Source organism: Flavonifractor sp. AGMB03687 (assembly GCF_017811815.1).
GTDB lineage: Bacteria > Bacillota > Clostridia > Oscillospirales > Oscillospiraceae > Flavonifractor.
In genome coordinates this window covers 504,279-602,144 of record NZ_JADKZI010000002.1, presented here as the reverse complement: position 1 = coordinate 602,144, position 97,866 = coordinate 504,279, and the positions used below count along the sequence as shown (strand labels likewise).

The following is a 97,866-nucleotide window of genomic DNA, read 5'->3' as shown; positions in this document are numbered from 1 at the left end:
AGGTACACACTGTCAGGCCATTTACTCTCTCATTCTAACAGCTTCGGCTTTGAGATGGAAAAAGACGCGGCTGGCGGCCGCGCCTTAAACCGTAATTATTATTGTAGGAGGTACTATGGAGCATATCAGATACAAGAAAGAAACCGAAGTCGTGACTTTTCAGGGAAAGGAAATCACGCTGGAAAATCTCTCCCCGGTGTTCACGCTGGAGCAGGAAGCGGCAAAACGCCGGGAGCTGGAACAGCAGCTTTATGAGGTGTTCCGCAAGTATGCCGACAAACGGCAGAGTGAGGAAGCCGGGGCATAAGGTTTTCCGAAGCCATCATTGATTTGCGGGGCTGCTGGCGGTATAATAAAACTGTCAGCAGCTCCGTTTCTTTTTTAAGAAAAGGAGCGACAATATGAACAATCGAATAGACGCAATCTATGCAAGACAATCGGTAGACAAAAAGGACAGCATTTCCATTGAAAGCCAGATTGAATTTTGCAAATATGAATTGAAAGGCGGTAACTGCAAGGAATACACAGACAAAGGGTACAGCGGCAAAAACACAGACCGTCCGAAGTTTCAAGAACTGGTACGGGACATCAAGCGGGGCTTGATTGCAAAGGTCGTGGTTTACAAACTCGACCGTATCAGCCGTTCTATTCTGGACTTTGCCAACATGATGGAGCTGTTCCAACAGCACAATGTGGAGTTTGTGTCCTCTACGGAAAAGTTTGATACCTCCACCCCGATGGGGCGGGCGATGCTGAATATCTGTATCGTGTTCGCCCAGCTTGAACGGGAAACGATACAGAAGCGGGTGACGGACGCTTACTATTCCCGCAGCCAGCGAGGCTTCAAGATGGGTGGGAAAGCCCCTTACGGCTTTCATACAGAGCCGATTAAGATGGACGGTATCAACACAAAAAAGCTGGTGGTAAATCCAGACGAAGCGGCAAATATCCGGCTGATGTTTGAGATGTACGCCCAGCCCACTACCTCCTACGGGGACATTACCCGGTACTTTGCCGAACAGGGCATTTTGTTCCATGGCAAAGAGCTGATACGCCCCACGCTGGCGCAGATGTTACGCAATCCTGTCTATGTGCAGGCAGACCTTGATGTGTACGAATTTTTCAAAAGTCAAGGGACGGTCATTGTCAATGACGCTTCCGATTTTACTGGCATGAACGGCTGCTATCTGTATCAAGGGCGGGATGTGAAGCCCAGCAAAAAGAACGACTTGAAAGACCAAATGCTGGTACTGGCTCCCCATGAGGGCATTGTCCCCTCCGACATCTGGCTGACCTGCCGCAAGAAGCTGATGAACAACATGAAAATCCAGTCTGCCCGAAAAGCCACCCACACATGGCTGGCGGGAAAAATCAAGTGCGGGAACTGCGGGTATGCCCTTATGAGCATTAACAATCCTGTGGGGAAGCAATATCTCCGCTGCACAAAACGGCTGGACAATAAAAGCTGTGCCGGGTGCGGGAAAATCATCACTTCGGAACTGGAAACGGTTGTTTATCAGCAGATGGTAAAGAAACTGGCAAGCTACAAGACGCTGACAGGCAGAAAGAAAGCGGCAAAGGCAAACCCTAAAATTGCCGCCCTGCAAGTGGAGCTTGCCCATGTGGACGGCGAGATTGAAAAGCTGATGGACAGTCTGACGGGCGCAAACAATGTGCTGCTCTCCTATGTGAATGTGAAGATAGCGGAACTGGACGGGCGCAAGCAGGAACTTTTGGCGAGGATAGCGGAGCTGACGGTGGAAGCCATCAGCCCGGAACAGATCAGCCAGATTTCCGATTACCTCGACACTTGGGAGAATATATCCTTTGATGACAAGCGGCGGGTGGTAGACTTGATGATTACCACCATAGCCGCCACAAGCGACAGCTTGAATATCACATGGAAAATCTGACGGGTGGAACCCCTCCCGTCAGATACCTACCCTGTGTAGTCCCTTGTAAACTGTACTTTGCTGGAGGCCAAGAAACAGCAGGAAGAAAATCGCAAGCTGTGCGGGCGCGCCTACAACAAAGAATATCTGGGATATGTCTGTGTCGATGTGATTGGCAATCTCATTAAACCCAACTATGTGTCCTCGACCTTTGGGAAGTTGCTTGCCAAGAACAATTTACGGCACATTCGTTTCCACGATCTTCGCCATACCTGTGCCTCGCTTTTGCTGGCCAACGGTGTTCCGATGGAACAGGTAAAAGAATGGCTGGGACACAGTGAGATTTCAACAACGGTGGATATTTACGGGCATCTGCAATATGCCACGAAAAAACAATCCGCCGCAGCCATTGAGCAGGACATTGTGGCGCCCATGCTGCAAAACCTATCGGCGGTTTCTCCATAAAAAGGAAAGAGGTCTACCAGCTTTTCGCTGGCAGACCTCATGGCGGAGATGGAGAGATTCGAACTCTCGCGCCGGTTTTGAGCCGACCTACCGCATTTCGAGTGCGGACCCTTCAACCGCTTGGGTACATCTCCAAATTTATGTTATATCCCTGGTCCCGACCCGCCGACCAATTCAGCCGGTGGAAATCGGGAAGAACAACAGGATAGAACAAGCAACATTATTCAATTTGAACTCGGCTGGAACCCGCATGGTTCCAAGGGTTTCAGCCGTTTGGCACTCCGCATAGGAAACCTGATTTCGAATCATGACTCCAGCTTGGATGATGACGGTAAATCAGGGACGATAGCGGTAACTACGGAACCCCAAAACGCACCTCTCAAAGTGGCCGTCAGATGACCACTCTCATTATAGCCTTTTTCCTGCAAAATTCAAGCCGTGGAAATTGGGAAGAACAACAGGATAGAACAGACCCCAATTCACGATTTGAACTTGCCCGCAAACCCGCATGGTTACTGGCTTTTCGGCAGTTTGGACTTCCAAAGTGGAAACATGATTTCGAGTCAGCCCCGTTATGACCACTTCGATACCGCTGCATACTATAGAAGTGCCCGCGCAGACCGCGCGACACGGTAATGTATAGAATACCTTATTTTTGTGCGCTTGTCAATATTGCAGCCCGGCATAAAATGGGATATAATCAGTTTTGTATTTCAGAAACCGCGTCAATATGCGCAGGAGGAAAACATGGAAGAACTGAAACGACGCATCCTCAGCGATGCGGTCGTGGGTGAGGGCGACATCATCCACGTAGATATGTTCCTCAACCACTGTATGGATATGGACCTGATGGAGCGGATGGGCGCCGCCCTGGCCAAGCGCTATCGGGGCGGGCATGTTACCAAGGTGCTCACCGCCGAGAGCTCCGGCATCGCGCTGGCCTGCTTTACCGCCAAGGCCCTGGGTGTGCCGGTGATTTACGCGAAAAAATTCCAGACCGGTTACATCGACCCCGATGTATATTCCGCCGAGACCCATTCCTTTTCTCTGGAAAAGTCCTATACCCTGCGGGTGTCCAAGAAATATCTGACGGAGGATGACAACGTCCTGCTGGTGGACGACATCCTCTCCAACGGTCAGACTATGCTCAGCCTGCTGGAGCTGGTGTCCAAGGCCGGCGGGGAAGTGGCCGGCGTGGGCGTGGCCATTGAGAAGTCCATGCGGGAAGGTGGACGGGTGCTGCGCCGCATGGGCATCCGGGTAGAGGCTCTGGCTACGGTGGAGGCCATCGAGCAGGGCCGCATCGTCCTGGCGTAAAAGGGTGGCTGCCATGATTGACGAGAGATTTACGCCGCTCCCCAACGCCTTTGCCGAACATAACGGCATCCAGGTCCGGCTCACAGAGCAGCAGGAGGGAGAGGCTGTGCTGGAGATCGGTCCGGACAGTTTAAATCCCCTTGGCAGACTCCACGGCGGCGCCTACTACACCTTGGCTGACTGCGCCGACGGCTGTGCCTGCCGGGCGGATGGACGGCGTTACGTGACCCTCCACGGCGGAATTGATTTCATCCGTTCCGCCGACCACGGTCGGGTAACGGCTCTGGCCACGGTCCGCCATCGGGGAGGAACCACCTGCCAGACTACGGTGGAGATCCGGGACGAGGCGGGGAGCCTGCTGGCTCTGGGCGATTTTACCTTTTTCTGCTTGGATCATTCGTGAGGATCTGACGGCTCTGAACGAGGGGACGGCCTGGTGGCCGTCCCTTTTTGCGATTGGTCCATCCACAGCTGCCAGGCCACCACGGCCGCCAGAGGGGCCAGTATCATCCCGGCCACGCCGAAGACACGGAACCCCGCGTACATGCTGATGAGAGCTGCCAGAGGGGGAAGACCCGCCCTCTGTCCTACGAGCCGGGGCTCCAGCAGGCTGCGCACCAGGGTGACCAGCCCGTACAGGGCAAACAGGCCCAGCCCCAGGGTATAATCGCCGCTGAGCAGGGCCCACAGGCCCCAGGGAAGCAGCACAGCGCCGCTGCCAAAGATGGGGAGGGCGTCCACCAGGGCTGTGAGTCCGGCCAGCAGGATGGCTGGCTCCACCCGGAGCAGTAGCAGACCCACCGCCACCTGCGCGAAGGTGGCCAGCACCAGCAGGCCCTGGGCCCGCAGCCAGCCCCCCATGGCCTGGACCGTCACCTGCTTCCAGCGGCCCAGCCGCGTCTGCCACAGCGAGGGAAGCTGGGCAAAGGCAGCCCGCAGGCCGGGTTTGCCTGCGCTGAAGAAGTAGGCGGCCAGAAAAGCGGTAAAGAGGAACAGCCCCGCCGAGGGCAGGCCGGAGAGGCCCTGGACGGCCCGGGACGTCACCGTTTCCCCCAGCCAGCCCGGCAGGGCCAGCAGGCTCTGACCCAGGGCCTCGGCAGCCTGACGGGCAGGCTCCCGCAGCTGGTCGGGCAGGGCAACAAAGAGGCGGTACAGCCAGCTCTCCGCCTGTTGGGCCAGTCCATCCAGTTCCGCCAGCAGGGCGGGCAGCCGCCCGGCCAGCTGGGTCAGCTCATACCACAGCCGCCACAGCAGTAGCGCCGCCCCGCCTATGGCCAGTCCGGCTGCCGCCAAAGTGCACAGCACCGCCGCCAGACGGCGGGGGAGGCGGCAGCGGACCGAGAGGAAGCGGACTGCCGGTTCCATTAGCCAGGCCAGTACTGCCGCCAGTAAGAAGGGGGCCGCCAGCGGCAGCAGCCAGCGCAGCCCGGCCCAGAGAGCGGCCAGGATCAGCCCCACCCACAGCAGCCGGATCACCCCCCGCAGGTACCTGTCCTCCTGCAAAATGACCCCTCCTTCCTAAAATATGTATAAATTGACGAAAAACAGGGGGAGAAGCAAGGCGGAAATCGGCAGGCAGGAGGAAGTTGGCCCTTGCGGCGGGGACTTCAATGTGCTAAAATGGACCACAATACAGAAACAAATGCTTTTCTGTCAAGGACAGGAGGAGGTCCATAGAATGGGCAAGGCACCAGCCTACTTCATTGTGGAAGCCAGTGCGCTGCCGGAGGTTTTTCTGAAGGTGGCGGAAGCCAAGCGCTTGCTGGAGACCGGCGAGGCCGGAGCTGTCAACCAGGCCGTGCGCCGGGTGGGCATCAGCCGCAGCGCTTTTTACAAGTATAAGGACGCGGTGCGGCCCTTCAACGACATGCTGCACGGGCGCATCGTCACCTTCCAGATCGTGCTGAAGGATGAGCCCGGCGTTCTGTCCGCGGTCCTGAATATTTTTGCCACCACCGGCGGGAATATTCTCACCATCAATCAGGCCATTCCGGTCAGCGGCTGTGCGGCGGTAACCATCGGGGCGGAGACCTCCGGTCTTCAGATTCCCATGGAGGAGCTGCTGGAGCGGCTGCTGAAGGTGGAAGGCGTGCTGCGGAGCGAAGTGATATCAGGGTAAATGAGCCCTTTGGAGCAAGGAGGCATCCATATGGTAAACGTAGCGATTTTGGGCTTTGGCGTGGTAGGCTCCGGCGTGGCGGAGGTTTTGGCTACCAACGGCAGCCATATTGACAAAAAAGTAGATGACCTGATCCGGCTGAAGTATATTCTGGACGTGCGGGATTTCCCTGACAGCCCCTTTGCCGATAAGGTCATTCATGATTTCAGCATCATTGAGAACGACCCCGAGGTCAACATCGTGGTGGAGACCATCGGCGGCGCCAAGGTGGCTCTGGACTTTACCCGCCGGGCCCTGGCTGCCGGCAAGAGCGTGGTCACCTCCAACAAGGAGCTGGTAGCCGAGCACGGCTGTGAGCTGCTGAAGCTGGCCCAGGAGAAGGGCGTCAGCTATCTGTTTGAGGCCAGCGTGGGCGGCGGTATCCCCATCATCCGCCCCCTGAACCAGTGCTTGGCCGCCAACGAGATCGAGGAGATCTGCGGTATCCTCAACGGTACCACCAACTATATCCTGACCCGGATGATCCGTGCCGGGCTCAGCTTTGAGGCCGCCCTGAAGGAGGCCCAGCAGAACGGCTACGCCGAGCAGGACCCCACCGCCGATATCGAGGGCCACGACGCCTGCCGGAAGATCTGCATCCTGTCCTCTCTGGCCTTTGGCCGCCACGTCTATCCCAGCCAGGTACCCACCGAGGGCATCACCGGCGTGAGCCTGGCCGATGTGGCCTATGCCGATGCCTGCGGCAAGAAGATCAAGCTGCTGGGCCGGGCCATCCATCAGGACGACGGCAAGGTGTGCGCCTATGTGGCCCCCCATCTGGTGGACGTGGAGGATCCCCTGGCCGGCGTGGAGGACGTGTTCAACGCCATCGCCGTCAAGGGCAATGCCATCGGCGACGTGATGTTCTACGGCCGGGGCGCCGGTAAGCTGCCCACCGCTTCCGCCGTGGTGGCCGACGTCATTGACGCGGCCCGCCATAAGGACGAGAAGAAGCGGATGTTCTGGTCGGAGGGCGGCGACGATGTGGCTGTTCCGCCTACCAATCTGGAGAGCGCCTGGTATGTCCGGGTGGAGGGGAAGCTGGAGGACGTGAAGGCCGCCTTCCCCGACTGTGCGCTGCTGCCCCGGGCCGGTGCGCCGGAGAACGAGTTTGCCTTCCTCACCACGCCCATGACCCGCGGGGCTCTGGAGGAGAAGCTGTCCGGTCTGAAGCCCTGTTCGCTGTTCCGGGTACTGGACTGAGCGCATAGGATGCCATAAGAGATTTCACCTGATTTAGGGGGTACAAACGCCAATGGGACTCATCGTAAAAAAATTTGGCGGCAGCTCCGTTGCTGATGCAGACCGCATCCGCAACGTGGCCCGCATCATCACGGAGACCTACCGCCGCGGCCACAGCGTGGTGGCGGTCCTCTCCGCCCAGGGGGATACCACCGACGACCTGATCGCCAAGGCTGCCGAGATCAACCCCAATGCTTCCAAGCGAGAGATGGATATGCTCCTGTCCACCGGCGAGCAGATCTCCTGCTCCCTGTGTGCTATGGCCATTGAGGCTATGGGCTATCCCGTCGTCTCTCTGACGGGCTGGCAGGCCGGGTTCCGCACCAACTCCGTCTACGGCGACGCCCGCATCAAGCGGCTGGACACCGAGCGCGTGATGGCTGAGCTGGACAAGAAGGCCATCGTCATCGTCACCGGCTTCCAGGGCCTGAACAAGTATGACGACATTACCACTCTGGGCCGGGGCGGCTCCGACACCTCGGCTGTGGCTCTGGCCGCCGCCCTGCGGGCCGACTTGTGCCAGATCTATACCGACGTGGACGGTGTGTTTACCGCCGATCCCCGCCATGTCACCGGCACGTTCCAGCTGGATGAGATCACCTATGACGAGATGCTGGAGCTGGCCACCCTGGGAGCCCAGGTGCTCCACAACCGCTCCGTGGAGATGGCGAAGCGCTACAGCGTCAACCTGGAGGTCCTCTCCAGTTTCTCCGGCAAGCCCGGCACCAAAGTCAAGGAGGTTGCAAAAACCATGGAAAAAATGCACGTCAGCGGGGTGGCCTGCGACAAGAACGTGGCCCGTCTGGCCGTTGTGGGTCTGGCCGACCAGCCTGGTATCGCCTTTAAGATTTTCTCCCTGCTGGCCAAGGAAAAGATCAACGTGGACATCATCCTGCAGTCCATCGGCCGCAACAACACCAAGGACATCAGCTTCACTGTGGGCAAGCAGGATATGGACCGCGCCAAGGAGAGCCTGGAGGCCCACAAGGGCGCGCTGGGCTTCGATCACATCGACGTCAACGACTCCATTGCCAAGGTGTCCATCGTGGGCGCCGGCATGATCCATAACCCCGGCGTGGCCGCCAAGATGTTCGAGGCCCTCTACAACGCTGGCATCAACATCAATATGATCGCCACCAGCGAGATCAAGGTCTCCGTGCTGGTGGATATGCCTGAGGCTGACCGGGCTGTCCAGGTCATCCACGACCGGTTCTTCCACGAGTTCGGCGGGAACTGAACCTCATAAGTCCATAATGAGTATGAAAAAAGGCCGCCTGTCACAGACAGGCGGCCTTTTTTGATGGAATCGAGCATTACACGCGACCGATGTCGGTGCGGAAGTGCATGTCCTGGAAGTGGATATGCTTGGCGGAGGCGTAGGCTGCATCAATGGCGGCGTCCAGGTTGTCGCCGGTGGCGGTGACGCCCAGAACACGGCCGCCGTTGGTGACGATATCGCCGTTGTCGTTCAGCTTGGTGCCGGCGTGGAAGACCACGGCGGTCTCGCCAGCCTCGTCCAGGCCGGTGACGGGGTAGCCCTTCTGATAGCTGCCGGGATAGCCGCCGGAGGCCAGCACCAGGCAGCAGGCCGCGCCCGGCTTCCAGCGGATGTCCATCTTGTTGAGCTGGCCCTCACGGCAGGCAGCGAAGATCTCCATCAGGTCGGAGTCCAGCAGGGAGAGGACGGCCTGACACTCGGGATCGCCGAAGCGGGCGTTGTACTCCACCACCTTGGGGCCCTCGGGGGTGATCATCAGACCGAAGTAGATGACGCCCTTGAAAGGACGGCCCTCCGTCTTCAGCGCGGCCACGGTGGGCATGAAAATGTCCCGCATGCACTGGATGGCCACGGCGGCGGTGTAGTTGGGGGAGGGGGAGATGGCACCCATGCCGCCGGTGTTGGGGCCCTGGTTGCCGTCATAGGCCCGCTTGTGGTCCTGGGAGGAGGGCATGCACAGCAGGTGCTCGCCGTCGCAGAAGGCCAACACGGTGACCTCGGGACCGGTCATGCACTCCTCAATAACCACCTTGGCCCCGGCGTCGCCGAAGCGGTGGTCGCTCATCATGGAGCGGACAGCCTCCTTGGCCTCCTCCACGGTCTGGGCCACAATGACGCCCTTGCCCAGAGCCAGGCCGTCGGCCTTCACCACGATGGGAGCGCCCTGCTCCTCCACATAGGCCAGGGCGGCATCCATGTCGGTGAAGGTCTCATACTTGGCCGTGGGGATGTTGTACTTCTTCATCAGGTTCTTGGAGAAGATCTTGCTGGCCTCGATGATGGCAGCGTCCGCCGTGGGGCCGAAGGCGGGAATGCCCGCCGCCTCCATGGCGTCCACCATGCCCAGGGCCAGGGGATCGTCGGGAGCTACCACCACGAAATCCACGGCGTGGCTCTTGGCCCACTTTACCATGCCGTCCACGTCGGTGGCGGCAATGGGAACGCACTGGGCGATGGATTCAATGCCGCCGTTGCCGGGGGCGCAGTAGAGCCGGGTAACATGGGGGCTCTGGGACAGCTTCCAGCAGATGGCGTGCTCCCGCCCGCCTCCGCCTACGACGAGAACTTTCATAGCGTTATACCTCGTTTTCGTTGATATCAGGCGATGCGCCAATTAGTGATGGAACAGCCGCATGCCGGTGAAGGCCATGACGATGCCGTACTTGTTGCAGGTGGCGATGACATGGTCGTCCCGGATGGAGCCGCCGGGCTGCACGATGTAGGACACGCCGGACTTACGGGCGCGCTCCACGTTGTCGCCGAAGGGGAAGAAGGCGTCGGAGCCCACGGTCACGCCGGACTGGGTGGCGATCCAGGCATTCTTTTCCTCAGCGGTGAGCACCTCGGGCTTGACTTTGAAGGTGTTCTGCCACACGCCCTCGGCCAGCACGTCCTCGTACTCGTCGGAGATGTACACGTCGATGGCGTTGTCCCGGTCGGGACGGCGGATGCCGTCCACGAACTGGAGGCCCAGCACCTTGGGATGCTGGCGCAGCAGCCAGTTGTCCGCTTTGGAGCCCGCCAGACGGGTGCAATGGATGCGGCTCTGCTGACCAGCGCCCACGCCGATGGCCTGGCCGTCCTTCACGTAGCACACGGAGTTGGACTGGGTGTACTTCAGGGTGATGAGGGAGATGAGCATGTCCCGCTTGGCGTTTTCCGGCAGGTCCTTGCTGTCGGTGACGATGTTGTTCAGCAGGTCGGTGTTGATCTCGTAGTTGTTGCGGCCCTGCTCAAAGGTAATGCCGAACACGTCCTTGTGCTCGATGGCCTTGGGGACGTAGTTGGGGTCGATCTCCACCACGTTGTAGCCGCCCTTGCGCTTGGTCTTGAGGATCTCCAGAGCCTCGTCGGTGTAGCCGGGGGCGATGACGCCGTCGGATACTTCCAGGGCCAGGTAGTGAGCGGTCTGGGCGTCGCACACGTCGGACAGGGCGGCCCAGTCGCCGTAGGAGCACAGCCGGTCAGCGCCCCGGGCCTTCACATAGGCGCAGGCGATGGGGGACAGGTCCATGTCCTCGGCAAAGTAGATCTTCTTCTCCACGTCGGTGAGGGGAGTGCCCACAGCGGCGCCGGCGGGGGAGACGTGCTTGAAGGAAGCGGCGGCGGGCAGGCCGGTGGCCTCCTTCAGCTCCTTGACCAGCTGCCAGGAGTTCAGAGCGTCCAGGAAGTTGATGTAGCCCGGCTTGCCGTTGAGCACCTTGATGGGCAGCTCGCCGGACTCCATAAAGATGCGGGCGGGCTTCTGGTTGGGGTTACAGCCGTATTTCAGCTCCAGTTCGGTCATGGTCTGTGCTTCCTCCTTCTTACTGATGCTTGTTGAGGATGACGGTTTCCCAGTTGCCGGTCATCAGGTCGATGTAGCGGACGAAGAGGGATACCTTGTTGTCCTTGTTCAGGTTGGACCAGATCAGCTGGGCGAACTCCTGGGGAGTCTCGCTGGTAATGGTGATCTGCTCCGGCTCACCCTCAAAGGAGGGCAGGGGATTGCCGTCCCCCATGTAGGTGTGGATGAAGTGGCCCTGACCGGCCAGGGGCTTCTCATAGGTGAAGAAGTAGCGGCGGCAGGAGGCGGGATCACCGTCGGCGCTCTTCAGGATGGAGAGGACATAGTCGCCCTCCTTCTTCACCAGGCCGGAGATGCGGGGGGTGTAGTTGGGCTCGTCGGGCTCGAAGGTGCGGGTGTGCAGAGCCTGGGAGAAGGTCTTGCCGGCGGCCAGACCCTCCCGGATGGTGTCTGTCTGATCGCCGTTGGTGACGATGGTGGAGGCGCCGAACACCCGGACCGGATTGTAGATGATGAGAGAGGGATCGGTCATCTTGGAGGGATCAAAGGCCTGGGTGCGGATGCCGTCGGGGGTCTCCACAAAGACCCGGTTGCGGGAGTTCTCGCTGCGGCCCATGATGAAGTAGGCGATGACCGCCTTGGTGTCGTCGGCGGAGCGGCCCAGCACGATGCCGCGGCCGGGATAGGGATTGGAGCGCAGCAGTTCAGTCAGATCCAGCGTTTTCATAGGTTCATTCCCCTTCCTTGATGGTAACAATGCGTCCCTCCACGGAGAGACGGCCTTGGCAGAAGAGCGCCACGGCCTGAGGCAGGATGTGCCACTCGGCCTGCTCCATCACCCGGCGCTGGAGCACCTCGGGGGTGTCGCCGGGTAGGATATCCACTGCCTTCTGCAGGATGATGGGGCCGCCGTCCGGCTCCTCGTTGACGAAGTGGACGGTGGCGCCGGTAACCTTCACCCCGTAGGCCAGGGCCTTCTCGTGGACGTGAAGGCCATAGTAGCCCGCACCACAGAAAGAGGGGATGAGGGCGGGATGGACGTTGACGATGGCGTTGGGGTAGGCCTGCACCATCTCTTCCGTCAGGATGTGCATGAACCCGGCCAGTACCACCAGGTCGATGTTCAGCTCCTTCAGCTTGGCCACCAGAGCCTGGGTCATGGCGCGGTTGGAGTCATAATCCTTCCGGGCCACCACATAGCCGGGAATACCGGCGTTTTTCGCCCGCTCCAGGGCGTAGACGTCAGCCTTGGAGGAGATAACGGCGGCCAGCTCGCCGCCGCCCAGCTCACCACGGTCACGGGCGCCGATGAGGGCCTGCAGATTGGTCCCGCCGCCGGAGACCAGTACAGCGATCCGGGTCATACCAGCTCCACCCCGGTATCGCCTTCCACCACAGAGCCGATGACATAGGCCCGCTCTTCGGTGTGGCAGAGGATCTCCTTGGCCTGGCCCACCTCTTCCTTGGGAATGGCCAGGATCAGGCCCACGCCCATGTTGAAGGTATTGTACATATCCCGCATGGGGATGTTGCCCTTCTTGGCGATCAGGTCAAAGATGGGGGGGACGGGGAAGGAGGCGGTCTCGATCTGGGCGGTGAGGCCCTCCTTCATCATCCGGGGTACGTTCTCATAGAGGCCGCCGCCGGTGATGTGGCTGATGGCCTTGATGTGGATACCGTTCTTCAGCAGGCACTGAACGGTCTTGACGTAGATGCGGGTGGGGGTGAGCAGGGTCTCGCCCAGGCTCTTGCCGCCCAGCTCCTCCATGGGGGAGGTCAGGTCGGCGTTCTCCACGTCCAGCACCTTGCGCACCAGGGAGAAACCGTTGGAATGGACGCCGCTGGAGCCCAGACCGATGAGCACGTCGCCCACCGCCAGGTCCTTGCCGTCGATGATCTTCTCCTCATCCACGATGCCCACGGAGAAGCCGGCCACATCGTAGTCGTCCTCCGCCATCAGGCCGGGATGCTCGGCAGTCTCGCCGCCCACCAGGGCGCAGCCCGCCTGGCGGCAGCCCTCGGTGATGCCGGCTACGATGTCGGCGATGCGGGCGGGATCGTTCTTGCCGCAGGCGATGTAGTCCAGGAAGAACAGGGGAGAGGCGCCGCCGCAGATGATGTCGTTGACGCACATGGCCACGCAGTCGATGCCGATGGTGTCGTGCTTGTTCATCAGCTGGGCCAGGCGCAGCTTGGTGCCCACGCCGTCGGTGCCGGACACCAGCACGGGCTTCTTCATGCCCGCCATATCGGGGGCAAACAGACCGCCAAAGCCGCCCAGGGTGCCCATCACGCCAGGGATGTAGGTGGATTCCACCATGGGCTTGATGCGCTCCACCGACTCGTAGCCGGCGGTAACGTCCACGCCGGCGGCGGCGTAAGATTCAGAGTGGGAATTTTTCATACGGAGAAACCTCCTCAATTATTGGGTTTGACCGATTTTCTGTTCAAAACGGAATTTCTCCCGGGCCTCGGGCACCGGTACCGGGTAATGACCGGTGAAGCAGCCGTCGCAGAAGGTGCAGCGGCAGCCGTTGGCCAGCTTGTGGACGCTGTCCACGCTGAGGTAGCCCAGGGAGTCGGCGCCGATGATCTGGGCGATCTCCTCCACCGTGTGGTTGCAGGCGATGAGGTGATCCCGGGAGTCGATGTCGGTGCCGAAGTAGCAGGGATGGAGGAAGGGGGGCGCGGAGACCCGCATGTGGACCTCGGTGGCCCCCGCCTCCCGCAGCAGCCCCACGATGCGGGCGGAGGTGGTGCCGCGGACGATGGAATCGTCGATGATGACCACCCGCTTGCCCCGCACCACGGAGGAGATGGGGTTGAGCTTGATGCGCACCTTGTCCTCCCGATTCTTCTGGCCGGGGGCGATGAAGGTACGGGCAATGTACTTATTCTTGATGAAGCCAGTGCCATAGGGGATACCGGACTGCCGGGCGTAGCCAATGGCGGCGTCGATGCCGGAGTCGGGCACGCCGATGACGATATCCGCCTGGACCGGATGCTCCAGAGCCAGGAAGGCGCCTGCCCGCACACGGGCCTCATGTACGCCGGCTCCGTCGATCACCGAGTCGGGCCGGGCAAAGTAGATGAACTCAAACACGCACATGCTGCTTTTGGCCTTGCCGCAGTGGTTCTTGATACTCCGAAGACCGTTCTGGTCCACCACCACGATCTCGCCGGGCTCTACATCCCGGAGGAAGTGGGCGCCGATGGCGTCCAGAGCGCAGCTCTCCGAGGCAAAGACATAGCCGCCGTCCAGGGTGCCAATGCACAGGGGCCGGAAGCCGTTGGGGTCCCGGGCGGCGATGAGCTTGCGGGGGGAGAGGAGGACCAGGGAGTAGGCTCCCTGGATCACATCCATGGCGGCGGACACCGCCTCCTCAATGGAGGGGGCCTTCAGCCGGGCGCCGGTGATGGTGTAGGCGATGACCTCGGTGTCGCTGGTGGTGTGGAAGATAGCGCCGGACAGCTCCAGCTTCTCCCGCAGCTCAGCGGCGTTGGTCAGGTTGCCGTTGTGGGCCAGAGCCATGGACCCCTTCACATGGTTGATGACCATGGGCTGGGCATTGGTGCGGCTCTTGCGGCCGGTAGTAGCGTAGCGCACGTGGCCCACGGCCATGCTGCCGGGGCCCAGGTGCTCCAGAATTTCGGGGGTGAATACCTCGCTGACCAGTCCCACGTCCTTGTGGCTGGTGATGACGCCATCGTCATTGATGGCCATGCCCGCGCTCTCCTGACCGCGGTGCTGGAGGGCGTAAAGGGCGTTGTACGTAACAGAGGCGGCGTGAGTCATGCCGGGCACAGAGATGCCGAACACACCGCATTCTTCATGGAGATTTGCCATAGTTTTCTTCCTTTGCGTATAGGGCTTGGACGTGGAAACCGGTGGGACCGGTCATTCCTTTCCGGTCCAGCAGTAGGTGCAGATTTTGTCGCGATCGATGCCGATGGCCTCCAGCAGGCCGTCCAGGGACTGATAGCCCAGGGAATCAAAGCCCAGCTTCTCACAGATGGCCTTCAGCATGCACTGGCCGCGCTCGGTAGAGGAGTCGGCGTACTCTTCCAGGTGCTGCTGTCCCTCGTCACCCTCCAGCTCCTGGATGGTGCGGCGGGCCAACAGTTCCATGTCGGAGTTGCTGCGGGAGAAGTTGAGGTATTTGCAGCCGTACATGATGGGAGGGCAGGCCGAGCGCATGTGGACCTCCTCGGCGCCGGACTCGTAGAGGAATTCCACGGTTTCCCGGAGCTGGGTGCCACGGACGATGGAGTCGTCCACGAAGAGCAGCTTCTTGCCCTCGATGAGCTCAGGCACGGGGATCTGTTTCATTTTGGCCACCTGGTTGCGGGCCGCCTGGTTGGCAGGCATGAAGGAGCGGGGCCAGGTGGGGGTGTACTTGACGAAGGGGCGGGCAAAGGGCTTGCCGCTGCGATTGGAGAAGCCGATGGCGTGAGGTACGCCGGAGTCGGGCACGCCGGCCACGTAGTCCACCTTGGGCAGTTGGCCCTTCTGGACCTCGTCCCGGGCCATGATCTCGCCGTTGCGGTAGCGCATGACCTCCACGTTGACCCCCTCGTAGTTGGAGTTGGGGTAGCCGTAGTAGGTCCACAGGAAGGCGCAGATCTTCATCTTGTCGCCGGCGGGGGCCAGGGTCTCCCAGCCTCGGGCCGTAACCTTGACCACCTCGCCGGGGCCCAGCTCGTAGGCGTCGATGTAGCCCAGCTTGTGGTAGGCGAAGGACTCAAAGGAGACGCAGCAGCCCTCGTCGTTCTGCCCGATGAGCACCGGCAGGCGGCCCAGCTTGTCCCGGGCGGCGATGATGCCGTCGGGAGTGAGCAGCAGCATGGTGCAGGAGCCGTCGATCTCCTCCTGGGCGTGGCGGATGCCGGACACCAGATCGTCCTTCTGGTTGATGAGGGCGGCGGCCAGCTCGGTGGAGTTGACCTTGCCGGAGCTCATGGCCATGAACTGGTGGCCGTGGTCGGAGAAGTAACGCTCAATCAGCTCATCGGAGTTGTTGATGATGCCCACGGTAATGATGGCGTACAGGCCCAGGTGGGAGCGCACCAGCAGGGGCTGGGGATCGGTGTCGCTGATGCAGCCGATGGCGGAACAGCCCTTGAAGTCAGCCAGGTCCTTGTCGAACTTGGTGCGGAAGGGGGTGTTCTCGATGTTATGGATCTGACGCTGGAAACCGGCCTTGGCGTCGTACACCGCCATACCGCCCCGCTTGGTACCCAGGTGGGAGTGGTAGTCGGTGCCGAAGAAGACGTCCATGACGCAGTCCCGCTTGGAAATCGTGCCGAAGAAACCGCCCATGCCTTACTTGTCCCCCATCAGACGGCGCATGACCTCTTCATAGGCCTCCTCAGCGCCGCCCAGATCCCGACGGAAGCGGTCCTTGTCCAGCTTCTCGTGGGTCTTCTCGTCCCACAGACGGCAGGTGTCGGGGGAGATCTCGTCGGCCAGCACGATGGTGCCGTCGGCGGTCTTGCCGAACTCCAGCTTGAAGTCCACCAGGTCGATGCCGATCTCCTTCATGAAGCCCTTCAGCAGGTCGTTGACGGCGAAGGCGTACTTCTTGATGAGCTCGATCTCCTCCTTGGTGGCCAGCTTCAGGGCCAGGGCGTGATAGTCGTTGATGAGGGGATCGCCCAGGTCGTCATTCTTGTAGGAGAACTCGATGGTGGGCTCGTCAAACACGATGCCCTCCTCCACGCCGTAGCGCTTGGCGAAGGAACCGGCGGAGATGTTGCGGATGATGACCTCCAGGGGAACGATGGACACCTTCTTCACGGCGGTCTCCCGGTCGCTCAGCTCCTCCACATAGTGGGTGGGCACGCCCTTCTCCTCCAGGCGGCGCATCAGGTTGTTGGTCATGCGGTTGTTGATGGCGCCCTTGCCGGTGATGGTACCCTTCTTCAGGCCGTTGAAGGCGGTGGCGTCGTCCTTGTAGGACACGATGACAACCTCAGGATCGTTGGAAGCGTAGACCTTCTTAGCTTTGCCTTCGTAGAGCTGCTCTTTCTTCTCGTAAGCCATGACGTGATACTCCTTTATATCTTTATTTTCTTTGATTACAGCTTTTCGGTGATGTGGCGGTCCTTCTCGGCCACCTCTGCGGCCATGTTGGCCTTGAAGTCGGCCAGCTTGCCGGTCAGCTCCGCGTCGGACAGAGCCAGCATCTGGGCGGCCAGGATTGCGGCGTTGTCGGCGCCATCCACCGCCACGCAGGCCACGGGAATGCCCTTGGGCATCTGGACCATGGAGAGCAGGGAATCCAGTCCGCCCATCATGGACGTTTTGATGGGCACCCCGATGACGGGCAGGGTGGTGTAGGCGGCCAGCACGCCGGCCAGATGGGCGGCCTTGCCCGCGGCGGCGATGATGACACCAAACCCGTTTTCCGCGGCGTGGGAGGCCAGCTCCTCAGCGGCGGCGGGGGTACGGTGGGCGGAGATGATGCGGACCTCAGCGGGGATGCCGAAGGACTGCAGACGCTGGATGCAGGGGCGCATGGTGTCCAGATCGGAGTCGGAACCCATAACGACAGCTACCTTCTTGCTCATAAGACCCTCCTGTGAACCAAAAAATTTTTCAGGGAAAGAAAAAATAAATCAGGGCATCCGGTATATGGATGCCCTGATGGATTCAGACCCTGAGATTAGACAGGTTGGTGCCGTAGATGGACCATGCGATGCGGTAGTGCCAATGCAGTGCTGACATCCCAGTACCTCCCTGTTTGTATGACCTGTGTAAAATAATATCGGATTTTTTGAAGCTTGGCAAGGGCAGAAGGGGAAATTTGTCTGCTTTCACAACATTTCGGCAAAAAGGTCAAATGCCCTTGTGAAAGAAGGAAATCAGCGGCGGGGAAGCGGTTGCGTTTCTCCGTCCCACAGGCTATACTGTCCATGAGGCGCGGATGTGCCGAACACGGGAGGTGATGGGCGTGAACAGCTGCCGGACAAAGACGGTGAAGAACAGCATGGGACGGGCCCTCTTTGTGGCGATCAGTGTACTGCTCCAGCTGGGATGGATCATGGGCCTGGTGCTGCTGCTCAATGACTACTACTATGCGGTCTCCCTGGCCACCAGTGTGCTGGCCTTCCTGGTGGTGCTCAATCTGTACGGCAAGCAGATGACCGGACCCATGAAGGCCTCCTGGATCATTTTCATCCTCTTTTTCCCGGTGATGGGCCTGTGTATCTATCAGATGTTCGGCCGCCCCAACTGTACCCGGGTCATGCGGAGGCGCTTTGAGCGGCTGGAGAAGCGGACCGAGGGTCTGCTGGGGGATGGGGAAGCGGTGCTGGCCCAGGTGGAGCGGGAGAACCGCGGGATTGCCAATCAGCTGCGCTATCTGGCTCACCGGGTGGGCTTTCCCGCCTACGCCAACACCGACGTGGTCTACTATGCCACGGCGGAGGAAGGGCTGGAGGCCCAGAAGGAGGCCCTGCGTCAGGCGGAGCACTTCATTTTCATGGAGTATCACGCCATTGAGGACTCCCAATCCTTCCACGGGCTGGAGGAGATCCTGGCCGAGAAGGCCCGCTAGGGGGTGGAGGTGCGCCTGCTGTATGACGATATGGGCAGCCTGGGCTTTATCAACCCGGCCTTTATCAAGCGGATGGAGGCGCTGGGTATCCAGTGCCGGGTGTTCAACCCCCTGATGCCGGTACTCAACATCTTTATGAACAACCGGGACCACCGGAAGATCACCGTCATTGACGGCAAGGCGGGCTTTACCGGCGGCTACAATCTGGCCGACGAGTATTTCAATCTCACCCACCCCTTCGGCTGGTGGAAGGATACAGGGCTGAAGCTGACGGGAGACGCGGTGCCCAGCCTGACGGTGATGTTCCTTACCATGTGGAACGGCGTCAAGGAGACTGACGGAGACTTTGCTCCTTATTTTCCGTCGGTGCCATACCAGGCCAAAGAGGGAGGCATCGTGGCGCCCTACGCCGACAGCCCGTTGGACGACGAGCGGGTCGGGGAGACGGTCTACCTCAACATGGTCAAGCAGGCAAAGGACTATGTTCTACATCATTACCCCTTATCTGATCCTGGATGACGAGCTTATCTCGGAGCTCACCCTGGCGGCCATGCGGGGGGTGGAGGTGCGCATCATCACCCCCGGTATCCCGGACAAAAAGCTGGTATATCAGGTGACCCGGTCCTATTACGGGTGCCTGGTGGACCGGGGCGTGCGCATCTTTGAATACACCCCCGGCTTCTGCCACGCCAAAATGATGCTGTGCGACGGAGAGACGGCGGCGGTGGGTACCATCAATCTGGATTACCGAAGCCTGTACCTCCACTTTGAAAACGGCGTGTTCCTCAGCCGCTGCGGCGCGGTGGAGGACATCCGGGCAGACTTCCTGAATACCTTCGCCCAGTGCCGGGAGGTAACGGAGGATTACCAGGGGAAAAAGCTGACGCTGTGGCAGACCCTGCTGCGGCTCTTTGCGCCGCTGCTGTAACGAAAAAGCCCTGTCGGAGTATATCTCCGACAGGGCTTTTTGATTGGATGGCATCAGCTGCGGCTGCTCACCGCCTGGAAAACTGCCACCGAGCGGGGGCCCATCTCCAGGCCGTTGCCGCTGAAGAGAGTTCCGGCGGCGAAGGGATCGGGGCAAGCGGTGTGGAGCACCAGACTCCACCGCAGGCCGGAGGGCAGCTCGGGCAGGCCCTGCCAGTGGGCCTCCCAGTGGGCATTGACCGCCAGCAGGATCAGGTCGTCGGCGGTGTCGTCCGTGTTGCGGCCAGTGAAGAGCACCCCGATCTGTCGGGTCTGCTCATCCATCTTAGCGTTCCAGGCTGCTCCGTTGTGGAGGGACACCGAGGGCCAGCCGCACCGGGCGGGGGCAGTCTCTCCCCGGACGATGGGGTGTTCCTTCCGGAAGGCGATCATCCGGGAGACAAAGTGGAACAGGTCCTGGTGGTTTTCCAGCCGGGACCAGTCCAGCCAGGAGATCTCGTTGTCCTGGCAATAGGCGTTGTTGTTGCCGAACTGGGTATTGGCAAACTCGTCTCCCGCCAGGAACATAGGGGTGCCCCGGCTGCACAGCAGCACCGCGAAGGCGTTTTTCATCAGCCGGTCCCGGAGGGCCAGTACCGCCGGGTCCTCCGTGTCGCCCTCCACGCCGCAGTTCCAACTGTTGTTATCGTTAGCGCCGTCGGTGTTGCCCCAGCCGTTGGCCTCGTTGTGCTTGACGTCGTAGGAGTACAGGTCGTACAGGGTAAAGCCGTCGTGGCAGGTGAGGAAGTTTACCGAGGCGTTCTGCCGCTGGGAGGGGGGATAGAGGTCGGCGGAGCCGGTGATGCGCTGGACCGCCGCCCAGGCCAGGCCGCTGTCGCCCTTCAGGAAGCAGCGCAGGTCATCCCGGTACTTGCCATTCCATTCGGCCCACCGGTTCCAGGAGGGGAAGGAGCCCACCTGGTACAGCCCGCCGGCGTCCCAGGCCTCGGCGATGAGCTTGACCCGGCCCAGAATGGGGTCGAAGGCCAGGCTTTCCAGCAGGGGCGGCTCGGACAGGGGAGCGCCGTCGGTGTCCCTGCCCAGAATGGAGGCCAGATCGAACCGGAAGCCGTCCACCCGGTACTCCACCACCCAGTAGCGCAGGCAGTCCAAAATAAACTGCCGTACCACCGGATGGTTGCAGTTCAGGGTGTTGCCCACGCCGGAGAAGTTGTAATACTTGCCGTCGGGGGTGAGCATGTAGTAGATATTGTTGTCAAGCCCCTTGAAGGAGAAGAAGGGGCCCTGCTCGTTGCCCTCGGCGGTGTGGTTGACCACTACATCCAGAATGACCTCGATGCCGTGCTCGTTGAGGGTGCGGATCAGCTTTTTCAACTGGGTGCCCTCATGGTTGAATTCCGGGGTGGCGGTATAACTGGTGTTGGGGGCGAAGAAGCAAACGGTGTTGTAGCCCCAGTAGTTGAGCAGCTGGCGGCCGTCCACGATGCGCTCATCCGCCATCTCATCAAACTCGAAGATAGGCATCAGCTCCACCGTGTTGACCCCCAGCTCCAGCAGGTAGGGCAGCTTCTCCAACAGGCCCTCAAAGGTACCGGGGTGCTTGACCCCGGAAGAGGCGTGCTGGGTAAAGCCCCGGACGTGGGTCTCGTAGATGATCATGTCCCGGAAGGGAAGGTGGGGATCATGGAAATCCCCCCAGTCGAAGATATCCTCCACCACCCGGGCGTGGTAGGAGCAGCCGGGGGTCTGGTTGCTGCCCCAGATGCTCTGGCCGGTGACCGCCCGGGCGTAGGGGTCCAGCAGGTACTTGGTCTTGTCGAAGAGCAGGCCCCGAGCCGGGTCGTTGGGTCCGTCCATCCGATAGGCGTACTCGATCTCATAGATGTCCAGGTCAAAGACGATCATGGAGAAGGTGTTGCCGATGCGGAAATTTTCCGGGAAGGGCAGGATGGCAAAGGGCTCCTGCTGGGTGCGGCGGAAGAGGCACAGCTCGCAGTAGGTGGCGTTGATGGAGTGGATGGTAAAGCTGACCCCGCCGGGCACCACGTTGGCACCGTTAAGCAGAAAGAGGCCGGGCCGGACCCGGAAGCCGGAGATGGTGTTGGTGGCGGCCAGGGGTTTGGTGGGCAGCAGGGGAGTCGGTTTTGGGACCATGGGATGATCCTCCTTTTAAAAAGGTGGGCGCTGCATGTTGCAGCGCCCACAGCTCTTATTTGGCGTAGTAATTGATGAGGCAGCCCGCCAGGACAATGTCTCTCTCTTCGCGGGTCATGCCGGGAAGATGCAGGACCACTCTGCGCTCCCGGCCGTTCTGGAGCAGCACGGCGGGGATCACGTCGGCCCCGCTGTCCAGGGCGGTGCGCACACCGGGGATGTACAGCTTGTCGCCGGGCTGGATGTTCCAGTCCTTTACGTCCTCGGCGATGAAGGGTAGCATGCCCCAGTTCACCACGTTGGAGCGATAGCGCTTGGTGGCGTACTCGGCGGCCAGGTTGGCCACGCCGCCCAGCACACGCTGGCAGGAGGCGGCCTGCTCACGAGCGGAGCCGTCGCCGGGCTTGAGGGCCATGACCAGGGAGCCCAGACCGGTGTTGGCGGGATCGTGGCCCATCAGGGCCTCCTTCACTTCGGGAGCCTCGGGATTGGTGCGGCGCAGCTTCTCCACTGCCAGGACCTCCTTGGCACGGGGGACATACTGAGGATCCTTCCGGCTCAGGGCGAACTCGGACAGCTTAATGGGGTTGGAGCGGTAGGAGGAGGTCTCGCCGGAGGGGATCAGCTCGTCGGTGGTGGTGACGGGATCGTAGATGGCGGAGCACACGGTGAGCAGCAGGTTGTCAGGCAGAGCCACCTGCTCGGGCCAGTCGGCAATGTTGGGACCAAAAACCAGCTCCTGATCGGGGTCGGCCTTGCCCACGCCGAAATATACCCGGGCCTTGTAGGGGGTGTCGTCATAGGCGAAGGGCTCCACGGCGGGATCCACAGGGGCGTTGGGCAGCTCGTCGGCGCCGGTGAGCACGCCGCCGTTGAGGGCGGTGGCGGCGATGGAACGGGCGTCCATCAGTGCCACGTAGGACACCTGGCCGTCGGAGGGCTTGGAGCCCTCCCGGTTGGGGAAGTTGCGGGTGGAGTGGCGGATGGAGAAGGCCCCGTTGGCGGGCACGTCGCCGGCGCCGAAGCAGGGACCGCAGAAGCAGGAGCGGATGGAGGCGCCCGCCGCCATGAGGGAGGCAATGTAGCCCCGGCGGGTCAGCTCCAGGTTGACGGGCTGGCTGGTGGGGTAGACGGACAGCCAGAAGGCGTCGGAGCCGACGGCGTGGCCGTCCAGCACCTGGGCCGCCCGGACGATATTCTGATAGGTACCGCCGGAGCAGCCGGCGATAACGCCCTGGTCCACCATGAACTTGCCGTCCACGATCTTGTTCAGCAGGGAGGCGGGCTTGCTCTTCAGCTTCAGCTGGTGCATGGTGTCCTCATCCACCTGGTGGAGCAGGTCTTCCATGTTCTCCTTGAACTCCTGGATGGTGTAGGCGTTGGAGGGATGGAAGGGCAGGGCGATCATGGGACGGATCTTGTCCAGTTCCACATGAATGACGCCGTCATAGTAGGCGCCGTCGGCGGGAGCCTGGGGCTTGAACTCGCTGCCGCGGCCCAGCACCGCCAGATGGTCCTTCAGGGTGTCGTCGGCGGGCCACACGGAGGACAGGCAGGTGGTCTCGGTGGTCATGACGTCGATGCCGGAGCGATAGTCCATGGACAGGTTAGCCACGCCGGGGCCGAAGAACTCCATGACAGAGTTCTTGACGGTGCCGTCCTTGAAGGTGGAGCGGATGAGCTCCAGAGCCACGTCCTGGGGACCCACGCCGGGAATGGGAGCGCCGGTGAGGTAGATGGCGATGACCTTGGGATAGGAGATGTTGTAGGTCTTCTGCAGCAGCTGCCGGGCCAGCTCGGGACCGCCCTCGCCGATGGCCATGGTGCCGTAGGCGCCGTAGCGGGTGTGGGAGTCGGAGCCCAGGATCATCTTGCCGGGGGCGGCGTACCGCTCTCTCATGTAGGAGTGGATGACGCTCTGGTGGGCGGGGACGAACTCACCGCCGTACTTCTTGGCGGCGGACAGGCCGAAGACGTGGTCGTCCTCGTTGATGGTGCCGCCCACGGCGCACAGGGAGTTGTGGCAGTTGGTGAGCACATAGGGGAGCGGGAACTCCTTCATACCGGAGGCCCGGGCAGTCTGGATGATGCCAACATAGGTGATGTCATGGGAGGCCATAGCGTCAAACTTGATAGCGAGGCTGTCCATGGAGCCGCTGGTGTTGTGGGCCTCCAGAATGGAATAGGCCATGGTGCCCTTCTTGGCTTCCTCCGGACTGGGCAGACCGGCGGCGGGGCCCTCCTGGGCAGGCAGGAAGGCATTGTTTTTATAGTAGACGCCCTGACGGGTGATGTTCAGCATACGATTCCCTCCGATGCTCTTGAATTATCTTTCATCATACCAACTTTTTTTCCCAAGTGCAAGAGGTTGGAGCACTTTTGCAGAATATCAGGCTAAAGAGGGAAATTTATGTCAACTATTTTATCCTGGATTTCTTGACGGGTCTGGTAAAGATAGGGTAGAATAGGGCGAATGAACACGAGAAAAGACGAGGAGCATGGCATGAAGAGACACTTGACCTGGATCCTGCTGCTGTTGGCCCTGCTTGTGGGCGCATTGCCCGGGGCTGCGGCGGCAGGAACGGAAAAAATGACCGTTATCTTTTATGATGAAGTCAGTCAGAGCTACGGACCGCCCACCGTGACTGACCGGATCAACCTGACCCTGGACGGGGAGCCCCTCATCCCGGAGGATGTGCCCGCCCTGGCCTATTACCCGGCGGGGAGCGTGAACGGCCGCACCCTGGTGCCGGTCCGTCTGATTTCCGAGGCCCTGGACGCCTCGGTGACCTGGGTGCCCGAGACCCGGCAGATCGTTATTCTGCGGGAGGGGAGCACCATCGTCCTCACCGCCGGCAGCGCCACGGCCCTGGTGGACGGCCGGGTGGAAGCCCTGCCGGACGGAGTACCCGCCGGCGGCGTCAAGTGGGAGGGGAAGGAGAGCACCATGGTACCCCTGCGCTTCGTTTCCGAGCAGCTGGGTGCCCAGGTGGAATGGCAGGGCGACACAGCCACGGTAGCCATCACCTCTCCCAAGGAGGAGCCCCAGCAGCCCGAGGTCACGCCTGATCCCACTCAGCCGGAGGACGGAGATCTGGGCTGGATCACTGACCTGGACTTTGACGAGGAGGACCAGACCTTTACCATCACCGCCGACCACACTCCCAAGTACCGCATCGTGGACCTGGGTGACCGGCTAGCCATCGACTTGCTGGGGGCGGTGTATGCCCCGGCGGTGGGGAAGGACCTGGCCCTCCAGGTGGAGAGCGACGCCATTGAGCAGATCCGCTGCTCTCAGCACGGGGACGATTTGGGATATGGCTATCCCCACACCCTGCGGGTGGTGCTGGACCTGGCCTCCGGCGTCAGCTACGCTCAAAATCTGGCGGTGTCCTCCGGCGGCGATCAGGTGCGGGTATCCGTCACTGAGGTGCCGGAGCAGCCGGAGGTGCCGCCCCTGGACCCCAGCAAGATCACCATTGCCATTGACCCCGGCCACGGAGGTAATCAGCCCGGCGCGGTCTATCCCGACGCCGATGGAAATGATGTAAAGGAAAAAGACCTGACCCTTCCCATGTCCCTGATGCTGGCGGATATTCTGGAGGACCGGGGCTATAATGTGGTGCTCACCCGGACGGGGGACGACTCGGTGAGCCTGGCAGACCGGGCCAAGATGGCCAACGCCGCCGGGGCGGAGCTATTTGTCAGCATCCACTGCAACGCCCTGGACCGGACTGACTATGAGGGTATCTTTACCTATTACTATCCCAACAGCACCAGAGGCGAGGCCTTGGCCAAGCAGGTGCAGGCCGGGGTCGTGGAGGCCACCGGCGGCATCGGCCGGGGCACCCCCTCCGCCAACTTCCAGGTGCTCCGGGAGACCACCATGCCCGCTGTGCTGGTGGAGACCGGCTTCATGACCCATCCGGGAGAGTTGGCCCGGCTGTGCGACCCCAACTATCAGCAGAAGATTGCCTTGGGCATTGCCAACGGCATCGACGCCTATCTGAATACCCGGACATAAGAAGAGCCCGCGGCATATGCCGCGGGCTCTTTTTGGTTGCTCAGCCGTGATAGCCCAGGTCCGCCAGCAGGCAGGCCAGCACCTGCATCCGCTCACCCAGCAGGTCGCCGTCCCGAGCCAGAGCGTCCCGGAAGAGGGCAATATCCTCGTCGATGTGGTCGTTGCCGGTGCACACCTCCACCGTCATGGCGTCCCCCTGAAGCCCCACCCGGTCGATCTGGGGCTTCCCCGGGTCGTACAGGGCGGGGTAGCGGTAGCTCTCCTCCCGGATGTAGTGAACCGCCCGACAGGTGAGGATGGCCAGGTCCAGCACCCGGTGGAGGGGGAGCTCCTCCGACTGGCGGGACCACTTCTCGCCGGTGTGCCGCCACACCTTGGCGGAGATATCCACCCGGCCCCGGTCGTTCCACTGGGCCAGACCCAGGCTCAGACCCTGGGCATCGGTGTCGTAAGCATAGCGGCCGTCGATGTTGGCGTAGTCTTCCGCCACGATGACCGGCTTATGCTTAAGGTTCGTTGGGATCTGCATAGTAGCCTCCTGAATCTTAGTGATTTACTAAATTACTAAATGAGTAAAAGAAGCATACCACAAGAAGGGCGCGCCGTCAAGTGTTGAAAAAACGAGGGATACCGCTCCAAGCGGTATCCCTCGTTCTCATAAGTAGATTAATCCTTGTGGTCCTCCACGATCTCGCCGCTGCGGAAGGCCTGAACCAGGGCCATCAGGTCGTCGATCTGCTCCTGGAGCTGGCGGCCCACGTCGGTACCAGCAATCTTCAGCCGGGATTCCAGCCGCTCGAACACAACAGAAGAGGAGGCGATGTCCTGATTCTCCCGGATGGCGTTGGCCCGACCCACGAAGGGCTCATGGGACACCAGCCGGAAGCAGGAGGAGTTGTAGATCAGGGTGTAGCCGGCGATGCCGGTGGTCTTCTGGTAGGCTTTGCAGAAGCCGCCGTCGATGACCAGCAGCTTGCCGCCTGCCTTCATGGGGCTCTCGCCCTTCTTGGATTTCACCGGGATATGGCCGTTGATGATGTGGCAGTGGGGACCCTCCAGACCGAACTGCTTGAGGAGGAATTCGCACACCGCCGGGTCATTGTAGAGCTGATAGTAGGCGTTCTTGGGCTCGGTCCAGGTGGACTCGTCCAGAATGAGCCGCCGCTCGAAGGTGGTCATCCGGTCCCGGCCGAAGATGGGGCTGTTGCGGCCCGCCCACAGGAACCAGAGGAAGTCCATGCCGAACTCCCGCTCCGCGGTGCCCGGCTTGCTGTAGTAGGCCCGGCGGGCGTTGGTGTCGGCGTAGTCCAGGAACTCCTTGCCGGAGAGGGTCACGCCGCCGATGGTGAAGGACTGGAGCTGACCGTCCTCCGTCATGGGGATGCAGCCGTGGAAGAGCAGGTTGCCGTTGTAGACCTTGTACAGGCTGCCCTTGGAGTAGAGGAAGCGGACGTGGCGCTGGAGCTTCTCGCTGTGGACGAAGGAGCTGGTCAGCTGGTTGATGAGGCTGCTCTCCTCCTCTGTGAGGGTGTAGGGGTCGTTGGGGTCCACGGTGGGGAAGTCGGTGTCTTCCAGAGGATAGGTGACGCCGCCCAGGGTGATGCACTTGTTTTCGTAGTCGATCTTGTCCAGCAGCAGCCGGTCTGCCATGCCAAAGCAGGGGTTGCGCAGCAGCTTCTGACCCTCCAGCTTGAAGAGGATGATGGTAATGGCCTTGTGCATCCGGGCGGAGAGCAGCTTGTCTTTCTCAGTGTAGTGGGCGGCATCCTCGTTGGTGAGTTTGACCTCGAACTTGTGGACGTCACAGTCCTTGTACACCTCATTGGCGAACACCGATAGGGGCCGCAGGGAGATGCCGTAGCCGGTCTCGATGACCTCCAGGTTGTTGTAGCGCAGGGAGTTGGCCAGCACGGTGGCCACCAGGGTACGGGAGCCGGAGGCGGCGCCCATCCACAGCACGTCGTGGTTGCCCCACTGGATATCCACACTGTGATAGTTCATCAGGGAGTCCAGAATGATGTCCGCCCGGGGGCCGCGGTCGAAGATGTCGCCCACCAGGTGGAGGTGATCCACCGCCAGGCGCTTGATGAGCTCGCACAGCTGCACCAGGAAGTTGGAGGCCCGGTCGATGTCGATGATGGTGGAGATGATGTTTTCGTAGTAGTCCCGCTTGTCCTTGTCCTCGTAGTGGGTATGGATCATTTCATCGATGATGTAGGCATACTCCGGGGGCATGGCCTTACGGACCTTGGAGCGGGTGTACTTGGAGCTGACCAGCCGGCACATCTCAATGAGCCGGTGGAAGGTGATGCGGTACCACTCCCGCATGTCGGGGGTCTCCCGCTCGATCTCCTCCAGCTTCTCCTGGGGGTAGTAGATGAGGGTGGCCAGCTGGTCCAAGTCGGCCTTGGACACGGTGGTGGCAAACAGGGTATCCAGCTTTTCACGCACCACACCGGAGGCCGAGTTCAGAATGTGAAGGAAGGCCTCATACTCCCCGTGGACGTCGGAGATAAAGTGCTCCGTGCCCTTGGGCAGGTTCTGGATGGCATGAAGGTTGATGATCTCCGTACTGGCGGCCTGGACGTTGGGGTACTGCCGGGCCAGCATTTTCAGGTAGTGCAGGTTTTCCGGGCGATATGCTTTCTTACCTTCCATGGGGAGGGCCTCCTTTTGGGTTTCGTTGGTAACATTATCCCACGATGTGGGTCCGGTTGCAAGTAAAATCCCGGTGAGAAAGAGACTTGACAGTGGAGCGGAAGAGCATATAATTGATATATCAATGATTGACATGTCAATTTGGAGGTGGGATGGATGGAGAAGACCTTTCATATGCTGCTCTACCGGGCCTTCCACGCCCAGCGGGGCGCCCTGCGCCCCTGCCTGTCGGAGGTGGGCCTGGGCACGGGACAGCCCAAGCTGCTGGGCTATCTCAGCCGCAACGGTCCCAGCTGCCAGCGCCAGCTGGCCGATTACTTTGAGATCGACCCGGCGGCGGTGTGCCGCATGCTGGACAGCCTGCAAAAGGGGGGCTTTGTGACCCGCTGCGGGGACGGACAGGACAAGCGCCGGGGCCGGGTGGAGATCACACCGGCGGGGCAGGCGGCCTACGACGCCTGGGAGAGCTGCTGCCGGGGAATGGAGGAGCGGATGCTGGAGGGCTTTACGCCGGAGGAGCGGGAGCGGTTTGCCGACTACCTGGGCCGGGCCTACCGCAATCTCAAGGCGGAAAAGGAGGGACAGCCATGAAGGAACTGAAGCGGCTGCTGTCCTACCTGGGGCCCTACCGGCGGGATCTGCTCATCGGAGCCCTTCTGGTGCTGGTGGAGACCGCCTTTGAGCTGGTGATCCCGGTGCTGATGGCCGACCTCATCGACGTGGGCGTAGAGGGCCGGGATCTGCATTACATCGTGGTCAAGGGCGTCCAGATGGGTGTGTGCGCCCTGCTGGCTCTGATCACCGGCCTGCTGTACGCCCGGTTTGCCGCCCGGGCGGCCTACGGCTGGGGCGCCCGTATCCGGGAGGCCCAGTATGAGCGGGTCCAGGACTATGCCTTCTCCAACCTGGACCGGTTTGAGAGTTCCTCCCTGGTCACCCGGCTGACCAGCGACGTGACGGTGCTCCAGAACGCCATCAACGGCGTCCTGCGGCCCCTGGTGCGCAGCCCGGTGATGCTGGTGATGGGCCTGGGCCTGTCCTTCTGGATGAATGCCCGGCTGGCCCTCATTTTCGTGGTGACCGCGCCCATTCTGGGCCTGATTCTCTTCCTGGTGGTGCGCAAGGTGGCCCCCATGTATGGACGGCTCCAGAAGTCCGTGGATAAGGTCAACAATGTGGTGCAGGAGGGCCTGACCGCCATCCGGGCGGTGAAGGCTTTTGTCCGGGGAGAGTACGAGGAGGAGAAATTCCGGGAGGTCAATGAGGAGCTGATGGCTACCAGCCAGCGGACCTTCCATTTCGCGGTGCTCAATCTACCCGCCTTCCAGTTTACCATGTACACCGCTGTGGTGCTGATCCTGTGGTTTGGCGGCGGCATGATCCTCAGCGGCGGCCTTCAGGTGGGAGAGCTGACCGGCTTCCTCAGTTATGTGCTCCAGGTTATGAATTCCTTTATGATGATCTCCAACGTGTTCCTGCTGCTCACCCGGTCCCTGGCCAGCGCCCACCGCATTGCCGAGGTGCTGGACGAGGAGCCCGCCCTTACCTCGCCGAAGGAGCCGGTGGGGGAGGTGCCCGACGGCAGTGTGGCCTTTGAGAACGTGTCCTTCAAGTACCATGCCGACGCCAAGGAGTATGCGCTGTCCGGGGTGAACCTGAACATCAAAGCGGGGCAGACGGTAGGCATCTTGGGCGGCACCGGCTCCGCCAAGACCACCCTGGTCCAGCTCATTCCCCGCCTGTATGACGCTACCGAGGGCGTGGTAAAGGTAGGGGGAAACGATGTAAAGGACTATGACCTGACAACCCTGCGGGATGCGGTGGGTATCGTGCTCCAGAAGAACGTGCTCTTTTCGGGCACCGTCCGGGAGAACCTCCAGTGGGGAGCGCCGGACGCCGATGACGAGACGCTGTGGGCAGCCTGCCGGGCGGCCTGTGCCGATGAGTTTTTGGAGCGGATGCCCAACGGCTTGGATACCGATTTGGGTCAGGGGGGCGTCAATGTCTCCGGCGGGCAGAAGCAGCGGCTGTGCATTGCCCGGGCGCTGCTGAAGCATCCCAAGATCCTGATTTTTGACGACTCCACCTCGGCGGTGGACACCGCCACCGAGGGCAAGATCCGGAGCGCGCTGGCCGGACTCACCGGCGTGACCAAAATCATCATTGCCCAGCGGATCACCTCGGTGATGCATACCGACCTTATTGTGATCCTGGAAGACGGCAGAATCCACGCCGCCGGTACCCATCAGGAGCTGCTGGATCACGATCCCATCTACCAGGAGATCTATGCGTCCCAGATGAAAGGAGGGGAGGAACATGGCTAGACAGCTCAGCGCCAAGAAGCCCAAGCATCTGGGCTATACCCTGCGCACCCTCCTGTCCTACATGGGGCGGCACAAATTCCTGCTGCTGGTGGTGGCGGTGCTGGTCACCATCAGCGCCCTGGCCAATCTTTTGGGCACCTATATGATCCGGCCGGTGGTCAATAATCTGGCCACTGGGGGAGTGGAGGCCCTGCTGCGGGGCGTGATCCTCACCGCCTTCATCTATCTGGCGGGGGCGCTTGCGGCCTGGGGCTACACCCAGACCATGGTGAAGGCGGCTCAGAAGGTGCTCTATGACATCCGGCGGGATCTGTTTGCCCACCTTCAGAAGCTGCCCCTCCGCTTCTTCGATACCCGCCGACACGGCGACGTGATGAGCTACTTCACCAACGATGTGGACACCATCTCCGACGCCCTCAACAATAGCTTCGCCATGGTAATCCAGAGCTTTATCCAGGTGGTAGGTACTCTGACTATGCTGTTTATCCTCAACTGGCGGCTTACCCTGGTGGTGGCGGTGTGTTACGTGGTCATGTTCCTCTATATCCGGTTCAGCGGAAAGCGGAGTAAGGCCTACTACAACAAGCAGCAGGCCGCCCTGGGTGACCTGGACGGCTACATCGAAGAGATGGTGGCGGGCCAGAAGGTGGTCAAGGTCTTTAACCACGAAACGGCCAACCTGCGGATCTTTCGGGAGAAGAACGAGGCCCTCCGCAAGGCGGGCACCGGCGCGCAGGGGTATGCCGCCACCATGATCCCGGCGGTGGTGAGCATCTCCTATATCAACTATGCCATCGTGGCCGCTTTGGGCGGCTATATGGCCATGGCCGGCATGACCGACGTGGGCAGCCTGGCCAGCTATCTGGTCTTTGTGCGGCAGGCTGCCATGCCCATCAACCAATTTACCCAGCAGACCAACTTCCTGCTGGCCGCCCTGGCAGGCGCCGAGCGGGTCTTTGAGGCCATGGATCAGCCGCCCGAGGTGGACGAGGGCACCGTGCGGCTGGAGAAGGCGGATGGAAGCTGGGTGTGGCGCAAGCCGGACGGCTCCGGGGTACCCCTGCGGGGGGACGTCCGCTTTGAGCATGTTACCTTCGGCTATGACGACGGCCACCCCATTCTGAAGGATATCAGCCTCTTTGCAAAGCCCGGCCAGAAGATCGCCTTTGTGGGCTCTACCGGCGCGGGCAAGACCACCATTACCAACCTGATCAACCGGTTTTACGACGTGCAGAAGGGAACGGTGACCTACGACGGCATCGACGTCAAGGACATCAAAAAGGACGACCTGCGCCGCTCCCTGGGCATGGTACTTCAGGATACCCACCTGTTTACCGGCACCATTGCCGACAACATCCGCTTCGGCAAGCTGGATGCCACCATGGAGGAGGTAGAGCAGGCGGCCAAGATCGCCAACGCCGATTCCTTTATCCGCCGCCTGCCCCAGGGGTATGACACCATGGTGACAGCCGACGGCGCCAACCTGTCTCAGGGCCAGCGGCAGCTGCTGGCCATTGCCCGGGCGGCGGTGGCCGATCCGCCGGTGCTTATTCTGGACGAGGCTACCTCCTCCATTGACACCCGTACCGAGGCCCTTATTGAGAAGGGCATGGACCAGCTGATGGAGGGCCGGACGGTATTTGTCATCGCACATCGGCTGTCCACCGTCCGCAACGCCGACGCCATTATGGTGCTGGAACAGGGCCAGATCGTGGAGCGGGGCAGTCACGACGACCTGCTGGCTCAGCAGGGAGAGTACTACCAGCTGTACCACGGCATGTTTGAGTTGAGTTAAATAGGTATAAAAAAAGGACGCCCGCAGGCGTCCTTTTTTTAGGTTCGATTAGAACAGGTGAATGGTGGTGATCAGGCCGGAGAACACGATGGAAACGGTGGAGCACAGCTTGATCAGGATGTTCAGAGAGGGGCCGGAGGTGTCCTTGAAGGGATCGCCCACGGTGTCGCCGATCACGGCGGCCTTGTGGCAGTCGGAACCCTTGCCGCCGTGATGGCCGGCCTCAATGTACTTCTTGGCGTTGTCCCAAGCGCCGCCGGCGTTGGACATGAACACAGCCACCACAAAGCCGGTGACGGTGACGCCGCCCAGCAGGCCCACAACGGCCTCAGCGCCCAGGATCAGGCCCACGATAACGGGAACGATGATGGCCAGCAGGGAGGGGATGACCATCTCATGCAGAGCGCCCTTGGTGCACAGGTCCACGCAGGAAGCATAGTCGGGATCAGCCTTGCCTTCCATGATGCCGGAGATCTCGCGGAACTGACGGCGGACCTCCACCACGATGGACTGGGCGGCGCGCTGCACACCGCTCATGGTGAGGGCAGCGAAGATGAAGGTGAGCATGGCGCCCACGAACAGACCCACCAGCACGGCGGGGTTGGTGAGGGACAGGTCCATGGCGTGGTCCAGCTTGCCCTTGACCACGTCCACGTAGGAGACCAGCAGAGCCAGAGCGGTCAGAGCAGCGGAGCCGATGGCGAAGCCCTTACCGGTAGCAGCGGTGGTGTTGCCCAGGGAGTCCAGGGCGTCGGTGCGATTGCGGACCTCCTCGCCCAGGCCGCTCATCTCGGCGATGCCGCCGGCGTTGTCGGCCACGGGGCCGTAAGCGTCGGTAGCCAGGGTGATGCCCAGGGTGGACAGCATGCCCACGGCGGCGATGCCGATGCCGTACAGGCCCTTGGAGAAGAGCAGCTCATAGTCGGCACCGCCGGTGGTCAGGGAGCCGCCGGCAGCCAGGAAGGAGACGATGATGGCGATGCCGATGATGATGATGGGAGCGGCAGTGGACAGCATACCCAGAGAGATACCGCCGATGATGGTGGTAGCAGCGCCGGTCTCGGTGGAGTCGGCCAGGTTCTGAGTGGGCTTATAGGTGTCGGAGGTGTAGTACTCGGTGAAGTAGCCGATGGCGCAGCCGGCGACCAGACCAGCCAGGATGGCGATGTAGGGACCCCAGGAACCCATGATGTAGTAGGTCACAGGGGCAGCAATGATGGCGGCCAGAACGGCGGCGGTGTAGGTGCCCTTACGCAGGGTGGCCAGCAGGGACTTCTGAGTGGCGTCCTCCTTAGTGCGGATCAGGAAGCTGCCCAGCACGGAGCAGATAACGCCCACAACAGCGATGACCAGGGGAAGCAGCATGGCGTTCCAGACCTTGCCCTCAGCAGAGTAAGCAGCAGCGCCCAGAGCGAAGGTAGCCAGGATGGAGCCAACGTAGGACTCGTACAGGTCGGCGCCCATGCCGGCCACGTCGCCCACGTTGTCGCCCACGTTGTCGGCGATGGTGGCGGGGTTGCGGGGGTCATCCTCGGGGATACCGGCCTCAACCTTACCCACCAGGTCAGCGCCCACGTCGGCGGCCTTGGTGAAGATACCGCCGCCCACACGGCCGAACAGAGCCATGAAGGAGGCGCCCATGCCGAACATAACCATGGTCTGAGCGATCTGAGCGCCGTCGAAGCCGGCGATGTACTTCAGGATGTGGAACCAGATGGACACGTCCAGCAGGCCCAGGCCAACCACGGTGAAGCCCATGACGGCGCCGGAGGAGAAGGCCACGTTCAGACCGCGGTTCAGGCTCTCATGAGCAGCGTTGGCGGTACGGGCGTTGGCGGAAGTGGCGATCTTCATGCCGACGAAGCCGGCCAGACCGGAATAGATGCCGCCGGTGAGGAAGGCGAAGGGGATAAACCAGTTATCCAGCATATTCTGCCAGGCCAGAACCAGCAGGATCACGAAGACAATAATAAAGATCTTCGCGACGGTGGTATACTGACGCTTAAGGTAAGCGTTAGCGCCTTTGCGAATGGATGCAGCGAGCTTTTGCATCAGTTCGGTGCCCTCAGAGAACTTTAGCACCTTTCTTGCTTGGGTTACGGCGAAGATAAGCGCGATTAAAGCGCCTACTAGACCGACCCAAAAGAGGTTTTCGATCATCTTACCCAACTCCTTTATTTCGGAAAGTCCTTGCAGCGTAAGGCTTTCCGGTTTTACAGACATCCCTATAATACCTCAAAATACATCCGCTTGGCAAGAGTATTCAAAAAAGAAAGCGTCAAATCCGTGGATTTGACGCTTTGGACAAAAACGAATGGCCAGTTCAAGAACGTTTCCATGCATTTCCGCTAAAGAGCACTAAAATGGGCAGAACTTCCAGCCGTCCGATAATCATACACAGGGAGAGGACTAGCTTGGAAAAGCCGGAAAAGAGGGCGTAGTTGCCCATGGGGCCCACCAGTTCCAGGCCGGGGCCGATGTTGCCGATGCAGGAGACCACAGCGGTAAAGGTGGTGCCGAAGGAGTAGTTGTCGAGGGAAACCAGCAGGGTGGCCCCCAGCGTGATGAGGATGTAGGCGGAGAAGAAGATATGCACGGAACGCAGACCGCTCTCATCCACCACGCGGCCATCCAGCTTGACCACGTTGACCGCTCTGGGATGAATGACCTGCCGGATCTCCCGCTTGATGCACCGGCCCAGCAGCAGTACACGGGAGCACTTGATGGCGCCGCCGGTAGAGCCGGCACAGGCGCCGATGAACATAAGCAGCACCAGCAATATTCTGGAGAACTCCGGCCACAGGTTAAAGTCGGTACTGGCAAAGCCGGTAGTAGAGATGATGGAGCCCACCTGGAAGGCGGCGTGGCGGATGGACTCGCCGCCGGTGGGATAGAGATCCCAGATGTTGATGGAGATCAAAACGATGCTGGCGAAGACGATAATGAGGAAGAAGCGCAGCTCGTCGCTTTTAAGTACCTGCTTAACCTTGCCGCACAGCAGCAAAAAGTACAGGGAGAAGTTTACCGAGAACAGCAGCATGAAGATGGTGATGATGATCTCGATGGCGGGACTGCCATAGGCCGCAATAGAGAGGTTGCGGGTGGAGAAGCCGCCGGTACCGGCAGTGGCGAAGGAGTGGACGATGCTGTCGTACCAGGGCATGCCGGCAATGCGCAGGATAATGACCTCGATGGCGGTGAGGGCGCAATAGATCCCGTACAGGATCTTGGAGGACTGGCTGCTCTTGGGTACCAGCTTGCTGACCACCGGGCCTGGGCTCTCCGCCTTCATCAGGTGGAGGGTGCGGGCGCCCAGACTGGGCAGCAGAGCGATGGTGAGGATGAGCACACCCATACCGCCCAGCCAGTGGATGAAGGAGCGCCAGAACAGGATGCCCCGGGGCAGGGGCTCCACCGCCGTCAGAATAGAGGCACCAGTGGTGGTGAAGCCGGAAACCGCCTCAAAGAAGCAGTCGATGTAGGAATTGAAGTAGCCGCTAAAGAAGAAGGGAAGCGCGCCGAAGGCGCCCATCAGCAGCCAGATCAGGGCTACGGAGAAGAAACCCTCCCGGGGGAAGAAGTGGTCGTTGCTGGGCATGAGGGAGAGCAGAAAGCCGATGATCATCACCAGCGGAATGGTGTAGAGGAAGGGGGTGGGGTCCTCCTGGTAGATCAGGCTCACCAGCAGGGGGATCAGCATGGACACGGCCTCCACCATCAGGGCCTTGCCTGTGACCTTGAATACCAGTCTGAAGTTCATTGCGCAGCCCCCAGATCCAGCAGAGAATCCTCATAGATGTCATTCAGATCCAGAATGCCGTGGTTGCGGGAGATGAGAATGACGGTATCGCCGGAGGTAATAGAGGTGGAGCCGTCGGGAATAACGATTTGTCCATTGTGGACCAGTACGGCGATGAGGATGCCCTTTTTCAGCCGCAGATCCTTCAGGGGGATACCCTGGTTGTGGGTGGTTTCGTTGGCGATAAACTCCAGCGCCTCGGCGTGGCCGTCACAGATCTTATAAAGGGCGTTCATGACACTGCCCTTGGAGTTCTGCATGCCGCGGACCACCTGGAGGATCTGGCTGGCGGTGATGAGCTTGGGGGAGATAACGCTGTCCAGACCGGCGGCGTGGGCGATGCCGGTGTAATTCTGCCGGTTGGACTTGGCAACCACCTTTTTCACCCCCTGCTGCATGGCGTACAGGGAGATGAGAATGTTGTCCTCATCCCGGTCGGTGAGAGCGATAAAGGCGTCGGAGGCGCTGGCGTTCTCCTCCTCCAGCAGCTCCTGGTCAGTGCCGTCGCCCTGGATGATGAGGGCGTGAGGCAGCATATCGCTGAGGAGACGGCAGCGCTCCAGGTTGCGCTCCACGACCTTGACCTGCATGCCCAGCTTAAGGAGGATGGAGGTCAGATAGTGGGCGACCCGCCCGCCGCCGATGATAAAGGCGGAGTGGAGCTTGGGGGTGTGCCGGCCCAGCAGACGGAAGAAGGAGGTCAGACCGGAGGGCTGGCCCACCAGATAAAGCCGGTCACCTACCCGGGGCACAAAGGAGCCGTCGGGAATGATGACCTCGCCGTCCTCCCGTTCCACTGCGCACACCAGCATGGCCAGTTCCCGGATCTTGCCGGTCTGGGCAGACAGGGGCTGACCCGCCAGGAAGTCGCCCTCCCGCACCCGGAAGCTGATCAATTCCACCCGGCCCCGGCAGAAGGTCTCGATGTTGGCGGCGTTGGGGAAGCGCAGTAGCCGGGAGATCTCCACGGCGGTGGCATTCTCCGGGTTGATGGCCATGTCGATGCCCAGTTCTTCTTTCATGCTGGCCAGCTCCATGGCGTATTCCACGTTTCGTACCCGGGCAATGGTGAATTTGGTGCCCAGACGCTTGGCGGTCAGGCAGCACACCATGTTCACCTCGTCCAGGCTGGTAGCCGCGATCAGTACATCCGCAGAACTGGCCCCGGCTTCCTTCAATGCGGAGAGAGAGGCACCGTTGCCCTTGACACACATCACGTCCAGGGACTCGGAGGCCCGGCGCAGCGCGTCGTCGTTGGTGTCGATCACGGTGACGTTATGCTCCTCCTGAGAGAGGTGTTCCGCCAGGGTAAAGCCCACTTTTCCGTCTCCCACGATGATGATTTTCAAACTGCACTCATCCTTTCGGGATATCACTGTATCCGCGTACGATCGTGCCCGCAGGGAGAGGCGATCCCCACACACCAGAAAGCTTGTCCTGCAGGTTCACTTCGATTATAAAGCCCATCTTAACGCAATCTGTTCTCGGATGCAAGCACTCTTTCACAAATCGCGGACCAAACAAAAAATCCTGCCGGCATAGGCCGGCAGGATAGGGAAGAGCAGAATGATCAGACCGTCCACTCGCTGTGGATCATGCCCACCAGATACCAGTCGTTGTTCCACACCTCAAACACCAGCTTGAGGGAGCACCAGTCAAAGCCCTCCCGGGCAGGATCAATACCGGGGAAGTGGTACTCCACAAAGCGGCCGTTTTCATAGGCGGCCTCCACATTTTCCAGAGCGTTGCCGCTGATGAGAATGGTGTCGATGCCCACCTGGGGAGCCTCGGTGTAGTCTACATTAAATACATAACGGTCAAAGTACTCCTGACCGGTGCAGCGGATGGGTTCGCCGGAGCCGTCATAGAGGCCCCAGGTGTAGACCTCGTCATCGGTGGACAGACGGGCCACTTCGGCCTGGGTGAGCACATTGTCACAGGCAGGGTCCACAGTGGAGTAGGGAGTCAGGGTGACGCCCAGCTCCGGGTGGACCAGTCGGGACAGAGCGGCATAGTTTTTCTCTTTCAGCGCCTCCAGAACCTGACCGGCCCGGTCCAGCAGAGGAGTGTTATCCTCGGTGTCCAGCGGCTCCTCCACTGGAGAGGTGGAAGCTCCGTACCGATTGTTGGTGAGAAGTCCGGGGGAGACAGCAGGGGAGATAGCGGAGGCGTTGGTTTGTGCAACGGGAAGAAATCCGCTGCCCACCAGCCAGCCCAGCAGCAGTCCGCATACCAGGGCCAGGGAGGACATGACAACCGCTCGCTTCATCGCTTGCGTTCTCCTTTCTCACAGATGTACCCTGCCAGACAAAATAAGGATGCCTGTTGGGCCAGGAATATTTTAAATCGGTTGCCTGAAAAAAGCAACAACAAATCGTTACAAAATGAGCAGCGGTTTGTGCACCTTGTAAACGGGAGAAAAAACTGTTATAATAACTGTGTTACTGCCCGGCCTGCCGGGCTCTTTCTGATTCCCAAGGAGGTACATCGCAATGCATGAGCATGAGCTGCAATTTCATATTAAATGTAAGGCCGGAGACGTAGGACGCTACTGCTTCCTGCCCGGCGATCCCGGCCGCTGCGAGAAAATCGCGGCCTATTTTGACAACCCGGTGAAGATCGGCTCCAACCGGGAGTACACCATCTACACCGGAACCCTGCTGGGGGAGAAGGTGAGTGTGTGCTCCACCGGTATCGGCGGCCCTTCCGCCGTGATCGCCATGGAGGAGCTCCACAACATCGGGGCGGATACCTTTATCCGGGTAGGCACCTGCGGCGGCATCGCCCTGCCGGTCAAGAGCGACGATGTGGTCATCGCCACCGGCGCGGTCCGCCATGAGGGTACCAGCCGGGAGTATGCGCCCATCGAGTTCCCCGCCGTGTCCGACTATGAGGTGCAGACCGCCCTGGTGGAGGCCGCCAAGGCACTGGGTAAGCCCTGGCATGCTGGTGTGGTCCAGTGCAAGGACTCCTTCTACGGCCAGCACAGCCCCGCCCGGATGCCGGTGGCTCAGGAGCTGCTCTACAAGTGGGAGGCCTGGAAGCGGCTTGGCGTGCTGGCCTCCGAGATGGAGTCGGCGGCTCTGTTCTGCTGCGCCGCCGCCCTGGGCGTGCGCTGCGGCTCCTGCTTCCATGTGATCTGGAACCAGGAGCGGGAGGCCGCCGGGCTGGATCAGGCCGAGAGCCACGACCTCTCCGCCGCCCTGGAGGTGGGCATCGAGGCGGTCAAGCGGCTCATTGTGGCCGACCGGGAAAAGCAGTAAATCAAGTGCCTTCAAAGGCCCGCCGCGTGCTGCGGCGGGCCTTTTTGCGCCTTTTTGCGGAAGGGACAAACCAAGGAAACGAGAAGATTTAAGGTTCATTTAAGGTATAAAAAGAGGGTGACAGAATGAAAGCTTGACTTTCCACGGGGTTTTGTGAATGTTGTGCATTGACAACTGTTAGCAGACAAACTAAACTGAATATAGTACGAGAAAAGGAGATGACGGAATGCGGCAGGAGCGCCACGTGGGCTACGAGATCAAAGCCCTGTCCAATCTGCTGCGGCGCAAAGTGCTGGAGACCACCTGCTCCAACGGTGGGGATGACTTTACCGAGATGCAGGTGAAGTTATTGGGCTTTTTGTGCCACAATCGGGACCAGGAGGTATGCCAGAAGGACATTGAAGAGGCCTTCTACATCCGCCGGTCCACTGCTTCCCGTCTGCTCAAGCGACTGGAGGCCCAGGGGTATGTGGTCCGTCAGTCGGTGGAGCGGGACGCCCGGCTCAAGCGGGTGACCACCACTCCCAAGGCAGACGCCCTTCATCAGAAGGTGATGGACCAGATCAGCAGCGTGGAAAATCAGCTGACCCGCGGCATCAGTCAGGCGGAGGTGGAGCAATTTCTCAGCACCGTGGAAAAATTAAAGCAGAATCTGATGTAAGCCGTCCCCCGGACGGCTTATAAAACGCCCAAACAGTCGGTGCAGTTTGGGCACAGCGAATCCAAAGGAGGGAACCCTATGAAGAAAAAGCGCAGCCTGATCAGCTGCATTCAGGAGTTCAAGCGGGATACCATCCTCACGCCCATCTTTGTGATCGGCGAGGTGGCCTTTGATGTATTTATCCCCATGATGACCGGCAAGCTGCTGGACGAGGGCGTCAAGGCGGGCAACATGAGCCGCATTTTCCAGTACGGTATTCTGGTAGTGGTCATGGCCCTGATGGCACTGCTGCTGGGTGCACTGTCCGGCCGGTTTGCCGCCCGGGCATCTACCGGCTTCTCCCGCAACCTGCGCCGGGAGATGTACCGCAACGTGCAGAAGTTTTCCTTTGCCAACATTGATAAATTTTCCACCGGCGGTATCATCACCCGCCTGACCACCGACGTGACCAACGTGCAGATGGCCTTCATGATGATTATCCGCATTGCGGTGCGCTGCCCCATCATGCTCATCTGCGCTTGGGGCCTGACCTTCTCCATCAACCCCAAGCTGGCGCTCATCTTCCTGATTGTCATTCCCGTCCTGGCGGTGGGCCTGCTGGTCATCATGAAGTCCGCCCATCCTCTTTTTGAGCGGGTGTTCAAGAAGTACGACTGGCTGAACAACGTGGTACAGGAGAACCTGCTGGGCATCCGGGTGGTCAAGTCCTTTGTGCGGGAGGACCACGAGCGGGAGAAGTTCGGCAAGGTGTCCAACGAGATCTATATGGACTTCACCAAGGCGGAGAAGATCCTCTCCTTCAATATGCCCCTGATGCAGCTGTGTGTCTACGGCTGTATGCTCACCGTGTCCTGGCTGGGCGCCAACCTGGTGGTGGGCGGCCAGCTGACCACCGGTCAGCTCACCAGCATGTTCAGCTATATCATGATGATCCTCATGAGCCTGATGATGCTGTCCATGGTGCTGGTGCAGATCGTGCTGGCCCGGGCCTCCGCCGAGCGCATCGTGGAGCTGCTCAACGAGGAGAGCGACCTGAAGAACGGCCCCGATCCCGTGAAAGAGGTGAAGGACGGCTCCGTGGTCTTTGAGAACGTGGGCTTCAGCTATGCCCGGGACCCGGAGAAGGAGTGCCTGAAGGGGGTAGATCTCACCATCCGCTCCGGCGAGACGGTGGGCATTCTGGGCGGCACCGGCACCTCCAAGACCACCCTGGTCCAGCTCATCCCCCGTCTGTACGACGCCACCGAGGGCCGGGTGCTGGTGGGCGGCGTGGACGTGCGGGACTACGACATGGAGGCCCTGCGGGAGCAGGTGGCCATGGTGCTCCAGAAGAACGTGCTCTTCTCCGGCACCATCAAGGAGAACCTGCGCTGGGGCAACAAGGAGGCCACCGACGAGGAGCTGGTCCGGGCCTGCGAGCTGGCCCAGGCCGACGGCTTCATCCGGGAGTTCCCCGACCAGTACGATACCCACATCGAGCAGGGGGGCTCCAACGTGTCCGGCGGCCAGAAGCAGCGGCTGTGCATCGCCCGGGCCCTGCTGAAAAAGCCCAGGATCCTGATCCTGGATGACTCCACCTCCGCCGTGGATACCAAGACCGACGCCCTCATCCGCAAGGCCTTCCGGGAGGAGATCCCGGACACCACCAAGTTTATTATCGCCCAGCGCATCTCCTCCATTGAGGACGCCGACCAGATCCTGGTGATGGACGGCGGCAGAGTGGCCGCCATGGGCACCCACGAGGAGCTGCTCGGCAGCTGCGATATCTACCGCGAGATCTACGAATCCCAGACGAAAGGAGGCGGCGAGGATGAAGCCTGACCACGCCCGGCCGTCTGTCAAGAAGTCCCAGACTATCCGCCGCCTGCTGCGCTATGTGGGCCGGGGCTACGCCGTCAAATTCGTGCTGGTGCTGATCTGTATCATGGTCAGCGCCATCGCCTCGGTGTCCGCCGCCCTCTTTCTGGGCTCCCTCATCGACGACTATATCACGCCCCTGCTGGCCATGGACAACCCGGTGTTTGACGGGCTGATCCACGCCCTCATCCTGATGGGCTGCCTGTACCTCACTGGCGCCCTGTGCGCCCTGGCCTATAACCGGCTGATGGTCACCATCTCCCAGGGGGTGCAGAAGAAGATCCGGGACGACCTGTTCAGCCACATGCAGTCCCTGCCCATCAAATACTTCGACACCCATGCCCACGGCGATATCATGAGCATCTACACCAACGACGTGGACACCCTGCGGCAGATGCTGTCCCAGAGCATCCCCCAGGTCATCAACTCCATGATGATGATCGTGGTGGCCCTGATCGGCATGCTGACCACGGATCTGCTGCTCACCGGCGTGGTCATCCTGTGCGTGGCCGCCATGCTGGGCGTCACCCGCTTTCTGGCGGGGCGGAGCGGCCGCCACTTTGTCCGCCAGCAGGTGAAGCTGGGCGATCTGAACGGCTATATCGAGGAGATGATCAACGGCCAGAAGGTAGTCAAGGTCTTCTGCCACGAGGAGGAGGCCCAGGAGGGCTTTGACGCGGTGAACGACGCCCTCTTCGAGAGCGCCGACAAGGCCAACAAGTACGCCAACATCCTCATGCCTATCCTCATCAACATCGGCAACATCCAGTATGTCATCATCGCCATGGCCGGCGGCGCCCTGGCCCTCAGCGGCATCGGCTCGGGCATCACCCTGGGCGTGATCGCCACCTTCCTGCAGCTGTCCAAGAGCCTGTCCAACCCTATCAGCCAGATCTCCCAGCAGCTCAACTCGGTGGTCATGGCTCTGGCCGGCGCCCAGCGTATCTTCGACCTGATGGATGAGCCTGCCGAGGAGGACCACGGCACCGTCACGCTGGTGAATGTGGCCTTCGATCAGGACGACAAGCTGTATGAGACTAAGGAGCACACCAACCTGTGGGCCTGGAAGGTCCCTCAGGAGGACGGCAGCTACAAATACACCAAGCTGGCCGGCGACGTGCGCTTCGACCACGTGGACTTCGCCTACGAGGAGGGCAAGACCATCCTCCACGACATCAGCCTCTTCGCCAAGCCCGGCCAGAAGCTGGCCTTCGTGGGTGCCACCGGCGCGGGCAAGACCACCATTACCAACCTGATCAACCGGTTCTACGACATCGCTGACGGCAAGATCCACTACGACGGCATCTCCATCAACGACATCAAGAAGACCGATCTGCGGCGCTCTCTGGGCATCGTGCTCCAGGACACCAACCTCTTTACCGGTACCGTCCGCGAGAACATCCGCTACGGCAACCTGGACGCCACCGACGAGGAGGTGGAGGCCGCCGCCGTGCTGGCCAACGCAGACGACTTCATCCGCCGTCTGCCCCAGGGGTATGACACCATGCTCACCGGCAACGGCGCCAACCTGTCCCAGGGCCAGCGGCAGCTGATTGCCATCGCTCGGGCCGCCGTGGCCGATCCCCCGGTCATGATCCTGGATGAGGCTACCTCTTCCATCGATACCCGTACCGAGGCCATCGTCCAGCGGGGCATGGACTCCCTGATGTGCGGGCGCACCGTCTTCGTTATCGCCCACCGCCTGTCCACCGTCCGCAACTCCGACGCCATCATGGTGCTGGATCACGGCCGCATCGTGGAGCGGGGCGACCACGAGGATCTAATCGCTCAGCACGGTGTGTATTATCAGCTGTACACCGGCGCCTTTGAGCTGGAATAATCCAAAGCCCTCTCTTTGCAGCGGACCGTCCCGGATTTACCGGGCGGCCCGCTGTTTTTTATCGTCCGGTACGCACCACTTTGGTGGCGGGGCATAGTATGGATTGAGACCGGGCCGGACAGCGGAAGGCTCCGCCGCCAGCTCCAGGTTTCTATCATTTAAACCGGGAGGTACTTCTATGATGGGGTGCAATAATGGTTGTGGCAACGGCTTTGGCGGCGGGAGCTGCCTGTGGATCATTCTGATCATCATTCTGCTGTGCTGCTGCTGCGGCGGTGGCAATAGCTGCGGCAACGGTTGCGGCTGCGGCAACAGCTGCTGCTGAGTCTCCATACACAGCATAAAGCCGGGCGGACATCGTAAGATGTCCGCCCGGCTTGTTCTTTATCTAGGATCTTCGGGTACGGAGGACCTGCCAGGTCCAGCGGGTGCCCGTGGCCTCCAGGACACCCTCCGGGTCCCACTCATGGCCGGTCTCCCGGAGAAAGTCGCTGGTCACATTGAAATAGCGATGGTGCTCCTTCTCATTGGCGGCGGGCACGTCCACATAAGAGCCCAGGGGATCGTCCCAGGTCACATCCACGGCGTACCAGTCTCCGTCCAGCTGGACCAGATTCCAGGCGTGGCCCACGCCGGTGACGGTGACGCATGGAATGTCCAGCAGGTCCATAAAGAGCTGGAAGGTGTTGGTGTAGCCCATGCACACGGCAGTCCCCTCCACCAGAAGCCCGTAGGGATGGTTGTGATTGGGATTGCTGTGTTCCTCGTCGTAGGCGGTGTGGTCGATCATCCAGTCGTGGATGGCCAGTTCCTTTTGGCCCACAGTCATATCGGCGGTAATGTACTGGTCCAGCACCTGTTTGCAGGCCTCCAGCACGGCGGCGTCGGTCCCCGACAGGGAGGAGGTATCCCCGGTGCGGTAGGCCTCCACCACAGGTGCGGTGTCATACCGGGGCAGCTCCACCGGCGGCTCGGATACCTCCACGCCGTCGGACTGGATGGTCACCTGGTAGCCGTTTTCAAAGCAGTCCTCAAAGGCGGCTTGGGCGGCCTCCAGATCGGGGCAGACCGCCAGCAGCAGCCAGCGGCCCTGCCGCAGCAGGACAGCCTCTTCCAGCTTTGCGGCCTCCTCAGGGGCATAACCGGTAAACTCTGCCTTCCGGCGCTCCACATAGGCGGCCAGTCCCTGCTCCGCCGCCTCCACGTCGGCCTTTTCTGACAACTGGATCACCGCCAGCTCGCTGGCCTGAAATCCCTCGGAGTAGGCGGCCACGGCGTCGGTCCAGTCTGTCCGCTCCAGCCCATAAGAGGCCAGCAGATAGGTTTCCAGCTCTTCCGAGGTGCCCAGCTCCATGTCCAGAGACAGAGGAGTGAGGCCTTGAATGAATTCCTCCGGCTGGGATTCTGCCACTGCGTTGCCCAGCTCGATGGCGGAGGCGTCGGTGGTGGGCTCCTGGGGGGTGCAGCCCGCCAGCAGCAGGGCAGGGAGCAGCAGAAGGAGCAGTCGTTTCATGCCTCCACCTCCGGCTCCGGGCGGGCGTCGGTGAGAGAGAAGGATACCGACGCCGTAAAGAGGTCGGCCTGGGTGCGGATGGCGAAGGAACCGTTGCAGGCCTCGGTAAAGGTGCGGGCGATGGACAGGCCCAGACCGCTGCCGCCGTCGGTGCGGCTCTGGTCCCCCCGGACAAAGCGCTCAGTGAAGTCCACCCCGTAGGGCAGCTCGTCCCGGGAGGTATTCTGCACCGTGGCCTCCGCCCGGCCATCCTGGGTGATCAGAGTCAGATAAACCCGGGAACCGGCCAGGGAGTATTTCAGGGCGTTGCCGATGAGGTTCTGGAATACCCGGTACAGTCGGTCGCCGTCAGCCAGGATCCACACCGGTTCCTCCGGCAGGGCGGGGCGGATGGACAGGCCGGAGGCCTGGATGTCCTCGTCCAGATCGGCCAGGGTCTGGCGGAGCAGCTTGGCAAAATCCAGGGGCCGCAGGTTCACCGGCAAGTTGCCGGTGGCCGCCTTGCTCACATCGAACACGTCCAGCACCATGGTTTGGAGCCGCAGAGCCTTCTGGTAGAGCACCAGGATATAGTCTTTCGCGTGGGCAGGCAGGTCCTCCTCCTGCCGCAGCAGCTCGGTGTAGCTGATAATGGAGGTAAGGGGGGTTTTGAGGTCGTGGGACACGTTGGTGATGAGCTCCAGCTTCAGCTTTTCGCTCTTAATCTGCTGAGACAGGGCGGCTTTCAGCTTGTTTTCCATCTGGTCCAGACCCTCCGCCGCCGCCCGCAGGTCGGAGTCCTCCGGCAGGGGGATCTGGTCGTCGCTGCCCACGGCCTGGATGCGGGTGATCAGCTTGTCCATGTCCGCCGTGGTTTGACGGTTTTTCCGGAGCAGCCACACCTGAGCCGCAATGAGGCCCACGCCTGCCACAGCCAGAAGGACCATCATCAGGAAACCAAAGTATTGCTTCAGCAGGGGCAGCTGGAGGGCGCAGTAGAGGAAGAAGGGAATACACAGGACAAACTGGAGCACGGAGCGCTTATCCATCCGTGCGCCCACCGACCAGCGCATCTCCTGTCGGCCCAGCAGTCGGGCACAGGCGGTGCAGAAGCTGTGGGTGTGCAGCTGGCCAAAATTGTAGCGCAGGTCATTGATGTGAAAATAGGACCACCACAGAGCCAGGGGGACTGTGAGGTAACGCAGAGGGTCACCGAAGAAATTGTTGAAGAACAGATTCAGCGTACACGATGCCGCAAGTACCCAAAGAAAGGCCAGGGGCACCAGCAGGAGCAGCTTGACCTCCAGCCAGATGTGCCCGGTAAACCAGGCGATGGCCTGATCGGCCCGCACCTTGTGCTTATGCCACACAATGGACCAGATCAGCAGAGCCGCGCCGGCTGCCGGCGGCACCAGTAGTAGCCAGAGTAGCCAGATGACAACGGTCCGGTTCTCGGCCAGATCCTGGACCATTTCATAGAGCCCGTAGCCCGCGCTCAGATTGACAGGCTTGGCCGCAGCGGCCAGAGATACGGTCAAATCGGCGTAGGCCGGGTCTTCCGGTGTGGCGCTGTTCTGGTAACCCGGCACGTACCAGTCCACCTCAACTCCCTGGAAGAAGCCGTCGCCGTAGACGTCCACCGCCTGGCCGTCCTTCCAGATGGAGACCTTGGTTCCGTCCCAGATCAACAGGAAGTTATAGCCCTCGGGCAGGGTATCGGGTCCATTCAGGGCGGCTTCGGTGTTGGCGGTGAGCTGCTGGCCGTTTTTCTCCACCCGATAGAGGAGATTGGTGTCCTCCTCATTTAAAAGACCGACGTATCCATCTTCCGCGTAAATGGCGTAGTTGAGCAGGCTGTACAGGTTGCCGCCGATCTGACTGCGGAACGTGGAGGTCTGCTGGTAGTCCGACTGGAACACGTCCATGACGGAGGCGCGGGTGGCGGGGCTGATGTTGATCGAAAGGTAGGTCCAGGCCACGCCGCTGTAGATCAGCAGACTAATGCCCACCACAAAGGCCAGAAAGGCCAGTGCGGGCTTAATGCTTTTCGATTTTGTATCCAATGCCCCACACCACCTTTAAATATTCCGGCTCCTTGGGATTGAGCTCGATTTTTTCCCGGATGCGCCGTATGTGCACCATCACCGTATTTTCCGCCGAATAGGGCTCCTCGTTCCACACCCGGCGGTAAATCTCCTCGGCGGGGAAGACCCGGCCCAAATTGCGCATCAGCAGGTCCACGATCTTCAGCTCGGTGGCGGTGAGCCGCACCGGCGCGCCGTCGGCCAGCAGGGTTTTCTGGTCGGGCAGGTAGCACAGCCGCCCGGTGACCAGCTCCGCCTGCTGGCTGGGGGCGTTCACATCGCCCAGCTGGGTATACCGCCGCAGATGACTGCGCACCCGGGCCACCAGCTCCTGGGGGTGGAAGGGCTTGGAGATATAGTCGTCCGCCCCCATGGCCAGGCCCAGGATCTTGTCGGTGTCCTCGCTTTTGGCGCTGAGGATGAGGATGGGCAGGTTGCGCTGCTCCCGGATCTTGAGCACCGCCGACAGCCCGTCCAGCTTGGGCATCATCACATCCATCAGGATGAGCCGAAGGGACGGGTCCAGGGCCATTTCCAGGGCCTCCAGGCCGTTGTAGGCCTTGAGTACCCGGTAGCCCTCCTTTTCCAGCAAAAGCGCGATGGCACGGACGATCTCAGCGTCGTCGTCCACCACTAGAATGGTTTCATGCATCGTAATCTCCTCCATGGGACTATCATAGCAGGGGTTTCTTTCAACCCCGCGCAGAAAACTCTGAAAGATTTCTTACGATTTTATCATACCACAGGCGGGAGGGCAATCAAAGACCCCGGACAGCCATGCTGTCCGGGGTCCTGTCTAGTCGCCGAAAATAGTCTCCGCTCCCACCTTGACGCAGCCGGGGGGCGCATATTTCCAGTGCTCCAGCCGTCCCTCCTGGATGAAGTAGTGCATGGGTTGGGGCGTGGCCAGCGGGGGGAGAAGTTCGATGGCCAGCAGCTTGATCTTCATTCGCTCCGGCAGGATGGCCTTCAGATAGACCGAGATCCGTGTGCCCTCGGTGAGCCTGGGGTCCCGCTCCGCCAGACCGGACAGGTTGGGGGTGAGCTCCACGAACACGCCGTAGTCCTTTACCCCCCGCACCACGCCGGGCACCGTCATGCCGGTGCGGAAGGGGGCGGCGTTTTCCGCCCAGGTGCCCAGCAGTTCCTTGTGGGTCAGGTAGATTCGGCCCAAAGCCGGGTCCAGGTCCAGCACCGCCGCGAAAATCTCCTGGCCCACACGGAACCGGACGGCGGGATGGGGTATCCGGGACACCGAGATGTTCTCCACCCCGATGAGGGAGGGTACCCCGCAGCCCACGTCCACAAAGGCTCCAAAGGGCTCCAGGTGGGTAACCCGAGCGGGAATGACCTGCCCCGGCCGCCACTCCTCCAGCATGGCGGCCAGGGCCTGCTGCTGGGCGGCCCGGCGGGAGAGCAGGGGACGGAGGCGGCCGTCTTCCTCCTCCAGGGCGGTGACGGTAAAGCAGACCGGCTTGCCCACCCGGGAGAGGATGGCAATGTCCCGGGTGACGCCTTCGGCAATGCCCAGGGCCGCCTCCTCCCGGGGGATCACACCGCGGAAGGACCCCAGGGAGACGATGAGATCGTGTTCCGGCGTACACAGCAGGGCGGTCCCCTCCAGTACCGCCCCCGATTCCATGGCCTGCCTGAGCCCCTCGGGGTCGGCGCAGGCGGCCTGATTTTCCGGCGTGTGGAGCAGCCGCCCCTCGGGTGGAAAACGGTTCGTCAATGTGACCAAATCCTTTCTGCGATGGGGTGATTTTTTTCTTACCAGACAACTATATGCAAAGGGGAACCTTGAATTGACAGGGGAGGAGCGGGAATTTATAATATTCTTTACACGGATAAAGTGAAGCAACAAAGGGGGAGCAGGCATGGACATCCATGTGGGCGACGTGCTGGAGCTGAAAAAGGAACACCCCTGCGGCAGCCGCCGGTGGCAGGTGCTGCGGGTGGGTATGGACTTCCGTCTGCGCTGCGCGGGGTGCGGCCACGAGCTGATGATCCCCCGGAGCAAAGCGGAGAAAAGCATCAAAAAGATCATTCGGCCGGGGGAGGACGAAACATGAAGAAGTATTGGAGCGCGCGGGCCAGGGAATTGACCCCCTATGTGCCGGGGGAGCAGCCCCGGAATCGGAAATTCATCAAGCTGAACACCAATGAGAATCCCTATCCCCCCTCGCCCATGGCTCTGGCGGCCATCCGGGAGGCGGCCTGCGATATCCTGCGGCTCTATCCCGACCCGGAGTGCACCTCCCTGCGGGAGGTGCTGGGGGCCACCTATGGCCTGAAGCCCTCCCAGGTTTTTGTGGGCAATGGCTCCGACGAGGTGCTGGCTCTCTGCTTCCAGGCCTTTTTTGATCCGGACCGGCCCATCCTGTTCCCCGACGTTACATACAGCTTCTACCCGGTGTTTGCCGACCTGTACGGCCTGACCTACCGGGAGGTACCTCTGGACGAGAACTTCGCTGTGCCCCTGGAGCCCTTCCTGGAGGAAAACGGCGGCATCGTCATCGCCAACCCCAATGCGCCTACAGGCCGGGAACTCTCCCTGTGCGACATCCGCAGCGTGCTGGAGGCCAACCCTGATGCGGTAGTAGTGGTAGACGAGGCCTATGTGGACTTCGGAGCCCGCTCCGCCGTGGAGCTCATCGACCGCTATCCCAACCTGGTAGTGGTGCAGACCATGTCCAAGTCCCGCTCCCTGGCGGGGCTACGGGTGGGCTTCGCCCTGGGCAATGAGGACCTGATCGCCGCCCTCAACTGCGTCAAGAACTCCTTTAACTCCTACACCCTGGATCGACTGGCGCTGGCCGGGGCAGAGGGGGCCCTGCGGGACCGGGACTACCTGCGGGCCACCTCCATGAAGATCCAGAACACCCGGGAGTGTACTGCCTCCTATCTGAAGAAGCTGGGCTTTATGGTTACCGACTCCTCCGCCAACTTCCTCTTTGTTTCCCACCCCAATGTGCCCGCCAAGGAGCTGCTGGACGGCCTGCGGCAGCGGGGCATCCTGGTGCGCTGGTGGGACAAGCCCCGCATCAGCAACTACCTGCGCATCACGGTGGGCACCGATGAGGAGATGAAGGCCCTGTGTGATGCCATGACGGAGCTGGTGGAGGGTAAATGAGGATGGACGAGAATCATCTGCATATCCTGTGGACCAACGCTGACCCCACTGTTTTTGACAAAATGGTGCTGATGTACGCCGTCAACAGCCTGGTACGGGGCTGGTGGGAGAAGGTGACCGTCATCCTCTGGGGAGACACGGCGGCTCTGGCTGCCCATGACCCGGCGGTACGAGAGCGCATCGCCCTGGCTATGGAACAGGGGGTGGACTTCTCCGCCTGCATTACCTGCGCCCGGGAGCTGGGCGTGGAAGAGGACCTGCGGGACATGGGCCTGGAGGTCATCTCCTGGGGCCCGCCCCTGACGGAGCTCATCAAGAGCCGGGCGCCTCTGCTCACCGTCTGATGCAATTGAATATGGTCCTAACATGGCCCGCCGTGGAACTGAAATCCACGGCGGGCCATTTTTGCGCTCTGCCCCCAATCTGACCTTTTTTATGGAGACAGGCAGGTATAATACGCCGGTAGGGGGGAGGAAGCGGCATGACGGTAGTCTATCTGGATGAGTTGTTTCTGCTGAATTTTGTAGTGGACTACCTGCTGCTGCTGGCCGCCGGTCGGCTGTCGGGGGAGGTGCTCCGCCGAGGCAGACTGGCCCTGGGTGCCGCCCTGGGTGCCGCCTATGCCGGGGCGGTGTTCCTGCCGGGGCTGGGCTTTCTGGTCCATCCCCTGTGCAAGGTGGGAGCGGGCATCCTGGCAGTGCTGCTGGGCTACGGCGGCAGTCCCAGGCTGCTGCGGGTGTGCCTGGTGTTCTTTGCGGTGTCCGCTGCTTTCGGCGGTGGGATCTTTGCCCTCCAGCTGCTGGGCAGCCGAAGCCTGGTGTTGTCCAACGGGGTGATCTCCTCACCATTGGACCTGAAGCTGGTGCTGCTGTCGGCGGCGGGGTGCTATGTGCTCATCACGCTGCTCTTCCAGCGGGCCGCCCGCCACAGCCCGCGGCGGGAGTTGGCTCCTGCGGTGGTGGAGCTGGGGGAGCGGCGAGTGGCCCTCACCGCTCTGGTGGATACCGGCAATACCCTCGCCGATCCGGTGTCCGGCAGACCGGTGCTGGTGGCGGAGGGGGCCAAGATGGGCGGCCTGTTTCCCGCAGGAACGGCGCCTACCAGGGAAGAGCTGCACGACCCGTCTGCCGCCCTGGAACGGCTGGGCCAGGCCGGGCTTCGCTGCCGCCTGCTGCCCTATCAGGCAGTGGGGGTGGAGTGTGGGCTGCTGCTGGCCCTGCGGGCGGACCGGGTGAAAGTGGGCGGGGAGGACTACGGACCCCTGCTGGTGGCGCTGTCGCCCACCAGTCTCACCGACGGGGGCGGCTACTGCGCCCTCATCGGAGCATAAAGGAGGATGGCTATGAAGAGCTGGAAGACGCGCTGGTACGGGCGCATACAAAAGCTGCTGGCGCGGCTGGGGCTACGCTTGCCGGGCAAGATCATGTACATCGGCGGGAGCGACACCCTGCCGCCCCCTCTGTCTCGGGATGAGGAGGCGGAGCTCATCCGCCGCCTGGACGAGGGGGAGGAGGGAGTCAAATCCCAGCTCATCGAGCGCAATCTGCGCCTGGTGGTTTACATTGCCCGCCGGTTTGAGAATACCGGGGTGGGCATTGAGGATCTTATTTCCATCGGCACCATCGGACTCATCAAGGCCATCAATACCTATCAGCCTGCCAAAAACATCAAGCTGGCCACCTACGCCTCCCGGTGTATTGAAAACGAGATTTTGATGCACCTGCGCAAGACTACCAACCTGAAGAGCGAGGTGTCCTTCGATGAACCCCTAAACACGGACTGGGACGGCAACGAACTGCTGCTGTCCGACATTCTGGGCACCGAGAGCGATCTGGTAATGAAGCCCATCGAGGAGGATGTGGACCGCAAGCTCCTGTTTGACGCCCTGGAGAAGCTGGAGGAGCGGGAGCGGCATATCATCACCCTGCGCTTTGGGCTGGACGGAAAGCCGGAGCGGACCCAGAAGGAGGTGGCCGACAGCCTGGGCATTTCCCAGTCCTACATCTCCCGACTGGAGAAGCGGATCATTGCCCGGCTCAAGCGGGAGATTTTACGGCTGATGTAATGGCATGGAAAAGGCCGCCTCAACGGGCGGCCTTTTCCATGTTCCTGGTCAGAAGCCCATGGTGTCTGCCAGGTCGTCCTTCATCTGATCCATCTTGCGGACGGCCTTCTTGGCCATGCGGCGCATCTGAGGATTCTGCATCCCCTTGGCCGCCACCGCCATGCCCATGGCGGCGCCGGCCATCAGGCCCAGGCCCATGCCTCCTAAAAAGGTGTGGTTGGTCATATGCTCAGCTCCCTTCTGAAAGGTCCGCATTTATTATTGCCTGGAATGCGGAAAAATCCATTGCTAAAATATGAGATTCAAGTTATAATGAAAAACGATGAACAGAGCAATTTGCAGGAGGGGACGGGGGATGGACCTTGTACCCTTTTTTGCTGTGCAAACGCGGCGCCCTGGCAAAGCGCGGGGCCGCAAAACAGGAAAGGAGTGATCCAGTGAAACTGTTGATTCGTCAGGGCCGTCTGGTGGACCCGGTCGGGGGCATCGGCGGTGTGATGGACATCCTGATGGAAGACGGCAAGGTGACTGTCATCGGCAGCAACATCAATGAGCCGGACGCCCAGGTGATCGAGGCCGCGGGACTGACCGTGTGTGCCGGACTGGTGGATATGCACGTCCACCTGCGGGAGCCCGGATTTGAGTACAAAGAGACCATTGAGACCGGCGCGGAGGCCGCGGCCCACGGCGGCTTTACCTCCATTGCCTGTATGCCCAACACCCGGCCCACCGTGGATTGCCCGGAGCAGGTGGACTTTGTCCGCCGGAAGGCAGCGGAGGCCTGCGGGGTCCACGTCTGGCCCATCGGCGCGGTGTCCAAGGGGCAGAAGGGGCAGGAACTCACCGACTTTGAGGCCCTGAAGGGGGCCGGTGTGGTGGCCCTGTCCGACGACGGTGTGCCCGTCCAGAGTGCCAACCTGATGCGGGACGGCCTCATCACTGCCCACCGCCAGAACCTGACCATCCTGTCCCACTGCGAGGATGCGGACATGGTGAAGAACTATGCGGTAAACGAGGGCCGGGTGTCCCGCCAGCTGCGGCTCAATGGCCGGCCCGCCATTGCCGAGGAGCTGATGGTGGCCCGGGACGCCATGCTGGCCGAGGAGACCGGCGCGGCGGTCCACATCTGCCACATATCCACCGCTAAGTCGGTGGCCATCGTCCGGCGGTATAAGCGCAAGGGCGTACAGATCACCTGTGAGACCTGCCCCCAATACTTCAGCCTCACCGAGGATGAGATTCTGGCTCAAGGTACCATGGCCCGGGTCAACCCGCCCCTGCGGACCTGGTCCGACGTGGAGGCCATCATCGAGGGCCTGAAGGACGGCACCATTGACGCCATCGCCACCGACCACGCCCCCCACTCCGCCGAGGAGAAGGCCCGGCCCCTGGCCGAGGCACCCAGCGGCATGGTGGGTCTGGAGACCGCCCTGGGCGTCACCCTCACCTATCTGTACCACACCGGGGAGCTGCCCCTGTCCGATATTTTGCGGAAAATGACCATCAACCCCGCCTGCATCCTCCGCCTGCCCACCAAGGGCCGGCTGGCCATCGGCGCCGACGCCGACGTGGTCATCTTCGACCCGGACGAGGTGTGGACGGTGGACCCGGAGCAGTTTGCATCCAAGGGCCGCAACACCCCCTTCGCCGGCAAGGAGTTGAAGGGTAAGGTGAAGTACACCATCGTAGGCGGCAAGATCATTTATCAGGACCCCAGCATCAGCAAATAAGAGAAGAGATTTATAGATAAAAGGAGAATGAATTATGTCCTTCGATCGTCTGCAGGAAGCCATCATTGCCAAGAAGAACCCCACCGTTGCGGGTCTGGACCCCAAGCCGGAGTATGTGCCCGCCCACATCCGCAAGGAGTGCTATGATAAGTACGGCGAGACCCTGGAGGGTGCCGCCGAGGCCATTTACCGCTTTAACTGCGGCCTGATGGACGCACTGAAGGACATCGTGCCCGCCGTCAAGCCCCAGTCCGCCTACTATGAGCGCCTGGGCTGGCGGGGTATGGAGGTGCTGGAGCGCACCATCCGCTACGCCAAAGAGCAGGGCCTGTATGTCATTGCCGACATCAAGCGCGGCGACATCGGCTCCACCGCCGAGGCCTATTCCGACGGCTGGCTGGGCAAGACCAAGGTGGGCGAGCAGATGCTCAGCGTCTTTGACGCCGACTGCGTGACCCTCAACGGCTACATGGGCGCCGACAGCGTCAATCCCTTCCTCAAAACCTGCAAGGAGATGGACAAGAGCACCTTCATCCTGGTCAAGACCTCCAATCCCGGCTCCGGCGAGCTGCAGAACGTGCCTGCCGGCGACGGTGACACTGTGTACGGCCTGATGGCCGACCTCATTGAGAAGTGGGGCGCCGGCACCGAGGGCAAGTACGGCTACACCATGGCGGGCGCTGTGGCTGGCGCTACCCACCCCGACGAGCTCAAGCAGATCCGGGCCCGGATGCCCCACACCTTCCTGCTGGTGCCCGGCTACGGTGCCCAGGGCGGCACCGCCGAGGATGTGCAGTACGCCTTCCAGAAGGATGGCCACGGCGCTATCGTCAACTCCTCCCGCGGCATCATCTGCGCCTGGCAGAAGACCGGAAAGGACGGCATGGACTACCAGGAGGCTGCCCGTAACGCCGCCATCGCCATGCGGGACGATATTGCCCGCTTTACTACCATCGCGTAACCGGAGCTGTCTATGTCAGAGCAAGAGAGAGAAACAAGGCGTCCGTGAGGACGAGGTCAGCAAGTGGAAGATCGGCCAGCACAAGGAATTGGACTGGCGTCAGCTCCTCCAGGAGCAGATCGCCGCGGGGCTGGTGGCGGAAGAGCCCTTCCGCTGCCCCACCTGCGGTCTCATGCGCCGCAACCGGATCTGTCCGGTGTGCGGCAGCATCATGGATCTGAAGCAGATGACCGAGACCGTCCACGGGGACGAGTCTGCCAAATAAGTGGAAATGAGGGATACTATGCCCATTGAACAGATCTGTACCATTGTTGAGGCGGCTAAGCTGAACGAGTATGCCTACTCCTTCACCCTGGAGGTGGGGGATATGGTGTCCCGTCACGGGCTGAAGGCCGGCCAGTTCCTCCATATTGCCTGCGGCGAGGGCCTGCTTCTCCGCCGGCCCATTTCGGTGTGCCTGGCGGGGCAGGACGAGCCCCAGGACCTCGCCCGCGTCGTCTTTGAGGTGCGGGGCGAGGGCACCAAGTGGCTGGCCCAGCGCCAGGTGGGGGATAAAGTGAACGTGCTGGGACCTCTGGGCAACGGCTTCTCCATCACCGCCGACGACCGGCTGCTGCTGGTGGGCGGCGGCATCGGCGTGCCGCCCCTGCTGGGTCAGGCCGCCTATACCGCCAAGAAGGCCACCGCCGTGCTGGGTTTCCGCTCCGCCGACCGGGCCATGCTGGTGGACGATTACCAGGATTACTGTGCGGACGTATACCTGTGCAGCGACGACGGTTCCCTGGGCCGCCATGGCTTTGTGGACACCCAGCTGCGGGATATCCTTGAAAAGGACAAAAACTTTACAGCCGTTCTGGCCTGCGGCCCCAAGCCCATGCTGAAGAACGTGGCCAAGGTGGCGGCCGAGTTCGGCGTGCCCTGCCAGGTCTCCCTGGAGGAGCGGATGGCCTGCGGCGTGGGCGCCTGCTTGGGCTGCGCCGTTCAGATGGCCGACGGCACCATGAAGCACGTCTGTAAGGACGGCCCGGTATTCGACGCCAAGGAGGTGGACTGGAATGTCTAAGGTGGATCTGTCCGCCGATCTGGCGGGCGTCAAGATGAAAAACCCCGTGGTGGTGGCCTCCGGTACCTTCGGCTTCGGCCGGGAGTACGGCCAGTTCTACAACCTGAATGAACTGGGCGGCATTTGCTGTAAGGGTCTTACCCTTCACAGAAGAGAGGGCAATCCGCCCCCCCGTATTGCCGAGACCCCCATGGGCATCCTCAACTCCGTGGGCCTGCAGAACCCCGGCGTGGACGCCTTTATCGAGCATGAGCTGCCCGAGCTGAAGCAGCACGACCTGGCCATCATTGCCAACATCTCGGGCAATACCCCCGAAGAGTACGGCATCATGTGCGAGAAGCTGTCTGCGGCGGGCGTGGACATGATCGAGGTCAACATCTCCTGCCCCAACGTGAAGGCAGGCGGTCTGGCCTACGGCACCAAGCCGGAGCTGGCCGCTGAGGTCACCAAGATGGCCAAGAGCCACTCCACCGTCCCTGTGATGGTGAAGCTGTCTCCCAATGTGACTGACATTACCGAGATTGCCCGCGCGGTGGCTGACGCCGGCGCCGACGCCCTGTCCCTCATCAACACCCTACGCGGTATGCGCATCGATCTGAACACCCGCCGTCCCATCTTGAAGATGAACACCGGCGGTCTATCCGGCCCCGCTGTGCTGCCGGTGGCCGTGCGCATGGTGTGGGAAGTGGCCTGCGCCGTGGATCTGCCCATCCTGGGTATGGGCGGCGTGGCCAAGGGGGAGGACGCGGCCCAGCTGATGCTGGCGGGCGCTTCCGCCGTGGCAGTGGGCACCGCCTGCTTCGCCGATCCCTACGCCCCCATCAAGGTGCGGGACGGTCTGGCCCAGATCGCTTCTGCCCAGGGCCTTGACAAGGTTTCTGACCTGACAGGCGGCGTGCGCCCCTGGTAATTGCAATATCCTGATCCGAAGAGGGTGCGTACTGTGACTAAGGTTTATATCATCCGCCACGCGGAGGCGGAGGGCAATCTGTATCGCCGGGTCCACGGCTGGTACAACAGCCTCATCACTGACAACGGTTACCGGCAGATCGCCGCCCTGCGGGGGCGGTTCGCCGACGTGCATATCGACGCGGTGTACTCCAGCGATCTGTTCCGCACCATGACCACTGCCACCGCCATTTATCCCAACCACGGCCTGGAGCTCCACACCACCCCCGCCCTGCGGGAGATCGGCGTGGGGGAGTGGGAGGACAAGCCCTGGGGTGAGCTGGAGCGGCACGACGCCATGCGGCTCATCCGCTTCAACCACGCTTCTCCTGAGTTCCAGGTGGAGGGGGGCGAGACCTTCGCCCAGGTCCAGGCCCGGATGAAGGGTGCGGTGCTGGACATTGCCGCCCGCCATCCCGGCCAGACGGTGGCTTTGTTCTCCCACGGCTCCGCCATCCGCTGCCTTCAGGGCGCCATCCGGGGTATGGGTCCCGGCGAGATGGACAGCCTGGGCCACAGCGACAACACCGGCGTCACCTGCCTGGAGGTGGAGGGGGATCAGATCAACATCCTCTTTGAGAACGACAACTCTCACCTGCCCGAGGAGATCTCCACCCTGGCCAGCCAGAAGTGGTGGAAGTCCCGGGAGGGCAGCATTGCCGACGCCAACATGTGGTTCCGTCCCCTGGATCTGGACCGGGAGGAGGAACTCTATCTGGAGGCACGGCACGACGCCTGGGTGGACATCCACGGGGAGCAGGCCGCCTTTGACGGAGCGGGCTTCTGCAAGGATGCCCGCCACTGCTGGGAGCAGGAAAAGGAAAAAGCCTTGTCTGTGGCCATGCAGCGGGACCAGGTGGCCGGTGTGCTCCAGTTGGATCTGGAGCGCTTTGCGGAGGATGGCATCGGCTACATTCCCTTTGTGTACATGACGCCCCAGCACCGGAAACGGGGTCTGGGCGTCCAGCTCATCGGCCAGGCGGTATCGGTGTATCGCCCCCTGGGCCGTACCCGCCTGCGGCTGCGCTGTGCGCCCGAAAACGCGGTGGCTCAGCGCTTCTACAAGAAGTACGGCTTTGAGAAGGTGGGGGAGGAGCACGGTCGAGTGACCCTGGACATTTTGGAAAAATACATTGGCTATGAGGCCAGGAACGGATAAGAGGAACGATATGAATGGATTTTTGCCCGTCTCCAAGGCGGATATGGAAGAGCGTGGCTGGGACGGGTACGACTTCCTGATCATTACCGGCGACGCCTACGTGGATCATCCCACCTTCGGCTGCGCCATCATCTCCCGGGTGCTGGAGGCCGAGGGCTACCGGGTGGCCATCCTGGCCCAGCCGGACTGGCGCAGGCCGGAGGCCTTTACAGCTCTTGGGCGGCCCCGGCTGGGTGTCATGCTGTCCGCCGGCAACCTGGACTCCATGGTGGCCCACTACACTGTGGCCAAGAAGCGGCGGCACGACGACGCCTATTCCCCGGGCAATCAGGCAGGGCTGCGTCCCGACCGGGCCTCCATCGTGTATGCCAACAAGGTGCGGGAGGTCTACGGTGACATTCCCCTGATCATCGGCGGCCTGGAGGCCTCTCTGCGCCGCTTTGCCCACTATGACTACTGGGAGGACAAGGTGCGTCGGTCGGTACTCTTTGACAGCCAGGCCGACCTGCTGGTGTATGGCATGGGTGAGACCGCTACCCGCGAGATCGCCGCGCGGCTAGCCTCCGGTACGCCGGTAGGGGAGATCACAGATGTAAAGGGAACTGCCTTTATTGCGAAAAATCCCTCTGCCTGCGTCTACCCCAAGGTGGAGTGCCCCTCTTACGAAGAGGTGCGGACCGATAAGCGGCAATATGCCGTGGCCAACCAGATCCAGTACGAGGAGCACGATCCCGTGCGGGGGAAGGCCATCCTCCAGCGCCACGGGGACCGGCTGCTCATCGTCAATCCCCCTGCTATGCCCCTGACTACGGCGGAGCTGGACTTTGTGGCCGAGCTGCCCTATGTCCGGGAGCCCCACCCCATGTACGATGAAATGGGGGGCGTGCCTGCCATTGAAGAGGTGCGCTTCTCGGTGGCCCACAACCGGGGATGCTTTGGCGCCTGCAACTTCTGCTCCCTGGCCTTCCACCAGGGACGGATCATCACCTCCCGCAGCCATGAGAGCGTGCTGAGAGAGGTGGAGGCATTGACCCACCACCCCGGCTTCAAGGGCTATATCCACGATGTGGGCGGTCCCACCGCCAACTTCCGGCGGCCCGCCTGCAAGAAGCAGATGAAGGCGGGACTGTGCCGGGGCAAGGCCTGCCTGGCTCCCGAGGCCTGTCCCAATCTGGACGCCGACCACACCGACTACCTGATGCTCCTGCGCAAGGTGCGGGCCGTACCGGGGGTGAAGAAGGTCTTCATCCGCTCCGGTATCCGCTTCGACTTCATGCAGAAGGACAAGAGCGGGGAGTTCTTCGCCGAGCTGGTGAAGTACCACGTGTCCGGCCAGCTGAAGGTGGCGCCGGAGCACTGCGTCAACTCGGTGCTGGACTATATGGGCAAGCCCCATATTGAGGTGTACGAGAAGTTCAAGCGGAAGTATGAGTCTCTCAACCAAAAGTACGGCAAGGAGCAGTACCTGGTGCCCTACCTCATGTCCTCCCACCCCGGCTGTACCCTGGAGGATGCGGTGAAGCTGGCCCAATGGCTCAACCGCACCGGTCGTCAGCCGGAGCAGGTACAGGACTTCTATCCCACCCCGGGTACCCTGTCCACTTGTATGTACTATACCGGCATTGATCCCCGCACCATGAAACCGGTGTATGTGCCCAAGGATCCCCATGAGAAGGCCATGCAGCGAGCCCTGATGCAGTGGAAACGGCCGGAGAAGCGGCCCCTGGTGCGGGAGGCTCTCCACCGGACCCACCGGGAGGACCTGATCGGCTTCGGCAAGGATTGTCTGCTGCGGCCGGAGAAGCACTTCAAAGCCCAGGAGGGCAAGCCCTCCGCCGACCACCGGAACAAACCTGGCAAGGGGGGCAAGGCTGCGGCACCCAAGAGCGCCAAGCCCCAGGCCAAACCCACCCGCAAGGCGGGCTGGGCGGTGGCCAAGCCCAAGAAGAATGCCCGGCCCCGCAAGGGAAGAGGTTAAAAATCAGCCCGGCAGTGCGTAGGACGATGCGCGCTGTCGGGCTTTTTGCGTTCCAGGCTATGCAGGAAGGGAATTGCAGGGAAGGGAAATAGTTGGTACAATAAATAAAACATCCCCTGCGGGGGAGAAGAGAGGACGTGTAGCCTGTGAAAAGACGTTTCCTGTCCCTGCTGGCGGTGCTGGCCCTGATCTTGAGCATGGCTCCGTCGGCCCTGGCGGCCCAGCCCAACCTGGTGGTTGCCATGCGCTACAACAGCCCCTGGTGCGTCATCGGTGATACCGTGACCCAGATCGACCCGGACAGCAGCGCTGTGGTGGTCATGGCGGAGGCCGGACGCACCATGCTGCCCATCCGCCGGATGATCGAGGCCTTCGGCGGCACGGTGGAGTGGGTGCCCGAGACCAACGGCGTGCGATGCTCCCTCAACGGCATCTCGATAGAGCTGGAGTACGACGCACCCACAGCCCTGGTGAATGGGGAAGAGGTGGCCCTGGACGTGCCCATGCGGGCCAAAAACAACCGTTCCTTTGTACCGGTGCGCTTTGTCAGCGAGAATCTGGGCCTCACCGTGGAGTGGGAGCCCCAGAACCAGATCGTGGTGGTGGCCGACGGCCAGCTGGATAAGAACAGCTTGACCAGCCTGTCCCAAGTCCAGAAGCTGGTGGAGAAGACCACGCCCAAGGCCTCCCCTGTGACGCTGACCTCCAAGAGCTATGCCCTGGCCTCTGGTACCGTCAGTGCCAATGTGATCACGGTGAACATGAAGGACCCCAGAGTGTCCGTTAAGTCTGTCCTGACCAATGGCAAGCTGAATGCCCCCCAAAGCTTCCAGAGCATCGTTGCAAACTCCGGGGCGGTAGCGGTGATCAACGCCAACTTCTTCAACAGCAACAATACCTTCCAGGACCCCATCGGCCACCTGATGGTGAACGGCCAGTTTGTGTATGCCAGCACAGGCATCTCTTCTCTGGGTATTACCGATACCAACGAGATGCGCTATGGCCGGCCGCCGGTCTTTGTCCGCATTGAGACGGTGGATGGCGGTGCTTACCGCTGGTGGGACGCCTATGAGGTCAATATGCTCAAGCAGTTCAGCGGCCAGGCGGTGCTGTACACTCCCGCCCGGGGCACCTCCTTCCAGGTCACCTATCCCGGCTCCGTCCTGACCGTGGTCAACAATGTGACCACCAGCTTCCAGATGGTATCCGCCGGCCAGACGGTGTCCATCCCTTCCAACGGTTACGTGCTCTACTCCAGCGATACCGTCACCAACTATGATTTCTTCAACCAGTTTGAGGCGGGCCGCACCGTGGCCCTGCGCCCCTATCTGCAGCGGGACGACGCTGAGGGCTTCCAGCTGGACGGCGTCAAGACCATCGTGTCGGGGGCGCCCCGTCTGGTAATGGACGGTGTCAAGTACACCCAGCTGGACCCCGGCTTCACCGAGTCCCGTTTTACCACCGCCGTGACGCCCCGCACTGCCGTGGGTACCACCAGAGAAGGTAAGCTTCTGCTGGTCAACGTGAAGGCAGCCAGCATCGAGCAGATGCGCGACCTGATGCTCACCCTGGGCTGCGTGGATGCCATCAACCTGGACGGCGGCGCTTCCACCGCCATGTACTACAATGGCCAGACTCTGGCCACCCCCGGCCGTAATCTGACCTCCACACTCCAGGTCTTTGTGTCCGAATAAGCAAATCACTCGAAAATCCCCCGCCAAAAGGCGGGGAATTTTTCTCTTGACAGGGGATGGGTCTGGTGTTAAAATGATCACATCAAATAATTTTGATGTGAGGTGAACGGCATGGACGGGATCCACCGGCGCAACGCCCGGGTATTCAAGGCCCTATGCGACCCCAAGCGGCTGGCCATTCTGGAGCTGCTGCGGGGCGGAGAGAAGTGCGCCTGCGTGCTGATGGACCAGCTGGATTTAGGCCAGTCGGCGGTGTCCTACCACATGAAGATCCTGTGCCAGTCCGGTCTGGTGGACAGCCGGCAGGAGGGGAAGTGGACCCACTATCGGCTCAGTCCCGACGGCTGTGCCGCCGCCATTCGTCTGCTGGAGCAGCTGACCACGCCCGATGCGTGAGCAGCTGCTTTTTCCCGAACAATACATCAAAAAAACTTGATGTGAGAGGTGCTGATATGGAGATGATTTCCGCCGGGTGGCAATTTGTTCAGAACCAGGTGCTGGGCATGAAGTGGCTGGAGCGCCTGATCGGCCGGGGACTGGAGACTCTGGGAGTGGATCTGACCACCCGCTGGGGCGGCAGCCTGCAGTTTTTCTGCTATGACGTACTGAAAATAACCATTTTGCTCTGTGCTCTGATCTTTGTGGTGTCTTACATCCAGAGCTACTTTCCGCCGGAGCGCAGCCGCCGGATTTTGGGCCGATTCCATGGCATATGGGCCAATCTGCTGGCTGCCCTGCTGGGAACGGTGACCCCTTTCTGCTCCTGTTCCTCCATTCCGCTGTTTATGGGCTTTACCAGTGCGGGGTTGCCCATCGGAGTGACTTTTTCCTTCCTGATCTCGTCTCCCATGGTGGACCTGGGCAGTCTGGTGCTGCTGATGAGCATTTTCGGCGCCCGGGTGGCGGTGCTTTATGTGGTGCTGGGGCTGATTATCGCGGTCATCGGTGGTACGGTGCTGGAGAAGCTGGGCATGGAGCGCCATGTGGAGGACTTTGTCCGCCACGCCGCTGCTTTGGACTGTGAGGACCACACCCCCACCCGCCGGGAGCGAGTGAGTTACGCCAAGGGCCAGATGACCGCCACCTTCCGCAAGGTCTTTCCTTATGTACTGGTGGGGGTGGGCGTCGGCGCCATCATCCACAACTGGCTGCCGGAGAGCTGGATCCAGGGTATTCTGGGGGACGGCAACCCTCTGGGCGTGGTGCTGGCTGTGCTGGTGGGCGTGCCCATGTATGCCGATATTTTTGGCACCATCCCTATTGCCGAGGCTCTGCTGGCCAAGGGAGCCCAGCTGGGTACCGTGCTGGCCCTCATGATGGCGGTGACCACCCTCAGCCTGCCCTCCCTCATCATGTTGCGGAAGGCAGTAAAGCCCAAGCTGCTGGCGGCTTTTATCGGGGTGTGTACCCTGGGGATCATTGTGGTTGGCTATCTGTTCAATCTGTTCCAATGGATCATTTTATAAGGAGGATTTTATCATGGGAGTGTTTGGTAACAAGAAAAAGGTAGGGGAGGATCACCCCAACGCTCCTGTGAAGGTGCTGGGCTCCGGGTGCGCCAAGTGCAACGCTCTGGAGGATGTGACCCGGCAGGCGTTGGCCGAACTGGGGCTGGACCTGGAGGTGGGCCACGTTACCGACTTCAGCCAGATTGCAGCCTACGGCGTCATGACCACCCCGGCTCTGGTGGTGGACGGCAAGGTCCTCTCCGCCGGGCGGAGCCTGACCAAGGGAGAGGCCATGGAACTGATCAAAAAGGCCAGAGGGCTGTAAAGCAGAGAGGGAGGCTTGTCCTCCCTCTTTTTGCTTGACAACCTATACCCCCATGGGTATAATGTGGGTGAGATACCCGTGGGGGTATAGGAGGTGTCTACATGAAACAACTGGGGAAGCTGCTGGAGTGGGGCGGTGTCAAAAAGGACGTTGTGCTGCTGGTGCTCTCGGGGCTGGCCCTGCTGGCCAGCATCCTGTGGGGTGAACAGCTGCCGGTCGATCCCGCCTGGGTGGCCATTGTGCTGTGCGGCCTGCCCATCATCCTGGAGGCCATCATCGGTCTGGTCACCGCCTTCGACATCAAGGCCGACGTGCTGGTATCCATCGCACTGGTGGCCTCGGTGATCATTGGGGAGGACTTTGCCGCCGGCGAGGTGGCCTTTATCATGCAGTTGGGGGCCCTGCTGGAGGACCTGACGGTGGCCCGGGCCCGGGCGGGCATTGAGAAGCTGGTGAAGCTGACCTCCCGCACCGCCCGGCGGATCACAGAGCATGGGGAAGAGGTTGTGCCGGCGGAGGAGATCCGGGTGGGCGAGCTGCTGCGGGTACTGCCAGGCGAGACCATCCCCGTGGATGGGGTGGTCAAGGAGGGGCGCACCTCGGTGGACCAGGCGGTGATGACCGGCGAGTCCCTGCCGGTGGACAAGGCCCCCGGGGACCCGGTGTCCAGCGGCACGGTAAACCAGTACGGCGCCTTTACCATGGAGGCCACCAAGGTGGGGGAGGACAGCTCCATCCAGCGGATGGTGCGACTGGTCCAATCCGCCGATGCGGGGAAGGCCAAAATCGTGGGCCTAGCCGACCGGTGGGCCACCTGGATCGTAGTCATTGCCCTGTCCGCCGCCGCCATTACCGGCTTTGTCACCGGGGAGCTCATCCGGGCAGTGACCATTCTGGTGGTGTTCTGCCCCTGCGCTCTGGTGCTGGCCACCCCCACCGCCATTATGGCGGCCATCGGGAATGCCACCCGGCACGGCTTCCTGGTGCGGGAAGGGGACGCCCTGGAGCGCCTGGCCGGCGTTACCTGCGTGGCCTTTGACAAAACGGGAACCCTGACCATGGGCAAGCTGCGGGTGACGTCGGTGCTGCCGCTGAACGGCCAGACCGAGGAATCGGTGTGGGCGGCTGCTGTGGGCCTGGAGTCCTGGTCGGAGCACCCCCTGGGCAAGGCGGTCACCGCCGACGGCAAGGCCCGCTATCCCCACCTGACCCCGGCTGGGCAGGGGGTGGAGGTGCTGCCCGGCCTGGGTCTGCGGGGCACGGTGGACGGCAGAACCCTGTGGGCAGGCAACCGCACTTTGATGGAGCAGATGGAAGTCTCCCTGCCGCTGGAGGCGGAGAAATTTGCCGCCCAGCGGCTCCGGGAGGGATGTACCCTCATCTATCTGGCGGGGGAGAGGGACATGCTGGGAGTACTGGCTCTGGCCGACACCCTGCGGCCTGACGCGGCAGATACCATAAAGGCGGTGGAGGCCGCCGGGGTGCAGCCGGTGCTGCTGACGGGGGACCATGCGAGCGCCGCCGCTCATATCGCCGGACAGTTGGGTATTCAAGAGGTGAGAGCGGGCTGCCTCCCGGAGGACAAGCTGAATTGGATCGCCCGGGCCCAGGAGAAGGGGCGGCCGGCGTGCATGATCGGCGACGGAATCAACGACGCCCCCGCCCTGAAAAAGGCCATGGTGGGCATTGCTATGGGAGGGGTGGGCAGCGACATCGCCGTGGACGCCGCCGATATGGCTCTGGTGGGGGACGACCTGCGGGAGCTGCCCCATCTGCTGCGGCTGTCCCGGCGGATGCTGTTCACCATCAAATGCAATCTGACCTTCTCCATGGCGCTGAATTTTGCCGCCATTGCCCTGGCCATCACCGGCGTCCTCAACCCGGTGGTGGGGGCCCTGGTCCACAACGCCGGGTCGGTGGCGGTCATCCTCAATTCCGCCCTGCTGCTGCGCTGGCGGGGGAAGTAGACACAGATGCCCCGGATGCGGCCCAAGGGCCGTATTCCGGGGCTTTTGGCAAATTTTATCGGACAAACCGGATAGACAGTGAATAATTTGAAAAACTTTAGCCTAACCTCTATGCAAAAATGGAAAACTATATTAAAATAAGATAGCATGATTTTCCGAAAAGGGGTTGAACATATGAGTGAACCGCAGTTCAAGCGGATCCTTCTGAAGGTCAGCGGCGAGGCTCTCGCCGGCGAAGCCAGCCGCGGGCTGGATTTCGACGTGATCGGCAGCGTATGCGATGTAATCAAGAAGTGTGTGGCCACCGGCGTTCAGGTGGGCATTGTGGTAGGCGGCGGCAACTTCTGGCGTGGCCTGAAGGATGGCGGCGACCGGATGGAGCGTACCCGCGCCGACCATATGGGCATGCTGGCTACCACCATCAACGCTCTGGCTGTGGCCGACGTGCTGGAGCAGAAGGGCGTGGATGTGCGGGTGCAGACCGCCATTGAGATGCGGGCCATTGCCGAACCTTACATCCGTTCCCGGGCCATCCGGCACATGGAGAAGGGGAGAGTAGTCATCTTCGGCTGCGGCACCGGCAATCCCTTCTTCTCCACCGATACCGCCGCTGTGCTTCGCGCCGCTGAGATCGACGCCGACGCCATCCTGCTGGCCAAGAACATTGACGGCGTGTACTCCGCCGATCCCCGAAAGGACCCCAGCGCGGTGAAGTATGACAGCATCACCTACGATCAGGTGCTGGCTCAGCACCTGGAGGTGATGGATTCCACCGCCACGTCCCTGTCCATGGATAACAAGATCCCGGTGATCCTGTTTGCGCTCAAGGACCCTGAGAACATTCTGCGGGTGGTCATGGGCGAAAAAATCGGAACCATCGTGAAGGAGGAACCGTGAAATGAAGGAACTCAATCAGGAATTTGACGCCAAGATGAAAAAGACCATCGACGTGGTCGTCAGCGATTTTGCCAGCGTTCGTGCCGGCCGTGCCAACGCCGCCGTGCTGGACAAGATCACCGTGGACTACTACGGCGCCCCCACTCCCCTGAACCAGGTGGCCGCCATTTCCTCTCCCGATCCCCGTTCTCTGATGATCCAGCCCTGGGACGGCACCCTGCTGAAGGCCATCGAGAAGGCCATCCAGTGCTCCGACCTGGGCATCAACCCCCAGAACGACGGCCGCGTCATTCGTCTGGCCTTCCCTCAGCTCACCGAGGAGCGCCGTAAGGAGCTGACCAAGCAGGTCAAGAAGTACGGCGAAAACGGTAAGGTCGCCATCCGCAACATCCGCCGGGATGCCATGGAGAAGTTCAAGGCCCTGGAGAAGAAGGGCGAGATGACCGAGGACGACCGGAAGGATTATGAGAAGGAGCTCCAGGATCTCACCGACAAGCGGATCAAGGAGATTGACGAGCTGACTGCCAAGAAGGAAAACGAACTGATGGCGGTCTGATCCAAAAATGAACAAAGACCCGGTGCGGGGCGCCTGATGCGTCCCGCACTGGTGTCGTATAGGCGGGTTTAAGCATGGCTTTATTCAAACCAAAGACGGAACTGGCGGAAGTGGATTTCGACCGCCTGCCCCGTCACGTGGCGATCATCATGGACGGCAACGGCCGCTGGGCCAAGCGCCGGGGACTGCCCCGCACCGCGGGTCACGCCGCCGGGGCTGAGACCTTCCGTACCATTGCCACCTACTGCCAGAAAATCGGTCTGGAGTATCTGACGGTATACGCGTTTTCCACAGAGAACTGGAAGCGGCCCATGGAGGAGGTCTCCGCCATCATTGGGCTGCTGAAAAAATATCTGCTGGAATCCATTGAGAAGATGGAGAAGGATAAGATCCGGCTGCACTTTTTCGGCGATCTGGACGCCCTGCCGCCGGAGCTGCGGGAGCTGACCGTCCGTACCGACGATATTTCTACCCGGTATGAGGGCATGCAGGTCAACGTATGCTTTAACTATGGCGGACGGGACGAGATCGTCCGGGCGGCCCGCGCTTTTGCGGCGGACTGCCTGGCCGGAAAGCGGAGCCCGGAGGAGCTAACGGAGGAGACCTTCTCCAACTATCTCTACTCCGCCGGGGTACCAGATCCCGATCTGGTGATCCGTCCCAGCGGCGAGCTGCGGATCTCCAACTTCCTGCTGTGGCAGTCGGCCTACGCGGAGTTTTACTACACCGACGTACTGTGGCCCGACTTCAGCAAGGAAGAGCTGCATAAGGCGCTGGCGGCTTATCAGAGCCGCTCCCGTCGATTTGGAGGTGTCTGAGTGGGGAAGCGAATCATGGTGGCGGTGATCTTTATCCCGCTGCTTGTTGTGCTGATTTATGGGATTTCCCCGACATATCCGGTGGTCCTGCCCATTCTGATTGCAGCCCTGTCCATGATCGCGGTGCATGAGGTACTGTGGTCCACTGGCTTTTTGAAGCATACTCGGATATCCGGTTATTCGCTTGTTTTGGCCGGTCTGGTCCCCTTTTGGGTGTTCTACAGCGGCCAGCTGATGCCCGCGCTGTGCGGCATGTTCGTGTATGTGGTGCTGCTGTTTGCCGAGGCCATTGGCAGCCACAAGCGCATCACCCTGGAAAAAATGGGCGGCGCCTTCTTCCTCAGCGTGGTCATTCCCTTTTTCCTGTCCTCGCTGCTGCGCATCCGGCAGATGGAGTACTGGAGGGCCCTCATCATTCTGCCCTTTGTGGTGGCGTTCCTCAGCGATGCCTTCGCCCTCTTTGCAGGCATGGCCTTTGGTAAGCACAAGCTGGCTCCGGAGCTCTCTCCCAAAAAGACGGTGGAGGGCGCCATCGGCGGCTTTGCCGGCGCCATCGTGTGTACGGTGCTCTACGGCGTGGTGCTCCAGCTGGGGTTCTCCATGCAGGTCGACTACCTTTACCTCATTGTCTACGGCGCCCTGGGCAGCGTGGTGTCCCAGCTGGGCGACCTGTCCTTTTCCTATATCAAGCGGGAATACGGTCTCAAGGATTTCGGCAATATTTTCCCCGGTCACGGCGGCGTGCTGGACCGCTTTGACAGCGTGATCTTCTGTGCGCCCCTGATCGAGCTGCTGATCCATTTCCTGCCCGCAGTGGGGGGCTGAACATGAGCAATTGCATTTCGTTGCTGGGTTCTACCGGCTCCATCGGGCGGCAGTCACTGGAAGTGATTGCCGCCTGTGGCATGACTGTGGCTGCATTGACCGCCAACCGGGATGTAAACCGGATGGAGGAGCAGTGCCGCCAGTTCAAACCCAGGCTGGCGGTCATGATGGACCCGACCGCCGCCGCTGATCTGAAGGCCCGGCTGGCCGACACCGGCATCCGGGTGGCCTCCGGCCCCGAGGGCCTGGTGGAGGCTGCCACCCTGGCGGAGGCGGATACCGTCCTCACCGCCGTGGTGGGTATGGTGGGCCTGGTGCCCACCCTGGCCGCGGTCCGTCAGGGCAAGCGGATCGCTCTGGCCAACAAGGAGACCCTGGTGTGTGCCGGGGAGCTGGTAATGGACGGAGCGGACCAGTACGGCGCGGAGATCGTGCCGGTGGACTCGGAGCACTCCGCCATCTTCCAGTGCCTGCAGGGCAGTCAGGATAGGGGAGAGGTGAAACGCCTCATCCTCACCGCCTCCGGCGGGCCTTTCTGGGGCTGGGACAAGGAGCGCATCGCCTCCGCCACGGTGGAGCAGGCCCTGAACCACCCCAACTGGTCCATGGGAGCCAAGATCACCGTGGATTCCGCCACCTTGATGAACAAGGGCCTGGAATTCATCGAGGCCATGCGGCTCTACCGTATGCCGCCCGAAAAAATCGCCATTGTGGTCCACCGGGAGAGCATCATCCACTCCATGGTGGAATACTGTGATAACGCGGTGCTGGCTCAGATGGGGGTGCCTGATATGCGCCTGCCCATCCAGTACGCCCTGACCTGGCCCGCCCGCGCCCAGGCGGTGGCAAAGCCCCTGGATCTGCTGACCTGTCCGCCCCTGACCTTCCACGCCCCGGACTACGACGCGTTCCCCTGTCTGTCCCTGGCGTTGGAGGCCGCCAAAACCGGCGGTACCGCCACCGCGGTGCTCAACGGCGCCAACGAGGCGGCGGTTGGCCTGTTCCTGGCGGGAAAGATCCCCTTCGGCGACATCGCCAAGCGGGTGGAGCGTGCCCTGGCCGGTGTGCCGGTGGTGCAGGCGCCCACCCTGGAGGATGTGCTGGCGGCGGATGAGGCCGTCCGGGCGCTGGCAGGCAAGTAAACTGATTTTGAGGTGTCTATGAACGTACTTTCCATTGTGCTCGTCATCCTGTTTTTCGGCCTTCTCATTGCCATCCACGAGTTCGGCCACTTCATCGCCGCCAAAACCTTGGGGGTGAAGGTCAACGAGTTCGCCATCGGCATGGGCCCCAAGCTGCTGCACAAGGAGAAGGGGGAAACCCTTTACACCCTTAGAGCCTTCCCCATCGGCGGTTTCTGCGCCATGGAGGGGGAGGGGGAGTCCTCCGACGATCCCCGGGCCTTCAGTAATAAGGCATGGTGGAAGAAGCTCATCATTCTGGTGGCCGGTGCGTTCATGAACTTTGTAGCCGGTGTGGTGCTCATCGTGGCCATTTTCCTGGCCGCGGGCAGCCCCTCCATGCCGGTGGTCACCGGCTTCATGACCGGGGCGGAGGACATCGTCCAGACCGGCCTGCAGCCCGGCGACCAGATCTATTCCATCGACGGACACCGCATCTATTTCCAGACCGACGCCACCATGTTCCTCAGCCGGGCTGGGGAGCAGGTGGAGATGGTAGTGCTGCGGGACGGGGAGAAGGTGGACCTGGGTACCATTGATCTGCCCTACCGCCAGCTCACCGATGAAAACGGCAATCAGGTGACGAAGCGGGGCATCTATGTGGGCCAGTTCCAGGAGGACACCCCGCTGACCCTGCTGCGCAACAGCTGGTATCAGGCCGTAGACTACGTCCGCATGGTTTGGATGGGTCTTGGTGACCTGATTACCGGCGCAGTGGGCCTCAACGACATGTCCGGCGTCATCGGTATCGTGGCGGTGGCGGGCGATGTGGGCCAGGCGGGAGCGGCGGCAGCCGGTCTCTTCGGCCTGATCATCAACATCCTGGATTTCACCGCCCTCATCGCTATCAACCTGGCGGTGATGAATCTGCTGCCCATCCCGGCCCTGGACGGCGGACAGATCCTGTTTGTCTTTGTGGGAGGCATTTACCGCCTCTTTACCGGGAAGAAGATCAACGAAAAATACCTGGGCTATGTAAACGCCGTAGGCTTTTTCTGCCTCATCGCCCTGATGGTGGTGGTGGCGGTCAACGACGTGCTCAAGCTGTTTTAACAGGGAGGAGAACCAATGACCAGACAGATCCTTGTGGGCGGCGTCCCGGTGGGGGGCGGCGCCCCTGTCACCATTCAGTCCATGACCAACACCCGCACTGACGACGTACAGGCCACGGTGGATCAGATCCGCCGTCTGGAGGAGGCCGGGTGCCAGATCATCCGGGTGGCGGTGCCCGATATGGCCGCCGCCAAGGCGGTGGGCGCCATCAAGGCGGGCATCCATATCCCGCTGGTGGTGGACATCCACTTTGACTACAAGCTGGCCCTGGCCTGCGTGGAGGAGGGATGCGACGCAGTGCGCATCAATCCCGGCAATATCGGCGGGGAGGACCGGGTGAAAGCGGTTGCGGAGGCCTGTAAAGCCAGAAAACTTCCCATCCGTATCGGCGTCAACGGCGGCTCCCTGGAGAAGCCTCTGCTGGCCAAGTACGGCGGGGTCACCCCGGAGGCCCTGGTGGAGTCCGCCTTCGGCCACATCGCCCTGCTGGAGCAGTATGACTTCCACGATATCTGCGTGTCCCTCAAGTCCTCCTCGGTAGTCACTACCATGGCGGCCTACCGGCTCATGAGCGAGAAGAGCGACTATCCCCTGCACCTGGGGGTTACCGAGACGGGAACCACCCGCATGGGCACCATCAAGTCCGCCATCGGTATCGGCGGTCTGCTGGCCCTGGGCATCGGCGACACCCTGCGGGTGTCCCTGTCCGCCGACCCGGTGGAGGAGGTGTACGCCGCAAAGGATATCCTCAAGGCCCTGGGCATGGCGGCCAATGAGCCCAACTTGGTGTCCTGCCCCACCTGCGGCCGTACCCGCATTGACCTGATCGGCCTGGCCAATCAGGTGGAAGAGCGGCTGAAGAACGTCCATAAGCCCATTACCGTGGCGGTAATGGGGTGCGTGGTCAACGGCCCCGGCGAGGCCTCCGCCGCCGACGTAGGAATCGCCGGCGGGCAGGGGGAAGGCCTGCTCTTCCGCAGGGGAGAGATCGTAAAGAAAGTTCCCCAGGAGCAGCTGGTGGACGAGCTGTTCCATCTGATCGACCAACTGTAAAGCAGGAGCGTGTCCTATGCCTGAAGCACAAAAGATCCCATTTCTCAAACTGTTTTCCGCCTGGCGGCCCGGCGACCAGCTGGCGGCTATGACCCAGGACTACCTGGTGACCCGGGCGGTCATCGACAAGCACACCCGGTCCATCAAGGCCCAGGTGGAGTGCGCCAACCCTCCGGCGGAGGATCTGCGCCGCACCATCGAGCGCAGCATCGCCCTGGCCTACCGGGTGGAGCGGGTGGAGCTGGATATCACCGCGCCGGTGGACGCGCCTGCCCCCGCACCGGCACCGGCGGAGAAGCCTGCTGCTGCTCCGGCCCCGGAGCAGCCCGCCCCCGCCCAGCAGCCCCAGACACCGCCGGTGGAGGATGACGCCGCCGCCGCTTTCCGCCGCACCGAGGAGATCCGCCGCAAGGCGCTGGAGAGCTTGAAGACGGCCCGGCCTGTGGAGAAGAAGGCACCCAAAGAAGGGAAAGGAAAACTGCTTTACGGACGCCATGAAATCAAGAAGGAGCCCATTCCCATGGGCACTCTGGACCTGGATATGGGTACCGTGATCGTAGAGGGCGACGTGTTCGCCGTGGACCACCGGGAGCTGAAGAAGCGGGGTGCCTGGGTGGTGTCCTTCGACATGACCGATTACACCGGCTCAGTGCGAATCAACAAGTTCTTTCCCGGCGACGAGGGCAAACCCTTGGTGGATGGGGTGAAGAAAGGACAACACCTTTACATTCAGGGCAAGCTGAACATCGACCGGTTCACCGGCGACATGGTGCTGGAGCCCTTCGCCGTCATGGAGGGCAAGAAGGAGCCCAAGATGGACAATGCCCCGGAGAAGCGGGTGGAGCTCCATCTCCACACCAATATGTCCGCCATGGACGCCCTCACTGCTGTGGGTTCCAAGATGGATTCTCCCATCGGCGTGGATAAGAACGTGGTGAAGCGGGCGGAGCGGTGGGGCCACCGGGCCATTGCCATCACTGACCACGGCGTGGCCCATTCCTTCCCCAATGCCTGGCACTCCGCCAAGAACATCAAGATCCTCTACGGCGTGGAGGCCTATTTCATCAACGACGTGGACGACCGTGTGGTCATCCATGGTGACAAGGATCAAGACTTTACACAGGATATCGTCTGCTTCGACATTGAGACCACCGGCCTGGACAAGCGCACCGAGGCCATCACCGAGATCGGCGCTGTGGTGCTGCGCAACGGGGAGGTGGTGGAGCAGTTCTCCACCTTCGCAGACCCCGGCCGGCCTCTGACCCGGGAGATCACCCAGCTTACCGGCATCACCGATGAGATGCTGAAGGGAGCCCCCTCCCAGGAGGAAGCAGTCAACGCCTTTCTGGACTTCGTGGGAGATCGGCCCCTGGCCGCCCACAACGCTGAGTTCGACATGGGCTTCATCGGGGAGGCCTGCCGCCGGATGGGCCGCCCCTTTGAGAACACCTCTCTGGACAGCCTGATCCTTGCCCAGAACCTGCTGCCCGATTTGGGCAAGTACAAGCTGGACATTGTGGCCAACCACCTGAATCTGCCCGCTTTCAACCACCACCGGGCCTACGACGATGCAGCCACGGTGGGCTATATGTTGGTGCCCTTCTTCCGGATGCTGTCCGATATGGGTGTCCACACCTTGCAGCAGATCAACCCGGCCATGTCCAAGCTGCGCTCCGGCGGCAAGGCCAAGCGGCAGCCCAAGCACCTCATTGTGCTGGCCAAAAACCAGTTGGGACTGCGGAATCTGTACAAGCTGATCTCTGCCTCCTACCTGGACCACTTCAAGCGCTATCCTATCATGCCCAAGAGCCTTATCAATCAGCACCGGGAGGGCCTTATCATCGGCTCGGCCTGTGAGGCAGGCGAGCTCTTCCAGGCCATCATCAAGCGCAAGGAGTGGAACGAGCTCAAGCGCATCGCCTCCTGGTATGATTTCCTGGAGATCCAGCCCCTGTGCAACAACGCCTTTATGCTGCGCAAGGGTATGGTCAAGAGCCAGGAGGATCTGCGGGACTTCAACCGCACCGTGGTGGCCCTGGGCGACGCCCTGGACAAGCCGGTGTGCGCCACCGGCGACGTCCACTTCCTGGACCCGGAGGACGAGATCTACCGCCACATCCTGCTGGCCTCTAAGGGCTTTGACGACGCCGACTCACCCCTGCCGCTCTACTTCAAGACCACCCAGGAGATGCTGGACGAGTTTGCCTACCTGGGCAAGGAGAAGGCCTACGAGGTGGTGGTGCGCAACACCAACCTGGTGGCTGACTGGTGTGAGGACGTGGTGCCCCTGCCAAAGGGCCTGTTTGCCCCCAAGATCGAGAACTCCGCCGAGGAGCTGACCCGTCTGGTCTGGGATAAGGCGAAAGCCCTTTACGGCGAGGAACCTCCCAAGATCGTGGTGGACCGGATCAACGCCGAACTGGGCGATATTATTAAGTGTAAATACGACGTGATTTATATGTCTGCCCAGAAGCTGGTGCAGGACTCCCTGGACCACGGTTATCTGGTTGGCTCCCGTGGTTCGGTGGGTTCCTCTCTGGTGGCCTTCATGTCGGGCATCACCGAGGTGAATTCTCTGCCGCCCCACTACCGCTGCCCCAAGTGCAAGCACTCCGACTTTGAGGCGGCCAAGGAGCTGGGCATCGGCTGCGGCGCCGACATGCCGGACGCCAACTGTCCGGTGTGCGGCACCCCCTACGCCAAGGACGGCTTCAACATCCCCTTCGAGACCTTCCTGGGCTTCGGCGGCGACAAGGTGCCCGATATTGACCTGAACTTCTCCGGTGAGTACCAGTCCAGCGCCCACCGCTATACCTTTGAGCTGTTCGGCCAGACCCACGTGTTCCGGGCGGGCACCATCGGTACGGTGAAGGACAAGATCGCCTTCGGCTACGTGAAGCACTACCTGGACGACCACGGCCTCCACGGTACCCGTGCGGAGGAGAACCGTCTGTCCCTGGGGTGTAGCGGCGTCAAGCGTACCACCGGCCAGCACCCCGGCGGCATGGTGGTCATCCCCCAGAACCGGGAGATCTATGACTTCTGTCCGGTGCAGCACCCCGCCGACGATCCCAACAGCGACATCATCACCACCCATTTTGAATATCACTCCATGGAGTCCAACCTGCTGAAGCTGGACATGCTGGGCCACGATGATCCCACCATGATCCGTATGCTCCAGGACCTGACGGGGGTAGATCCCCAGACCATCCCCCTGGACGACAAGGACACCATGAGCATCTTCACTTCCTCCAAAGTGCTGGGCTTTGAGGACGACCCCATTCTGGGCCCCACCGGCGCTGTGGCCATCCCGGAGTTCAACACCAAGTTTACCCGCGGCATGCTGGTGGACACCCAGCCCCATCAGTTTGACATCCTGCTCCGCCTGTCCGGCTTCTCCCACGGCACCGACGTGTGGCTGGGCAACGCCCGGGACCTGATCGTGGATCAGGGCATCCCCGTCGGCCAGGCCATCGGCTGTCGTGACGACATCATGATCTTCCTCATCTCCTGCGGTATGCCGGAGAAGCGTTCCTTCAAGATCATGGAGGCGGTGCGAAAGGGAAGAGGTCTGCCCGAGGGGGCAGAAGAGGAGATGAAGGCCGCCGGTGTGCCCGACTGGTATATCGGCTCCTGTAAGAAGATCAAGTACCTGTTCCCAAAGGCCCACGCCGTGGCCTACGTCATGATGGCCTTCCGCATTGCCTGGTTCAAGGTACATCACCCTCTGGCCTTCTACGCTGCCTTCTTCTCCATCCGGGCCAAGGCTTTTGACGCCACCTGCATGTGTATGGGCATGGACGTGTGCAAGGCCAAGATGAAAGAGATCGAGAGCAAGGAGAAGCCCACTCCCGTGGAGGAGGACACCCTGGTCACCCTGGAAGTGGTGTACGAGTTCTATCTCCGGGGCTTTTCCTTCGAGCACATGGACCTGTACCGGTCCCACGCCATCAACTTCCTGCCCAACATGGAGAAGAAGACCCTGTTGCCGCCATTTACCTCTATCCCGGGCCTGGGCGAAACGGCGGCTCTGTCCATCATGGAGCAGCGGCAGGGCAAGCAGTTCATCTCCATCGAGGAGTTCTCCGCCGCCTGCCCCAAAGTGTCCAAGACCCACATTGAGCAGCTCAAGGCGGTGGGCGCCCTGGACGGCATGCCAGACACCAGCCAGATTACCCTGTTTGACGGATTCTAACAATATAAATATAGGAGGCCATTCCGGCCCGACAGACCCAAAGCGGGGCGGTAAGGTATGCCGCCCCGCTTTTTCCATATCCGTGCTTGACAAGTATGGGATATTATAGTATATTAGCGTGGTAAAGTGATAAAGCAAAGGGCGTGATCCCATGAAATTTAACATCAACACCCCCGAGGGCACCCGGGACCGGTTGTTTGCCGAGTGCCAGGAGCGGCGGCAGGTCCAGGCCAAGCTGACCCGCCTGTTCCGCCAGCGGGGGTTTCTGGAGGTCTCCACGCCGGAGACCGAGTTCTATGACCTGTTTGCCCGGTCGGGCAGCGCCATCCCCCAGGAGCGCATGATCAAGGTGGGGGACCCCAGCGGTAAGTTCTGCGTCATGCGGCCCGACTCCACCACCCCCATCGCCCGGGTGGCGGCCACCAAGCTGAAAGCAATGGCCATGCCCCAGCGGCTGTACTACGACCAGACGGTATACCGGGCCAACCCCGCCCACAACGGCGGCAGCCGGGAGATCCCCCAGTGCGGCGTGGAGCTTATCGGGGCGAAAGGGAAGAAGGCGGACGTGGAGATCATCGTCACCGCCATCGACGCCCTGCGGTGCTGCGGGGCCCAAAAGTTCCATGTGGAGCTGGGCCACGCCGGATATTTCCGGGAGCTGGCTGGTCGGCTGGAGCTGGAGGATTCTGCCGTGGAGGAGATCCGGGCGCTCATCGAGGACAAGAACTTCGCTGCACTGAAGGATTTCCTGGAGCCCTACCGGGGCAACCCGGCCTGTGCCGCCCTGGAGCAGCTGAGCCGCCTCTTCGGCGGGGTAGAGGTGCTGGGTCAGGCCGAGAAGCTGGCGGGGAAGACCCCGGCGGTGGATTACCTGTCCGAGCTGTATGACGAGCTGTCCGCCGCAGGCTACGGCCCCTACATCCGCTTCGATCTTGGTATGGTCCATCAGATCGACTACTACACCGGCGTGGTCTTCCGGGGCTACGTGGAGGGGGCGGGGGACGCCGTGCTCTCCGGCGGCCGGTACGATAACCTGGTGGGCATCTTCGGTCGGGAGGCTCAGGCCACCGGCTTTGCTGTGGACGTGGACGCGGTGGCTCGCACCCTGCCCGAGATGGTGCTGCCGGTGCTGCGCACCGTGGTCCACTATGAGCCGGGCTATCTGGCCCAGGCTCTGGAGGCGGTGGACGGCCGCCCCGCCGGTACCTGTGAGCTGTCCCCCTGCCGTACTTTGGAGTCCAGCGTGAATCTGGCCCGGGACAAGGGCGCGGAGATGGTGCTGGTCTACGACAAGGATGGGGAAAGGATGGTGCGGGTATGAGTGAGCGGCTGAAAATCGCCATCACCAAGGGGCGGCTGCTGGACAAGAGCATGGAGCTCTTCGAGGGGGCCGGGCTGGACTGTTCCCCCATCAAGGACCCGGGCCGTCGTCTGGTCCACTGTGTGCCAAACTACCCCCTGGATGCGGTGCTGGCCAAGGCGCCCGACGTTATCACTTACGTGGAGCATGGGGTGTGCGACCTGGGCATCGTAGGGAAGGATACCATCCTGGAGAAGGGAGGCTCCTTCTACGAGGTGCTGGACCTTGGATTTGGCAAATGCCGGTTCGCCCTGGCCGTCAAGGCGGGGAGCGACTTCTACAGTACCTACAAGACCCGGCGCATCGCCTCCAAGTACCCGGAGGTGACCCGTGCATTCTTTGCCGGTAAGGGCATGGACGTGGACATCATCAAGATCGAGGGCAGCGTGGAGCTGGCCCCCATCCTGGGGCTTGCCGACGCCATCGTAGATATCGTGGAGACGGGAGCCACCCTGAAGGCCAACGGCCTGGTGCCCATCGAGGATGTGGCGCCAGTGTCCGCCCGGCTCATCGTCAACACCGCCAGCATGAAGCTGTATAAGAACCAGATCGAAGATTTTATCGCCCGCTGTGAGGGAGAATTGGAGAAACGGACATGATTCAGATCGTAAAAGCAGACGGCGCCGCCGAAAAAGCGGTCATGGCCGCCATGAAGGCCCGGGCAGCCCAGGCCAACCAGGCCATTGACGCGGCGGCGGCCGAGATTATGGAAACGGTCCGGGAGAAGGGCTTCGAGGCGGTACGGAAGTATTCCCTCCGCTTTGACAAGGCCGAGCCCCGAGAGATCTCCCAGGAGGAGCTCCAGGCGGCCTACGACCGCTGCTCGGCGGATCTGATCGCCGCCCTGGAGCGGGCAGCCGCCAACATCAAGGATTATAATGAAAAGCTGCTCATCCGCACCATGGAGTGGAATTCCCCTGACGGGGGCGTGGTGGGCCGGGTGGTCCGTGGCCTGACCCGGGTGGGCATCTATGTGCCCGGCGGAACGGCGGCCTACCCCAGCAGCGTGCTAATGAACGCGGTACCCGCCAAGGTGGCGGGGGTGGAGGAGATCGTCATGGTGACACCCCCCACCGAGAACCTGAACGACGCGGTGCTGGCCGCCGCCAAGATCGCCGGAGTGGACCGGGTGATCGCCGTGGGCGGCGCCCAGGCAGTGGCCGCCCTGACCTATGGTGCCGGCTTCATTCCTCGGGTGGATAAGCTGGTTGGCCCCGGCAACGCTTTTGTGGCCTCCGCCAAGCGGCAGGCCTACGGCAAGCTGGACATCGACATGGTGGCCGGACCCTCCGAGGTGCTGGTCATCGCCGACGGCAAGGCCAATCCCAAGTTTGTGGCTGCCGACCTGCTGAGCCAGGCGGAGCACGACAAGTTGGCTTCCGCTGTGCTGCTTACCGATTCCATGGAGTTGGCCAAGGCGGTGGACGGGGAAATCGTCCGCCAGACCGGCTATCTCAGCCGTTCCGATATTATGGAGTGCTCTCTGCGGGATTTTGGCTGTGCTATTGTGTGCGACAGCCTGGCCGACTGCGCCGCACTAGCCAATGAGATTGCCCCAGAGCACCTGGAAATTGTCACAGAGGATCCTCGGGCTTTGCTGCCCGCCATCAAGAACGCCGGTGCGGTGTTCCTGGGGGCCTGGTCCCCGGAGCCTCTGGGGGACTATCTGGCCGGACCCGACCACGTGCTGCCCACCAGCGGCACCGCCCGGTTCTTCTCGCCCCTCAGCGTGGACAGTTTCCTCAAGACCATGAGCATCATCCAGTACGACCAGGCCAGCCTGGCCCCCATCAAGGACCAGATCATCACACTGGCCGAGAGTGAGAAGCTCACCGCCCACGCCAATTCCATCAAAGTGCGGTTTGAGTAAAGGAGAATGACCATGAGAACATCCCAACTGACCCGCACTACCAAGGAGACCGACATCCGTCTTTCTCTGGCTCTGGAGGGGGGAGAGGTGAAGGTCAATACCGGCATCGGCTTTTTTGACCACATGCTCACCGCTTTTGCCTTTTACGGCGGACTGGGCCTGGAGCTGACCGTCCAGGGTGACCTGGAGGTAGACGGCCATCACACGGTGGAGGATGTGGGCATCGTGCTGGGCCAGGCCATGAAGGAAGCACTGGGAGACCGGAAGGGTATCCGCCGCTTTGCTTCCGCCTTCATTCCCATGGACGAGGCCCTGTGCTTCACCGCCCTGGACTTCTCCAACCGGCCCTTTCTGGTCTTTGACGCTGAGATGCCCCAGCCTATGATCGGCACCTATGACTCCTGCCTCACCGAGGAATTTATGCGGGCCTTCGCGGTGAATATCGGATTGACTTTACATATGAAGTGCCACCATGGAAAGAACGCCCACCACATCACCGAAGCCCTGTTCAAGTCCCTGGGTGTGGCAGTAAAGGAGGCGGTCCAGATCACCGGCACCGGAGTCACCTCCACCAAGGGGGTGCTGTGATGGGACGTATTGCGGTTGTGGATTACGGGGTTGGAAACCTGAAGAGCGTTACCAACGCCATGGACTATCTGGGCCTGAAAACCTGCATTACCAGCGACGCCAGGGAGCTGGAGCTGGCCGACGCCATCCTGTTGCCCGGCGTGGGTGCCTTTCCCGACGCGGCGGACAAGCTGCGGGTGAGCGGCCTGGACCAGGTGCTGGTGGCCCAGGCCCAACAGAAGCCCATTCTGGGCATCTGCCTGGGGATGCAGCTGCTCTTCGACCAGGGGGAAGAGGTGCGGGAGTGTAAAGGCCTTGGCCTTGTAGGAGGCTGTGTCCGTAAGATCGAGACAAACCTAAAGCTGCCCCACATCGGCTGGAACAGCCTGAGCTTCCCCAATCCCTCGCCTCTGTTTGCCGGGGTGGAGGAGGGCAACTACGTCTACTTCGTCCACTCCTTCTGCGGTGTGGCCGCTGACCCGGCCACCGTCATCGCCCAGACCGACTATGGTACGCCTGTGGTGGCGGCGGTCCAGAAGGGCAACGTGTACGGCTGCCAGTTCCACCCGGAGAAGAGCGGCGAGGTGGGCCTGCAGATTTTGAGAAACTTCGGAGGGCTGAACACATGATCTTATTTCCTGCCATTGATCTGAAAGATGGTAAGGCGGTCCGCCTTTACAAAGGAGATTTTGCAACGGCTCATCAGGTGGCCGACGATCCGTTGGCTACCGCAAAGGCCTTTTATGACGCCGGGGCCCGCCACATCCATATGGTAGATCTGGACGGCGCCCGCAGCGGTGCCCGGCAGAACGGCGCCATCGTGCAGGCGGTGGCCCAGAACTCCGGCCTGAAGGTGGAGCTGGGGGGCGGTATCCGCTCCATGGCCGATCTGGAGGAGGTCTTTGCACTGGGTGTATGGCGGTGCGTCATCGGCTCCGCCGCAGTCAGCCACCCGGAGTTTGTGAAAGAGGCGGTGGCCAAGTATGGCGAGCGCATCGCCGTGGGCATCGACGCCATGGACGGCATCGTCAAGACTGCCGGGTGGGAGCAGTCCTCGGGACTCAACTATCTGGAGTTTGCAAAGTCCATGGAATCAATGGGTGTAAAGACGATTATCTTTACGGATATTGCCACCGACGGCATGCTGTCCGGCCCCTCTTTTGACCGGCTGGCTGATTTGCAGAAGGCGGTTGACTGCCGGATCGTGGCGTCCGGCGGAGTGTCCTCCAATGAGGACCTGTCCAAGCTGAACGGCATGGGCCTGTACGGGGCCATCATCGGCAAGGCTTACTATGCCGGAACGGTGGATCTGGAACAAGTGGTAAAGGAGGCGGGGGAGCAGTGTTAGCCAAACGGATCATCCCCTGTCTGGACGTGCGGGACGGCCGGGTGGTGAAGGGGGTCAACTTCGTCAACGTCCGGGACGCCGGCGACCCGGTGGAGCTGGCCAAGTACTATTCCGATCAGGGTGCCGACGAGATCGTCTTTCTGGATATCACCGCCACCAGCGACGCCCGGGACACCGTGGCCGACGTGGTGGAGCGCACTGCCGCCCAGGTCTTTGTACCCCTGACGGTGGGGGGCGGCATCCGTACCCTGGAGGATTTCCAGCGGCTGCTGCGGGCGGGGGCAGACAAAATTTCAATCAACTCCGCTGCGGTGGCCCGGCCGGAGCTTATCTCTGAGGCGGCGGAGCGGTTCGGCTCCCAGTGCGTGGTGCTGGCAGTGGATGCCCGCGCCCGGGGCGACGGCACCTGGGAGGTGGTGGTGGCTGGCGGCCGCAAGCCTACCGGCATGGACCTGATCGAATGGGTCAAAAAGGGCGAGACCCTGGGGGCGGGGGAGATTTTGCTCACCTCCATGGACGCTGACGGCACCAAGGCGGGCTTCGACCTGGCCATGACAAAGGCGGTGACGGACGCGGTGTCCATCCCGGTCATCGCCTCCGGCGGCTGCGGCAGTTTGGCCCATTTTGCAGAGGTATTTGAGGAGACAAACTGCGATGCGGCCCTGGCGGCCTCCTTATTTCATTTTGGGGAGTTGACAGTGCCCCAGGTAAAGGAGTATCTTGAAACCAGAAAGATCCCGGTGCGATAATTCACACAAGGGGGAAGATGGTATGCTGGACGATATTTTTGATCTGGTGTCCGACCTGTTGGGAGAGAACACAGTCAATACATTGGCCGGAGCGGTTCCCAAAACGCCTTTATCGAATCAAAAGAAAAAACGGGTACAGGACCGCCCCACGCAAAAGGCGGCGCACAAGACGCCCAAACTGACCGCACGCCGGGACCGGCGGGGCGGCGAAGACCCCTGGGACTGGAAGGAAGAGAAGCCGCCCTGGGAATTTTGAGGTGATACCATGATGGATCTGAACAATCTGTTTCAGAAGTCCGAGCTGATCCCTGTCATCATCCAGGACGCGGAAACCAAGGATATTTTGATGCTGGGCTTCACCAACCGCGAGGCGGTGGAGCTGACTTTAACGACCAAAACCGCCTGGTTCTGGTCCCGCAGCCGGCAGAAGCTGTGGAACAAGGGAGAGAGCTCGGGCCACTTCCTCCACGTGAAGAAGGTGGTCACCGACTGCGACACTGACACCTTGCTCTATCTCTGCACCCCGGAGGGCCCCACCTGCCACACCGGGGCAAGAAGCTGCTTTTTCAACACGATTTGGGAGGAAACACCATGAGCGATACCATTTTACAGGACCTGTACCAGGTGGTGCTGGGCCGCAAGAGCGATCCCCAGGAGGGGTCCTACACCTGCTATCTCTTTGACAAGGGCCTGGACAAGATCCTGAAGAAGGTGGGGGAGGAGTGCTCCGAGACCATCATCGCCGCCAAGAACGGCAAGCAGGAGGAGACCGTGGGAGAGATCTCCGATCTGATCTACCACCTGATGGTCATGATGGCCGACCAGAAGATTCCCCTGGATGCGGTGCTCGCCGAGCTGGAGCGCCGCAGCCACAAGATCGGCAATCTGAAGCAGATGAAGACTGTGGACCACGAGACCTAATAGACTGTGATTATGACAAAACCGGGTCCTGCCGCCATGGACGGCAGGACCCGGTTTCTTATTTTGCACGTTCGTAGGGGCTGCTGATGTTGGTGCGGCCCAGAATATAATCGGTGGAGGTGTGGTAGAAGTCAGCCAGAGTCAGAAGATGGACCACCGGAATGGTCTGGAACCCGCGCTCGTAACGGGAATACACCGTCTGGCTGATCCCCAGCACCTCGGCAATATCCTTCTGATACAGATCCCTGTCCTCCCGGAGATCACGCAGCCGCTGAAAATACATTGCTTTGCCCCCTCGCAATAGTACTTATGAATACTATTGACAATACAACAGGTTCTCATTAGAATGTTTGATACAGTACTTATAAGTACTATATAGAAGGGCGTGATGGAACTATATCAGGAAATGCTGGCTCACATCTTACAGAATACGACCGTGAACATCTCTTTTCCGGAATTGCCATGCGATATCCGTACGCTCACGGAACAGAGATGTTATCAGGCCTTACAAAAAATCCAGGCGATCCTGAAGGATGAACGCCTGGACGATACGGAATGCTTTCAAAAGATCGAAGAGATCGTATGCGTATTTGAGGATTTAGGCAGCGGATGCGGCACAAGGCACGATTTTGGGTAAAGATACAGCCCTTTGCCCTTCTTATTTCTGCCCGTAGGTGACAAACAAAGTATACAGCCGACTGATGGTATTCCAGCTGCCCTGGTCCAGCACGCCGGTTTGCGGCCTGCCATCCAGCTGCTGCACCCAGCGGATGTTGTGCTGGGTGGTGGCGTCGTTCTGACCGGTGACGGGGGCGGACTGGATGCCGTCCAGCAGGCGGGCCAGCGCCCGGAACATAGACTGCACCAGGTAGAGATGGACACTGTCCTGGTCGGGCTGCACCGAAAAGTCGCAGTTGGGATATCCCCGGCAGGGGAGCGGCCCCGCCAGCCGGGTTCTGGCCTGGAGGTAGAGGGCGGCGATGGCGTCCCAGGTGGCCTGGTCCACCCGGCCGGTCACCGGCGGGAAGAACTCCCGCTGGAAGAGCATGACGGCCTCCAGGGTACGCTCCCCGAAAATGCCGTCGGGGGTGAGCCGGGGCAGAAAGTCGTAGAGGAAGGACAGCTCCCGCAGCATGGTCTGGAGGCTGCGGACCGGCTGCCCGATGAGGCGGATCTCCTGGGGTACGATCATGAGGCGGCTCCTCTCTCGTCGGCGGAGCCCAGAGTCATGGGCTGGCCGGGATACTGGGTCAGGCCGGTGGCCTGGCTTTCAGGCAGATTGGGACGGAACTGTTCGGGGATCACATTGGTGTAGGTCTCCACCGTGTCCACGATGCCGGCATATAGCCGGTAGAGTGCGGCCCAGGTCTGGGGACCCATGATGCCGTCCTGGGCCAGACCGGCCATGCGCTGGACGGCGATGACGGCGTTCTTGGTGGCGGGGCCGTAGATGCCGTCGATGGCTACCCGTGGAATGTTGCTGTAAAACTCGGACACCACCGAAAGCACGTACTGAATGGTACGCACCGAGTCTCCCCGTGCTCCCTCGGAGAGCACGCTGGGGAAGGGCTGGCCACTGCCGCCGGGGTAGTAGGTCTGGCCCTGGCTGATGAGCTCGGTCAGATCCAGCACCCCCACATAGAGAAAGACCATCTTGTACCAGGTGGAATTGCCCACAATGCCGTCGGGGGTCAGGTCGAAGATCTCCTGAAACTTCTTCACCGCCGACTCGGTGGCGGGACCAAAGATGCCGTCTACCGGGTAGACCTTGGGTATGGCGGGGTAGTCCCGGGAGATGCGGTTGAGCATGACCTGAATGCGCTGTACCGCCTCGCCGCGGTCTCCCCGGCGGATGGGGTAGCCGGGGTAGGAGTAGCGGATGCCCTGGACCGGGGCGTTGGTTACCAGCTCGATGTTGTCGCCGTAGTAGCTACGCAGGATGGTCATATAGTCGGCCCCTTGCTCCGCCATGGCCTGGCTGCCCCACTGGGAGAGCCCGTCGCAGGTGACGGTGGTGCCGTTGCAGAATTTGGCGGCCAGAGGCTCCACAAAGCCGATGCGCCGTATGTAGGAGTTGAACATCTCATCCACCAGCTGGCTGATGTTCTCAAAGATGTTGCGGTCCTTGATGAACTTCTGGTCGTAGGCGGTGGAGGAGGTGATATTGAAAGGGTAGCCCCGGCTGGGGTAGAACTCGGTGTACACCCGGTTGAGGGCGAAGGAGATGATGGCCAGGATGTTGGCCTGGAGAGCGGCGGTCTCCCAGGTGGGGTAGATCTCATTGGAGGCCACATTCTTCACATACTCCGGGAAGGAGACCGTCACATTCTCCGCATCGGAGCCGGGCGGCCCCAGGTGGACTGTGATATGCTGGGGCACATAGGGGGTAATGGGCAGCGGTTCTGGCATACTATCCCTCCTTTACAGGTTTTGGGGCGGAACATTCACCGGATTTTCCGGCAGCAGGGTAGCGGACTGCTCCGGCAGGGGGATGAGCTCCAGCTCCTGCAGGGTCTCGGTGTTGGGGAAGATCTGTACATTCTCCACCACCAGCAGCTCATACCCCGGCGACTCCACCCAGATGTCGCATACAGCGAAGGGGGTGATGGTACCAGGGGACTCGCTGGCGGACGGATCGGGGGTACCCACCCGGACGGGCTGGGTACGGCCATTAGCGTCGGTGACCCGGAGTGCCAGCAGAGCATGGCGTCCCTCGGTGCTCCGCTGGGTGAAGGCCACGGTGGCCCCGGCCACGGGGATCTGGGCCTGGGAGGTAAAAACCCGGGTCAGAATGGTTCCTGTTGCGGCCAAAGTGCATTCCTCCTTTTCCTTCCACTCTATGCCAGAAAGGCAGGAATTGTCCCGCAGACGTTGACATCGATGGCAGTTTTGAGTAAACTGAATAGGAAAGATATCCTCTGGAACGAGTGTGATGGAGCAATGAGAAAGCAAAAGGTGTCCAGTGCGGTGATCCGGCGTCTGCCCCGGTATTACCGCCATTTGACTGACCTGCATTTGGCTGGGGTGGAGCGTATTTCCTCCAGCGCCCTGGGACGGTCCATGGGCCTGACCGCCTCCCAGATCCGGCAGGATCTGTCCTGCTTCGGAGAATTTGGCCAGCAGGGATATGGCTATAACATTGAAAAACTGCGGGGAGAGGTGGCCGACATCCTGGGCATGAACCGGGGCCACACCGCCGTCATCCTGGGCGCGGGTAACCTGGGCCGCGCCCTGATGGAGAACTTCCACTTTGAACGCTCCGGCGTGATTCTGGCCGCCGCCTTTGACGTGGCCCCGGAGATCGTGGGACAGGTGCGCTCCGGCGTGCCCATCTACCATGTGGACCGGCTGGAGGAGTACCTGGCGGAGCATCCCGCCAGCATCGGGGTGCTGACGGTGCCTCGCAGCGTGGCCAATGCCACCGCGGGCAGGCTGGTCCGGTCCGGTGTGCGCGGCATCTGGAATTTTACCAACAGCGAGCTGACGGTGGATGCACCGGGTGTGGTCATTGAGGATGTCCACTTTGCGGACAGCCTGCTGGCCCTCAGCTACATGATCTCGGAGGAAGCATGAAGAAAGCAGCGGCAATTCTGCTTGCCGGGACCATCCTGGTAAGCTGCGGGGCGGTGGTGGCCGCCGGCGACCAGTCTCTGGTCAGCAAGAGCTATGTGGACGGCACCTTTACCACCCAGGCGCTGGAGCAGGTGAGCAAGCGGGCGGAGGAGCAGATGAGCTCCACCTACCACCAGGCGCTCAGCGATTTGAACAGCAAGCACAATACCTATCTGTCCCAGGCGGGGAGCGGAAGCGGCGGTACGTCGTCCTCCTCCGGCCTGAGTGATTTGCGTTTCAAGAAGGGGGACGTGCTTACTCTGTCCTCCGGTTCCGGCGTAATGCTGCTGGCGGGCAGCGCCACTGCCTCCGGCGGGGCGCTTATTGACACCACCTCCGGCACGGCGGTATCCTCCGGCAGCGGTCTGACCGCCCGGCACCGCTGCCTGGCGGGGGAGACCGCCGTGGCGGTTACCGTGACCTCGGACACGGCGGTACTCAGCCTGGAGGGGAGTTACACCCTCTCCGCCAGCACAAACGTGGATTACAACGCCATGGCCGACGGCCTGACTGAGATGGGCCTGCTGAAGGGTACCGGGGCCGCCTACGGCTCCGGCTACGAGCTGGAGCGGCAGGCCGTCCGGGTGGAGGGCCTGGTCATGTTTATCCGACTGATGGGAGAGGAGAACGCCGCCCTGGCTTCCACGGCGGTCAATCCCTTTGCCGACAGCCCCAGCTGGGCCGACCGCTATCTGGCCTACGCCTATGAGAAAGGCTACACCACCGGCATCGGTACCAACGCTGCCGGAAAGCTGATGTTTGGCCCCAACAACACCATCACGGCGGGGGAATACATGACCTTTGTGCTGCGTGCCCTGGGTTATACGGAGAGCGGCATTAACCCCGACTTCACCTGGCAGAACGCCATGGACGCGGCGGTGGCCTACGGCGTCATCCGCCAGAGCGAGGCCGCCCTGTTGTCCGGCGGCAGCTTTACCCGGGCGCAGGTGGTTTATATGTCGGTGTGCGCCCTGTCCGCCCCCACCAAGACCGGCGGTATCCTGCTGGACAAGACGGCCACCAACGGCGGGTATAATCAGAGCACCATGCAGACTGTGCTCAATCGGATCTCCGCCCTGCGGCTGAGCTGAACAAACAAAAAACGCGAGCCAGATGTCTGGCTCGCGTTTTATTATGCCTGTTTTGGGATACTCATGGCCCGCATGGCGTTGAGAATGGCGATGACCGACACGCCTACGTCGGCAAAGACCGCCTGCCACATGTTGGCCTGGCCGATAGCACTGAGCACCAGCACCAGCAGCTTGACTGCCAGGGCGAAGATGATGTTCTGCCGCACGATGACCAGGGTGCGCCGGGCAATGGCGATAGCCTGAGCCAGCTTGGAGGGTTTGTCGTCCATCAGGACGATGTCGGCGGCCTCGATGGCGGCGTCGGAGCCCAGGGCTCCCATGGCGATGCCCACATCGGCCCGGGAGAGGACGGGGGCGTCGTTAATGCCGTCCCCCACGAAGGCCAGGGCGCCCTTGGGGGAGACCTCCTTTAACAGGGCTTCCACCCGGTCCACCTTGTCGGCGGGGAGCAGCTGGGCGTGGACCTCGTCCAGCCCCAACTGGGCGGCCACCGCCTCGCCCACCGGTTTGGCGTCGCCGGTGAGCATTACCGTCTTGCGGACACCTGCCGCCTTGAGGGCGGCAATGGCCTGCTGGGCGTCCGGTTTTACCTGGTCGGAGATAACGATGTGGCCCAGATAGACCCCGTCGGCGGCCACATGGACGGTGGTGCCCACGTGGGTGGCAGGGGTGCCAGGTAACGCCGATGTCCTCCATCAGCTTGTCGTTGCCGGCGCAGATGACCCTGTCGTCCACCACGGCCCGGACGCCCCGGCCGGACAGCTCCTCTGCCTGGGTGACCCGGCTGCGGTCGGGAATCTGGCCCCAGGCGTCCAGCAGGGAGCGGGAGATGGGGTGGTCGGAGACACATTCCGCCAGGGCGGCCAGCTCCAGCAGCTTGCCCTCGTCGCAGTGGTCGGGGTGGATTGCAGTGACGTTGAAGACGCCCTGGGTCAGGGTGCCTGTCTTGTCGAACACCACGATCTCCGTTTTGGCCAGTACCTCCAGGTAGTTGCCACCTTTCACCAGGATGCCGGCCCGGGAGGCGCCGCCGATGCCGCCGAAGAAGGAGAGGGGCACCGAGATCACCAGGGCGCAGGGACAGGACACCACCAGGAAGTTGAGGGCCCGCTGGATGGAGTCCAGCCAGCCCACTTGAGTGAACAGGGGAGGGAGGATGGCCAGGACCACGGCGGCCAGCACTACAATGGGGGTGTACCAGCGGGCAAAGCGGGTGATGAAATGCTCCGCCTTGGCCTTTCGGCTGCCTGCGTTCTCCACCAGGTCCAGGATTCTGGAGACGGTGGACTCCTCAAAGGCCCGGGTGACCTGGACCTTCAGCAGGCCGGACAGGTTGACGCAGCCGGAGATCACGTCGTCGCCGGGCTGGATCTGCCGGGGTAGGGATTCGCCGGTGAGAGCGGCGGTATCCAGGGTAGAACTGCCCTCCAGCACCAAGCCGTCCAAGGGGATGCGCTCACCGGCCTTGATGACGATGGCGTCTCCCACTGCCACCTCCTCCGGGTCCACCTGCTTCAGACCATCCTCCGTCTCGATGTTGGCGTAGTCGGGGCGGATGTCCATGAGGGCAGCGATGGATTTGCGGGACCGGTCCACCGCGTAGCTCTGGAACAGCTCGCCCACCTGATAGAACAACATGACAAAGACGGCCTCCGGGTACTCTCCGATGGCCAGGGCACCGATGGTGGCCAGGGCCATCAGGAAGTTTTCGTCAAAGACCTGCCCGTGGGCGATGTTGCGCACCGCCCGCCACAGCACATCCCAGCCGATAACGGCGTAGGGCACCAGAAAGGCGGCCAGCCGCCCCCACTCGGACAGGGGGAGCAGGATCGCTGCCACAAACAGCACGCCGCTGGCTAATATGCGGATCAGCATCCGCCGCTGCTTCTTGGTCATAGCACCTCGCTCCTTACGGAATGATGATGGTGCAGTCGGGCTCCACCTTCTTGCAGACCTTGGCCGCCTGCTGGAGGATCTCGTCGAACCGGGCGTCGTCGGCGTCCAGAGTCAGCTTCTGGGTCATGAAGCTGATGGTGGCGCTGTTCACCCCGTCCAGCTTGCGGATGGCGTTTTCCATCTTGGCGGCGCAGTTGGCGCAGTCCAGATCTCTCATCTTGAATGTCTTTTTCATGGTATACAAACTCCTCTCATTCCGCAATGTGTTCCATGCCCTGGCCCAGAATGGTGCGGACATGGCCGTCTGCCAGGGAGTAGAAGACGGTTTTGCCCTCCCGGCGGTATTTTACCAGCTTGCTCTGCTTCAGCGCCCGAAGCTGGTGGGAGATGGCCGACTGGGTCATGCCCAGCAGCTTGGCGATGTCGCACACGCACATCTCCGATTCAAAGAGCACATACAGGATCTTGATGCGGGTGGAGTCCCCGAAGATCTTGAACAGCTCCGCCAGATCATAGAGAATCTCATCCTCCGGCATGGTGCGCTCCACCTTGTCCACGATCTCCTGGTGGACGTGGCTGAAGTCGCACCGCTCCACGCCGTTGCTGTCTGTCATGGTGACCATCCTTTCTGATAACATATGAGCTATTGTTCATATGTTATTATATACTGGCTGAACGGGATGTCAAGGGGGGAATGGAAGTTTTTCTTGCGACAACGGGCGGACGGGGGTATGATGGGGGAGAGAACAGGCCCTCCGGGGCGGAAGGGACGGATGTATATGAAGCGGACAGACGGACGGGACGTGGGGCTGGAGGCCCTGGACCGGTGTGAATACATGGTACTGGCGGTAAACGACGGGGAGGGGATGCCCTATTGTATGCCCCTCAACGGGGTCCGGGTGGGGGAGGCAGTTTATTTCCACTCCAGGTTACAGGGAGAAAAGCTGGACTGCCTGAAGCTCCACCCCCAGGTGTGCCTCACCGCCGTGGGCCATCAGCGGGTGGTGCAGGAGGCCTACGAGACCGAGTTCACCAGCGCCGTGGCCCGGGGCACCGCCCATGAAGTGACCGACCCGGAGGAGCAGAGGGAGGCCCTGCGGGCCATCTGTCAAAAATACGCCCCCAAATGCCCGGAACGGGTGGAGGAGGTCATTGAGCAGCACCTGCCCCGCACCGCGGTGTGGCGGATCGACCTGGAGCAGGTCAGCGGACGGAAGCGTCTGTACAAGGAATAAGAAAAGGGGCGCCGCGCGATGCGCGGCGCCCCTTTTTGGAGTGGGTACTTATTTGTACTTGTAAAAGCCCTCACCGGCGTTGATGCCCAGCTTGCCGGTGTCGATGTACTCTTCTTTCAGCCGCTTTGCCATCTTGCCGTAGGTGGTATTGGGGTCGGCGGCGGCAGGGATGTTGGTGAGGATGTTGTACGCCGTGGTGATGCCCACGATATCCAGGATGCGGAAGGGACCCATGGGGGCGCCAGTGGCCAGCACCCAGGTCTTGTCGATGGTCTCAAAGTCGGCTATGTCCTCCGCCCATAGGCTCTGAGCCGCCATCAGGAAGGGGACCAGCATGGAGTTGAGCAGGTAGCCGTCCTTTTCCTTCTTCAGCCGCAGAGGCACCATACCGATGTCAGCGGCAAACTGGGCTACCTCCTCATAGGCCGCCGGGTCGGTGCCGGGGTGGCCCATGACCTCTGCAGTATTCAGCTTCCAGATGTTGTTGGCGAAGTGGAGGGCCAGATACTTCTCCGGACGGCCGGTGTACTGAGCCAGGGAGGAGGGGAGCAGGGTAGAGGTGTTGGTGGCCAGGATGGTCTTTTCCGGCAGCAGGGGAGCCAGCATCTGATAGAACTCGATCTTCTGCTGGGGCACCTCCGCCAGAGCCTCAATGACCAGGTCGGCATCCTTCACCGCACCGGCCAGGTCGGTGGTCAGGGTGAGGCCCTTCAGGGCGGCGTCGGCTTGAGCAATGCGCTGATCGATCTCCTCCGGGGTGTAGGTGCGGCCATTTTCCAGCAGTCCGGCGCTGTAGGGACCGGGGCTGGACTTGGCGGCGGTGAGCTCCGCTACATAGATGTCGTGGAGCCGCTGCAGCTTGGGCTGGGCCCGGCCGATGGAGGCATCGCTCCTCAGCCAGATGGTGACGTGAAAGCCTTTGTAGGCGGTCTGGTAGGCGATCTGACTGCCCAGTACGCCGCCGCCGATGAGAACCACATTCCGAATGCTCATAACGCTGCCTCCTGTTAAAAAAATTCACGTTTATATTATAAACTAAATGGTTTAACTGCTAGCAGTATAATACAATAACGCTGTTTTGTCAACGCATCTTTGCAAATTTGACAGAAAACGGGCGCGCTGCATGGTGCAGCGCGCCCGTTTCTCTACAGTTTGTAATAAAATGACAGACCTATCCGGATCACTCCAGCATCCGTTTCAGATAGTGGCCGGTGTAGGAGGCGGGACACTGGGCCACCTCCTCGGGGGTACCGGTGGCCACGATAGTGCCGCCGCCGGAGCCGCCCTCGGGGCCCAGGTCAATGACGTGGTCGGCGGTCTTGATCACGTCCAGGTTGTGCTCAATGACCACCACGGTGTTGCCTGCTTCCACCAGCTTCTGGAGCACCTCGATGAGCTTATGCACGTCGGCGGTATGAAGGCCGGTGGTGGGCTCGTCCAGAATATAGATGGTCTTTCCGGTGGAGCGCTTGGCCAGCTCGGTGGCCAGCTTGACCCGCTGGGCCTCGCCGCCGGACAGCTCGGTGGAGGGCTGGCCCAACTTCACATAGCTGAGACCCACCTCGTACAGGGTTTGGAGCTTGTTGTACAGCTTGGGCAGGTGCTCGAAGAAGGGGAGGGCTTCCTCCACCGTCATGTCCAGCACCTCATAGATGTTCTTGCCCTTGTAGCGCACCTCCAGGGTCTCCCGGTTGTACCGCTTGCCCTTACACACCTCGCAGGGCACGTAGATGTCGGGCAAAAAGTGCATCTCGATCTTGATGAGACCGTCGCCCTGGCAGGCCTCACACCGGCCGCCCCGCACATTGAAGGAGAACCGGCCGGGGCCGTAGCCCCGGGTCTTGGCGTCAGGCGTGGAGGCGAACAGGTCCCGGATGTCGTTGAAGAGCCCGGTATAGGTGGCCGGGTTGGACCGGGGGGTACGGCCGATGGGGGACTGGTCGATGGCGATGATCTTGTCCAGAAATTCCTCGCCCTCGATGGCGGCGTGCTTGCCCGGCCGGGTCTTGGCCCGGTTCAGGTCGGCGGCCAGCCGCTTATAGAGGATCTCGTTGACTAGGGAGGATTTGCCGGAGCCGGACACGCCGGTGACGCAGGTAAAGGTGCCCAGAGGGATGGATACGTCGATGTTCTGGAGGTTGTTCTCCGCCGCCCCCTTGACGGTGAGGAAGTGGCCGTTGCCGGTCCGACGCTCAGAAGGGACGGGGATCTTCTTCCGGCCGGACAGGTAGTCGCCGGTGATGGAGGCCGGGTTGTCCATGATCTCCTGGGCGGTGCCGCAGGCCACCACCTGACCGCCGTGGACGCCGGCGCCGGGGCCGATATCCACGATGTAGTCGGCTTCCCGCATAGTGTCCTCGTCGTGCTCCACCACCAACAGGGTGTTGCCCAGGTCCCGCAGGTGCTTCAGGGTGGCCAGGAGCTTGTCGTTGTCCCGCTGGTGCAGGCCGATGGAGGGCTCGTCCAGAATGTAGAGCACCCCCATCAGGGAGGAGCCGATCTGGGTGGCCAGCCGGATGCGCTGGCTCTCGCCGCCGGACAAAGTGGCGGCCGCCCGGCTCAGGGTAAGGTATTGCAGGCCCACGCTCTGGAGGAAGCCCAGACGGCTCTTGATCTCCTTCAGAATCCGGTCGGCAATGAGCATTTTCTGGGCGGAGAGCTCCAGATGGTCCACAAAATCCAGGGCTTCGGTTACCGATTTGCGGCAGAAGGTATCAATGTTGATTCCGCCCACGGTGACGGCCAGGGCCTCCTTCCGCAGGCGCTTGCCGCCGCAGTCGGGGCAGGGGCGCTCGCTCATGCAGTCCTCCAGATCCCGGCGCATGGCGTCGGACTGGGTCTCACGATAGCGGCGCTCCAGGTTGTTGATGATGCCCTCAAAGGGCTGCATCAGGGTACCGTGGCCGTTCTCCCGCTCATAGGTCAGCTTCAGCTTTTCCCCCTTGGTGCCGTAGAGAATGATATCCATGATCTCAGGCGGCAGGTCCTTCACCGGGGTGTTCAGCTTGAAGTTGTACTTCTTGGACAGGGCCTCAAAGTACATCCGGGAGATGGAGTCTCCCTTGATGTTGTTCCAGCCGGAGGCGGTGATGGCCCCCTCCAGGATGGACAGCTCCTTGTTGGGGATGATGAGATCGGGGTCCACCTTCAGCTGGGAGCCCAGGCCGGTACAGGTGGGGCAGGCGCCGAAGGGGTTGTTGAAGGAGAACATCCGGGGCGACAGCTCCTCGATGGAGATGCCGCAGTCCTCACAGGCGTAGTTCTGGGAGAACATAATGTCCCGGTCCTCGCCCACGATGTTGATGACCACCAGGCCGCCGGCCAGGTTGGAGGCCACCTCCACCGAGTCGGTGAGCCGGCGGGCGATGTCCTCTTTGATGACCAGACGGTCCACCACGATCTCGATGTTGTGCTTCTTATTCTTGTCCAGCTCAATCTCTTCCGTCAGGTCGTACAGGGAGCCGTCCACCCGGCAGCGGACATAGCCCGACTTACGGGCATCCTCCAGCAGCTTCTGGTGGGTGCCCTTCTTGCCGCGGACCACCGGGGCCATGACCTGGATGCGGGTGGCCTCAGGCAGCTCCAGCACCTGGTCAATGATCTGGTCAATAGTCTGCTGCTGGATCTCCTTGCCGCACTTGGGGCAGTGGGGTGTGCCCACCCGGGCCCACAGCAGACGCAGGTAGTCGTAGATCTCGGTGACGGTGCCCACGGTGGAGCGGGGGTTTTTGGAGGTGGTCTTCTGGTCAATGGAGATGGCGGGGGAGAGGCCGTCAATGTAGTCCACATCGGGCTTCTCCATCTGACCCAAAAACATCCGGGCATAGGAGGACAGGGACTCCACGTAGCGGCGCTGTCCCTCGGCGTAGATGGTATCGAAGGCCAGAGAGGACTTGCCGCTGCCGGACAGGCCGGTGAGCACCACCAGCTTGTCACGGGGGATGTCCACGTCGATGTTTTTTAAATTGTTTGCCCGGGCTCCTTTGACGGAAATATGATCGAGCATAGATGTTGGTCTCCTTTTTTGGGTATCAGGGCACCTCTTCCGGACGGGGCGGGCGGGCAAAGCCCACCAAATCCTCCCGGACCGCGCCCCAGTTCCGGTAATTTTCCCGGCCCTGCCGCAGAGTCATGCCATGGTTTTCATCGCTGGGGTCGTCCTCGCCGGGGTCAAACACGTCGTTTTCCCAAAAGCATACCGGACAGATGTAGGCGATGGCCTCCTCCTTGGGGACGGGAAAGGTGAGGTACCCGCAGCAGGGGCAGGGATAGATTCCTGCTGGGCCCTCCGGGGGCTGGGGCGGGGTGGGATCTTGTGGCTCCGGAGCGGAGACAGGGCCGTCAGATGGGAAGATGGTAAAGCTGTCATTGACGGCCTCGGGCAGGTAGAGAAATTTCTTCCGCGGAACCATGGAGGTGCCTCCTTTGGAACGGATCAATAGCCGAACAGATCGGCCACCTTGGTCAGCATGTCACGGATGGGCAGGTTGTAGGGGCAGCGCTTCTCGCAGGCGCCGCACTGGACGCAGGAGCCGGCGTGGTACTGCATGGCGTCGTACCGGGCCTTGGCCCAGTCGGCCAGGCCGTACTTGCGGGCGTAGTTGGCCATCAGGAAGCAGTTGGGGATGTTGATGCCGTTGGGGCAGGGAGCACAGTAGTTGCAGCGGCGGCAGAACTCGTTGCCCAGCTCCTTGCGGATGCGGTCGCACTCGGCCAGCTCCTCCTGGGTGAGGGGAGAGAAGTGCTCGGCAGCCTCGGCGTTGCGGTCGGCCTCCTCGGGGGAGCCCATGCCGGGGATGGAGATGTCAATGACGCCGGAGGCGGCGATGAACCGCAGGGCCAGGTTCCAGTCGTCCAGGTTGCCGCCGGCCATGGGCTTCATGGCGATGGTGCCGATGCCCATCTCACGGGCCTTCTTCAGCACCTCGTGGCCGTGGATCTCCACGATGTTGTAGGGGAACATGACAGTCTCGATCTTGTCGCCGTGGAGCTCCAGCATCTTCTTCAGAGCGTCCACATTGTGGGCGGTGACGCCCAGATGGCCGATCTTGCCGGCGGCCTTGGCCTCCTCCAGAGCCTCCCAGGCACCGCCCTCGCCGAACACCTTGTCGATCTCGGCCTCGGGCAGGTTGTGGATCTGGTAGACGTCGATGTGATCGGTGCGCAGGTTTTTCAGGCTGATGTCGATGTCCTTGGCCATGGACTCTTTGTCACGAGCCATGGACTTGGTGGCCAGGATGAACTTGTCCCGGCGGCCCTCCAGAGCAGCGCCCAGGTACTCCTCAGATACGGTGTAGCCGCGGGCGGTGTCGATGTAGTTCATGCCGTACTGCTCCAGCTTGTCCACAACCGCGCGGGTGTTTTCGGCGTCGGAGCGCTGAATGGGAATGCCGCCGAAAGAAACCTGGGCGACCTTGAGACCAGTTTTACCAAGTGTGACGTAATTCATGACAAAAACCTCACTTTTTATGATGTTTGGTCAGCTAATGATAATAAGTCCGGCGAGAAATACGCCGAAGGAAAAGACGGTAAATGCCAGCCAGCTCAGAACCCGGCTAGTAAGTTCCCAGTCGGAGGGCTCGGCGTCCTCCGGATGCCTGACCCGAAAGAACAGGTTAAACCGGAAGATGGCGTCATCAAACCGGATCAGCAGGACAGTGACCCCGGCCAGAAGAAGGCCCAAAAACCACATCAGGGGGGCGCCCCGGTGGGTGTCTGCTTCGGGCCGCTGGGAAAATCGGATGAGGGCGAGCAGGTTGGGGTGTTCAGGAGATGATGTGCCGACAGATTTCTGGCCGTTCTCCTTGACCAGAAGGTTCAGATTCCAGTCGTAGCCACCCCGAAACAGGACCTGGTCCCCCTTGCGGATCTCCACACCGGTGAGAATGCGATCCCAATACTCGTCGGATGGTATAGCAGCGGAATCCTCCCGAACCGTATAGGGACCGTAGACCGTGTCCCCCCAGCGGTAGGTGACGGTGTCGCCCTGAACTGTAAAGGAGGCGGGCTGGCCGCCTACCTTGGCGGAGTACACCGTGGTATCGCCCTCCGTGACAGGGAAGTAGAGGGTGTCCTGGTATTCCACGCCGTGCTGGCGGCTAATGAACAGGTAAAGGACTGAGAAAATGGCGACGATGACGATCAAGACAATGGGCAGGATCTTTTTCAGCCGGTCGTACATAATAACAGCCCTCCTTGTAAGAGGTCACCCCTGGCCCCGCAGCTCGATGATGCGGTCCCGGAGGACGGCGGCGTACTCGAATTCCAATCGCTTGGAGGCCTCTTTCATCTCCTTCTCCAGCTTGGCGATGGCGGCCTCCTTCTCCTTCTTGGACAGAGCCTTCTTGGAGTGGGGCAGCTCGCCCTTGTCCTCGGATAGGTCGATGACGTCCCGCACCGACTTGATGACGGTCTTGGGCACGATGCCGTGGGCCTGGTTGAAGGCGTCCTGCTTGGCCCGGCGGCGCTCGGTCTCGTCAATGGCCCGGCGCATGGAGGGGGTAATGGAGTCGGCGTACATGACCACCAGACCCTGGGCGTTTCGGGCGGCACGGCCGATGGTCTGGATGAGGGAGGTCTCCGAGCGGAGAAAGCCCTCCTTGTCGGCGTCCAGAATGGCCACCAGGGAGACCTCCGGCAGGTCCAGGCCCTCGCGCAGCAGGTTGATGCCCACCAGCACGTCGAAGGTACCCAGCCGCAGGTCCCGGATGATCTCCATCCGCTCGATGGTGTCGATGTCGTGGTGCATATACCGCACCTTGATGCCCGCGTTGGTGAGATAGGCGGTGAGATCCTCCGCCATCTTCTTGGTCAGGGTGGTGACCAGCACCCGCTCCTTCCGGGCGGTACGGTCGTTGATCTCTCCAATGAGA

94 protein-coding genes, 1 tRNA gene and 1 pseudogene (1 of these 96 cut by a window edge) are annotated in these 97,866 nt (G+C 61.4%); 59 read left to right on the top strand and 37 right to left on the bottom strand.

Annotated features, from left to right (window positions below):
* Positions 1-115 precede the first annotated feature (115 nt).
* From J9789_RS06420 to J9789_RS06410, 3 genes are all read left to right on the top strand, one after another.
* The gene (locus J9789_RS06420) at positions 116-307 is read left to right on the top strand and encodes a hypothetical protein (protein ID WP_025483966.1); all 192 of its coding nucleotides are present in this window, start codon (positions 116-118) and stop codon (positions 305-307) included.
* Positions 308-401: 94 nt separating this feature from the next.
* Entirely contained in the window at positions 402-1,913 is a 1,512-nt protein-coding gene (locus J9789_RS06415; protein WP_209343693.1) for a recombinase family protein, read from the top strand.
* A gap of 57 nt (positions 1,914-1,970) precedes the next feature.
* Positions 1,971-2,357: a site-specific integrase gene (locus J9789_RS06410; RefSeq protein WP_055180122.1), complete on the top strand. Its 387-nt coding sequence runs from the start codon at positions 1,971-1,973 to the stop codon at positions 2,355-2,357.
* Between the two features lie 40 nt (positions 2,358-2,397).
* Here J9789_RS06410 and J9789_RS06405 read toward each other — a convergent pair.
* Positions 2,398-2,491, bottom strand: a tRNA-Ser gene (locus J9789_RS06405).
* A gap of 613 nt (positions 2,492-3,104) precedes the next feature.
* On the opposite strand from J9789_RS06405, the gene J9789_RS06400 reads away from it, so the two are divergent.
* Positions 3,105-3,674 (top strand): xanthine phosphoribosyltransferase, encoded by a 570-nt coding sequence (locus tag J9789_RS06400; RefSeq protein ID WP_209343691.1) that lies wholly within the window; start codon positions 3,105-3,107, stop codon positions 3,672-3,674.
* Between the two features lie 13 nt (positions 3,675-3,687).
* Positions 3,688-4,077 carry a PaaI family thioesterase gene (locus J9789_RS06395; RefSeq protein WP_209343689.1) on the top strand — a complete coding sequence of 130 codons (390 nt, stop codon included), beginning with the start codon at positions 3,688-3,690 and terminating at the stop codon, positions 4,075-4,077.
* Here the strand turns inward: J9789_RS06395 and ytvI are convergent.
* Positions 4,068-5,177, bottom strand: coding sequence for a sporulation integral membrane protein YtvI (gene ytvI / locus J9789_RS06390; RefSeq protein ID WP_209343687.1), 1,110 nt, complete (start codon positions 5,175-5,177; stop codon positions 4,068-4,070). The two genes, J9789_RS06395 and ytvI, sit on opposite strands and share 10 nt — an antisense overlap.
* Positions 5,178-5,352: 175 nt before the next feature.
* On the opposite strand from ytvI, the gene J9789_RS06385 reads away from it, so the two are divergent.
* From J9789_RS06385 to J9789_RS06375, 3 genes are read left to right on the top strand one after another with little or no spacing between them, the layout of a single operon-like run.
* Positions 5,353-5,793, top strand: coding sequence for an ACT domain-containing protein (locus J9789_RS06385; RefSeq protein WP_209343685.1), 441 nt, complete (start codon positions 5,353-5,355; stop codon positions 5,791-5,793).
* A 30-nt stretch (positions 5,794-5,823) separates the two neighbouring features.
* The gene (locus J9789_RS06380; RefSeq protein ID WP_209343683.1) at positions 5,824-7,035 is read left to right on the top strand and encodes a homoserine dehydrogenase; all 1,212 of its coding nucleotides are present in this window, start codon (positions 5,824-5,826) and stop codon (positions 7,033-7,035) included.
* Positions 7,036-7,087: 52 nt separating this feature from the next.
* Entirely contained in the window at positions 7,088-8,311 is a 1,224-nt protein-coding gene (locus J9789_RS06375) for an aspartate kinase (RefSeq protein WP_209343681.1), read from the top strand.
* Between the two features lie 76 nt (positions 8,312-8,387).
* Here the strand turns inward: J9789_RS06375 and purD are convergent, their stop codons facing one another.
* Genes purD through purE form a run of 9 tightly spaced genes read right to left on the bottom strand, consistent with a single transcriptional unit; the run spans position 8,388 to position 17,429 of the window.
* A complete protein-coding gene (gene purD, locus J9789_RS06370; RefSeq protein WP_209343679.1) occupies positions 8,388-9,644 on the bottom strand; it encodes a phosphoribosylamine--glycine ligase in 1,257 nt (418 codons plus the stop codon).
* A 42-nt stretch (positions 9,645-9,686) separates the two neighbouring features.
* On the bottom strand, positions 9,687-10,886 hold the full coding sequence (locus J9789_RS06365) for a phosphoribosylaminoimidazolecarboxamide formyltransferase (protein WP_348633645.1): 1,200 nt from the start codon (positions 10,884-10,886) through the stop codon (positions 9,687-9,689).
* Positions 10,879-11,586, bottom strand: a complete 708-nt coding sequence (locus J9789_RS06360; RefSeq protein WP_209343675.1) for an IMP cyclohydrolase — start codon at positions 11,584-11,586, stop codon at positions 10,879-10,881. Before J9789_RS06360 ends, J9789_RS06365 begins: the two co-directional genes overlap by 8 nt.
* Before the next feature lie 4 nt (positions 11,587-11,590).
* On the bottom strand, positions 11,591-12,223 hold the full coding sequence (purN, locus tag J9789_RS06355; protein ID WP_209343673.1) for a phosphoribosylglycinamide formyltransferase: 633 nt from the start codon (positions 12,221-12,223) through the stop codon (positions 11,591-11,593).
* Positions 12,220-13,263, bottom strand: a complete 1,044-nt coding sequence (gene purM, locus J9789_RS06350) for a phosphoribosylformylglycinamidine cyclo-ligase (RefSeq protein ID WP_209343671.1) — start codon at positions 13,261-13,263, stop codon at positions 12,220-12,222. The genes purN and purM overlap by 4 nt, the downstream gene beginning before the upstream one ends.
* Before the next feature lie 18 nt (positions 13,264-13,281).
* On the bottom strand, positions 13,282-14,706 hold the full coding sequence (purF, locus tag J9789_RS06345) for an amidophosphoribosyltransferase (RefSeq protein ID WP_209343669.1): 1,425 nt from the start codon (positions 14,704-14,706) through the stop codon (positions 13,282-13,284).
* A 51-nt stretch (positions 14,707-14,757) separates the two neighbouring features.
* Complete coding sequence (locus J9789_RS06340; RefSeq protein ID WP_209343667.1) at positions 14,758-16,179, bottom strand: amidophosphoribosyltransferase; 1,422 nt, start codon at positions 16,177-16,179, stop codon at positions 14,758-14,760.
* A 3-nt stretch (positions 16,180-16,182) separates the two neighbouring features.
* Positions 16,183-16,902, bottom strand: coding sequence for a phosphoribosylaminoimidazolesuccinocarboxamide synthase (purC, locus tag J9789_RS06335; RefSeq protein ID WP_087338283.1), 720 nt, complete (start codon positions 16,900-16,902; stop codon positions 16,183-16,185).
* Positions 16,903-16,937: 35 nt separating this feature from the next.
* On the bottom strand, positions 16,938-17,429 hold the full coding sequence (purE, locus tag J9789_RS06330; protein WP_209343665.1) for a 5-(carboxyamino)imidazole ribonucleotide mutase: 492 nt from the start codon (positions 17,427-17,429) through the stop codon (positions 16,938-16,940).
* A gap of 356 nt (positions 17,430-17,785) precedes the next feature.
* Here purE and J9789_RS17390 point away from each other — a divergent pair, with 356 nt between their 5' ends.
* Genes J9789_RS17390 through J9789_RS17380 form a run of 3 tightly spaced genes read left to right on the top strand, consistent with a single transcriptional unit; the run spans position 17,786 to position 19,346 of the window.
* Entirely contained in the window at positions 17,786-18,418 is a 633-nt protein-coding gene (locus tag J9789_RS17390; protein WP_348633641.1) for a PLDc N-terminal domain-containing protein, read from the top strand.
* Between the two features lie 9 nt (positions 18,419-18,427).
* Positions 18,428-18,937, top strand: a complete 510-nt coding sequence (locus J9789_RS17385) for a hypothetical protein (RefSeq protein WP_348633640.1) — start codon at positions 18,428-18,430, stop codon at positions 18,935-18,937.
* Positions 18,900-19,346: a phospholipase D-like domain-containing protein gene (locus tag J9789_RS17380; RefSeq protein WP_348633639.1), complete on the top strand. Its 447-nt coding sequence runs from the start codon at positions 18,900-18,902 to the stop codon at positions 19,344-19,346. The genes J9789_RS17385 and J9789_RS17380 overlap by 38 nt, the downstream gene beginning before the upstream one ends.
* 53 nt (positions 19,347-19,399) lie before the next feature.
* Here the strand turns inward: J9789_RS17380 and J9789_RS06320 are convergent, their stop codons facing one another.
* Positions 19,400-21,499: an alpha-amylase family glycosyl hydrolase gene (locus J9789_RS06320; protein ID WP_209343663.1), complete on the bottom strand. Its 2,100-nt coding sequence runs from the start codon at positions 21,497-21,499 to the stop codon at positions 19,400-19,402.
* 55 nt (positions 21,500-21,554) lie between these two features.
* A complete protein-coding gene (locus J9789_RS06315; RefSeq protein WP_209343661.1) occupies positions 21,555-23,801 on the bottom strand; it encodes a hydratase in 2,247 nt (748 codons plus the stop codon).
* Positions 23,802-24,002: 201 nt separating this feature from the next.
* Here J9789_RS06315 and J9789_RS06310 point away from each other — a divergent pair, with 201 nt between their 5' ends.
* Positions 24,003-25,523, top strand: coding sequence for an N-acetylmuramoyl-L-alanine amidase family protein (locus tag J9789_RS06310; protein ID WP_209343658.1), 1,521 nt, complete (start codon positions 24,003-24,005; stop codon positions 25,521-25,523).
* Between the two features lie 40 nt (positions 25,524-25,563).
* Here the strand turns inward: J9789_RS06310 and J9789_RS06305 are convergent, their stop codons facing one another.
* Positions 25,564-26,052: a DUF6530 family protein gene (locus tag J9789_RS06305; RefSeq protein WP_209343656.1), complete on the bottom strand. Its 489-nt coding sequence runs from the start codon at positions 26,050-26,052 to the stop codon at positions 25,564-25,566.
* Between the two features lie 137 nt (positions 26,053-26,189).
* Positions 26,190-28,181, bottom strand: a complete 1,992-nt coding sequence (locus tag J9789_RS06300) for a fructose-1,6-bisphosphatase (RefSeq protein ID WP_209343654.1) — start codon at positions 28,179-28,181, stop codon at positions 26,190-26,192.
* Positions 28,182-28,337: 156 nt separating this feature from the next.
* On the opposite strand from J9789_RS06300, the gene J9789_RS06295 reads away from it, so the two are divergent.
* The 3 genes from J9789_RS06295 to J9789_RS06285 are packed head-to-tail and all read left to right on the top strand — an operon-like array spanning position 28,338 to position 32,300.
* Positions 28,338-28,772, top strand: a complete 435-nt coding sequence (locus tag J9789_RS06295) for a MarR family winged helix-turn-helix transcriptional regulator (protein ID WP_209343652.1) — start codon at positions 28,338-28,340, stop codon at positions 28,770-28,772.
* Positions 28,769-30,505: an ABC transporter ATP-binding protein gene (locus tag J9789_RS06290; protein ID WP_209343650.1), complete on the top strand. Its 1,737-nt coding sequence runs from the start codon at positions 28,769-28,771 to the stop codon at positions 30,503-30,505. The genes J9789_RS06295 and J9789_RS06290 overlap by 4 nt, the downstream gene beginning before the upstream one ends.
* The gene (locus J9789_RS06285; RefSeq protein WP_209343648.1) at positions 30,498-32,300 is read left to right on the top strand and encodes an ABC transporter ATP-binding protein; all 1,803 of its coding nucleotides are present in this window, start codon (positions 30,498-30,500) and stop codon (positions 32,298-32,300) included. The genes J9789_RS06290 and J9789_RS06285 overlap by 8 nt, the downstream gene beginning before the upstream one ends.
* A gap of 48 nt (positions 32,301-32,348) precedes the next feature.
* On the opposite strand, the gene J9789_RS06280 is transcribed toward J9789_RS06285, so the two are convergent.
* From J9789_RS06280 to J9789_RS06265, 4 genes are all read right to left on the bottom strand, one after another.
* Complete coding sequence (locus J9789_RS06280) at positions 32,349-34,460, bottom strand: sodium-translocating pyrophosphatase (RefSeq protein WP_245185091.1); 2,112 nt, start codon at positions 34,458-34,460, stop codon at positions 32,349-32,351.
* A 163-nt stretch (positions 34,461-34,623) separates the two neighbouring features.
* Positions 34,624-36,060: a TrkH family potassium uptake protein gene (locus J9789_RS06275; RefSeq protein WP_209343646.1), complete on the bottom strand. Its 1,437-nt coding sequence runs from the start codon at positions 36,058-36,060 to the stop codon at positions 34,624-34,626.
* On the bottom strand, positions 36,057-37,448 hold the full coding sequence (gene trkA, locus J9789_RS06270; protein WP_209343644.1) for a Trk system potassium transporter TrkA: 1,392 nt from the start codon (positions 37,446-37,448) through the stop codon (positions 36,057-36,059). The genes J9789_RS06275 and trkA overlap by 4 nt, the downstream gene beginning before the upstream one ends.
* A 221-nt stretch (positions 37,449-37,669) precedes the next feature.
* Positions 37,670-38,368: a hypothetical protein gene (locus J9789_RS06265; protein ID WP_209343642.1), complete on the bottom strand. Its 699-nt coding sequence runs from the start codon at positions 38,366-38,368 to the stop codon at positions 37,670-37,672.
* A gap of 223 nt (positions 38,369-38,591) precedes the next feature.
* Here J9789_RS06265 and udp point away from each other — a divergent pair, with 223 nt between their 5' ends.
* The 5 genes from udp to J9789_RS06240 all read left to right on the top strand — a co-directional run bounded on the left by udp (position 38,592) and on the right by J9789_RS06240 (position 44,045).
* Positions 38,592-39,362, top strand: a complete 771-nt coding sequence (udp, locus tag J9789_RS06260) for a uridine phosphorylase (RefSeq protein WP_209343640.1) — start codon at positions 38,592-38,594, stop codon at positions 39,360-39,362.
* A gap of 226 nt (positions 39,363-39,588) precedes the next feature.
* Positions 39,589-40,023 carry a MarR family transcriptional regulator gene (locus J9789_RS06255; RefSeq protein WP_209343638.1) on the top strand — a complete coding sequence of 145 codons (435 nt, stop codon included), beginning with the start codon at positions 39,589-39,591 and terminating at the stop codon, positions 40,021-40,023.
* Between the two features lie 78 nt (positions 40,024-40,101).
* Positions 40,102-41,844 carry an ABC transporter ATP-binding protein gene (locus tag J9789_RS06250; RefSeq protein WP_209343636.1) on the top strand — a complete coding sequence of 581 codons (1,743 nt, stop codon included), beginning with the start codon at positions 40,102-40,104 and terminating at the stop codon, positions 41,842-41,844.
* Positions 41,834-43,720: an ABC transporter ATP-binding protein gene (locus J9789_RS06245; protein ID WP_209343634.1), complete on the top strand. Its 1,887-nt coding sequence runs from the start codon at positions 41,834-41,836 to the stop codon at positions 43,718-43,720. Before J9789_RS06250 ends, J9789_RS06245 begins: the two co-directional genes overlap by 11 nt.
* 178 nt (positions 43,721-43,898) lie before the next feature.
* A complete protein-coding gene (locus J9789_RS06240; protein ID WP_162609374.1) occupies positions 43,899-44,045 on the top strand; it encodes a hypothetical protein in 147 nt (48 codons plus the stop codon).
* A gap of 63 nt (positions 44,046-44,108) precedes the next feature.
* On the opposite strand, the gene J9789_RS06235 is transcribed toward J9789_RS06240, so the two are convergent.
* From J9789_RS06235 to J9789_RS06220, 4 genes are all read right to left on the bottom strand, one after another.
* Positions 44,109-45,233, bottom strand: a complete 1,125-nt coding sequence (locus J9789_RS06235; protein WP_209343633.1) for a DUF4358 domain-containing protein — start codon at positions 45,231-45,233, stop codon at positions 44,109-44,111.
* Positions 45,230-47,275, bottom strand: coding sequence for a HAMP domain-containing sensor histidine kinase (locus J9789_RS06230; protein WP_209343630.1), 2,046 nt, complete (start codon positions 47,273-47,275; stop codon positions 45,230-45,232). Before J9789_RS06230 ends, J9789_RS06235 begins: the two co-directional genes overlap by 4 nt.
* A complete protein-coding gene (locus J9789_RS06225) occupies positions 47,250-47,948 on the bottom strand; it encodes a response regulator transcription factor (RefSeq protein ID WP_209343628.1) in 699 nt (232 codons plus the stop codon). Before J9789_RS06225 ends, J9789_RS06230 begins: the two co-directional genes overlap by 26 nt.
* A gap of 144 nt (positions 47,949-48,092) precedes the next feature.
* Entirely contained in the window at positions 48,093-49,037 is a 945-nt protein-coding gene (locus J9789_RS06220) for a S1 RNA-binding domain-containing protein (protein WP_245185090.1), read from the bottom strand.
* Positions 49,038-49,173: 136 nt separating this feature from the next.
* Between J9789_RS06220 and J9789_RS06215 the strand changes: the two genes are divergently transcribed.
* The 5 genes from J9789_RS06215 to sigE all read left to right on the top strand — a co-directional run bounded on the left by J9789_RS06215 (position 49,174) and on the right by sigE (position 52,494).
* Positions 49,174-49,368 (top strand): DUF951 domain-containing protein, encoded by a 195-nt coding sequence (locus tag J9789_RS06215; RefSeq protein WP_087266101.1) that lies wholly within the window; start codon positions 49,174-49,176, stop codon positions 49,366-49,368.
* Positions 49,365-50,429 (top strand): histidinol-phosphate transaminase, encoded by a 1,065-nt coding sequence (gene hisC, locus J9789_RS06210; protein ID WP_209343625.1) that lies wholly within the window; start codon positions 49,365-49,367, stop codon positions 50,427-50,429. The genes J9789_RS06215 and hisC overlap by 4 nt, the downstream gene beginning before the upstream one ends.
* A 2-nt stretch (positions 50,430-50,431) precedes the next feature.
* Positions 50,432-50,773: a DsrE family protein gene (locus J9789_RS06205; protein ID WP_209343623.1), complete on the top strand. Its 342-nt coding sequence runs from the start codon at positions 50,432-50,434 to the stop codon at positions 50,771-50,773.
* Between the two features lie 137 nt (positions 50,774-50,910).
* Positions 50,911-51,759 carry a sigma-E processing peptidase SpoIIGA gene (locus J9789_RS06200; RefSeq protein ID WP_209343621.1) on the top strand — a complete coding sequence of 283 codons (849 nt, stop codon included), beginning with the start codon at positions 50,911-50,913 and terminating at the stop codon, positions 51,757-51,759.
* A 12-nt stretch (positions 51,760-51,771) separates the two neighbouring features.
* Positions 51,772-52,494 carry an RNA polymerase sporulation sigma factor SigE gene (gene sigE / locus J9789_RS06195; protein WP_209343619.1) on the top strand — a complete coding sequence of 241 codons (723 nt, stop codon included), beginning with the start codon at positions 51,772-51,774 and terminating at the stop codon, positions 52,492-52,494.
* A 48-nt stretch (positions 52,495-52,542) separates the two neighbouring features.
* On the opposite strand, the gene J9789_RS06190 is transcribed toward sigE, so the two are convergent.
* Entirely contained in the window at positions 52,543-52,719 is a 177-nt protein-coding gene (locus tag J9789_RS06190; protein ID WP_209343617.1) for a hypothetical protein, read from the bottom strand.
* 212 nt (positions 52,720-52,931) lie between these two features.
* On the opposite strand from J9789_RS06190, the gene J9789_RS06185 reads away from it, so the two are divergent.
* The 30 genes from J9789_RS06185 (at position 52,932) to hisE (ending at position 83,160) form a co-directional block, all read left to right on the top strand.
* Positions 52,932-54,224, top strand: coding sequence for a dihydroorotase (locus J9789_RS06185; protein ID WP_209343615.1), 1,293 nt, complete (start codon positions 52,932-52,934; stop codon positions 54,222-54,224).
* 34 nt (positions 54,225-54,258) lie between these two features.
* Positions 54,259-55,185 (top strand): orotidine-5'-phosphate decarboxylase, encoded by a 927-nt coding sequence (gene pyrF, locus J9789_RS06180; RefSeq protein ID WP_209343613.1) that lies wholly within the window; start codon positions 54,259-54,261, stop codon positions 55,183-55,185.
* A complete protein-coding gene (locus tag J9789_RS06175; protein WP_209343611.1) occupies positions 55,160-55,450 on the top strand; it encodes a hypothetical protein in 291 nt (96 codons plus the stop codon). The genes pyrF and J9789_RS06175 overlap by 26 nt, the downstream gene beginning before the upstream one ends.
* A gap of 18 nt (positions 55,451-55,468) precedes the next feature.
* Entirely contained in the window at positions 55,469-56,248 is a 780-nt protein-coding gene (locus J9789_RS06170; RefSeq protein ID WP_209343609.1) for a dihydroorotate dehydrogenase electron transfer subunit, read from the top strand.
* Positions 56,241-57,158: a dihydroorotate dehydrogenase gene (locus tag J9789_RS06165; protein ID WP_209343607.1), complete on the top strand. Its 918-nt coding sequence runs from the start codon at positions 56,241-56,243 to the stop codon at positions 57,156-57,158. The genes J9789_RS06170 and J9789_RS06165 overlap by 8 nt, the downstream gene beginning before the upstream one ends.
* Positions 57,159-57,191: 33 nt before the next feature.
* Positions 57,192-58,355: a bifunctional histidine phosphatase family protein/GNAT family N-acetyltransferase gene (locus J9789_RS06160; RefSeq protein ID WP_209343605.1), complete on the top strand. Its 1,164-nt coding sequence runs from the start codon at positions 57,192-57,194 to the stop codon at positions 58,353-58,355.
* Between the two features lie 10 nt (positions 58,356-58,365).
* Entirely contained in the window at positions 58,366-60,333 is a 1,968-nt protein-coding gene (locus J9789_RS06155) for a YgiQ family radical SAM protein (RefSeq protein WP_209343603.1), read from the top strand.
* A gap of 146 nt (positions 60,334-60,479) precedes the next feature.
* Positions 60,480-62,027, top strand: coding sequence for a phosphodiester glycosidase family protein (locus J9789_RS06150; RefSeq protein WP_209343601.1), 1,548 nt, complete (start codon positions 60,480-60,482; stop codon positions 62,025-62,027).
* 111 nt (positions 62,028-62,138) lie between these two features.
* Complete coding sequence (locus tag J9789_RS06145; RefSeq protein WP_209343600.1) at positions 62,139-62,423, top strand: metalloregulator ArsR/SmtB family transcription factor; 285 nt, start codon at positions 62,139-62,141, stop codon at positions 62,421-62,423.
* A gap of 56 nt (positions 62,424-62,479) precedes the next feature.
* On the top strand, positions 62,480-63,493 hold the full coding sequence (locus J9789_RS06140) for a permease (RefSeq protein WP_209343598.1): 1,014 nt from the start codon (positions 62,480-62,482) through the stop codon (positions 63,491-63,493).
* 13 nt (positions 63,494-63,506) lie between these two features.
* Positions 63,507-63,800 carry a thioredoxin family protein gene (locus J9789_RS06135; protein WP_209343596.1) on the top strand — a complete coding sequence of 98 codons (294 nt, stop codon included), beginning with the start codon at positions 63,507-63,509 and terminating at the stop codon, positions 63,798-63,800.
* A 101-nt stretch (positions 63,801-63,901) separates the two neighbouring features.
* Positions 63,902-65,767 carry a cation-translocating P-type ATPase gene (locus tag J9789_RS06130; RefSeq protein WP_209343594.1) on the top strand — a complete coding sequence of 622 codons (1,866 nt, stop codon included), beginning with the start codon at positions 63,902-63,904 and terminating at the stop codon, positions 65,765-65,767.
* A gap of 174 nt (positions 65,768-65,941) precedes the next feature.
* Positions 65,942-66,664, top strand: a complete 723-nt coding sequence (pyrH, locus tag J9789_RS06125; protein WP_209343592.1) for a UMP kinase — start codon at positions 65,942-65,944, stop codon at positions 66,662-66,664.
* 1 nt (position 66,665) lies between these two features.
* Positions 66,666-67,220: a ribosome recycling factor gene (frr, locus tag J9789_RS06120; protein WP_209343590.1), complete on the top strand. Its 555-nt coding sequence runs from the start codon at positions 66,666-66,668 to the stop codon at positions 67,218-67,220.
* Between the two features lie 74 nt (positions 67,221-67,294).
* The gene (locus J9789_RS06115; RefSeq protein WP_209343588.1) at positions 67,295-68,038 is read left to right on the top strand and encodes an isoprenyl transferase; all 744 of its coding nucleotides are present in this window, start codon (positions 67,295-67,297) and stop codon (positions 68,036-68,038) included.
* Entirely contained in the window at positions 68,039-68,863 is an 825-nt protein-coding gene (locus J9789_RS06110; RefSeq protein WP_348633638.1) for a phosphatidate cytidylyltransferase, read from the top strand.
* A 2-nt stretch (positions 68,864-68,865) separates the two neighbouring features.
* The gene (locus tag J9789_RS06105; RefSeq protein ID WP_209343586.1) at positions 68,866-70,005 is read left to right on the top strand and encodes a 1-deoxy-D-xylulose-5-phosphate reductoisomerase; all 1,140 of its coding nucleotides are present in this window, start codon (positions 68,866-68,868) and stop codon (positions 70,003-70,005) included.
* An 18-nt stretch (positions 70,006-70,023) separates the two neighbouring features.
* Positions 70,024-71,097 carry a site-2 protease family protein gene (locus tag J9789_RS06100; protein WP_209343584.1) on the top strand — a complete coding sequence of 358 codons (1,074 nt, stop codon included), beginning with the start codon at positions 70,024-70,026 and terminating at the stop codon, positions 71,095-71,097.
* Positions 71,098-71,112: 15 nt separating this feature from the next.
* Positions 71,113-72,150 carry a flavodoxin-dependent (E)-4-hydroxy-3-methylbut-2-enyl-diphosphate synthase gene (ispG, locus tag J9789_RS06095; protein ID WP_209343582.1) on the top strand — a complete coding sequence of 346 codons (1,038 nt, stop codon included), beginning with the start codon at positions 71,113-71,115 and terminating at the stop codon, positions 72,148-72,150.
* Between the two features lie 16 nt (positions 72,151-72,166).
* Positions 72,167-76,345, top strand: a complete 4,179-nt coding sequence (locus tag J9789_RS06090) for a PolC-type DNA polymerase III (protein ID WP_209343580.1) — start codon at positions 72,167-72,169, stop codon at positions 76,343-76,345.
* A gap of 151 nt (positions 76,346-76,496) precedes the next feature.
* Positions 76,497-77,666, top strand: a complete 1,170-nt coding sequence (gene hisZ, locus J9789_RS06085) for an ATP phosphoribosyltransferase regulatory subunit (protein WP_209343578.1) — start codon at positions 76,497-76,499, stop codon at positions 77,664-77,666.
* Positions 77,663-78,304 (top strand): ATP phosphoribosyltransferase, encoded by a 642-nt coding sequence (gene hisG, locus J9789_RS06080; protein ID WP_209343575.1) that lies wholly within the window; start codon positions 77,663-77,665, stop codon positions 78,302-78,304. The genes hisZ and hisG overlap by 4 nt, the downstream gene beginning before the upstream one ends.
* On the top strand, positions 78,301-79,575 hold the full coding sequence (hisD, locus tag J9789_RS06075; RefSeq protein WP_209343573.1) for a histidinol dehydrogenase: 1,275 nt from the start codon (positions 78,301-78,303) through the stop codon (positions 79,573-79,575). Before hisG ends, hisD begins: the two co-directional genes overlap by 4 nt.
* A gap of 12 nt (positions 79,576-79,587) precedes the next feature.
* On the top strand, positions 79,588-80,163 hold the full coding sequence (gene hisB, locus J9789_RS06070; protein ID WP_209343571.1) for an imidazoleglycerol-phosphate dehydratase HisB: 576 nt from the start codon (positions 79,588-79,590) through the stop codon (positions 80,161-80,163).
* Positions 80,160-80,771, top strand: a complete 612-nt coding sequence (gene hisH / locus J9789_RS06065) for an imidazole glycerol phosphate synthase subunit HisH (protein WP_209343569.1) — start codon at positions 80,160-80,162, stop codon at positions 80,769-80,771. Before hisB ends, hisH begins: the two co-directional genes overlap by 4 nt.
* Positions 80,768-81,490 carry a 1-(5-phosphoribosyl)-5-[(5-phosphoribosylamino)methylideneamino]imidazole-4-carboxamide isomerase gene (hisA, locus tag J9789_RS06060; RefSeq protein WP_209343567.1) on the top strand — a complete coding sequence of 241 codons (723 nt, stop codon included), beginning with the start codon at positions 80,768-80,770 and terminating at the stop codon, positions 81,488-81,490. Before hisH ends, hisA begins: the two co-directional genes overlap by 4 nt.
* Positions 81,484-82,239, top strand: coding sequence for an imidazole glycerol phosphate synthase subunit HisF (hisF, locus tag J9789_RS06055; protein ID WP_209343565.1), 756 nt, complete (start codon positions 81,484-81,486; stop codon positions 82,237-82,239). Before hisA ends, hisF begins: the two co-directional genes overlap by 7 nt.
* A 22-nt stretch (positions 82,240-82,261) precedes the next feature.
* Positions 82,262-82,495, top strand: coding sequence for a hypothetical protein (locus J9789_RS06050; protein WP_209343563.1), 234 nt, complete (start codon positions 82,262-82,264; stop codon positions 82,493-82,495).
* Between the two features lie 12 nt (positions 82,496-82,507).
* Positions 82,508-82,834, top strand: a complete 327-nt coding sequence (hisI, locus tag J9789_RS06045) for a phosphoribosyl-AMP cyclohydrolase (RefSeq protein WP_209343764.1) — start codon at positions 82,508-82,510, stop codon at positions 82,832-82,834.
* Positions 82,831-83,160: a phosphoribosyl-ATP diphosphatase gene (gene hisE / locus J9789_RS06040; protein ID WP_209343561.1), complete on the top strand. Its 330-nt coding sequence runs from the start codon at positions 82,831-82,833 to the stop codon at positions 83,158-83,160. Before hisI ends, hisE begins: the two co-directional genes overlap by 4 nt.
* 58 nt (positions 83,161-83,218) lie before the next feature.
* On the opposite strand, the gene J9789_RS06035 is transcribed toward hisE, so the two are convergent.
* Positions 83,219-83,443: a helix-turn-helix transcriptional regulator gene (locus J9789_RS06035; protein ID WP_087333875.1), complete on the bottom strand. Its 225-nt coding sequence runs from the start codon at positions 83,441-83,443 to the stop codon at positions 83,219-83,221.
* A gap of 105 nt (positions 83,444-83,548) precedes the next feature.
* Here J9789_RS06035 and J9789_RS06030 point away from each other — a divergent pair, with 105 nt between their 5' ends.
* The gene (locus J9789_RS06030; protein ID WP_209343559.1) at positions 83,549-83,797 is read left to right on the top strand and encodes a hypothetical protein; all 249 of its coding nucleotides are present in this window, start codon (positions 83,549-83,551) and stop codon (positions 83,795-83,797) included.
* Between the two features lie 21 nt (positions 83,798-83,818).
* On the opposite strand, the gene J9789_RS06025 is transcribed toward J9789_RS06030, so the two are convergent.
* From J9789_RS06025 to J9789_RS06015, 3 genes are read right to left on the bottom strand one after another with little or no spacing between them, the layout of a single operon-like run.
* Positions 83,819-84,352, bottom strand: coding sequence for a peptidoglycan-binding domain-containing protein (locus J9789_RS06025; protein ID WP_245185088.1), 534 nt, complete (start codon positions 84,350-84,352; stop codon positions 83,819-83,821).
* Entirely contained in the window at positions 84,349-85,569 is a 1,221-nt protein-coding gene (locus J9789_RS06020; protein ID WP_209343557.1) for a peptidoglycan-binding protein, read from the bottom strand. The genes J9789_RS06025 and J9789_RS06020 overlap by 4 nt, the downstream gene beginning before the upstream one ends.
* A gap of 12 nt (positions 85,570-85,581) precedes the next feature.
* Positions 85,582-85,971 (bottom strand): spore cortex-lytic protein, encoded by a 390-nt coding sequence (locus J9789_RS06015; RefSeq protein ID WP_209343555.1) that lies wholly within the window; start codon positions 85,969-85,971, stop codon positions 85,582-85,584.
* A gap of 129 nt (positions 85,972-86,100) precedes the next feature.
* Between J9789_RS06015 and J9789_RS06010 the strand changes: the two genes are divergently transcribed.
* Positions 86,101-86,733, top strand: coding sequence for a redox-sensing transcriptional repressor Rex (locus tag J9789_RS06010; protein WP_209343553.1), 633 nt, complete (start codon positions 86,101-86,103; stop codon positions 86,731-86,733).
* Positions 86,730-87,863 (top strand): S-layer homology domain-containing protein, encoded by a 1,134-nt coding sequence (locus tag J9789_RS06005; RefSeq protein ID WP_209343551.1) that lies wholly within the window; start codon positions 86,730-86,732, stop codon positions 87,861-87,863. The genes J9789_RS06010 and J9789_RS06005 overlap by 4 nt, the downstream gene beginning before the upstream one ends.
* Positions 87,864-87,904: 41 nt before the next feature.
* On the opposite strand, the pseudogene J9789_RS06000 reads toward J9789_RS06005, so the two are convergent.
* The 3 genes and pseudogenes from J9789_RS06000 to J9789_RS05990 form a co-directional block, all read right to left on the bottom strand.
* Positions 87,905-89,759 (bottom strand): annotated as a pseudogene (locus tag J9789_RS06000) (heavy metal translocating P-type ATPase).
* Positions 89,760-89,772: 13 nt separating this feature from the next.
* Positions 89,773-89,994 carry a cation transporter gene (locus tag J9789_RS05995; RefSeq protein WP_209343550.1) on the bottom strand — a complete coding sequence of 74 codons (222 nt, stop codon included), beginning with the start codon at positions 89,992-89,994 and terminating at the stop codon, positions 89,773-89,775.
* Positions 89,995-90,010: 16 nt separating this feature from the next.
* Entirely contained in the window at positions 90,011-90,373 is a 363-nt protein-coding gene (locus J9789_RS05990; RefSeq protein ID WP_209343548.1) for a metalloregulator ArsR/SmtB family transcription factor, read from the bottom strand.
* Positions 90,374-90,538: 165 nt separating this feature from the next.
* On the opposite strand from J9789_RS05990, the gene J9789_RS05985 reads away from it, so the two are divergent.
* Positions 90,539-90,994 (top strand): pyridoxamine 5'-phosphate oxidase family protein, encoded by a 456-nt coding sequence (locus J9789_RS05985; RefSeq protein ID WP_209343546.1) that lies wholly within the window; start codon positions 90,539-90,541, stop codon positions 90,992-90,994.
* 48 nt (positions 90,995-91,042) lie between these two features.
* Here J9789_RS05985 and J9789_RS05980 read toward each other — a convergent pair whose 3' ends face one another.
* From J9789_RS05980 to uvrB, 6 genes are all read right to left on the bottom strand, one after another.
* Positions 91,043-91,987 carry a 3-hydroxyacyl-CoA dehydrogenase gene (locus J9789_RS05980; RefSeq protein ID WP_209343544.1) on the bottom strand — a complete coding sequence of 315 codons (945 nt, stop codon included), beginning with the start codon at positions 91,985-91,987 and terminating at the stop codon, positions 91,043-91,045.
* A gap of 187 nt (positions 91,988-92,174) precedes the next feature.
* Positions 92,175-95,000, bottom strand: coding sequence for an excinuclease ABC subunit UvrA (gene uvrA / locus J9789_RS05975; RefSeq protein WP_209343542.1), 2,826 nt, complete (start codon positions 94,998-95,000; stop codon positions 92,175-92,177).
* Between the two features lie 25 nt (positions 95,001-95,025).
* Positions 95,026-95,406: a CPCC family cysteine-rich protein gene (locus J9789_RS05970; RefSeq protein WP_209343540.1), complete on the bottom strand. Its 381-nt coding sequence runs from the start codon at positions 95,404-95,406 to the stop codon at positions 95,026-95,028.
* Between the two features lie 23 nt (positions 95,407-95,429).
* Positions 95,430-96,443 carry an aldo/keto reductase gene (locus tag J9789_RS05965; RefSeq protein ID WP_209343538.1) on the bottom strand — a complete coding sequence of 338 codons (1,014 nt, stop codon included), beginning with the start codon at positions 96,441-96,443 and terminating at the stop codon, positions 95,430-95,432.
* Between the two features lie 30 nt (positions 96,444-96,473).
* A complete protein-coding gene (locus J9789_RS05960; protein ID WP_209343536.1) occupies positions 96,474-97,175 on the bottom strand; it encodes a hypothetical protein in 702 nt (233 codons plus the stop codon).
* A gap of 24 nt (positions 97,176-97,199) precedes the next feature.
* Positions 97,200-97,866, bottom strand: partial view of an excinuclease ABC subunit UvrB gene (gene uvrB / locus J9789_RS05955; RefSeq protein ID WP_209343534.1) — the 3' end only. Its footprint extends 1,295 nt past the window's final position; only the last 667 of its 1,962 coding nucleotides appear in the window; the start codon falls outside the window, past its right edge; its stop codon occupies positions 97,200-97,202.

Excerpts from the sequence above, each read along its gene's own strand:
- J9789_RS06420 (WP_025483966.1), top strand. The coding sequence starts at position 116 with ATGGAGCATATCAGATACAAGAAAGAAACCGAAGTCGTGACTTTTCAG.
- J9789_RS06415 (WP_209343693.1), top strand. The coding sequence starts at position 402 with ATGAACAATCGAATAGACGCAATCTATGCAAGACAATCGGTAGACAAA.
- J9789_RS06400 (WP_209343691.1), top strand. The coding sequence starts at position 3,105 with ATGGAAGAACTGAAACGACGCATCCTCAGCGATGCGGTCGTGGGTGAG.
- J9789_RS06395 (WP_209343689.1), top strand. The coding sequence starts at position 3,688 with ATGATTGACGAGAGATTTACGCCGCTCCCCAACGCCTTTGCCGAACAT.
- J9789_RS06385 (WP_209343685.1), top strand. The coding sequence starts at position 5,353 with ATGGGCAAGGCACCAGCCTACTTCATTGTGGAAGCCAGTGCGCTGCCG.
- J9789_RS06380 (WP_209343683.1), top strand. The coding sequence starts at position 5,824 with ATGGTAAACGTAGCGATTTTGGGCTTTGGCGTGGTAGGCTCCGGCGTG.
- J9789_RS06375 (WP_209343681.1), top strand. The coding sequence starts at position 7,088 with ATGGGACTCATCGTAAAAAAATTTGGCGGCAGCTCCGTTGCTGATGCA.
- purD (WP_209343679.1), bottom strand. The coding sequence starts at position 9,644 with ATGAAAGTTCTCGTCGTAGGCGGAGGCGGGCGGGAGCACGCCATCTGC.
- J9789_RS06360 (WP_209343675.1), bottom strand. The coding sequence starts at position 11,586 with ATGAAAACGCTGGATCTGACTGAACTGCTGCGCTCCAATCCCTATCCC.
- purN (WP_209343673.1), bottom strand. The coding sequence starts at position 12,223 with ATGACCCGGATCGCTGTACTGGTCTCCGGCGGCGGGACCAATCTGCAG.
- purM (WP_209343671.1), bottom strand. The coding sequence starts at position 13,263 with ATGAAAAATTCCCACTCTGAATCTTACGCCGCCGCCGGCGTGGACGTT.
- purF (WP_209343669.1), bottom strand. The coding sequence starts at position 14,706 with ATGGCAAATCTCCATGAAGAATGCGGTGTGTTCGGCATCTCTGTGCCC.
- J9789_RS06340 (WP_209343667.1), bottom strand. The coding sequence starts at position 16,179 with ATGGGCGGTTTCTTCGGCACGATTTCCAAGCGGGACTGCGTCATGGAC.
- purC (WP_087338283.1), bottom strand. The coding sequence starts at position 16,902 with ATGGCTTACGAGAAGAAAGAGCAGCTCTACGAAGGCAAAGCTAAGAAG.
- purE (WP_209343665.1), bottom strand. The coding sequence starts at position 17,429 with ATGAGCAAGAAGGTAGCTGTCGTTATGGGTTCCGACTCCGATCTGGAC.
- J9789_RS17390 (WP_348633641.1), top strand. The coding sequence starts at position 17,786 with ATGTGCCGAACACGGGAGGTGATGGGCGTGAACAGCTGCCGGACAAAG.
- J9789_RS17380 (WP_348633639.1), top strand. The coding sequence starts at position 18,900 with ATGTTCTACATCATTACCCCTTATCTGATCCTGGATGACGAGCTTATC.
- J9789_RS06320 (WP_209343663.1), bottom strand. The coding sequence starts at position 21,499 with ATGGTCCCAAAACCGACTCCCCTGCTGCCCACCAAACCCCTGGCCGCC.
- J9789_RS06315 (WP_209343661.1), bottom strand. The coding sequence starts at position 23,801 with ATGCTGAACATCACCCGTCAGGGCGTCTACTATAAAAACAATGCCTTC.
- J9789_RS06310 (WP_209343658.1), top strand. The coding sequence starts at position 24,003 with ATGAAGAGACACTTGACCTGGATCCTGCTGCTGTTGGCCCTGCTTGTG.
- J9789_RS06305 (WP_209343656.1), bottom strand. The coding sequence starts at position 26,052 with ATGCAGATCCCAACGAACCTTAAGCATAAGCCGGTCATCGTGGCGGAA.
- J9789_RS06300 (WP_209343654.1), bottom strand. The coding sequence starts at position 28,181 with ATGGAAGGTAAGAAAGCATATCGCCCGGAAAACCTGCACTACCTGAAA.
- J9789_RS06295 (WP_209343652.1), top strand. The coding sequence starts at position 28,338 with ATGGAGAAGACCTTTCATATGCTGCTCTACCGGGCCTTCCACGCCCAG.
- J9789_RS06290 (WP_209343650.1), top strand. The coding sequence starts at position 28,769 with ATGAAGGAACTGAAGCGGCTGCTGTCCTACCTGGGGCCCTACCGGCGG.
- J9789_RS06285 (WP_209343648.1), top strand. The coding sequence starts at position 30,498 with ATGGCTAGACAGCTCAGCGCCAAGAAGCCCAAGCATCTGGGCTATACC.
- J9789_RS06280 (WP_245185091.1), bottom strand. The coding sequence starts at position 34,460 with ATGATCGAAAACCTCTTTTGGGTCGGTCTAGTAGGCGCTTTAATCGCG.
- J9789_RS06275 (WP_209343646.1), bottom strand. The coding sequence starts at position 36,060 with ATGAACTTCAGACTGGTATTCAAGGTCACAGGCAAGGCCCTGATGGTG.
- J9789_RS06265 (WP_209343642.1), bottom strand. The coding sequence starts at position 38,368 with ATGAAGCGAGCGGTTGTCATGTCCTCCCTGGCCCTGGTATGCGGACTG.
- udp (WP_209343640.1), top strand. The coding sequence starts at position 38,592 with ATGCATGAGCATGAGCTGCAATTTCATATTAAATGTAAGGCCGGAGAC.
- J9789_RS06255 (WP_209343638.1), top strand. The coding sequence starts at position 39,589 with ATGCGGCAGGAGCGCCACGTGGGCTACGAGATCAAAGCCCTGTCCAAT.
- J9789_RS06250 (WP_209343636.1), top strand. The coding sequence starts at position 40,102 with ATGAAGAAAAAGCGCAGCCTGATCAGCTGCATTCAGGAGTTCAAGCGG.
- J9789_RS06245 (WP_209343634.1), top strand. The coding sequence starts at position 41,834 with ATGAAGCCTGACCACGCCCGGCCGTCTGTCAAGAAGTCCCAGACTATC.
- J9789_RS06240 (WP_162609374.1), top strand. The coding sequence starts at position 43,899 with ATGATGGGGTGCAATAATGGTTGTGGCAACGGCTTTGGCGGCGGGAGC.
- J9789_RS06235 (WP_209343633.1), bottom strand. The coding sequence starts at position 45,233 with ATGAAACGACTGCTCCTTCTGCTGCTCCCTGCCCTGCTGCTGGCGGGC.
- J9789_RS06225 (WP_209343628.1), bottom strand. The coding sequence starts at position 47,948 with ATGCATGAAACCATTCTAGTGGTGGACGACGACGCTGAGATCGTCCGT.
- J9789_RS06215 (WP_087266101.1), top strand. The coding sequence starts at position 49,174 with ATGGACATCCATGTGGGCGACGTGCTGGAGCTGAAAAAGGAACACCCC.
- hisC (WP_209343625.1), top strand. The coding sequence starts at position 49,365 with ATGAAGAAGTATTGGAGCGCGCGGGCCAGGGAATTGACCCCCTATGTG.
- J9789_RS06205 (WP_209343623.1), top strand. The coding sequence starts at position 50,432 with ATGGACGAGAATCATCTGCATATCCTGTGGACCAACGCTGACCCCACT.
- J9789_RS06200 (WP_209343621.1), top strand. The coding sequence starts at position 50,911 with ATGACGGTAGTCTATCTGGATGAGTTGTTTCTGCTGAATTTTGTAGTG.
- sigE (WP_209343619.1), top strand. The coding sequence starts at position 51,772 with ATGAAGAGCTGGAAGACGCGCTGGTACGGGCGCATACAAAAGCTGCTG.
- J9789_RS06190 (WP_209343617.1), bottom strand. The coding sequence starts at position 52,719 with ATGACCAACCACACCTTTTTAGGAGGCATGGGCCTGGGCCTGATGGCC.
- pyrF (WP_209343613.1), top strand. The coding sequence starts at position 54,259 with ATGTCCTTCGATCGTCTGCAGGAAGCCATCATTGCCAAGAAGAACCCC.
- J9789_RS06170 (WP_209343609.1), top strand. The coding sequence starts at position 55,469 with ATGCCCATTGAACAGATCTGTACCATTGTTGAGGCGGCTAAGCTGAAC.
- J9789_RS06165 (WP_209343607.1), top strand. The coding sequence starts at position 56,241 with ATGTCTAAGGTGGATCTGTCCGCCGATCTGGCGGGCGTCAAGATGAAA.
- J9789_RS06155 (WP_209343603.1), top strand. The coding sequence starts at position 58,366 with ATGAATGGATTTTTGCCCGTCTCCAAGGCGGATATGGAAGAGCGTGGC.
- J9789_RS06145 (WP_209343600.1), top strand. The coding sequence starts at position 62,139 with ATGGACGGGATCCACCGGCGCAACGCCCGGGTATTCAAGGCCCTATGC.
- J9789_RS06140 (WP_209343598.1), top strand. The coding sequence starts at position 62,480 with ATGGAGATGATTTCCGCCGGGTGGCAATTTGTTCAGAACCAGGTGCTG.
- J9789_RS06135 (WP_209343596.1), top strand. The coding sequence starts at position 63,507 with ATGGGAGTGTTTGGTAACAAGAAAAAGGTAGGGGAGGATCACCCCAAC.
- J9789_RS06130 (WP_209343594.1), top strand. The coding sequence starts at position 63,902 with ATGAAACAACTGGGGAAGCTGCTGGAGTGGGGCGGTGTCAAAAAGGAC.
- pyrH (WP_209343592.1), top strand. The coding sequence starts at position 65,942 with ATGAGTGAACCGCAGTTCAAGCGGATCCTTCTGAAGGTCAGCGGCGAG.
- frr (WP_209343590.1), top strand. The coding sequence starts at position 66,666 with ATGAAGGAACTCAATCAGGAATTTGACGCCAAGATGAAAAAGACCATC.
- J9789_RS06115 (WP_209343588.1), top strand. The coding sequence starts at position 67,295 with ATGGCTTTATTCAAACCAAAGACGGAACTGGCGGAAGTGGATTTCGAC.
- J9789_RS06105 (WP_209343586.1), top strand. The coding sequence starts at position 68,866 with ATGAGCAATTGCATTTCGTTGCTGGGTTCTACCGGCTCCATCGGGCGG.
- J9789_RS06100 (WP_209343584.1), top strand. The coding sequence starts at position 70,024 with ATGAACGTACTTTCCATTGTGCTCGTCATCCTGTTTTTCGGCCTTCTC.
- ispG (WP_209343582.1), top strand. The coding sequence starts at position 71,113 with ATGACCAGACAGATCCTTGTGGGCGGCGTCCCGGTGGGGGGCGGCGCC.
- J9789_RS06090 (WP_209343580.1), top strand. The coding sequence starts at position 72,167 with ATGCCTGAAGCACAAAAGATCCCATTTCTCAAACTGTTTTCCGCCTGG.
- hisZ (WP_209343578.1), top strand. The coding sequence starts at position 76,497 with ATGAAATTTAACATCAACACCCCCGAGGGCACCCGGGACCGGTTGTTT.
- hisG (WP_209343575.1), top strand. The coding sequence starts at position 77,663 with ATGAGTGAGCGGCTGAAAATCGCCATCACCAAGGGGCGGCTGCTGGAC.
- hisD (WP_209343573.1), top strand. The coding sequence starts at position 78,301 with ATGATTCAGATCGTAAAAGCAGACGGCGCCGCCGAAAAAGCGGTCATG.
- hisB (WP_209343571.1), top strand. The coding sequence starts at position 79,588 with ATGAGAACATCCCAACTGACCCGCACTACCAAGGAGACCGACATCCGT.
- hisA (WP_209343567.1), top strand. The coding sequence starts at position 80,768 with ATGATCTTATTTCCTGCCATTGATCTGAAAGATGGTAAGGCGGTCCGC.
- J9789_RS06050 (WP_209343563.1), top strand. The coding sequence starts at position 82,262 with ATGCTGGACGATATTTTTGATCTGGTGTCCGACCTGTTGGGAGAGAAC.
- hisI (WP_209343764.1), top strand. The coding sequence starts at position 82,508 with ATGGATCTGAACAATCTGTTTCAGAAGTCCGAGCTGATCCCTGTCATC.
- hisE (WP_209343561.1), top strand. The coding sequence starts at position 82,831 with ATGAGCGATACCATTTTACAGGACCTGTACCAGGTGGTGCTGGGCCGC.
- J9789_RS06035 (WP_087333875.1), bottom strand. The coding sequence starts at position 83,443 with ATGTATTTTCAGCGGCTGCGTGATCTCCGGGAGGACAGGGATCTGTAT.
- J9789_RS06030 (WP_209343559.1), top strand. The coding sequence starts at position 83,549 with ATGGAACTATATCAGGAAATGCTGGCTCACATCTTACAGAATACGACC.
- J9789_RS06025 (WP_245185088.1), bottom strand. The coding sequence starts at position 84,352 with ATGATCGTACCCCAGGAGATCCGCCTCATCGGGCAGCCGGTCCGCAGC.
- J9789_RS06020 (WP_209343557.1), bottom strand. The coding sequence starts at position 85,569 with ATGCCAGAACCGCTGCCCATTACCCCCTATGTGCCCCAGCATATCACA.
- J9789_RS06010 (WP_209343553.1), top strand. The coding sequence starts at position 86,101 with ATGAGAAAGCAAAAGGTGTCCAGTGCGGTGATCCGGCGTCTGCCCCGG.
- J9789_RS06005 (WP_209343551.1), top strand. The coding sequence starts at position 86,730 with ATGAAGAAAGCAGCGGCAATTCTGCTTGCCGGGACCATCCTGGTAAGC.
- J9789_RS05995 (WP_209343550.1), bottom strand. The coding sequence starts at position 89,994 with ATGAAAAAGACATTCAAGATGAGAGATCTGGACTGCGCCAACTGCGCC.
- J9789_RS05990 (WP_209343548.1), bottom strand. The coding sequence starts at position 90,373 with ATGACAGACAGCAACGGCGTGGAGCGGTGCGACTTCAGCCACGTCCAC.
- J9789_RS05985 (WP_209343546.1), top strand. The coding sequence starts at position 90,539 with ATGAAGCGGACAGACGGACGGGACGTGGGGCTGGAGGCCCTGGACCGG.
- J9789_RS05980 (WP_209343544.1), bottom strand. The coding sequence starts at position 91,987 with ATGAGCATTCGGAATGTGGTTCTCATCGGCGGCGGCGTACTGGGCAGT.
- uvrA (WP_209343542.1), bottom strand. The coding sequence starts at position 95,000 with ATGCTCGATCATATTTCCGTCAAAGGAGCCCGGGCAAACAATTTAAAA.
- J9789_RS05970 (WP_209343540.1), bottom strand. The coding sequence starts at position 95,406 with ATGGTTCCGCGGAAGAAATTTCTCTACCTGCCCGAGGCCGTCAATGAC.
- J9789_RS05965 (WP_209343538.1), bottom strand. The coding sequence starts at position 96,443 with ATGAATTACGTCACACTTGGTAAAACTGGTCTCAAGGTCGCCCAGGTT.
- J9789_RS05960 (WP_209343536.1), bottom strand. The coding sequence starts at position 97,175 with ATGTACGACCGGCTGAAAAAGATCCTGCCCATTGTCTTGATCGTCATC.